Origin of the sequence: Georgenia satyanarayanai (assembly GCF_023715365.1) — a bacterium.
Taxonomy (GTDB): Bacteria; Actinomycetota; Actinomycetes; order Actinomycetales; family Actinomycetaceae; genus Oceanitalea; species Oceanitalea satyanarayanai_B.
Genome location: NZ_JAMBNZ010000002.1, coordinates 281,982 through 397,324 on the forward strand (window position 1 = coordinate 281,982; position 115,343 = coordinate 397,324).

95 protein-coding genes and 4 tRNA genes (1 of these 99 only partly in view) are annotated in these 115,343 nt (G+C 73.4%); 34 read left to right on the forward strand and 65 right to left on the reverse strand.

The genetic code is table 11. The features are described 5' to 3' along the window. Positions 1–104: 104 nt before the first annotated feature. Complete coding sequence (locus M3148_RS03560) at positions 105–1,565, reverse strand: threonine/serine ThrE exporter family protein (RefSeq protein WP_251303259.1); 1,461 nt, start codon at positions 1,563–1,565, stop codon at positions 105–107. An 83-nt stretch (positions 1,566–1,648) separates the two neighbouring features. Here M3148_RS03560 and M3148_RS03565 point away from each other — a divergent pair, with 83 nt between their 5' ends. Then, complete coding sequence (locus M3148_RS03565) at positions 1,649–3,910, forward strand: MMPL family transporter (protein WP_251303260.1); 2,262 nt, start codon at positions 1,649–1,651, stop codon at positions 3,908–3,910. A gap of 151 nt (positions 3,911–4,061) precedes the next feature. Here M3148_RS03565 and M3148_RS18265 read toward each other — a convergent pair whose 3' ends face one another. Then, positions 4,062–4,781 carry a GNAT family N-acetyltransferase gene (locus M3148_RS18265; RefSeq protein WP_251303261.1) on the reverse strand — a complete coding sequence of 240 codons (720 nt, stop codon included), beginning with the start codon at positions 4,779–4,781 and terminating at the stop codon, positions 4,062–4,064. 1 nt (position 4,782) lies between these two features. Continuing rightward, entirely contained in the window at positions 4,783–6,570 is a 1,788-nt protein-coding gene (gene aspS, locus M3148_RS03575) for an aspartate--tRNA ligase (protein WP_251303262.1), read from the reverse strand. A gap of 114 nt (positions 6,571–6,684) precedes the next feature. On the opposite strand from aspS, the gene M3148_RS03580 reads away from it, so the two are divergent. After that, a complete protein-coding gene (locus M3148_RS03580) occupies positions 6,685–8,043 on the forward strand; it encodes an MFS transporter (protein ID WP_251303263.1) in 1,359 nt (452 codons plus the stop codon). A 221-nt stretch (positions 8,044–8,264) separates the two neighbouring features. Beyond that, positions 8,265–10,037: a DEAD/DEAH box helicase gene (locus M3148_RS03585; protein ID WP_440136894.1), complete on the forward strand. Its 1,773-nt coding sequence runs from the start codon at positions 8,265–8,267 to the stop codon at positions 10,035–10,037. Positions 10,038–10,094: 57 nt separating this feature from the next. On the opposite strand, the gene M3148_RS03590 is transcribed toward M3148_RS03585, so the two are convergent. The 4 genes from M3148_RS03590 to M3148_RS03605 are packed head-to-tail and all read right to left on the reverse strand — an operon-like array spanning position 10,095 to position 15,484. Then, positions 10,095–11,666, reverse strand: coding sequence for a GTPase (locus tag M3148_RS03590; RefSeq protein WP_251303265.1), 1,572 nt, complete (start codon positions 11,664–11,666; stop codon positions 10,095–10,097). Beyond that, on the reverse strand, positions 11,663–13,408 hold the full coding sequence (locus M3148_RS03595) for a dynamin family protein (RefSeq protein WP_251303266.1): 1,746 nt from the start codon (positions 13,406–13,408) through the stop codon (positions 11,663–11,665). The genes M3148_RS03590 and M3148_RS03595 overlap by 4 nt, the downstream gene beginning before the upstream one ends. Before the next feature lies 1 nt (position 13,409). Further along, on the reverse strand, positions 13,410–14,735 hold the full coding sequence (hisS, locus tag M3148_RS03600) for a histidine--tRNA ligase (protein ID WP_251303267.1): 1,326 nt from the start codon (positions 14,733–14,735) through the stop codon (positions 13,410–13,412). Between the two features lie 38 nt (positions 14,736–14,773). Further along, positions 14,774–15,484: an MBL fold metallo-hydrolase gene (locus M3148_RS03605; protein WP_251303268.1), complete on the reverse strand. Its 711-nt coding sequence runs from the start codon at positions 15,482–15,484 to the stop codon at positions 14,774–14,776. A 151-nt stretch (positions 15,485–15,635) separates the two neighbouring features. Here M3148_RS03605 and M3148_RS03610 point away from each other — a divergent pair, with 151 nt between their 5' ends. After that, positions 15,636–16,421 (forward strand): peptidylprolyl isomerase, encoded by a 786-nt coding sequence (locus M3148_RS03610; protein WP_251303269.1) that lies wholly within the window; start codon positions 15,636–15,638, stop codon positions 16,419–16,421. After that, on the forward strand, positions 16,414–18,468 hold the full coding sequence (locus tag M3148_RS03615; protein ID WP_251303270.1) for a DUF349 domain-containing protein: 2,055 nt from the start codon (positions 16,414–16,416) through the stop codon (positions 18,466–18,468). The genes M3148_RS03610 and M3148_RS03615 overlap by 8 nt, the downstream gene beginning before the upstream one ends. A gap of 20 nt (positions 18,469–18,488) precedes the next feature. Here M3148_RS03615 and M3148_RS03620 read toward each other — a convergent pair whose 3' ends face one another. The 25 genes from M3148_RS03620 to M3148_RS03740 form a co-directional block, all read right to left on the reverse strand. Beyond that, positions 18,489–19,058, reverse strand: coding sequence for a hypothetical protein (locus tag M3148_RS03620; RefSeq protein WP_251303271.1), 570 nt, complete (start codon positions 19,056–19,058; stop codon positions 18,489–18,491). Positions 19,059–19,153: 95 nt separating this feature from the next. Then, positions 19,154–21,454, reverse strand: coding sequence for a RelA/SpoT family protein (locus M3148_RS03625; protein ID WP_251303272.1), 2,301 nt, complete (start codon positions 21,452–21,454; stop codon positions 19,154–19,156). 47 nt (positions 21,455–21,501) lie between these two features. Continuing rightward, complete coding sequence (locus tag M3148_RS03630; protein WP_251303273.1) at positions 21,502–22,038, reverse strand: adenine phosphoribosyltransferase; 537 nt, start codon at positions 22,036–22,038, stop codon at positions 21,502–21,504. Next, the gene (gene secF, locus M3148_RS03635) at positions 22,035–23,120 is read right to left on the reverse strand and encodes a protein translocase subunit SecF (protein WP_251303274.1); all 1,086 of its coding nucleotides are present in this window, start codon (positions 23,118–23,120) and stop codon (positions 22,035–22,037) included. Before secF ends, M3148_RS03630 begins: the two co-directional genes overlap by 4 nt. After that, positions 23,117–25,063, reverse strand: coding sequence for a protein translocase subunit SecD (gene secD / locus M3148_RS03640; protein WP_251303275.1), 1,947 nt, complete (start codon positions 25,061–25,063; stop codon positions 23,117–23,119). The genes secF and secD overlap by 4 nt, the downstream gene beginning before the upstream one ends. A 29-nt stretch (positions 25,064–25,092) precedes the next feature. Further along, entirely contained in the window at positions 25,093–25,488 is a 396-nt protein-coding gene (yajC, locus tag M3148_RS03645; RefSeq protein WP_251303276.1) for a preprotein translocase subunit YajC, read from the reverse strand. A 104-nt stretch (positions 25,489–25,592) separates the two neighbouring features. Next, positions 25,593–26,615, reverse strand: coding sequence for a Holliday junction branch migration DNA helicase RuvB (gene ruvB / locus M3148_RS03650; protein ID WP_251303277.1), 1,023 nt, complete (start codon positions 26,613–26,615; stop codon positions 25,593–25,595). After that, positions 26,608–27,207, reverse strand: a complete 600-nt coding sequence (ruvA, locus tag M3148_RS03655) for a Holliday junction branch migration protein RuvA (protein ID WP_251303278.1) — start codon at positions 27,205–27,207, stop codon at positions 26,608–26,610. The genes ruvB and ruvA overlap by 8 nt, the downstream gene beginning before the upstream one ends. A gap of 54 nt (positions 27,208–27,261) precedes the next feature. Then, positions 27,262–27,840, reverse strand: a complete 579-nt coding sequence (gene ruvC / locus M3148_RS03660; protein ID WP_251303279.1) for a crossover junction endodeoxyribonuclease RuvC — start codon at positions 27,838–27,840, stop codon at positions 27,262–27,264. A 53-nt stretch (positions 27,841–27,893) separates the two neighbouring features. Continuing rightward, entirely contained in the window at positions 27,894–28,652 is a 759-nt protein-coding gene (locus M3148_RS03665) for a YebC/PmpR family DNA-binding transcriptional regulator (RefSeq protein WP_251303280.1), read from the reverse strand. 54 nt (positions 28,653–28,706) lie between these two features. Further along, a complete protein-coding gene (gene pdxT, locus M3148_RS03670; protein ID WP_251303281.1) occupies positions 28,707–29,312 on the reverse strand; it encodes a pyridoxal 5'-phosphate synthase glutaminase subunit PdxT in 606 nt (201 codons plus the stop codon). Between the two features lie 30 nt (positions 29,313–29,342). Further along, positions 29,343–29,876 (reverse strand): NUDIX hydrolase, encoded by a 534-nt coding sequence (locus tag M3148_RS03675; RefSeq protein WP_251303282.1) that lies wholly within the window; start codon positions 29,874–29,876, stop codon positions 29,343–29,345. Beyond that, complete coding sequence (gene pdxS, locus M3148_RS03680; protein ID WP_251303283.1) at positions 29,873–30,784, reverse strand: pyridoxal 5'-phosphate synthase lyase subunit PdxS; 912 nt, start codon at positions 30,782–30,784, stop codon at positions 29,873–29,875. The genes M3148_RS03675 and pdxS overlap by 4 nt, the downstream gene beginning before the upstream one ends. 80 nt (positions 30,785–30,864) lie before the next feature. Then, the gene (locus M3148_RS03685) at positions 30,865–32,193 is read right to left on the reverse strand and encodes an FAD-binding oxidoreductase (protein ID WP_251303284.1); all 1,329 of its coding nucleotides are present in this window, start codon (positions 32,191–32,193) and stop codon (positions 30,865–30,867) included. Positions 32,194–32,255: 62 nt separating this feature from the next. Next, on the reverse strand, positions 32,256–33,482 hold the full coding sequence (locus tag M3148_RS03690; protein ID WP_251303285.1) for a PrsW family intramembrane metalloprotease: 1,227 nt from the start codon (positions 33,480–33,482) through the stop codon (positions 32,256–32,258). Between the two features lie 56 nt (positions 33,483–33,538). Further along, complete coding sequence (locus tag M3148_RS03695) at positions 33,539–34,129, reverse strand: hypothetical protein (RefSeq protein WP_251303286.1); 591 nt, start codon at positions 34,127–34,129, stop codon at positions 33,539–33,541. Further along, complete coding sequence (locus M3148_RS03700; protein ID WP_251303287.1) at positions 34,126–35,319, reverse strand: glycosyltransferase family 4 protein; 1,194 nt, start codon at positions 35,317–35,319, stop codon at positions 34,126–34,128. The genes M3148_RS03695 and M3148_RS03700 overlap by 4 nt, the downstream gene beginning before the upstream one ends. Continuing rightward, entirely contained in the window at positions 35,319–36,269 is a 951-nt protein-coding gene (locus M3148_RS03705; protein ID WP_251303288.1) for a phosphatidylinositol mannoside acyltransferase, read from the reverse strand. The genes M3148_RS03700 and M3148_RS03705 overlap by 1 nt, the downstream gene beginning before the upstream one ends. Further along, positions 36,266–36,883, reverse strand: coding sequence for a phosphatidylinositol phosphate synthase (pgsA, locus tag M3148_RS03710; RefSeq protein ID WP_251303387.1), 618 nt, complete (start codon positions 36,881–36,883; stop codon positions 36,266–36,268). Before pgsA ends, M3148_RS03705 begins: the two co-directional genes overlap by 4 nt. After that, complete coding sequence (locus M3148_RS03715; protein WP_251303389.1) at positions 36,880–37,437, reverse strand: HIT family protein; 558 nt, start codon at positions 37,435–37,437, stop codon at positions 36,880–36,882. The genes pgsA and M3148_RS03715 overlap by 4 nt, the downstream gene beginning before the upstream one ends. Positions 37,438–37,442: 5 nt before the next feature. Beyond that, the gene (gene thrS / locus M3148_RS03720; RefSeq protein ID WP_251303289.1) at positions 37,443–39,500 is read right to left on the reverse strand and encodes a threonine--tRNA ligase; all 2,058 of its coding nucleotides are present in this window, start codon (positions 39,498–39,500) and stop codon (positions 37,443–37,445) included. Positions 39,501–39,611: 111 nt separating this feature from the next. Then, positions 39,612–40,085, reverse strand: coding sequence for a GNAT family N-acetyltransferase (locus tag M3148_RS03725; RefSeq protein WP_251303290.1), 474 nt, complete (start codon positions 40,083–40,085; stop codon positions 39,612–39,614). A 272-nt stretch (positions 40,086–40,357) separates the two neighbouring features. Further along, a tRNA-Val gene (locus tag M3148_RS03730) sits at positions 40,358–40,429 on the reverse strand. A gap of 17 nt (positions 40,430–40,446) precedes the next feature. Beyond that, positions 40,447–40,517: transfer RNA gene (locus M3148_RS03735), tRNA-Cys, on the reverse strand. Between the two features lie 38 nt (positions 40,518–40,555). Then, a tRNA-Gly gene (locus M3148_RS03740) sits at positions 40,556–40,628 on the reverse strand. 85 nt (positions 40,629–40,713) lie between these two features. On the opposite strand from M3148_RS03740, the gene M3148_RS03745 reads away from it, so the two are divergent. From M3148_RS03745 to M3148_RS03755, 3 genes are all read left to right on the forward strand, one after another. Next, entirely contained in the window at positions 40,714–41,832 is a 1,119-nt protein-coding gene (locus tag M3148_RS03745; protein ID WP_440136895.1) for a chorismate-binding protein, read from the forward strand. Positions 41,833–42,004: 172 nt separating this feature from the next. After that, complete coding sequence (locus M3148_RS03750) at positions 42,005–42,862, forward strand: aminotransferase class IV (RefSeq protein ID WP_251303291.1); 858 nt, start codon at positions 42,005–42,007, stop codon at positions 42,860–42,862. Positions 42,863–42,907: 45 nt separating this feature from the next. Further along, positions 42,908–42,982 (forward strand) — tRNA-Val (locus M3148_RS03755). 53 nt (positions 42,983–43,035) lie between these two features. Here M3148_RS03755 and M3148_RS03760 read toward each other — a convergent pair. Together M3148_RS03760 and M3148_RS03765 are read right to left on the reverse strand one after the other, a co-directional pair. Further along, positions 43,036–43,632 carry a hypothetical protein gene (locus M3148_RS03760; protein ID WP_251303292.1) on the reverse strand — a complete coding sequence of 199 codons (597 nt, stop codon included), beginning with the start codon at positions 43,630–43,632 and terminating at the stop codon, positions 43,036–43,038. Positions 43,633–43,696: 64 nt separating this feature from the next. Continuing rightward, complete coding sequence (locus M3148_RS03765) at positions 43,697–44,098, reverse strand: hypothetical protein (RefSeq protein ID WP_251303293.1); 402 nt, start codon at positions 44,096–44,098, stop codon at positions 43,697–43,699. Positions 44,099–44,167: 69 nt separating this feature from the next. Between M3148_RS03765 and glgX the strand changes: the two genes are divergently transcribed. From glgX to M3148_RS03785, 4 genes are all read left to right on the forward strand, one after another. Further along, complete coding sequence (gene glgX / locus M3148_RS03770; protein ID WP_251303294.1) at positions 44,168–46,288, forward strand: glycogen debranching protein GlgX; 2,121 nt, start codon at positions 44,168–44,170, stop codon at positions 46,286–46,288. Then, positions 46,285–48,813 carry a malto-oligosyltrehalose synthase gene (gene treY, locus M3148_RS03775; protein WP_251303295.1) on the forward strand — a complete coding sequence of 843 codons (2,529 nt, stop codon included), beginning with the start codon at positions 46,285–46,287 and terminating at the stop codon, positions 48,811–48,813. The genes glgX and treY overlap by 4 nt, the downstream gene beginning before the upstream one ends. Further along, complete coding sequence (treZ, locus tag M3148_RS03780) at positions 48,806–50,575, forward strand: malto-oligosyltrehalose trehalohydrolase (protein WP_251303296.1); 1,770 nt, start codon at positions 48,806–48,808, stop codon at positions 50,573–50,575. The genes treY and treZ overlap by 8 nt, the downstream gene beginning before the upstream one ends. Positions 50,576–50,728: 153 nt before the next feature. Further along, positions 50,729–51,214 carry a hypothetical protein gene (locus tag M3148_RS03785; protein WP_251303297.1) on the forward strand — a complete coding sequence of 162 codons (486 nt, stop codon included), beginning with the start codon at positions 50,729–50,731 and terminating at the stop codon, positions 51,212–51,214. Between the two features lie 102 nt (positions 51,215–51,316). Here the strand turns inward: M3148_RS03785 and M3148_RS03790 are convergent, their stop codons facing one another. The 4 genes from M3148_RS03790 to M3148_RS03805 all read right to left on the reverse strand — a co-directional run bounded on the left by M3148_RS03790 (position 51,317) and on the right by M3148_RS03805 (position 55,261). Then, positions 51,317–52,345 (reverse strand): lipid II:glycine glycyltransferase FemX, encoded by a 1,029-nt coding sequence (locus M3148_RS03790; protein ID WP_251303298.1) that lies wholly within the window; start codon positions 52,343–52,345, stop codon positions 51,317–51,319. Beyond that, positions 52,342–53,403: a lipid II:glycine glycyltransferase FemX gene (locus M3148_RS03795; RefSeq protein ID WP_251303299.1), complete on the reverse strand. Its 1,062-nt coding sequence runs from the start codon at positions 53,401–53,403 to the stop codon at positions 52,342–52,344. The genes M3148_RS03790 and M3148_RS03795 overlap by 4 nt, the downstream gene beginning before the upstream one ends. A 72-nt stretch (positions 53,404–53,475) precedes the next feature. Then, the gene (locus M3148_RS03800) at positions 53,476–54,456 is read right to left on the reverse strand and encodes an LLM class flavin-dependent oxidoreductase (RefSeq protein WP_251303300.1); all 981 of its coding nucleotides are present in this window, start codon (positions 54,454–54,456) and stop codon (positions 53,476–53,478) included. A 55-nt stretch (positions 54,457–54,511) separates the two neighbouring features. Beyond that, entirely contained in the window at positions 54,512–55,261 is a 750-nt protein-coding gene (locus M3148_RS03805) for a YaaA family protein (RefSeq protein ID WP_251303301.1), read from the reverse strand. 38 nt (positions 55,262–55,299) lie between these two features. Between M3148_RS03805 and M3148_RS03810 the strand changes: the two genes are divergently transcribed. After that, positions 55,300–56,172, forward strand: a complete 873-nt coding sequence (locus M3148_RS03810) for a putative RNA methyltransferase (protein WP_251303302.1) — start codon at positions 55,300–55,302, stop codon at positions 56,170–56,172. A gap of 67 nt (positions 56,173–56,239) precedes the next feature. On the opposite strand, the gene M3148_RS03815 is transcribed toward M3148_RS03810, so the two are convergent. Beyond that, entirely contained in the window at positions 56,240–57,493 is a 1,254-nt protein-coding gene (locus tag M3148_RS03815) for a carboxylate--amine ligase (RefSeq protein ID WP_251303303.1), read from the reverse strand. A gap of 91 nt (positions 57,494–57,584) precedes the next feature. Between M3148_RS03815 and M3148_RS03820 the strand changes: the two genes are divergently transcribed. The 3 genes from M3148_RS03820 (at position 57,585) to M3148_RS03830 (ending at position 61,613) form a co-directional block, all read left to right on the forward strand. Then, positions 57,585–58,160 carry a DUF3000 domain-containing protein gene (locus tag M3148_RS03820; protein WP_251303304.1) on the forward strand — a complete coding sequence of 192 codons (576 nt, stop codon included), beginning with the start codon at positions 57,585–57,587 and terminating at the stop codon, positions 58,158–58,160. Positions 58,161–58,242: 82 nt separating this feature from the next. Continuing rightward, complete coding sequence (locus tag M3148_RS03825; protein ID WP_251303305.1) at positions 58,243–59,472, forward strand: HRDC domain-containing protein; 1,230 nt, start codon at positions 58,243–58,245, stop codon at positions 59,470–59,472. Between the two features lie 71 nt (positions 59,473–59,543). Then, positions 59,544–61,613, forward strand: coding sequence for a 3-hydroxyacyl-CoA dehydrogenase NAD-binding domain-containing protein (locus M3148_RS03830; protein WP_251303306.1), 2,070 nt, complete (start codon positions 59,544–59,546; stop codon positions 61,611–61,613). Positions 61,614–61,694: 81 nt separating this feature from the next. Here the strand turns inward: M3148_RS03830 and pflA are convergent, their stop codons facing one another. The 3 genes from pflA to dxs form a co-directional block, all read right to left on the reverse strand. Then, positions 61,695–62,597, reverse strand: coding sequence for a pyruvate formate-lyase-activating protein (gene pflA / locus M3148_RS03835; protein ID WP_440136896.1), 903 nt, complete (start codon positions 62,595–62,597; stop codon positions 61,695–61,697). Between the two features lie 72 nt (positions 62,598–62,669). Beyond that, positions 62,670–64,931 (reverse strand): formate C-acetyltransferase, encoded by a 2,262-nt coding sequence (gene pflB / locus M3148_RS03840; RefSeq protein ID WP_251303307.1) that lies wholly within the window; start codon positions 64,929–64,931, stop codon positions 62,670–62,672. 138 nt (positions 64,932–65,069) lie between these two features. Continuing rightward, a complete protein-coding gene (dxs, locus tag M3148_RS03845) occupies positions 65,070–67,001 on the reverse strand; it encodes a 1-deoxy-D-xylulose-5-phosphate synthase (protein WP_251303308.1) in 1,932 nt (643 codons plus the stop codon). A gap of 381 nt (positions 67,002–67,382) precedes the next feature. Between dxs and M3148_RS03850 the strand changes: the two genes are divergently transcribed. Then, complete coding sequence (locus M3148_RS03850) at positions 67,383–67,982, forward strand: DinB family protein (RefSeq protein WP_251303309.1); 600 nt, start codon at positions 67,383–67,385, stop codon at positions 67,980–67,982. A 95-nt stretch (positions 67,983–68,077) separates the two neighbouring features. Here M3148_RS03850 and M3148_RS03855 read toward each other — a convergent pair whose 3' ends face one another. The 3 genes from M3148_RS03855 to M3148_RS03865 all read right to left on the reverse strand — a co-directional run bounded on the left by M3148_RS03855 (position 68,078) and on the right by M3148_RS03865 (position 74,065). Next, the gene (locus tag M3148_RS03855; RefSeq protein ID WP_251303310.1) at positions 68,078–70,912 is read right to left on the reverse strand and encodes an aconitate hydratase; all 2,835 of its coding nucleotides are present in this window, start codon (positions 70,910–70,912) and stop codon (positions 68,078–68,080) included. 159 nt (positions 70,913–71,071) lie between these two features. Continuing rightward, positions 71,072–72,373, reverse strand: coding sequence for a class I SAM-dependent RNA methyltransferase (locus tag M3148_RS03860; RefSeq protein WP_251303311.1), 1,302 nt, complete (start codon positions 72,371–72,373; stop codon positions 71,072–71,074). Between the two features lie 6 nt (positions 72,374–72,379). After that, entirely contained in the window at positions 72,380–74,065 is a 1,686-nt protein-coding gene (locus M3148_RS03865) for a hypothetical protein (protein ID WP_251303312.1), read from the reverse strand. A 54-nt stretch (positions 74,066–74,119) separates the two neighbouring features. Here M3148_RS03865 and M3148_RS03870 point away from each other — a divergent pair, with 54 nt between their 5' ends. Together M3148_RS03870 and M3148_RS03875 are read left to right on the forward strand one after the other, a co-directional pair. Beyond that, on the forward strand, positions 74,120–74,773 hold the full coding sequence (locus M3148_RS03870) for a potassium channel family protein (protein WP_285883141.1): 654 nt from the start codon (positions 74,120–74,122) through the stop codon (positions 74,771–74,773). After that, positions 74,773–75,447, forward strand: a complete 675-nt coding sequence (locus M3148_RS03875; protein ID WP_251303314.1) for a potassium channel family protein — start codon at positions 74,773–74,775, stop codon at positions 75,445–75,447. The genes M3148_RS03870 and M3148_RS03875 overlap by 1 nt, the downstream gene beginning before the upstream one ends. On the opposite strand, the gene M3148_RS03880 is transcribed toward M3148_RS03875, so the two are convergent. The 4 genes from M3148_RS03880 to dut are packed head-to-tail and all read right to left on the reverse strand — an operon-like array spanning position 75,383 to position 77,575. Then, entirely contained in the window at positions 75,383–76,108 is a 726-nt protein-coding gene (locus M3148_RS03880; RefSeq protein ID WP_251303315.1) for a DUF3159 domain-containing protein, read from the reverse strand. The genes M3148_RS03875 and M3148_RS03880 overlap by 65 nt on opposite strands. Then, the gene (locus M3148_RS03885; protein ID WP_251303316.1) at positions 76,105–76,380 is read right to left on the reverse strand and encodes a DNA-binding protein; all 276 of its coding nucleotides are present in this window, start codon (positions 76,378–76,380) and stop codon (positions 76,105–76,107) included. Before M3148_RS03885 ends, M3148_RS03880 begins: the two co-directional genes overlap by 4 nt. Before the next feature lie 5 nt (positions 76,381–76,385). Then, a complete protein-coding gene (locus M3148_RS03890) occupies positions 76,386–77,102 on the reverse strand; it encodes a DUF3710 domain-containing protein (RefSeq protein WP_251303317.1) in 717 nt (238 codons plus the stop codon). Beyond that, complete coding sequence (dut, locus tag M3148_RS03895) at positions 77,102–77,575, reverse strand: dUTP diphosphatase (RefSeq protein WP_251303318.1); 474 nt, start codon at positions 77,573–77,575, stop codon at positions 77,102–77,104. The genes M3148_RS03890 and dut overlap by 1 nt, the downstream gene beginning before the upstream one ends. Positions 77,576–77,694: 119 nt before the next feature. Between dut and M3148_RS03900 the strand changes: the two genes are divergently transcribed. After that, positions 77,695–78,204 (forward strand): DUF3093 domain-containing protein, encoded by a 510-nt coding sequence (locus M3148_RS03900; RefSeq protein WP_251303319.1) that lies wholly within the window; start codon positions 77,695–77,697, stop codon positions 78,202–78,204. On the opposite strand, the gene M3148_RS03905 is transcribed toward M3148_RS03900, so the two are convergent. Further along, positions 78,159–78,458 carry a DUF4193 domain-containing protein gene (locus M3148_RS03905; RefSeq protein ID WP_110850981.1) on the reverse strand — a complete coding sequence of 100 codons (300 nt, stop codon included), beginning with the start codon at positions 78,456–78,458 and terminating at the stop codon, positions 78,159–78,161. The two genes, M3148_RS03900 and M3148_RS03905, sit on opposite strands and share 46 nt — an antisense overlap. Before the next feature lie 230 nt (positions 78,459–78,688). Beyond that, positions 78,689–79,501, reverse strand: coding sequence for an inositol monophosphatase family protein (locus M3148_RS03910; RefSeq protein WP_251303320.1), 813 nt, complete (start codon positions 79,499–79,501; stop codon positions 78,689–78,691). A gap of 169 nt (positions 79,502–79,670) precedes the next feature. Here M3148_RS03910 and sepH point away from each other — a divergent pair, with 169 nt between their 5' ends. Beyond that, complete coding sequence (sepH, locus tag M3148_RS03915) at positions 79,671–80,798, forward strand: septation protein SepH (RefSeq protein ID WP_251303321.1); 1,128 nt, start codon at positions 79,671–79,673, stop codon at positions 80,796–80,798. A gap of 193 nt (positions 80,799–80,991) precedes the next feature. Here sepH and M3148_RS03920 read toward each other — a convergent pair whose 3' ends face one another. Genes M3148_RS03920 through M3148_RS03935 form a run of 4 tightly spaced genes read right to left on the reverse strand, consistent with a single transcriptional unit; the run spans position 80,992 to position 86,090 of the window. After that, complete coding sequence (locus M3148_RS03920; RefSeq protein ID WP_251303322.1) at positions 80,992–81,645, reverse strand: thymidine kinase; 654 nt, start codon at positions 81,643–81,645, stop codon at positions 80,992–80,994. A gap of 1 nt (position 81,646) precedes the next feature. Then, the gene (locus M3148_RS03925) at positions 81,647–82,819 is read right to left on the reverse strand and encodes an alkaline phosphatase family protein (protein WP_251303323.1); all 1,173 of its coding nucleotides are present in this window, start codon (positions 82,817–82,819) and stop codon (positions 81,647–81,649) included. Beyond that, positions 82,816–83,400 (reverse strand): DUF5998 family protein, encoded by a 585-nt coding sequence (locus tag M3148_RS03930; protein WP_251303324.1) that lies wholly within the window; start codon positions 83,398–83,400, stop codon positions 82,816–82,818. Before M3148_RS03930 ends, M3148_RS03925 begins: the two co-directional genes overlap by 4 nt. Next, entirely contained in the window at positions 83,382–86,090 is a 2,709-nt protein-coding gene (locus M3148_RS03935) for a GNAT family N-acetyltransferase (RefSeq protein ID WP_251303325.1), read from the reverse strand. Before M3148_RS03935 ends, M3148_RS03930 begins: the two co-directional genes overlap by 19 nt. Before the next feature lie 91 nt (positions 86,091–86,181). Between M3148_RS03935 and M3148_RS03940 the strand changes: the two genes are divergently transcribed. Beyond that, a complete protein-coding gene (locus M3148_RS03940) occupies positions 86,182–88,638 on the forward strand; it encodes a DNA gyrase/topoisomerase IV subunit A (RefSeq protein WP_251303326.1) in 2,457 nt (818 codons plus the stop codon). Between the two features lie 288 nt (positions 88,639–88,926). Here M3148_RS03940 and M3148_RS03945 read toward each other — a convergent pair whose 3' ends face one another. The 3 genes from M3148_RS03945 to M3148_RS03955 all read right to left on the reverse strand — a co-directional run bounded on the left by M3148_RS03945 (position 88,927) and on the right by M3148_RS03955 (position 93,231). Then, the gene (locus M3148_RS03945) at positions 88,927–89,967 is read right to left on the reverse strand and encodes a GNAT family N-acetyltransferase (RefSeq protein ID WP_251303327.1); all 1,041 of its coding nucleotides are present in this window, start codon (positions 89,965–89,967) and stop codon (positions 88,927–88,929) included. 61 nt (positions 89,968–90,028) lie between these two features. Then, positions 90,029–91,048: a GNAT family N-acetyltransferase gene (locus M3148_RS03950; RefSeq protein ID WP_251303328.1), complete on the reverse strand. Its 1,020-nt coding sequence runs from the start codon at positions 91,046–91,048 to the stop codon at positions 90,029–90,031. A 47-nt stretch (positions 91,049–91,095) separates the two neighbouring features. Continuing rightward, positions 91,096–93,231: a DNA gyrase/topoisomerase IV subunit B gene (locus tag M3148_RS03955; protein WP_251303329.1), complete on the reverse strand. Its 2,136-nt coding sequence runs from the start codon at positions 93,229–93,231 to the stop codon at positions 91,096–91,098. A gap of 219 nt (positions 93,232–93,450) precedes the next feature. On the opposite strand from M3148_RS03955, the gene M3148_RS03960 reads away from it, so the two are divergent. Together M3148_RS03960 and M3148_RS03965 are read left to right on the forward strand one after the other, a co-directional pair. Next, positions 93,451–93,642 carry a DUF7455 domain-containing protein gene (locus tag M3148_RS03960; RefSeq protein WP_251303393.1) on the forward strand — a complete coding sequence of 64 codons (192 nt, stop codon included), beginning with the start codon at positions 93,451–93,453 and terminating at the stop codon, positions 93,640–93,642. A gap of 103 nt (positions 93,643–93,745) precedes the next feature. Further along, a complete protein-coding gene (locus tag M3148_RS03965) occupies positions 93,746–94,732 on the forward strand; it encodes a GNAT family N-acetyltransferase (protein WP_251303330.1) in 987 nt (328 codons plus the stop codon). A gap of 3 nt (positions 94,733–94,735) precedes the next feature. On the opposite strand, the gene M3148_RS03970 is transcribed toward M3148_RS03965, so the two are convergent. Then, a complete protein-coding gene (locus tag M3148_RS03970) occupies positions 94,736–95,587 on the reverse strand; it encodes a hypothetical protein (RefSeq protein WP_251303331.1) in 852 nt (283 codons plus the stop codon). A gap of 133 nt (positions 95,588–95,720) precedes the next feature. Here M3148_RS03970 and M3148_RS03975 point away from each other — a divergent pair, with 133 nt between their 5' ends. Next, positions 95,721–96,515, forward strand: coding sequence for a MerR family transcriptional regulator (locus tag M3148_RS03975; protein ID WP_251303332.1), 795 nt, complete (start codon positions 95,721–95,723; stop codon positions 96,513–96,515). A gap of 50 nt (positions 96,516–96,565) precedes the next feature. On the opposite strand, the gene M3148_RS03980 is transcribed toward M3148_RS03975, so the two are convergent. The 3 genes from M3148_RS03980 to M3148_RS03990 form a co-directional block, all read right to left on the reverse strand. Then, on the reverse strand, positions 96,566–97,957 hold the full coding sequence (locus tag M3148_RS03980; RefSeq protein WP_440136897.1) for an RNA polymerase sigma factor: 1,392 nt from the start codon (positions 97,955–97,957) through the stop codon (positions 96,566–96,568). Between the two features lie 61 nt (positions 97,958–98,018). Next, positions 98,019–98,426 (reverse strand): universal stress protein, encoded by a 408-nt coding sequence (locus tag M3148_RS03985; RefSeq protein ID WP_251303334.1) that lies wholly within the window; start codon positions 98,424–98,426, stop codon positions 98,019–98,021. 61 nt (positions 98,427–98,487) lie between these two features. Then, complete coding sequence (locus tag M3148_RS03990; RefSeq protein WP_251303335.1) at positions 98,488–99,669, reverse strand: DUF4192 domain-containing protein; 1,182 nt, start codon at positions 99,667–99,669, stop codon at positions 98,488–98,490. A 115-nt stretch (positions 99,670–99,784) separates the two neighbouring features. Between M3148_RS03990 and M3148_RS03995 the strand changes: the two genes are divergently transcribed. After that, the gene (locus tag M3148_RS03995; protein WP_251303336.1) at positions 99,785–100,864 is read left to right on the forward strand and encodes a polyprenyl synthetase family protein; all 1,080 of its coding nucleotides are present in this window, start codon (positions 99,785–99,787) and stop codon (positions 100,862–100,864) included. 21 nt (positions 100,865–100,885) lie between these two features. Here M3148_RS03995 and M3148_RS04000 read toward each other — a convergent pair whose 3' ends face one another. After that, entirely contained in the window at positions 100,886–101,251 is a 366-nt protein-coding gene (locus tag M3148_RS04000; protein ID WP_251303337.1) for an Rv2175c family DNA-binding protein, read from the reverse strand. A 157-nt stretch (positions 101,252–101,408) separates the two neighbouring features. On the opposite strand from M3148_RS04000, the gene M3148_RS04005 reads away from it, so the two are divergent. The 8 genes from M3148_RS04005 (at position 101,409) to M3148_RS04040 (ending at position 113,334) form a co-directional block, all read left to right on the forward strand. Further along, positions 101,409–102,884 (forward strand): lytic transglycosylase domain-containing protein, encoded by a 1,476-nt coding sequence (locus M3148_RS04005; RefSeq protein ID WP_251303338.1) that lies wholly within the window; start codon positions 101,409–101,411, stop codon positions 102,882–102,884. 76 nt (positions 102,885–102,960) lie between these two features. Then, positions 102,961–104,877, forward strand: coding sequence for a Stk1 family PASTA domain-containing Ser/Thr kinase (gene pknB, locus M3148_RS04010; RefSeq protein WP_251303339.1), 1,917 nt, complete (start codon positions 102,961–102,963; stop codon positions 104,875–104,877). 167 nt (positions 104,878–105,044) lie between these two features. Further along, positions 105,045–106,877 (forward strand): ribonucleoside triphosphate reductase, encoded by a 1,833-nt coding sequence (locus tag M3148_RS04015; protein ID WP_251303340.1) that lies wholly within the window; start codon positions 105,045–105,047, stop codon positions 106,875–106,877. Then, a complete protein-coding gene (locus tag M3148_RS04020) occupies positions 106,874–107,632 on the forward strand; it encodes an anaerobic ribonucleoside-triphosphate reductase activating protein (protein ID WP_251303341.1) in 759 nt (252 codons plus the stop codon). The genes M3148_RS04015 and M3148_RS04020 overlap by 4 nt, the downstream gene beginning before the upstream one ends. 164 nt (positions 107,633–107,796) lie before the next feature. Further along, positions 107,797–110,064, forward strand: coding sequence for an HAD-IB family hydrolase (locus M3148_RS04025; RefSeq protein ID WP_251303342.1), 2,268 nt, complete (start codon positions 107,797–107,799; stop codon positions 110,062–110,064). Next, complete coding sequence (locus tag M3148_RS04030; RefSeq protein ID WP_251303343.1) at positions 110,061–110,882, forward strand: SDR family NAD(P)-dependent oxidoreductase; 822 nt, start codon at positions 110,061–110,063, stop codon at positions 110,880–110,882. The genes M3148_RS04025 and M3148_RS04030 overlap by 4 nt, the downstream gene beginning before the upstream one ends. Continuing rightward, on the forward strand, positions 110,879–111,649 hold the full coding sequence (locus M3148_RS04035; RefSeq protein WP_251303344.1) for a lysophospholipid acyltransferase family protein: 771 nt from the start codon (positions 110,879–110,881) through the stop codon (positions 111,647–111,649). The genes M3148_RS04030 and M3148_RS04035 overlap by 4 nt, the downstream gene beginning before the upstream one ends. Further along, positions 111,646–113,334 carry an FAD-binding oxidoreductase gene (locus M3148_RS04040; RefSeq protein ID WP_251303345.1) on the forward strand — a complete coding sequence of 563 codons (1,689 nt, stop codon included), beginning with the start codon at positions 111,646–111,648 and terminating at the stop codon, positions 113,332–113,334. The genes M3148_RS04035 and M3148_RS04040 overlap by 4 nt, the downstream gene beginning before the upstream one ends. A gap of 98 nt (positions 113,335–113,432) precedes the next feature. Here M3148_RS04040 and M3148_RS04045 read toward each other — a convergent pair whose 3' ends face one another. Next, positions 113,433–114,035, reverse strand: a complete 603-nt coding sequence (locus tag M3148_RS04045; protein WP_251303346.1) for a molybdopterin-dependent oxidoreductase — start codon at positions 114,033–114,035, stop codon at positions 113,433–113,435. 22 nt (positions 114,036–114,057) lie between these two features. Next, positions 114,058–115,343, reverse strand: partial view of a class II 3-deoxy-7-phosphoheptulonate synthase gene (locus tag M3148_RS04050; protein WP_251303347.1) — the 3' portion only. 67 nt of this gene lie beyond the right edge of the window; 1,286 of the gene's 1,353 nt are visible here — the last part of the coding sequence; its start codon lies beyond the right edge, outside the window; the stop codon is at positions 114,058–114,060.

The window sequence follows — 115,343 nt, forward strand, 5'->3', positions numbered from 1 at the left end:
CGGAAGGCGGCCCGGGCGGGATCCGGCTGCCGGCGAGCGAGGGACGGCGGAGGTCAGGCCGAGCGGCCGGGAACCGGCTGTCGGCGAGGGAGGGAGGTCTCGGGTCAGATGCGGGCGCCGCGGGCGCGGCTTCGGACGCGGCGCTCCCACCGGTCCATCTCCGAACGCAGCGGGGAGGCGAGGAACTCCCCCAGCGTGACGCCGGCAGCCAGCGCAAGGCCGACCGACAGCGCCCGGATCGCCAGCTGCCCGCCACCGATGACGTCGCCGCCCTCGATGAAGTCGAACATCGCGGCGTAGATCGCCAGGCCCGGCAACATCGGCGTCACCCCGCACACGGAGACGACGAGGCTGGGCAGTCGCCCGCGGTCCCCGATGACCCCGGCGAGCAGGCCGACGAGCAGGGCCGCGAAGAAGGCAGCTCCGGCCGGCCCGAGCCACAGGGCGTCGACGGCGTAGTAGACCCCCGCCGCGACGGCGCCGACGAGCGAGATGAGCCAGATGTTCGAGGCGCGCGTGTACGACGCGACCGCCCAGGACCCCGCGATGACGCCGCCGCAGAGGATCTGGACCAGGCCCGGCGGCGCGTTGCCGAAGACGTCACCGATGTACAGCGGCACCCCCAGCCGCCGTCCGAGGTCGAGGACGAAGCCGATCCCGACGACGAGCCCCACCGTGTAGAGCGCCACCTCGAAGGACTTCGCGGCCGCGGTCAGCGGGTACCCGGAGATCGCGTCCTCGGCGGCGCCGACGAGCTGCATCCCGGCGAGGAGGACGACCATCCCCGAGGCGACGACGAGCGACGGCGGCAGCACCGCCCGGTCCCAGCCGAAGGTGTCCTGCCCCCAGAGCAGCGCGATCGCCACGAGCGTCGCGATCCCGGCGCCCATGGCCTGCTGGAAGAGGTAGGGCAAGCCCCAGCGGCGCAGGGCGCGCAGCACGCGGTCGATGAGGGCCGTGGTGCAAGCCGCGACGATGGCCACCTGCCACCCGCCACCGAGCAGCCCGGCGACTCCCGCCGCCATGACACCCAGCGCGAGGGTGACGACCCAGCGGCGGTAGGGGTGCGGGGAGTCGAGGACCTCCTCCAGGCGCGCGTGGGCGCGCTCGAGCGGCAGCCGGCCGGCGGCCGCGCCCTCGACCATGGCGAAGAGGTCGGCGAGGCGGCTGTAGTCAGAGGTGCGGACGTTGATGACCCGCATCTTGGTGATGGGGTCGTCGTCGCGGTCGATGGACGCCGAGATCGAGATGAAGGTGATGTCGACGTGGCAGTTCGTGACTCCGTAGGCGGCCGCGAGCCGCAGCAGCGCCGCGGTGACGTCGGCGACGGGCGCGCCCGTCGCGATCATCGCCTCCCCCACCCGCAGGACGAGGTCGAGGACCGAGCGCTCGGTCTCCGCGGCGAGGTCGGACTGCCGGCGGCGCGTGGACAGGGCGAGCGTGGGCGGGCCGCTGCCGGCCACCACCCGGCGCGCCCGTTCACGCAGGATCGACTCGCGACGGACGTGGCCCGCCGCGCGCGGCGGGCCGTGGGAAGCGGTGTCGGGTTCGGGAGTCGTCGCCACGACTCCGACGCTACGGCACCGGACCGTCACGGGACGAGCGCCCCGGCCGCTGTGACGGCGTCCACGGTGAGAGACTGACCGCCGTGTTCGATGCACTTGCCCGCGGCGTCATCCGTCGCCCCCGGACGACGCTCGCCGTGTGGGGGTTCCTCGTCGTGTCCTGCCTCGCCCTCGCCCTCGGGGCGGTCGGCGACGGCCTCTTCCCGAGCCTCCACTCCGGGGAGCCCCGCGTACCCGGGGCCGAGAGCCAGGAGGGCCGCGACATCCTCGCGTCCTCGTCCGAGGGCGGGGAGGAGGTGTCCCTGCTCGTCCAGGGCACCGACCTCGAGGACCCGGACGTCGCCGCCGACCTCGCCGCCGCGCTCATCGCGGTCCGTCAGGAGGTCGAGGCGCTCGACGGCGTCACCGGGGTCATCGACCCCTTCCTCGCGCCCGAGGGGCCGCAGGACCCGCTCGTCGCCTCCCTCGTCTCCACGTCGGGCGACGGGTTCCTCCTCATCGCCGAGCTCGACCCTGGGCTCGACGACGGCGGCGACGCCCGCAGGGCAGTGGAGGATCGCCTCGAGGAGGTGCCCGCCGAGCTCTCCGCCGCCGCGCCGGACGCCAGCGGGATCGTCTCGAGCACCGAGCGTGTCGTCTCGGCCGTCACCGACCGGGTGGAGGCCGACCTCGCCCGCGGCGAGGCCATCGCGCTGCCGCTGTCCCTCCTCGTCATGGTCCTCGTCTTCGGCGGCTTCCTGGCCGCGAGCATGCCGCTCGTCGGCGCGCTCGCCTCCATCGCCGGGGGGCTCGGCGCGCTCCTCGGCTTCGCCCAGGTCATCGAGCTCGACGCCGTCGTCGTCAACGTCGTCACGGTGCTCGGGCTGGGACTGTCGATCGACTACGGGCTGCTCATCGTCTCCCGCTACCGGGAGGAGATCGCCGACGTCGTCGCATCGACCGCGAGCACCGGCCTGCCGCTGCGCCGCCGCCGGCGCCGCGCCCACGGTCGGGCCGCCGTCGAGGAGGCCGTGCGCCGGACCGTGCGGACCGCCGGGCGCACCGTGACCTTCTCGGCGGTGACGATCGCGGTCGCGATCAGCGCCCTCATGCTTCTGTCCCCCGACATCCTGCGCTCGCTCGGCGCGGCCGGGGTGTCCGTCGTCGTCATCGCCCTCGCCACGGCGCTCACGCTCGTGCCCGCCCTGCTCGTCCTGCTCGGCGGACGGCTCCAGCGTCCCTCCGTGCTCTCCCGCGTGCCGGCGGTTTACCGGGTGCTCGAGCGCCTCGGTGACGTCGCCCCGGAGGACGGGGTGTTCTCACGGCTCGCGCGCGGCGTCCACCGGCGCCCGTGGCTCGTCATCGCCGGCGTCGTCGCCGTGCTCGGGCTGCTGGCCTCCCCGGTGCTCGGGCTGCAGCTGCGCAACTCGACGACCGACCTCATCCCGGCGAGCTCGGACCAGCGGAAGTTCATCACCGTGCTCGGCGAGGACTACCCGGCCGCGACCACCCCGCCCGTCCTCGTCGTCGCCGACACCGACGCCGCGACCGCGCAGACCTGGGCCCAGGAGGTCGCGGCACTCCCCGACGTCACCGGCGTGGGCGAGGCGACTCCCACGGAGTCCGGTGAGCACGTCGTCCTCGGCGTCGACATCGCGTCCGGTGACGCGGGCGGGGAGGTGGCGACCGACGTCGTCCACGCGATCCGCGACCTCGACCCCGGTTTCCCCACGTGGGTCGTGGGCCAGGCCGCCAACCAGGTCGACTTCATGGCAGCGGTCGCCGACGGCCTGCCACTCGCCGGCGGGCTCGTCCTGCTCGCCGTCGTCGTCCTTCTCTTCCTCATGACCGGCTCGGTCCTCATCCCGGTCAAGGCCGTCCTCGTCAACGCGCTCGGCCTGGCCGCGGCGCTGGGCGTGACGACGTGGGTCTTCCAGGAGGGCCACCTGTCGGGCCTGCTCGGCTTCACGCCGATCGGCGGGCTGGAGACCTACGTCGTCGTGGTCGTCGTCGCCTTCGGCTTCGGGCTGGCGATGGACTACGAGGTGTTCCTTCTCGCGCGCATCAAGGAGTACTGGGACGCCGGCCACGACAACGACACCGCCGTCGAGCACGGCCTGCAGCGCTCTGGACGGATCATCACCTCCGCCGCGCTCATCATCACGCTCGTCTTCCTCGGCTTCGTCGCCGGGGAGCTCATGGTCATCAAGCAGGTGGGCTTCGCGCTGGCGGTCACCGTGCTCGTCGACGCGACGCTCGTGCGGATGCTGCTCGTCCCCGCGACGATGACGGTCCTCGGGACGTGGAACTGGTGGGCCCCGGCGCCGCTGCGTCGCCTCCACGACAGGATCGGCATCACCCACTGACCGGCCGGGGGCGACGAGATCCCGCCACAACGACACTCACGGGAGCGCGACACACCGGGCGACACGCCGCACCGCCGCCCCTGCGAGCCACGGTTGTGGCGGGATCCGAACGCTCGTGATGAACCCAGGCTTGATCCGGCCGGATCTAGGCTCAGGCCTTGCCCACGATGTTCTCCACCTCCTGGCCGACGGCGTAGCCCAGGCGCGTGTAGATGCGGCGGGCGGCGTCGTTGTCGGTCCAGATGCCGTAGTGGACGAGTGGGTGGTCCTCCAGCGCCCACCGGGTGACGGCGGCCATCATCGCGCTGCCGACGCCGCGGCGGCGCCAGCTCGTGTCCGTGCCGAGCCCGGAGAGGTGGACGGGACCACCCTCGGGCGCGTTGACGGCGACGACGCCGCGCAGCACGCCGTCGTCGTCGCGGTAGCCCCACCACCGCAGGTCGGGGTCGGCGGGGTCGGCGCTCGTGTCCGGGTTGGCGCGGGACAGGCAGGCGCGCACCTCCTCGGCCGCGGCGGGACCCGTCACCGGGCCGACCCGCTCCTCCCCCGGCTGGCGCGGCGGCACGGCGGCGGACCACATCCAGTCCCACACCGGCCCGGCCTGCAGGCCGAGCCGCTCGCGTGCGTCCGCCGGGACAAGGTCCCACGCGCCACGGGTGAGCAGGCCGAAGGGCACGGGAGGGACGCCGTCGGCGGCGGCGCGGGAGAGCGCGGACGCGAGTGCGTCCGGCTCGCCCGCGCCCACGAGCTGCTGCCGCTCACCGGCGGCGCGGCGCACCCGCACGAGCAGGAGGGTCGCGCCGTCGGCGTCCCAGGCCTGCTCCTCCTGCCAGCGGCTGGCGTTGGCGCGGAGGAAAAGGTGACGCCTCACCTCAGGCGGAGGGAGCGGCCGGCTCGGCCTTCTTCGGCTTGGCGTCCACCCCGGCCTCGCGGCGCTGCTCGGGGGTGATCGGCGCCGGCGCCTGGGTGAGCGGGTCGTAGCCGCCACCGGACTTCGGGAAGGCGATGACCTCGCGGATCGACTCCGAGCGAGTGAGCAGGGCGACGATCCGGTCCCAGCCGAAGGCGATGCCGCCGTGCGGCGGGGCGCCGTAGGCGAAGGCGTCGAGGAGGAAGCCGAACTTCTCCCGCGCCTCCTCCTCCCCGATCCCCATCATCGCGAAGACGCGCTCCTGCACGTCGCGGCGGTGGATACGGATGGACCCACCGCCGATCTCGTTGCCGTTGCACACGATGTCGTAGGCGTAGGCCAGCGCGTTGCCCGGATCCTCCTCGAAGCGGTCGACCCACTCCGGGGTCGGGGAGGTGAAGGCGTGGTGGACGGCGGTCCAGGAGCCGGAGCCGACCGCGACGTCGTCGTCCTCGCCCGTGGGCTTGAACAGCGGCGCGTCGACGACCCAGACGAAGGACCAGGCGTCCTCGTCGATGAGCCCGGTGCGGCGGCCGATCTCCAGGCGCGCGGCGCCGAGGAGGGCGCGGGCTTCGCTCTGCTTGCCGGCGGCGAAGAAGATCGCGTCACCCGGCTGCGCGCCCGTGGCGGCGGCCAGGCCGGCGCGCTCCTCGTCGGTGATGTTCTTGGCGACCGGCCCGCCGAGGGTCCCGTCCTCCGCCACCGTGACGTAGGCCAGGCCCTTGGCGCCGCGCTGCTTGGCCCACTCCTGCCAGGCGTCGAACTGCCGGCGGGGCTGGCTCGCGCCGCCGGGCATGGCGACGGCGCCGACGTAGGGCGCCTGGAATACCCGGAAGGGCGTGCCGGCGAAGTACTCGGTGAGCTCGGTGAGCTCCAGGCCGAAGCGCAGGTCGGGCTTGTCGGTGCCGTAGCGGGCCATCGCGTCGGCGAATGTCATCCGCTGGATGGGGGCGTCGATCTCGTGGCCGATGAGCGCCCACAGCTCGCGCAGCACCTGCTCGGCGACGCCGATGACGTCCTCCTGGTCGACGAAGCTCATCTCGACGTCGAGCTGGGTGAACTCCGGCTGGCGGTCCGCGCGGAAGTCCTCGTCGCGGTAGCAGCGGGCGATCTGGTAGTAGCGCTCCATGCCGGCCACCATGAGCAGCTGCTTGAACAGCTGCGGCGACTGCGGCAGGGCGTACCAGGCACCGGGCGACAGGCGCGCGGGCACGAGGAAGTCGCGGGCACCCTCGGGGGTGGAGCGGGTGAGCGTGGGGGTCTCGATCTCGACGAAGCCCTGGTCGTCCAGCACCCGGCGGGCGGCCTGGTTGACCTTGGCGCGCAACCGCAGGGCGTGCGCCGGCTCCTTGCGGCGCAGGTCGAGGTAGCGGTACTTCAGGCGCGCCTCCTCACCGACCTGGCCGGCGTCCTCGGCGTGCTCGGAGACCTGGAAGGGCAGCGGGGCGGCCGCGTTGAGGACGACGACGTCGCTCGCGATCACCTCGATGTCACCGGTCGCGAGGTTGGGGTTGGCGTTGCCCTCCGGGCGCTGGGACACCTCACCGGTGACCTGGATGACGAACTCCGACCGCAGCTCGTGGGCGACGTCCTCGTCCCTGATGACGACCTGGGCGATGCCCGAGGCGTCCCGCAGGTCGATGAAGGCGACGCCACCGTGGTCACGGCGGCGGTCCACCCACCCGGCGAGGGTGACGGTGGTGGCGATGTCGGCGGAGCGCAGCGAACCTGCGTCGCGAGTGCGGAGCACGAGGATCCTTCCCTTGGTCGGGCGCACCGCTAGACGGGCGGGCGCTCGGGCAATCCTAGTTCGCCCGCCGGACCCGGCTACCACCCCGGGTCCCAGAGGCGCGATGATCCGGGGATGACCCGTCCGCCTGCCCCGGTGACGGCCCCGCCTGACCTCGTGCGGCTCCTGCTCGTCGCGTCCGTCGCGCTCATCACGATCGTCGCCTTCGAGAACCTCGCCGCCAGCGCCGCGCTGCCCGCCGTGAGCGCGGAGCTCGACGGCCTGCGGCTCTACCCGGTCGCTGCCGGCGCGCCGCTCGCCGCCCAGCTCGTCGCGACGGCCGTGGCGGGGCGCTGGGCCGACGTGCGGGGCCCGCGTCCCGTGCTCCTGCTCGGGCTCGTCCTCTTCCCGCTCGGCCTCGTGCTCGCGGGGACGGCGCCGTCGATGGCGGTGCTCGCCGTGGGACGCGCTGTCCAGGGCCTGGGCGGCGGGCTGCTCATCGTGCCGCTCTACGTGCTGGTCGGGGCGATCGTCCCCGCCGCCCGGCAGCCCGGCTTCTTCGCGTGGTTCTCCGCCGCCTGGGTGGTACCCGCCCTGGGCGGTCCGGCGCTTACCGGGCTCGTCGTGGACCACGCCTCCTGGCGCTGGGTCTTCCTCGGGGCGGCGGCGCTCATGGCCGTGGTGACGCTCGCCTTTGCGCCGCTCCTGCGTCACATGCCCGGCCGCGACGCGCAGCGGGCGGAGCAGCCCGCCGCCCGTGGGCTCGTCCTCGCGGCGACCGCCGCGGGTGCCGCCGTCGCCGTCCTCCAGGTGGCCGGGAGCGCGCAGGGGGCGTGGTCGCTGCCCGCGGTGGGGGCCGCCGTCGTCGTCCTCGGGGTGTCGCTGCCGCGGCTGCTACCGCCCGGGACGGTGCGGCTGCGCAGCGGTGTGCCCGCCGCCGTCGCCTGCCGGGCGCTGCTCAACGCGACGTTCATGACGAGCCAGACCTTCCTGCCGCTCCTCCTCGTACGCGAGTACGGGTGGACGGTGACGGCGGCCGGATTCGTCGTCGCGGTCGCCTCCCTCACCTGGGCGGTCGGCGCCTTCGTCCAGGGGCGCGTGAGCACGGCTGCCGGCCGGGGCCGCCTCGCCTGGGCGGGGCCGCTGGTCCTGGCGGCCGGCACGCTGGTGACGGCGGGAGCCGCGCTGCCCGGTGTCAGCCCGTGGGTCGCGGTGCCGGGCGCGGCGGTGGCGGGTCTGGGGATCGGGATGGTCTACCCGGCGCTCACGGTGCTCGCCCTGCGGCTGACGCCGCCTGTCCAGCACGGGGCCGTCAGCGCCTCCCTGCAGGTCGCCGACTCGCTCGGTGCGGCCACCGGCCTGGCGGTCTCCGGTGCGCTCGTCCTCGCGCTGATCAACTCCGGCGGTACCGTCGCCTACCTCGCCGGTCTGCTCCTCGCGGCCGCCGTCGCACTCCTCGCCACGGTTGCCGGCGCGCGGACGCGCGGCACCTGAAGCGCGGGGCGGGATCCCGGCTCCCGGCGGGCAGGAGGGCGGCGTGTGCGGAGCGTCACCGCGCCCTGTCCCGCGCCGGACGTCGTGCAGCCGGTAGTCTGATGGCTCCTGGAGTGTGTATGTGCCGCCTCAGGTCCCGTGCGGAAGTGTCGCTGGTCGGGGCCCATCGCGGAGGGTGCGCCGCCTGCCTGGCGAACGCGAGAGCCCCACTCCGCTATCTGATGGGTTGTCTTTTCTTGACTGCTGTCCTCACTGACCTTGCCCCCGCACGCCCGGAGACCGGTTTCGCCGACCTCGGGCTCCCCGACGACCTGCTCTCGGCGGTCGTCGACCTCGGCTTCACCACCCCCACCGGCATCCAGACCGAGGCGATCCCGCTGCTGCTCGCCGGCCGCGACGTCGTCGGCGTCGCCCAGACCGGCACCGGCAAGACGGCCGCCTTCGGCCTGCCGCTCCTCGCCGCCATCGACCCGCAGCTGCGCGCCGTCCAGGCCCTCGTCCTGGCCCCCACCCGCGAGCTCGCGCTCCAGGTCAGCGACGCCATCGCGACCTTCGCCTCGCACCAGCGCGGGCTCACCGTGCTGCCGATCTACGGCGGCTCGAGCTTCACCCCGCAGCTGCGTGGGCTGCGTGACGGCGCCCAGGTGGTCGTCGGCACGCCCGGCCGTGTCATGGACCTCATGGAGAAGGGCAGCCTCGACCTCTCCCAGGTGCGCTTCCTCGTCCTCGACGAGGCCGACGAGATGCTCCGCATGGGCTTCGCCGAGGACGTCGAGCAGATCGCCGCCCGCGTCCCCGCCGGCCGCCGCACCGCCCTCTTCTCCGCGACCATGCCGGCCGCGATCAAGCGCGTGGCCGCCACCCACCTCACCGACCCGGTCCGCGTCAGCGTCACCCCGGCGTCCTCGACGGTGAACAACATCGAGCAGACCTACGCCGTCGTGCCCTTCCGCCACAAGACCGGTGCCCTGGCCCGCGTCCTCGCGGTGAGCGACGTCGACGCCGCCATCGTCTTCGTCCGGACCAAGTCCGCCGCCGACGAGGTCGCGATCGAGCTCGCGGGCCGCGGCATCCAGGCCGCCGCGATCTCCGGGGACGTCGCGCAGAAGGACCGCGAGAAGCTCATCGACCGGCTCCGCTCAGGCACGCTCGACGTCCTCGTCGCGACTGACGTCGCCGCCCGCGGCCTCGACGTCGAGCGCATCGGCCTCGTCGTCAACTTCGACGTGCCGCGTGAGACCGAGACCTACGTCCACCGCATCGGCCGTACCGGCCGCGCCGGCCGCAGCGGTCGGGCCCTCACCTTCCTCACCCCCCGCGAGCGGGGCCAGCTGAGCCAAATCGAGCGCGCCACGGGCAGCCGCCTCAAGGAGGCCGACATCCCCACCCCGGCGGACGTCTCCGCCCACCGGGCCAGCTCCATGCTCGCCAAGGTCGGGGACCGGCTCACCGCCGGCCGTCTGGACCTCTACCGCGAGATCCTCGACGGCTCCGAGCACGACCTGCGCGAGATGGCGGCCGCCCTGCTCGCGATCGCCGTCGGCGACGACGGACCCGCACCCCGCGAGGAGCGCAGCTTCGAGGACTCCGGTCCCCGCCAGCGTCGCGAGGAGCGCTACGACTCCTCCGGCGAGTTCGTCGGCGCCACCTTCGAGGAGGGGCGCGACAACGCCCACCGGCACGCCGGCCCGCGCACCGGCCGCGCCGGCACCCGCCCGCGTCACCGCGACGGCAACGGCGCCCGTTACCGCGTCGAGGTCGGCCACCGCGACGGCGTCCAGGCGGGCGCCATCGTCGGCGCGATCACCGGCGAGGGTGGCCTGCGCGGCCAGGACCTCGGCAAGATCGACATCTTCCCGAGCTTCTCGCTCGTGGAGATCAGCCAGGAGCTGAGCCCGGAGACGAGCCGGCGCATCGCCGCCGCGCGCGTCGCCGGCCGCCCGCTGAAGATCCGTCCCGACACGGGCCCGGGCCCGCGCAAGCCCCGCCGCTGACACGTCAGCGTCTCTGAGAGCCGGTCGTCCGCAGCAGCGGGCGGCCGGCTCTCGGCGTCAACGGGCGGCGAGCTCCACCGCGGCGGAGAACTTCCGGTAGCGGTCGAGGTCCGCCCGGAGCGGCTCGACCATCGCCCGCGTGGCCGCGCCCTCGACGGCGGCGGACAGGCGCCCGCGAGCACGCCGGGCCGCGCGTCGCGCCCCGACCCGTGCGAGCAGGCGCCCCGCGAGGGCGAGCAGCAGCCCGGCGACGAGACCACCGAGGAGCAGCGCCGTCGGCCAGGGCAGCGGCCCGGCCATCGGGGTCTCGGGCTCGGGCAGGCGCAGGTAGCCCAGCACCGCCAGGGCGCCCAGCCACGCCGCCCCGGCCAGCGCCGTCGTGAACAGGAGCAGCCCGAGCACCGACCACAGCCGCCACCACGACGGACGGTGCTCGGCGCCCAGGTCGGTGCCCGCGACGGCGGTGTCGAGCGCGTCGACGAGCACCGGCACCCGGTCCTCGACCCGTTGGGTGACCGCGCCCCGCCAGGGCTCGGCCATGCCCTCGGTGGCGCCCCACGCGAGGTCGTGGACGCCGGTGCGGACACCCGCCTCCTGCGCCGGGGTCGGCGCGGGCAGCGACGACGCGCCGGCCGCGGGGCTCTCGAGGTGCAGGCGCCGCAGGGGGTCCGGGCGCAGCCGTCCCAGCCAGCGCAGCGGCGGCCAGCCCACGTGCCGGCCGGCGCGACGGCGGTAGGAGCGCTCGACGGCGGTAACGACCTCCCGCACCCCGGCCGCCGAGGCGCACGCGTCGACGAGGTCACCGGCGTCCGGCGCCGAGGAACCGCCGCCGGCGGTGTCGCGCAGGCTGCCGGCGACGGTCCGCACGTCCGCCTCCAGCCGCTCCCGGGCCGCGCGCCCCTCCCCCGCGAGCCGCGCGAGCCGGCTGCGAAGCTCGGGCACGCCGGCACCGGTGCGGGCGGAGGTGGTGAGGAGCTCGACGTCGCCCATCCCGTCCTCGGCCAGCACCTGACGCAGGTGGACCAGGACGCCGGGCAGCTCGTCGGCGGGCAGCCGGTCGGCCTGGTTGAGGACGACGACGCTCACGGCCGCGTGCTCGCGCAGCGGGCGCAGGTACTCCTCGTGGACGACGGCGTCGGCGTACTTCTGCGGGTCGAGCACCCACACGAGGGCGTCGACCCGCTCGGCGAGGCGCGCGGCGACGGCACGGTTCTCCACGCGGGTGGAGTCGATGTCCGGGAGGTCCAGCAGGACGAGGCCGGACAGCGCCGGGTCGGTGGGCCGCAGCCTCCGGTCGGGGACCTCGAGCCAGTCGAGGAGGCCGGTGGCACCGGGCGCGTCCCACACGGCGGCCAACGGCTGGGTGGTCGTGGGGCGGCGCGCGTGGACGGCGGACAGCGGCTCGCCGACGAGCGCGTTGAACAGGCTCGACTTGCCCGAGCCCGTCGCACCGAGCAGGGCCGCGACGGTGACGCCGGGCGCGAGGGCGCTGCGGGCGCCGGTGCGCTCGAGCACCTCGCGGGCGGGCCGGAGGCGGGCGGGCGGCACGATGCCCTCGCCCAACTCCACGGCCGTCGCCAGGGCGCTCACGCGCTCCTCGAGGAGCGGCGCCCGGGTGCGGCGCCTCATCGGCCCCCCTCGACGGACCGCACCGCGTCGGCGGCCGCACGCAGCCGGTCCCCGGCGCCGGCGTCCACGCCCAGGGCCGTGACGCGCTCGAGCCAGGGGCGCCGGTGCTCCTCGAGGAGCCGGTCCACGCGCTCGCCGAGGTCACGCTGCGCGTGGCGCGCGAGCTCGCGCACCGCCTGGTCGCCGAAGACCATCTCGAGAACCTTCTGACCGACGACGGCCGTGCCGCCGGCCACGCCCACCTCGATGCCGGTGAGGCCACCGGAGAAGGCGAAGACGACGAGCATGAGCGTGACGCCGGAGGCGTTGACCCCGAGGGAGAGCATCCGGGCGCGCACGCGCCGGTCCTCGCCCTCGGCGCGCACCCGCTCGAGCAGGGCGCGCTGCCAGTCGCGCACCTCGGCGGAGACCTCCTCGGCGAGGTGGGGCCGGTCGTCGGCGGCGGGCCGGGGCGGCAGGCCCTCGAGGGCGGTGGTCCCGCCCGGCAGGCTCTGCCAGGCGCGGCGGGTCTCGCGCTCGGCGCGCTCCACCTCGGAGACGACGAGCGTGACAAGCCCGCTCTCGATGGCCTCCTCGGCGCGCGCCTGGGTGGGTGGCCGCCCGCGCAGGAAGCCGGCGACGCGGTCACGCAGGCGGCCGACGGCGGCCTCCACGCCGCGTAGCCACTCCCCCGTGCCGACGAACTCCTGCCACCGGGCGAGGACCTCCCCGCGCAGGAGCGTGCCGTCCTCGGTGGCCGCCATGACCTCCCGGGACGCGGCCGCGTGGTGCTCGACGGCGGCCTCCGTGAGGCCGTCCACGGCCCGGGCCTGGGCGTCCGCGGCGCCGGCGATGTCGGCGGTGCCGCGCAGCACGCCGGCGACCGCACCGGCCAGGGTCTGGCGGGCGACGCTCGCACGGGTGCCGGCGTCGGCGACGAGCCCGGTGAGCCAGGTGCGCACGGGCTCGATGTCGGCGTCGGGCAGGCGGCGCGCAGCCCCTGCGGGCTGCTCGGAGACGACGAAGAGCGGCGCGTGCGCGAGCCCCTCGGCGTCGAGGCGATCGGCGAGGTCGGCACGGATCTCCCCCGCCGTGCCGGGTGGCACGCGGTCCAGGACGACGGCGACGACGACGCGCCGGGCCGCCGCCTCGCGCAGCAGCTCCCAGGGCACGGCGTCGGCGTAGCGGGCCGCCGTCGTGACGAAGATCCACAGGTCGGCGGCCGCGAGGAGCTGCGTGGCGAGGCGACGGTTGGCCGAGACGACGGAGTCGATGTCCGGGGCGTCGAGGAGGGCGAGCCCGCGCGGGACGGACTCGGCCCCGACGAGACCGAGCTCGGTGATCGGCTCCTCCTCCTGCGCCTGCGGCGCGGCCGGTGCCGACCCCTGCACGCGGGCCAGCCCCGGGAGGACGCGGTCACCGGTGAACCAGGCGGCGTCGTCGGGGTGGTGGACGAGGACCGGGCGCCGGGTCGTCGGCCGGATCGCCGACGCCCGCGAGACCTCCTGGCCCACGAGGGAGTTGACAAGAGTCGACTTGCCCGCCCCGGTGGAGCCGCCGACGACGGCGAGCAGGGGCGCGTCGAGGCGCTCGGCGCGCGGCAGGACGTAGTCCTCGAGCTGGTCGACGAGGCCGCGCTGCAGCCGGCGGGCCTCCTCCACCCCGGGGAGGGCGAGCGGCAGCGCCGTGTGCGTGAGCCGCTCGTCGAGCGTGCGCAGGCGCGTGACGACGTCGTCGCGCGGTTCCCCGGAGGCGTGGGTCATCTCAGGTCCGCTGCACCGTGGGCAGGAGGTCCTGTGCGGGTGGCGTCCAGCTCGCGGGGTCGGCGGGCTCCTGGTCGCCGGAGCGGATGTCCTTGACCTCGTGCCCCTCCCCGCCCGGGAACCAGACGAAGGGGATGCCCAGCCGGTCGGCGTGGCGGATCTGCTTACCGAACTTCGCGGCGGTGGGGGCGACGTCGGTGGGGATGCCGCGGGCGCGGAGGGCGGCGGCGACGTCCTCGCTGCGGCGGCGCTCCTCCTCCGAGCCGACGGCGACGAGGACGGCGGTGGGGACCGAGCGGCTCGCGGCGGCCAGGCCGGCGCCGAGGATCCGCGCGACGAGGCGGGACACGCCGATGGACAGGCCGACGCCGGGGTAGGTGCGCGAGCCGTCGGAGGCGAGGGAGTCGTAGCGGCCGCCGGAGCAGATCGAGCCGAGGTCCTCGTGGCCGACGAGCGTCGTCTCGTAGACCGAGCCGGTGTAGTAGTCCAGGCCGCGGGCGATCGAGAGGTCGGCGACGACGGTGCCCGGGACACGCTCCTCGGCCGCCTCGACGAGTGCGACGAGCTCGGACAGGCCCTCCTCGAGGAGCGGGGTGCTCACGCCCAGGGCGCGCACGCGCTCCGCGACGCCCGCGTCGCTGCCGCTGATCGCGGCGAGCTCGAGGGCCTGGCGCGCCTGCTCCGGCGTGGCGCCGGCGTCCTTCTCGAGGAGCTCGGCGACGGCGTCGGGTCCCGTCTTGGCGAGCTTGTCGATGGCGCGCAGCGCCCCCTCGACGTCGGTGAGCCCGATGCCGGTGTAGAAGCCCTCGGCGATCTTGCGGTTGTTGACGGCGATGCGCACCGGCGGGACGGGCAGCGCGGACAGTGCCTCGGCCATGACGAGCGGCAGCTCGACCTCGTAGTGGAAGGGCAGCGTCTCGGAGCCGACGACGTCGACGTCGGCCTGCGTGAACTCCCGGAAGCGGCCCTCCTGCGGGCGCTCCCCGCGCCAGACCTTCTGGATCTGGTAGCGCTTGAAGGGGAAGACGAGCTTGCCGGCGTGCTCGAGGACGTACCGGGCGAGCGGCACGGTGAGGTCGAAGTGCAGGCCCAGGCGCTTCTCGGAGGAGGCGCCGTCCTCGTCGTGGAGACGGCTGACCGCGTAGACCTCCTTGGACGTCTCCCCCTTGCGCAGGAGCTCCTCGACGGGCTCGACGGCGCGGGTCTCGATGCCCGCGAAGCCGTGCAGCTCGAAGGTGCGGCGCAGGACGTCGAGGACGTAGGTCTCGACGGCGCGCTCAGCGGGCAGCCACTCGGGGAATCCGGACAAGGGGGTGGGACGGGCCATGGGTGCGATCCTAGTGAGGTTCGGTGGCTGGGCCTGGCTCAGGCCAGCGCGCGGGCGATGAACGGGTTGGTCGCGAGCTCGCGCGCCGCCGTCGTCGCCGGTCCGTGGCCCGGCACGAGGAGGGCGTCGGCGGGCAGTGAGGAGGCGAGCTCCCGCAGCGTGCGGCGCATCGTCGCCTCGTCCCCGCCCGGGAGGTCGGTGCGTCCGACGGAGCCGGCGAAGACGACGTCGCCGGTGAGGACGACGGGGCCGTCGTGGGCGGTGACCCCCGCCTCGGCGAAGGCGGGGCCGGTGAGGGCGGTGACGCCGTCGAGCCGCCACAGGGTGCTGCCGGGCGTGTGGCCGGGCGCCGCGACGGCGTGGAGCACGACGCCGGGCACCGGCTCGTGGGCGCCGGGACCGACCGGGCGGACCTCGCTCACCGGCTGCCACGCCGTGCCCGCGAGCGCGGCGAAGGCGCCGCCGACGGCACCGAGGTGGCCGGCCGGGTCGGTGAAGCGGTCGGCGTCGTCCGCCCCGACGAGCACGGGTGCCTCCCCCGCCACGGCGGCACAGTCCCACAGGTGGTCGGCGTGCCCGTGGGTGAGGACGACGGCGCCCACGTGGAGGCCGTGACGGCGCAGCGCCTCGTGGACGAGCGGGGCGGAGCCGGCGCCGGGGTCGACGACGACGGCGGGCCCGTCGGCAGCCGCCGCGAGGACCAGGGTGTTGGTGCCGAAGACCGGCGAACGCAGGCCGTGGAGGAGCATCCGCCCACCCTAGCCAGGGGCCCGCGGGACGCCCGCCGACGAGCCGAGCAGTGCTCGGGCGTGAGGACGGTCACGGCGGGGCCAGGTTCCGCCTAGACTTGTCGGCGTTCGTTCGTCGCGGTGCCGCCGGGCACCACCACCAGGAGAATTCGTGACCCGCAGCAGCAAGCAGGAGCGCGCCTACCAGAAGCGCCGCCAGGAGAGCTGGGACAAGCGCAGCCGCGAGAAGGCCGCGCGCCGGCGCCGCACGACGATGGTCGTCGCCACGATCGTCGGCCTCGCCGTGGTGGCCGCGGTCATCGCGCTGCTCCTGACCAACCGGCCGGACGCAGAGGAGCCGGAGACCCAGCCGACGGACACGGTGACCACCGCGCCGGCCGAGGCGCCCGCTGCCCTGCCGACGACCGACCCCGAGCTCTACGACGCCGCACCGGACGCGGCCGAGGCCGAGGGCCGTACGTGGGACGTGACCGTCCAGACGAGCGCCGGCGACATTGCGATGGAGATCGACGGGCAGAACGCACCCCAGGCGGCGGCGAACTTCCTGCGCCTGGCGCGTGACGGCTTCTACGACGGCACCGCCTGCCACCGGCTGCTGCCGGGCTCCCTGCTCCAGTGCGGCGACCCGACGGCCACGGGCACGGGCGGACCGGGGTACAGCTTCGGGCCGGTCGAGAACGCGCCCGAGGACGACGTCTACCCGGCGGGCACGCTCGCCATGGCGCGTCAGAGCAACAATGCAGAGTCGATGGGCAGCCAGTTCTTCATGGTGTTCGCCGACGTCCCACTTCCGTCGGACAACGCCGGCGGTTACAGCGTCTTCGGTCGTGTGACCGAAGGGCTGGACATCCTCCAGCAGGTCGGCTCGGCGGGCACCGTCGAGGGCACTGAGCAGCCGGCCCTTCCCGTCACCATCGAAGGAGTGACCATTGACTGAGCAGCAGACCCCGCGCCCCGCGGACGAGCCGACAGCGGACGCGATCGAGAGCGTCGCGCTGACGGAGCAGGGGGGATTGCCGCCTGCGCCTGCTGCCACGCAGGACGCTCCCGTCGAGGAGACGAAGGCCGAACAGGCCGAGTCCCCCAGCCAGCAGGCCGAGGCCCCCGCCGAGGCAGCCGAGGAGGCTGATGCCGCCACGGCGGCTGCTGACGCCCCGACCGAGCAGCCGGAAGCACCGGCCGAGGCACCCGAGGGAGCCGCGGCTCCTACGGGGCTGCCTGAGGGCGACCCCGCGGCTGCCGACACCCCCACCGAGCAGCAGGAGGCACCGGCGGAGGCATCAGACCAGGACGAGGCTCCTGCAGAGCCCACCGAGGCTCCGGCCGAGCAGGCCGAGGCTCCCGCAGACCACGCTGAGGCTCCGACCGAGCAGGCCGAGGCTCCCGCAGACCACGCTGAGGCTCCGACCGAGCAGGCCGAGGCTCCCGCAGACCACGCTGAGGCTCCGACCGAGCAGGCCGAGGCTCCCGCAGACCAGGCTGCGGCTCCGACCGGCGCGCCTGCCGAGCAGACCGGCGGGCCCGCCGAGCAGGCCGAGGCTCCTGCCGAGCCGGCCACGGCCGAGCCCGGCGGCACGATCGAGGCGGAAGCCGCCCAGGCGCCCGCTCCCGCGCCGCGGCCGGCGGCAGTCCCCCGGCCGCTGCCCAAGCCCTCGGCGCTGCGCAAGCCCGCGGCCCGTGCGCCGCAGGGTGCCGCGCCCGCACCGGCCGTGGTCACTCCTGTCCTCGACGACGCCAAGGAGGCCGCCGCGGCGGCCGCCTGGGGCCGGGTGGACCCCGACGGGACCGTCTGGGTGCGTGAGGCCGCCGGGGAGCGCACGGTGGGCCAGTACACCGGCGCGGACATGGACGAGGCCCTGGCCTTCTACGTGCGCCGCTTCCTGGACCTCCAGGCCCAGGTGGTTCTGTTCGAGACCCGCCTCCCCCAGCTGCAGACCAAGGAGATCGACCAGACCCTGGCGACCCTCACTGAGGCGCTCGCCGAGCCGGCGGCCGTCGGCGACCTCGACGGTCTGCGTGCCCGCGTCGAGGTCCTGCGCGAACGCGCCGCGACCCGTCGCAAGGAGATCAGCGCGGAGCGCGAGGCCGCCAAGGCCAAGGCGCTCGAGGAGCGCACCGCCGTGGTCGAGCGCGCGGAGGCCATCGCCGCCGCGGACCCGGCCAGCACCCACTGGCGCTCCAGCGGAGACGAGCTGCGCACGCTCCTGGAGCAGTGGAAGCAGGCCCAGCGCTCGGGGCCGCGCCTGGACCGTCCCACCGAGGACGCGCTGTGGAAGCGCTTCTCCCGAGCGCGGACGACCTTCGACCGCAACCGGGGCCACTTCTTCTCCCAGCTGGACGCCACCCAGTCGGAGGTCAAGCGGGCCAAGGAGCAGCTCATCGCCGAGGCGGAGGCGCTGTCCACGTCGACCGACTGGGGGCGCACGTCCGCGGCCTACCGGGAGCTCATGGACCGCTGGAAGGCGGCCGGCCGCGCCAGCCGCAAGGAGGACGACGCCCTGTGGGCGCGCTTCCGCGCCGCCCGGCAGGCCTTCTACGAGGCCCGCGAGAGCGAGAACGCCCAGATCGACGCGGAATACGCGGCCAACCTCGAGGTGAAGCTCACGCTGCTCGAGCAGGCCGAGGCACTCCTGCCGGTCACCGACCCGGAGGCCGCCAAGGCGGCACTGCGCCCGATCCAGGACAAGTGGGACGAGGCGGGCAAGGTCCCGCGGAACGACGTCCAGCGGGTCGAGGGCCGGATGCGGGCGGTCGAGCAGGCCGTCCGTGAGGCGGACCAGGAGCGCTGGAGCCGCAGCGACCCGGAGAAGAGGGCTCGAGCCGAGGGCGCGGCTGCCCAGCTCTACGAGGCGATCGACGCCCTCGAGCAGCAGCTTGCCCAGGCGCGCGCCGCCGGCGACGCCCGCGCCGAGAAGGAGGCGGCCACTGCTCTCGAGGCGCGCAAGACCTGGCTCGACCAGATCCTGCGCTCCGCGGGAGCCTGAGCCCGAGCGAGGCGGCGGCGTCATGGACGCCGCCGCCTCGCTGCGTCCTCGGCCGCCGTGAGGAGGGCCGTGGCGCGCCGGACCGGCGCCCGGCGACCGGGACGGCTCAGCGCCTCACGCACCTGCGACGGCGCGAGCCCGCCGAGGACGAGGGCGCACGTGCCCGCGACGGCGAGTCCGCCCTCCGCGAAGCAAAGGAGGTCGACGGCGGTACGCAGCGGCGTCGTCGTCGGGACCCCGCCGAGTAGCTCGACGTCGACCTCCTCCAACCGCTGCCGGTGGACGACAGCGCCGGCGTGCAGCCGCCGTCCCGGCTCGACGACGACCTCCGCCCGCTCCGGGCACAGGCGCCCGGTGTGGACCCACACCGCCGTGCCGCGGGCCAGCGACGCTCCGCGCGGCAAGACGCCCCGCAGGGACCATGCCCGGCCTGCCGGGCGGGAGAGCAGGTCCACGGGCGCGACGCCGCCACCCGGCGTCGCGACGAGTAGCCCGTCGTACCGTTCACCGCGCAGGCCGGGCAGCGCTGGAAGCACCGCCGCCGCCGGGGTGGGCGACGGCGCCTCGAGCCAGGCCAGCGCGCGCGTCATGGGCTGAGCCTGCCCCCGCCGTCGGGCGGTGCGCTGGGCGAGGGCCGTCCGCTGTGGACGGCCCGAGCGTGAGGCGGGTGCTGTGGAGGACCCGGCTACTTCATCCGGGCCTCGGACCGGGCACCGGTGATGCGGTAGACGTCGAAGACGCCGTCGATGCGCCGGACCGCGGACAGGACGTGCCCGAGGTGGGAGGGCTCGGCCATCTCGAAGACGAACTTCGACAGCGCCACGCGGTCGCGGCTCGTCTGGACCGAGGCCGAGAGGATGTTGACGTGGTTGTCCGACAGCACCCGCGTGACGTCGGAGAGGAGGCCGGCGCGGTCGAGCGCCTCGACCTGGATCTGGACGAGGAAGGAGCTCTGGCCGTGCAGCGACCACTCGACGTCCACCATGCGCTCGGGCTCGTTGCGCAAGCTGTCGAGGTTGCCGCAGTCGGTGCGGTGCACCGAGACGCCCGAGCCGCGCGTGACGAAGCCGACGACGGGGTCGCCGGGCACCGGGGTGCAGCATCGGGCCAGCTTGACCCACAGGTCCCCGGAGTCCATGCCCTTGACGGCGATCCCTGGGTCCCCCGCACGCAGCCGCGGCCGGCTCTCCCCCGGCATCGTCGCCTCGGCGAGGTCCTCCTCGGCGCCGGACTCGCCGCCCATCGACTGGACGAGCTTCTGGACGACGTTGGTCGCCGACACCTGGCTCTCGCCCACCGCGGCGTACAGGGCCGACACGTCGGCGTAGTTCATCTCGTGCGCGAGCGCGGTGACGGTGTCGTGCGACATGAGGCGCTGGATCGGCAGGTTCTGCTTGCGCATCGCCCGGGCGATGAGGCCCTTGCCGGCCTCGATCGCCTCCTCGCGGCGTTCCTTGGTGAACCAGGCCCGGATCTTGTTGCGGGCGCGGGGGGTGGTGACGAAGTTCAGCCAGTCTCGGCTCGGGCCGGCCGACTCGGACTTGGAGGTGAAGACCTCGACGGTGTCACCGTTCTCGAGCCGCGACTCCAGGGACACGAGACGTCCGTTGACGCGGGCGCCCACCGTCCGGTGACCCACCTCGGTGTGGACGGCGTAGGCGAAGTCCACGGGCGTCGCTCCCGGCGCCAGGGCCATGACGTCACCCTTGGGGGTGAAGACGTAGACCTGGGACCCGGAGATCTCGAAGCGCAGGGAGTCGAGGAACTCACCGGGGTCGGCGGTCTCGCGCTGCCAGTCGACGAGCTGGCGCAGCCAGCCCATCTCCTCCGCGCCCTTGGGGACGTCGACTGTCTGGCCGCGCGCGGCCTCCTTGTACTTCCAGTGGGCCGCGACGCCGTACTCCGCCCGGCGGTGCATGTCGTGGGTGCGGATCTGGATCTCCACCGGCTTCCCACCCGGACCGATGACGGTCGTGTGGAGCGACTGGTAGAGGTTGAACTTCGGCATCGCGATGTAGTCCTTGAACCGCCCGGGCAGGGGGTTCCAGCGCGCGTGCATCGTGCCGAGGACGGCGTAGCAGTCCTTGACCGAGTCGACGAGGATGCGGACGCCGACGAGGTCGAAGATGTCGTCGAAGTCGCGGCCGCGCACGATCATCTTCTGGTAGATCGAGTAGTAGTGCTTGGGCCGGCCGGTGACGGTCGCGCGGATCTTGTTGGAGCGCAGGTCCGACTCGATCTGACCGCGCACGGTGGACAGGTACTCGTCGCGCGCCGGGGCCCGCTCGGCCACGAGGTGCACGATCTCGTCGTAGACCTTGGGGTAGAGCGTGGCGAAGGACAGGTCCTCCAGCTCCCACTTGATCGTGTTCATGCCCAGCCGGTGTGCGAGCGGGGCGTAGATCTCGAGGGTCTCGCGCGCCTTGCGTCCTGCGGAGGACGCCGAGACGTACTTCCAGGTGCGGGCGTTGTGGAGCCGGTCGGCGAGCTTGATGACGAGGACCCGGATGTCCCGCGCCATCGCGACGACCATCTTGCGGACCGTCTCGGCCTCGGCGGCCTCGCCGTAGGTGACCTTGTCAAGCTTGGTGACGCCGTCGACGAGGAGCGCGATCTCCTCGCCGAACTCGCTGCGCAGCTGCTGGAGGGAGTAGTCGGTGTCCTCGACGGTGTCGTGGAGCAGCGCCGCCGCCAGCGTGGGCACCGTCATCCCGAGCTCCGCGAGGATCGTCGTCACCGCGACGGGATGGGTGATGTACGGGTCACCGCTCTTGCGCATCTGCCCGCGGTGGGCGCGCTCGGCGACGGTGAAGGCCCGCTCGATCAGCGCGGTGTCGGCCCGCGGGTGGTTGGACCTCAGCGCGTGGAGGACCGGCTCGATCGCCGGGGAGGCACTGTGGCCGCGCGAGCCGAGCAGCGCGAAGCGCGACCGCACCCGGGGTCCGCGTGCGTCCGGGCCTGCGCCGGTGACCGTCTCCTCCGCCATCGCCCCATTCTAGGCAGCGTGGCGACGGATCCGAGCACCAGGGACAGTCAGTACCGCAGGATGCTGTCCAGCGGGTAGCCCGTCAGCTGCTCACGGCCCCGCAGCTCGTCGAGCTCGAGGAGCATCGTCAGGCCCGCCACCTGCGCCCCGGCGCCCTCGACGAGCTCGATGGCGGCGCGGGCGGTGCCCCCGGTGGCGAGGACGTCGTCGATGATGAGGACCCGCTGGTCCGCCGTCACCGTCTCGGGGCGCAGCTCCAGCCGCGCCGTCCCGTACTCCAGGGTGTAGTCCACGCCGGTCACGGGCCCGGGCAGACGCCCGGCCTTGCGGATGGTGATCATCCCGACGCCGAGCGCGTGGGCGAGCGGCGCCGCGAGGATGAAGCCGCGCGACTCGAGCCCGGCGACGGCGTCGACCTTGCCCCGGTAGCGCTCGGCCAGCGCGTCGACGAGCGCCGCGAACGCAGGACCGTCGGCGAGCAACGGCGTGATGTCCCGGAACAGGACCCCGGGCTCGGGGAAGTCGGGCACCTCACGGACGTGCGAGTCGAGCAGCTGGATGAGCTCCTCGGGGAAGTCGGTCATCGTCGCCCCTTCCGGCGCTTGGGCTGGGCCGCCTGGCCACGGTGGGTCCCCGCGACGGTGCTCTCCTCGGCGGCCACCGCCGCGACCGCCACCGCGTCGCTGCCGGTGCGACGGCGACGGCGCTCGAGGACGTCGCTCGTGTGCTGGCGGATCCCCTCGCTGCGCTCCTGCAGGACGACCTGCAGCGGCGTGGCGACGAAGACCGAGGACACGGTCGAGACGAACATGCCGACGAACAGCGCGAGGGCGATGTCGCGGAGCGTGCCCGCGCCGAGGAGGAGCGCACCCACGAAGAGGATCGACCCGACGGGCAGGAGCGAGGTGAGCGAGGTGTTGATCGACCGGACGAGCGTCTGGTTGACCGCGAGGTTGGACAGCTCGGCGTAGGTCCGCTCGTGCTGCTCGTCGAGGTGCTGGGTGTTCTCCCGGACCTTGTCGAAGACGACGACGGTGTCGTACAGCGAGTACCCGAGGATCGTCAGGAGCCCGATGACCGTGGCCGGGGTGACCTCCCACCCGATGAGGGCGTACACGCCGACCGTGAGCACCAGGTCGTTGATGAGGGAGACGAGTGCCGCGCCGGCCATCTGCCAGCTGCGGAAGTAGATCGAGAGCACGATCGTCACGAGCACGATGAAGACGATCAGGCCCACGAGCGCCTGACGCGTGATGTCCTGCCCCCAGGAGGGGCCGATGAACGTGGAGGCGACGTCCGCCTCCGGGACCTCGTAGGCCTCGGCCAGGCCTTGACGCACGGCGTCCGTCTGCTCGGGGCTCAGCTCCTCGGTCTGCACGCGCACGGAGGTCGAGCCGACCGTCGACACGCGCGCCACCTGCCCGGTACCGACCTCGGCGACGACGTCGTGGGCGGGCTGCTCCTCCAGGTTCTGCGTGCCCGTGACCGTGAACTGCGAGCCACCGGTGAACTCGATGCCCGCATTGATGCCCTTGAAGGCGACGAGGAGCACGGAGAGCAGGACGAGCACGGCCGCGGCGGTGAGCCAGGTGCGACGGCGTTGGACGAATGGGAAGGAGCGTTCGCCGGTGTGAAGCTCGTTGCCCAGGTTCGACAGGCGGGTCATCGGCCCTCCTCCTCGGTGGTCGTCGCCTGCTCGGCGGCGCGGCGCTCGGCCGCTCGCCGCTCCGCGATGGTCATCCGGGCGGCGCCCACGGACTGCTTCTCGCGGGCGGGCTCCTTCCGGGGGGTGGGACGCGGCCGCGGCTCACTCACGCGGCCGCGACCGCGGTAGCGCGCAGGGTCGACGCCGATGCTCTCGGGGTTGAGGCCCGACAGGCGGTGCCCCTCACCGAAGAAGCGGGTGCGGATGAGCAGCTGCATCGTCGGGTGGGTGAAGAGGAAGACGACGACGAGGTCGATGAGCGTCGTGAGGCCGAGGGTGAAGGCAAAGCCCCGCACCCCGCCGACGGCGAGGAAGTACAGGATGACCGCGGCGAGCAGGGTGACGAGGTCGGAGACGACGATGGTCCGCTTCGCACGGTTCCAGCCGTGCTCCACGCCGCCCTCGAGGGTACGGCCGTCCCGGATCTCGTCGCGGATGCGCTCGAAGTACAGGATGAAGGAGTCGGCCGTGATGCCGACGGCGACGATGAGTCCGGCGACGCCTGCGAGAGACAGCCGGTAGCCCTGGAGCCACGACAGCACGAGGATCGTCCCGTACGTCGTGACGGCGGCGATGAGCAGGCTGCTCACCGCCACGACCGCGAGTCCGCGGTACTGCCACAGCAGGTACAGCGCGACGAGCACCAGGCCACCAAGGCCGGCGATGAGGCCGCTACGCAGGTGCTCGGACCCGAGGGTCGCGGAGATCTGCTCCTCGCTCTGCACCTCGAAGTTGAGCGGCAGCGACCCGAAGTTCAGCTGGTTGGCCAGGGTGTTGGCGCTCTCGCGGGTGAAGCTGCCCGAGATCTGGGCGCGACCGTCGAGGATCGGCTCGTTGATCCGCGGGGCGGAGATGACCAGGCCGTCGAGCACCACGGCGAACTGGTTCTGCGGCGGCGTGAGGGCAAAGAGCCGCTGGGAGACCTCCCCGAAGCGGTCACCACCGTCTCCGGTGAACTCGAGGTTGACGAGCCACTGGCTGGACGTCGGCTCCATCCCGGAGCTGGCCGCGTCGATCTGCGTGCCCTCGACGTCGACCGGCCCGAGGACGAACTTGCTCGACCCGTCCTGCGAGCAGGTGACGAGGGGCTCGTCCGCGGCATCCTCGAGCCCGCCGACGAGGTTCGCCGGGTCGGTGCAGTCGAGGGTGTACATGTCGTAGGCGACCTGCTCGGTGACCCAGGCCCCGGCGTCGCTGTTGCTCGTCGGCTCGGTCGCCGGAGTGGTCGAGAGCTCGCCGTCACCGTTCGTGTCGGCGGCTGCGAAGGCCGCCTCCTCGATGGCCGCGCGGTCGGCGTCGCCCGCGGGCTCCCCGGACGGTTCCGCTGCGGGCGCCTCGGTGGCGCCGTCAGCGGGCTGCTCCGCGGCGGGGTCGGTCGCGCCGTCCGTGGGCACTGCCGTCCCGGAGTCCTCCGGGGCGTCCGCCTCGGCGTCCGCCTCGGGGGCGGGCGGCTGCTCGGTCTGGCTCGGGTCGATCGGCGCGGGGTCCGCCATCGTGAGGACCGGGCGGAAGCGCAGCTGCGCGGACTGCCGCACGAGGTCGAGGGTGGCCTCGTCGGGGCGGCCGGGGAGGCCGACGACGATGTTGGCGGAGCCCTGCCGGGTGATCTCGGCCTCGGCGACGCCGGAGGCGTCCACGCGCTGGCGGATGATCTCGATGGCCTGGTCGATGTCGTCGTCGGTGATCTCGCCGTCGCCGCCCTCGGCCTCCGGGTCGAGCCGGGGCGTGAGGATGAGCTGGACGCCGCCCTCGAGGTCGAGGGCGAGGCCGGGCGCGAAGGACGCGCCCCCCTCGGCGTCGTCGTCACCCAGCTGCTGGGCGATCGCAACGGAACCGAACATCGCTGCGACGATGACGAGCAGGACGATGATCCTGCGCAGCGGGCGTGGGGCGGTTGTCGCCAACGCGATCTTCTCTCTGTGTGGAGGGGCGCTCAGGCGCGCCGCTCGTCGCTCTCGTCGCCGGGGCGCTCGTCGGTGGAGACGGCCTCGTCCGCGCGGGTGAGCGAGGAGGCGTCGTCGGGAACCTCGACCGTGGTCACGTCCTCGTCCTCGGCGGTCTCCTCGTCCACGACCGCGAAGGGCGGCTCGGTGACGGAGTGGATCGACTCGCGCTTCCACATGGTCTCGACGCCGGGGGTGGACTCGAGGGTGATGACGTCGCCGTCGACGTCGACGATCGTGCCGTAGAAGCCGGAGGCGGTCATGACCTGCTGGCCGACCTCGAGGCTGTTGCGCAGCGCGGCGGCGGCCTGACGCTGCTTCTTCGCCCCTCGGGACATCATCCACATCATGAGTCCGAACACGGCGATGAGGATGAGGAACTCCACGGCACTACTCCCTTGGTGGCGGTGGGATCGCGACAGGGCGCGTCTCACCGGCGGCAAAATACTGATTGAGTCTAGGTGACGCTGCTGACAGGACGAAACCGCCCTCAGCCCCAGAGCGCGCCGTCGTCGGGTCGAGCGAGACCGAGGTGCTCGTACGCCGCGGCGGTGGCGACGCGTCCGCGGGGCGTACGCGAGACGAGGCCCTCGCGCACGAGGAAAGGCTCGGCGACGGTCTCGACGGTCTCCGGCTCCTCCCCCACGGCGACGGCGAGCGTGGACAGGCCCACCGGCCCGCCGCCGAAGCGCTCGCAGAGCGCACGGAGCACCGAGCGGTCCAGGCGGTCCAGGCCGCGCTCGTCGACCTCGAAGAGATCGAGGGCGGCGTGCGTGGCGGCGAGGTCGAGGGAGCCGGTCCCCCGCACCTGCGCCCAGTCCTGCACGCGCCGCAACAGCCGGTTGGCGATCCGGGGCGTGCCTCGGGAGCGGCCCGCGAGCTCGGCGCCCGCGGCCGGCTCGAGCTCGGCGCCGAGGAGCCGGGCGCTGCGGCTGAGCACCTGCTCGAGCTCAGCCGGCGAGTAGAACTCCAGGTGGCCGGTGAAGCCGAACCGGTCGCGCAGCGGTGCCGGCAGCAGCCCGGCGCGCGTGGTGGCCCCGACGACGGTGAAGCGCGGCAGGGTGAGCGGGATCGCGGTGGCGCCGGGCCCCTTGCCGACGACGACGTCGACCCTGAAATCCTCCATCGCGAGGTAGAGCATCTCCTCCACCGGCCGGGCCAGGCGGTGGATCTCGTCGATGAACAGGACGTCGTCCTCCTGGAGGGAGGAAAGGATCGCGGCGAGGTCCCCGGGGTGCTGGACGGCCGGCCCGGACGTGAGGCGCAGCGCGCCGTGGAGCTCGGCGGCGATGATCATCGCGAGCGTCGTCTTGCCGAGCCCGGGCGGCCCGGAGAGCAGGACGTGGTCGGGCGCGGAGCCGCGCGCCTTGGCGGCGTCCAGGACGAGGGCGAGCTGGTCGCGAACCACTGCCTGGCCGACGAAGTCCGCCAGCCGGCGCGGGCGCAGTGCGGCTTCGGCCGCGCGCTCGAGCTCGTCGGCCTCGGCGTCGAGGAAGGCGGCGTCGTCAGCCACGTCCGTGGCCTCCCAGGTGCTGGAGCGCGCTGCGCAGCACGGCGGCGACGTCGCGGTCGGCGGCGGGCTCGGCGAGCACCGTGCTCACGGCGTCCTCGGCGGCCTTGGCGGACCAGCCGAGCTGGACGAGCGCCTCGACGACCTCGGGCTGGGAGTCGGTGGCGACCGGAGCGGAACGCACCTCACCGCGCGCGGGGCCGAGCTTGTCCCCGATCTCGAGGAGGATGCGCTGGGCGCCCTTCTTCCCGATGCCGGGTACTCGGGTGAGGGCGACGACGTCCTCCGCGGCGACGGCGGTACGCAGCTCGTCTGGCTGGTGGACGGCGAGGACGGCCAGGGCGAGACGCGGTCCCACGCCGCTGACGGTCTGGAGGATCTCGAAGACCTCGCGCTCGTCGTCGTCGGCGAAGCCGAACAGGGTGAGTGAGTCCTCGCGCACGACGAGCGCGGTGGCCAGCCGGGCGTCGGTGCCGGGCCGCAGGCTCGCGAGGGTGCCGGGGGTGGCCTGCACGCGCAGTCCGATCCCGCCGACCTCGACGACGGCGCAGTCGAGCCGCACGGACTCGACGGTCCCCCGGACGCTGGCGATCACGACTGCTCCAATCCCGGCCCGGAGCTCGACCGGGCGAACGTGTGTGCGAACAGGTTACCGGCTGTGGGTGACAGCCCGGGACCGCCGCGCCGCGAGCTCTGCCCTCGCCCACGCCTCCTGCGCGGGCGTCGCGTGCCGGGCCGTGGGACCGACGCCGGGAGTGCCGCCGCGCCACAGGTGGCAGACGGCCAGCGCGAGGGCGTCGGCGGCATCGGCCGGCTCGGGACGCCCGGCCAGCCGGAGGATGCGGCGCACCATCTCCTGCACCTGCGGCTTGTCGGCGCGCCCGGAGCCGGTGACCGCGGCCTTGACCTCGCTGGGCGTGTGCATGCCCAGGGGCAGACCGGCGCGCGCGGCGGCGACCATGGCGAGCCCGGCGACCTGCGCCGTGCCCATCACCGAGGCGACGTTGTGCTGTGCGAAGACACGCTCGACGGCGACGGCGTCGACGTCGTGCCGGACGATCCACTCCTCAATGCCCGCCGAGATGGTGAGCAGGCGCTGCTGGATCGGCATGTCCGGCGGGGTGCGCAGCACGCCCACCTCGACCAGCGACAGGGTCCGGCGCGGGTCGGAGTCGACGATGCCCAGGCCGCATCGGGTGAGGCCGGGATCGACTCCGAGGACGCGCATGACCCCAGTGTCGCAGCCGGGTGGGACGTGCCGCGGGAGCGACACCGCCGGTGTCAGTCCTCGTCGAGCGCGGCGAGGACCTCGTCGGGGGCGTCGAAGTTGGCGAAGACGTTCTGGACGTCGTCACAGTCCTCGAGGGCGTCGATGAGGCGCAGCACCTTGCGGGCGCCCTCGACGTCGACCTCGACCTCCATCGAGGGGACGAACTGCGCCTCGGCCGAGTCGTACTCCAGACCGGCCTCCTGCAGCGCGGTGCGCACCGCGACGACGTCGCTCGCCTCGCTGAGGACCTCGAAGGCCTCACCGTGGTCGTTGACCTCCTCGGCGCCCGCGTCGAGGACGGCGGTGAGGACGTCGTCCTCGGTGAGGCCGTCGGTCTTCGGCACGATGACGACGCCGCGCCGGTGGAACAGGTAGGAGACCGATCCCGGGTCGGCGAGCGTGCCGCCGTTGCGGGTGAAGGCGACGCGCACGTCGGAGGCGGCGCGGTTGCGGTTGTCGGTGAGGCACTCGACGAGCACGGCGACACCACCGGAGGCGTAGCCCTCGTACATGATCGTCTCGTAGTCCGCGCCCCCGGCCTCGGCGCCGGAGCCGCGCTTGACGGCACGGTCGATGTTGTCGGCCGGGACGGAGTTGCGCTTCGCCTTCTGGATCGCGTCGTACAGGGTCGGGTTGCCGGCGGGATCGGCGCCGCCCGTCCTGGCAGCGACCTCGACGTTCTTCACCAGGCGAGCGAACAGCTTGCCGCGCTTGGCGTCGATCGCCGCCTTCTTGTGCTTGGTGGTTGCCCACTTCGAGTGGCCGGCCATGACTGCTCCTTGCTGACGACGGCGTCCCCGCGGGGACGGTGGGGACAGGTAGCGCTAGGCGTGTGCACGCACCAGGTGGACGAACGCACGGTGCACCCGTGCGTCGTCACTGATCTCCGGGTGGAAGGCGGTGACGAGCAGCGCGCCCTGTCGAGCTGCCACGATCCTACCGGCGGCGCGTCCGGACCTCACGCGTGCGAGGACCTCGACGCCGTCACCGACCTCCTCCACCCACGGTGCCCGGATGTACACCGCGCGGAGAGGGGCGTCGACGATGCCGAGCCCGGGCGCCAGGAGGTCCTCCTCGAAGGAGTCGACCTGCCGTCCGAAGGCGTTGCGTCGGACCGTGACGTCCATGCCGCCCACGAGCGGTCCGTGTGCGTCGGCCACCCGGTCGGCGAGCAGCACCATCCCGGCGCATGAGCCGTAGACGGGCAGCCCCGCACCGATCTGCTCGCGCAGCTGCGCGAGCAGGTCGAGAACGACGAGCAGCTTGCCGATCGCCGTCGACTCCCCGCCCGGCAGGATGAGACCGTCGACGGCGGCGAGCTCGCCCGCGCGCCGTACCGGCACGGCGTGGGCGCCGGCGGCCTCGAGTGCCCCGAGGTGCTCGCGCACGTCGCCCTGGAGAGCCAGGACGCCGACGCGAGGGGAGGTCACGACCCACCAGCCTACGACGCCGCGGGCGTGCTACTCGACTACGTGCTCGCTCGTGCCGTCCCAGCCGCCCGCGAGCCGCCGCGCGAGACCGGGCAGCAGCCGGGGGTAGACGACCGCGCCGGCCGCCACGGCGGCGTCCAGCTCGTCCAGCTCCCACCAGCGCAGCTCGTCGAGGACCTCGCGCTCGAGCTCGGTCCAGCCGGCGTCGTCCAGGCGCGTGTCGGTGCCGCGAGCGAGGAAGAACTCCTCGTCCTGGCGGCAGGTGACGGCGGCGAAGTCGAAGACCGCGCTGCGAGTGAGGACAGGTCCCGCCAGCTGGTCCGCGGACAGGCGCAGCCCGGTCTCCTCACGCAGCTCCCGCAGCGCGCCCGCGCGAGCGTCCTCCCCCGGCTCGAGGCCGCCGCCGACCGTGAACCACCACGAGCGGCTTCTCTCCCCCGAGTCGTGGCCGCGCACGAGGAGGAGCCGGTCGGCGTCGTCGAGCAGGATGACTCGAGCGGCGCGTCGGAAGGGCACGCCGTCGGGACCGGGTACCCAGTCGGGGCCCAGCCCGTAGGTCGTCACCAACCGCGCTCGGCGAGCCGGTGCGGCACGGGGACCTCGTCGACGTTGAGGCCGACCATCGCCTCACCCAGACCGCGTGAGACGTCGGCGACGACGGCGGGGTCGTCGAAGAAGGTCGTCGCACGGACGATGGCGGCCGCGCGCTGCGCCGGGTTGCCGGACTTGAAGATGCCCGAGCCGACGAAGACGCCCTGGGCGCCAAGCTGCATCATCATCGCGGCGTCGGCCGGGGTGGCGATGCCACCGGCGGTGAAGAGCACGACGGGCAGCTGCCCGGTGCGCGCCACCTCGACGACGAGGTCGTAGGGCGCCTGCAGCTCCTTGGCGGCGACGAAGAGCTCGTCCTCGGGCAGCGAGGACAGGCGGCGGATGTCCTGGCGGATGCGCCGCATGTGGGTCGTAGCGTTGGAGACGTCACCGGTGCCGGCCTCGCCCTTGGAGCGGATCATGGCCGCGCCCTCGGAGATGCGGCGCAGCGCCTCGCCGAGGTTCGTCGCTCCGCACACGAAGGGCAGGGTGAACTGCCACTTGTCGATGTGGTGCTCGTAGTCGGCCGGGCTGAGGACCTCGGACTCGTCGACGTAGTCGACGCCGAGGCTCTGGAGGACCTGCGCCTCGACGAAGTGCCCGATACGGGCCTTGGCCATGACGGGGATCGAGACGGCGGCGATGATCCCGTCGATCATGTCCGGGTCGCTCATCCGCGACACCCCGCCCTGGGAGCGGATGTCCGCGGGCACGCGCTCGAGGGCCATGACGGCCACGGCGCCGGCGTCCTCGGCGATGCGTGCCTGCTCGGGGGTGACGACGTCCATGATGACGCCGCCCTTGAGCATCTCGGCCATGCCGCGCTTGACGCGGGCGGTGCCGACCTGGGGGCCGCTGGGCGTGGAAGTCTCCTGGGACATGTCTGCACCTCGGTGGTGGAGGGGGAAGGGCGCCCCCAGTCTACGGGCGAGGACGCACCACTCGGCGGGGTGTCCGCGGGTCAGGAGACGTCGAGGACACTGGCGTTGCCGCGGAGCACCCGGTGGGGGTCCCGCTCGTCCTTGACGCGGCGCAGCCGCTCGAGCGACGCCGGCGGGAGGGCGTCACTCAGCGGTTCCCCGGGGCCGAGGAGCGTCACCGGCTTGCGGCCGCTGACGGGCAGGGCGGCGGCGACCTCGCGCTGGCGCGCGCGGACCCGGGCGGTGGTCGCGGGGTCCGTCGGCACGCCGAAGAGGTAGAGGAGGTGCTGCTCGGCCAGCGGGCCGTGCGGCGAGTCGCTCGGTCCGCTCAGCGCCCCGCCCAGGTGGCGGACCTGGAGGAGGTTGAGCGGTGCGACCGGTGCGGCCAGCACGTCGCGAGTCGCGTCGTCGTCGAGAGTGGCGAGGAGCTCGGCGCGCGCCAGGCCGGGTGACGGGTCGGTCGGCTCCGCGGTGATGGTGCCGAGCTCTGCCACGGACATCGGCGCCCTGCTGTCCGACAGCGGCCGCGGCAGGCGCTCGACGGCGGCCATCATCTCGCGCGCCTCGGCCTCCTCGCCGAGGTACGTCATGTCGAGGGCAACCATCGGCTCGGCCCACGGGAAGCCCATGAGCTCGAGCCACAGCGTGAGCTCCCAGGGCGCACCGGCCGTGATCGAGCGGTACTCGTCGACGACGGCAGCCGCGTGGCGCCCCTCCCACAACATGCGGCCGCCGACGACGGACGGCGCCGGGTGCAGCCGCAGCCGCAGCGCCGTGACAACGGCGTAGTCGCCACCACCGCCGCGCAGCGCCCAGAACAGGTCAGGGTCCGTCGTCGCGTCGACGGCACGGTGTGCACCAGCGGCGTCGACGACCTCGAAGCCGATGACAGAGTCCGCGACCCAGCCGTGGGCACGTCCGAACCAGCTGAGCCCACCACCCAGCGCGACCCCGGCGACGCTGACCGCGGGCGTGCTGCCCGGCAGCGCGGTGAGGGCGTGCGTGGCGGTGGCGCGCTGCAGCGCCCCGGAGGTCACGCCCGCCCCGATCGTCGCCGTCCGGCCGCTCGGGTCGACGTCGACGGCGTCGAGGGCCCCGGTCCGCAGGAGAATGGTCCCGGTGGCCGAGCCGGTCGCGCCGTGGCCGCTCGGCTGCGGCGAGACCGCCGTCCCGGTGCGGGCGGCGGCGCCGACCACGGTCGTGACGTCGTCGGCGTCAGCAACCGACACGACGGCGAGGACGTCCTGCTGGACGGCGAGGTTCCACGGCCGGGAGAGCTCGGTGAACCCCGTGTCCCCCGGGGCGTGGACGGTGCCGCGCACGCGGCTGCGCAGGTCGTCGACGATCGCGCCGTCTCGAGTGGGTGACATGGCTCCTCCTCGGGCCGAGACGCCCATCGTGGCGCGGCACGGGCCGGAGGGGAAGCCCCTGGTCAGCGGACCTGGGTGAGCGCCTGGAGGAAGGCGCTGCGCGAGGTCGTGACCCGGTCGAGGAGCACCCGCTCGTCGTGGTGGTAGCTGGGCTCGGCGCGGCCGGTGGCGAAGCGCTGGCGGCCCAGGGCGAGTGCGGTCGCCGAGTGCTGGAAGGTCCTCATCGCGGCCTTGGCGGAGGGTCCACCGCGCGCGGCCCACGACATGGCGGCCCGCCGGCCCGGGAAGGAGCCGAGCATGGTGACCTCGTGCGGGGCCAGCCAGCCGGCGCGCGCGTACTCGACGAGCCGCCCGGTGATGATGCGCCGCTCCCGGCGGCGCAGCCAGACGACGAGGAGGATCGCCGCGACGAACAGCGGCACCTGGACCAGGACGTAGAGACCGAAGAAGGAGCCGGTGAAGGTGCTGCCGTTCCACAGGGCGTGGAGCAGCACCGCCACGAGCCACCCGAGGGGCAGCGCCCCCAGCCACGCGACGGAGGACCGGCTGCGGGCCGCGAGGCCGAGCGCAATGCCGATCGCCACCGTGAACATCACGTGCGCGAACGGGGACAGGATCCCGCGCATGACGAAGATCTGCGGGAGCATGTCGATGGAGCGGCCGAAGTAGAGGATGTTCTCGACGAAGGCGAATCCGGCTGCCACCGTCGCGGCGTAGACGATGCCGTCGACCGGCCCGTCGAAGTACCGGCGGCGGGCGAGGAAGAGGATGAGCACGCCCATCCCCTTGGCGGTCTCCTCGATGAGCGGCGCGCCGAGCGCGGCGCCGAGGACCTCGGCCGTCTCGACGTTCCCGGTGCTGTAGTAGACGGCGGTGGAGAAGGCCGTGTTGAGCCAGATCGACACCAGGGTGGAGACTCCGGCTCCCCAGAGGAACGCGAAGAGCAGCGCGTACCGGGGCTCGGGCTCCCACCGGTCGATCCAGCGGATGCCGAGGAGGACGGCCGTGAGCGGGACGAGCGCGACGATGCCGCCGGTGAGCGCCGCACCGGCGCTCGTGAGGCTGGCGATCTGCGCGACGGTCGCGATGAGCGCGAGGATCCCGACCCCGGTGCCCACGAGGACGAGGACCGTCCCGCCCCGCCGCGGCCGGGCCGGCTGCCAGGGCGCCTGGGAGGGCGCCGGCGGGCCGCCGGTCCCCCAGGGCGCGGTCTGCGGCTGGCCGGCCGGGTAGGCGGTGCGCTGCGCCGGGCGCCCGGACGGCGGGTAGGGCTGCGGGGGAAGGGCCATGGCGATCAGCGTAGGGCCAGCCGGCGACGTCGCCCGCGGAGGGCGGACGGCCTCGCTCAGCGCGCGGCCCGGGCGTCGTCCATGTCGAAGGCGTGCGGCATCGGTGCCCGGCCGGCGAGGTGGAGCACCCGCACGACGGGGTTGGCGCGCATGCGCCGCACCTCGGCGACGTGGGCGTTGTGGAACCGGCGGGCGAGCTCGAGCCGGTACCAGGCGGCGTCGAGCCGGTGGAGCGGGTCGACGGCGAGCGGGTTGTCCCCGAGCGGCTCGGTGTCGACGTGCGACTCGAGCAGGGCGCGCAGGGTGCGGGACAGCTCGGACTCGACGAGGGAGCGGTCGACGTCGCCGACGGGCTCCTCGACGTCGGGCTCGCCCTCGAGGCCGTCGGGGACCACGCGGCCGGGCGCGCCGGCACTGGCACGCTGGGCGACGTCGGCCAGGAGCACGGCCTCGACGGGGTCCAGGGCCCCGCTCATCGCGAGCTCGTGGGCGGCAGCCGCGCGCTGGGCGAGCTGGAGCTCGAGGGTGGCGCGGGAGCGCAGCACCTTGCGGTGCAGGCGGTCCACGCGCGAGGCGAGCAGCCACAGCACCCAGCCGAGGACGAGGACGAGGAGCACGACGACGAGCGTCCAGCCCTCCCAGGTCATTGCTCCCCCTCCGTCCGACCGTCCAGCGCGGCGCGCAGGCGGCCCACCACGGTGCGGGAGCGCGGGTCTTCCCGCACGTGACCGCCGCTCGCCGTCACCATCTCGTAGACGGCGACGACCTGCCTGGTGACGACGGACCAGTCGAAGCGCCGAACGCCCTCGCGCGCCGCGTCCCGCACGGCCCGGGAGGCGTCTCGGTCGCGCAGGGCGGGCACGAGCGCGGCCGCGAGGGCCGCGGCGTCACCGGTCGGGAAGAGGGTGCCGTACCGGCCGCCGTCGAGCACGGCACGGAAGGCGGGGATGTCGCTGGCGACGACGTGCGCGCCCGCGCTCATCGCCTCGACGAGGACGATCCCGAAGCTCTCCCCGCCGGTGTGCGGGGCGACGTAGACGTCGGCGGACGCGAGCAGGGACTCCTTCTCCGCGTCGCTCACCGGCCCGAGGAAGGTGACGGCATCACCGAGGTGGCCGAGCGAGGCGCGGTACTCGGTGACGTCACCGCGGCCGGCGACGAGGAAGCGTGCGCCGGGGACCTGGGCGAGGACCTGGGGGATCGCCTCGGCGAGCACCGGCAGACCCTTGCGGGCCTCGTCGAGCCGGCCGAGGAAGGCGACGGTGGGGCGCTCGTCGGTGCCGCACCAGGCCTGCGCGCGCGGGGCGTCGGCGAAGCGGTCGACGAACACGCCGTTGGGCACGACGACGGCGTCCCCGCCCAGGTGCTCGACGACGGTGCGCCGGGCCTCCTCCGACACGGCGATCCGGCCGCCGATCTTCTCCAGCAGCGGCCGGACGAGCGGGGAGGCCACCTGCAGGGCACGGGAGCGGTCCATGGCGGTGTGGAAGGTGCCGACGATCGGGCCGTCGGCGATCCACAGCGCGAGCATGGACAGGCTGGGGGTGATGGGCTCGTGGAGGTGGAGGACGTCGAAGTTGCCCTCCTCGAGCCAGCGGCGCGTGCGCGCCGCGGCGACGGGCCCGAAGTTGAGGCGCGCGACCGAGCCGTTGTACGGCAGGGCCACGGTCCGTCCGGCGGGGACGATGTAGTCGGGCACGGGCGTGGCGTCCTCGGCCGGGGCGAGGACGCTCACCTCGTGGCCGGTGGCGATGAGGTGCTCGGCGAGGTCGCGGACGTGGAACTGCACGCCGCCCGGCACGTCGAAGGAGTAGCCGCAGACGATCCCGATGCGCATCAGGCCACGCTCCCAGCAGGCTTGAGACGCGCGGGATCGAGATCGCTCACGAAGAGCGGCTGGAGCATGTGCCAGTCCTCCGGGTGGGCCTGGACGGCCGCACCGAGCTCGTCGACCCACGCCTGGGTGAGGGCCGTGATCGTCTCCTCACGGGGAGCGCCGGCCGGCGGGCTGATGGGGTTACCGAAGGTGATGACGATGCCCCAGCGGCTGCCGGCCGCCTGGCGGCGTGGCCCGCGGAGGCGCTCGTAGTGGATCCCGACGAAGGCGAGGGCACTGTCGGTGGCGACGGCGAGGGTCGCAGGGCCCGGTGCGACGCGGGCCCGCTCTCCCAGCAGCGCGACGTCGACGTTCGTGCGGGAGAGGTCGCGGTCGGCGAGCAGCGGCACGAGGGGGACGCCGGCGCGGGCCTCGCGCAGCAGCTCCCGGAAGGTGGAGCCGTCCTTCTCGAGTGGGATGATCGTCATGCCGAGCCCGCGCCGGAAGTCGAGGAAGCTCTGGAAGAGCTCCTCCGGCTCCAGGTGCTCGGCGACCGTGACGACGGGGGCGAGGAATCGGGTGGCCCATGCGCCGGCGAGGTCCCAGTTGCCGAGGTGCCCGAGGGCGACGACGACGGGCCGTCCGGCGGCACGCTCCGCCCGGATCCACCCGTCGTTGACGGCGCGCACGCGCTGGCCGAGCTGGGCCTCGCTCACGGTCGGCAGCCGCAGCGACTCCTCGTAGTACCGCATGTACGAGCGCATGCCGCGGCGGGTGAGCCGCCGCAGCTGGCGGGGGGACGCACCGGGGACGGCGCGGGCGATGTTGGCCCGCAGCTGTCCCACCCCGGCGATGCCGGTGAGGGCGGCCAGCTCGGCGGCACCGGCGAAGAGCGCGGCGGAGAGCCAGCCGGGCAGCGGAGGCACGACGCGCGCGGCGGTGAGCAGCAGCGCTGCCGGGTCCGGACTCATCCCGTCTCCCCCAGGTCACCACGCGTCTGACGGCGCACGGCCGCCATGCGCTGGCCCACCGTGTAGAGGCTCGCGAGGGCGAGGAGCCCGAGCGCGACGACGAGGACCGCCACGGGGGCGCCCAGTCCCACGGCGAGGACTGCGGCGAGGGCGACGAAGAGACGGTCGGCGCGCTCGGCGATGCCGCCTGAGGCCGTCATGCCCAGACCCTCGGCGCGCGCCTTGGCGTAGGGCACGACGCTGCCGAGGACGAGGCAGGCCAGCGCGGTGCCGAGCACCCACGTCTCCTCCGCCCCGATGCTCCACAGGAGGATCCCGGAGAAGATCGCGGCGTCGGCGAGACGGTCGAGGGTGGAGTCGAGGAAGGCGCCCCAGCGGGTGGAGCGGCCGAGCATCCGGGCCATGAGCCCGTCGACGCTGTCGATGAGGACGACGACGGTGATGGCGAGCGGCCCGGCGACGAAGTGCCCGGACGGCAGCAGCCACAGCGCGACGGCGACGGTGAGGACGGTCCCGGTGACGGTGACGGTGTCCGGGCTGACCCCGGCCCGGACGAGCGCGCGGGCGACGGGGCCGAAGATCGCGTTGGTGACGACGCGCCCCTTGGAGCTCAGCACGTCGCCCCCGGCCACGCCGCGGCGAGCAGCTCGCGGGTCTCGCCGAGCACCTGGGGCAGGGCCTTGGTGCCGGCGATGATCGGGAAGAAGTTCGCGTCCCCGCCCCAGCGGGGCACGACGTGCTGGTGGAGGTGGGCGGCGATCCCGGCGCCGGCGGCCTCGCCCTGGTTCATCCCGAGGTTGAAGCCGTGCGGCGCGCTCACCGCCCGCAGCACGGTCATCGCGGTAGCGCTGAGTGCGCCCACCTCGTCCCGCTCCGCCGTCGTCAGCTCGGTGAGGTCGGCGACGTGACGGTAGGGGCACACGAGGAGGTGGCCGGGGTTGTAGGGGTAGAGGTTGAGGACGACGTAGGCGTGCTCACCGCGGTGGACGATGAGCGCCTCGGCGTCCTCCCGCTGCGGTGCCCGGCAGAAGGGGCACTGACCGGTGGTGGCGTCGTCGGGCTTGTCGTGGCCGTCGACGTAGGCCATCCGGTGCGGGGTCCACAGCCGCTGGAACGCGTCGGGGACGCCGACGAGCCCCTCCGCCGGCTCGCCGCTCGGCGGCGACACGTCAATCACGCCGTCAGCACCTGCCGACGCTCGGCGATGGCCGAGGTGATGAGCTCGACCGCCTCGGCCACGGGGACCCCGTTGCGCTGGGAGCCGTCGCGGAAGCGGAAGGAGACCGCTCCGGCGTCGGCGTCCTCGCCACCCGCGATGAGGATGAAGGGGACCTTCTCCTTCGTCGCGTTGCGGATCTTCTTGTTGAAGCGGTCGTCGCTCTGGTCGAGCTCGGCACGGACGCCGCGCGCACGGAGCTGGGCGACGACGTCGGCGAGGTAGTCGTCGAAGACGTCGGCGACCGGCACGGCGACGACCTGGACGGGCGCGAGCCACGCGGGGAAGGCACCGGCGTAGTGCTCGAGGAGCACGCCGAAGAAGCGTTCGATGGAGCCGAAGAGGGCGCGGTGGATCATCACCGGGCGCTGGCGGGTGCCGTCGGCGGCCTGGTACTCGAGGTCGAAGAGCTCGGGGAGGTTGAAGTCGAGCTGGATGGTCGACATCTGCCAGGTGCGTCCGATGGCGTCCCTGGCCTGGACGGAGATCTTCGGCCCGTAGAACGCGGCGCCCCCCGGGTCGGGGACGAGGTCGAGGCCGGAGGCGGTGGCGACCTCCTCGAGCACGCGGGTGGCCTCCTCCCACGTCGCCTCGTCACCGACGGACTTCTCCGGGTCACGGGTGGAGAGCTCGAGGTAGAAGTCGTCGAGCCCGTAGTCCTTGAGGAGGTCCAGGACGAAGGTGAGCAGGGAGTTCAGCTCGTCCTTCATCTGCTCGCGGGTGCAGTAGATGTGGGCGTCGTCCTGGGTGAAGCCGCGGGCGCGGGTGAGGCCGTGGATGACGCCGGACTTCTCGTACCGGTAGACGGTGCCGAACTCGAAGAGCCGCAGCGGCAGCTCGCGGTAGGAGCGGCCGCGGGAGCCGAAGACGAGGTTGTGCATCGGGCAGTTCATCGGCTTGAGGTAGTAGTCCTGCCCCTGCCGCTTGATGTTGCCCTCGGCGTCGCGCTCCTCGTCCAGGTGCATCGGGGGGTACATGCCCTCGCGGTACCAGTCGAGGTGCCCGGAGGTCTCGAAGAGGTGGCCCTTGGTGATGTGGGGCGTGTTGACGAAGGAGTAGCCGGCCTGGACGTGACGGCGGCGGGAGTACTCCTCCATCTCCATGCGGATCGTCGCGCCCTTGGGGTGGAAGACGGGCAGGCCGGAGCCGATCTCGTCGGGGAAGGAGAAGAGGTCCATCTCCGAGCCGAGGCGGCGGTGGTCGCGACGCTCGGCCTCCGCCAGACGCTCCTGGTAGGCCTTGAGCTCGTCCTTCGTGGGCCACGCCGTGCCGTAGACGCGCTGCAGCTGGGGGTTCTTCTCGCTGCCCCGCCAGTAGGCGGCGGCCGAGCGCATGAGCGCGAAGCCGTTGCCGATGAGCTTGGTGCTGGGCAGGTGGGGGCCGCGGCACAGGTCCTTCCAGGCCACCTCTCCCCCGCGGCGGACGTTGTCGTAGATCGTCAGCTCGCCGGCGCCGACCTCCACCGAGGCACCCTCGGCGGCGTCCTCCGCGCTGGACCCCTTGAGGCCGATGAGCTCGAGCTTGTAGGGCTCGTCGGCGAGCTCGGCGCGGGCCTCGTCGTCGGTGACGACGCGGCGCACGAAGGTCTGACCCTCGCGGATGATCCGGTTCATCTGCTTCTCGAGGTCCTTGAGGTCCTCGGGCGTGAACGGGGTCTCGACGTCGAAGTCGTAGTAGAAGCCGTCCTTGATGGGCGGGCCGATGCCGAGGCGCGCGTCCGAGCGCACCTGCTGCACGGCCTGGGCCAGCACGTGGGCGGCGGAGTGGCGCAGGATGGACAGGCCGTCGTCGCTGGCGATGTCGACCTTCTCGACGACGGCGCCGGCCGGGAGGCGCGACACGTCGGTGGCGAGGTCCTTGAGCTCACCGTCCACCCGGAGGGCGACGACGGCGCGGTCCTCACCGAACAGGTCCGTCCCGGTGGTCCCCTCGGTGACCGTGCGCTCGGCGCCGTCGACGTGGATGACCTGCTCGGAGACGGATGACACAGTGAGCTCCCGCTGTGGTTCGGACATGACTGACCGATCGTACTCAGGTTGTCCGCACCGCCCCGGCCCCGTCCCGCCCGCGTGCCGAATCGTCACCGTTCCGTTGCCGGAGTAGCGCGGGTCACCGCGCGTGTGCGCTCACAGCGCGAGCTTCAGGCCCTCGTGGCTCGCCTGGTAGCCGATGCGCCGGTAGAAGCGCTGAGCGTCGGCCCGGCGTTTGTCGGTGGTCAGCTGCGCCACCGTCGCGCCCCGACGGCGCCCGTACTCGTGCGCCCAGGCGAACAGCGCCGTGCCCACGCCAGATCCTCGGACGGCCGCGGCGAGGCGGACCGCCTCGACCTGCAACCGCGTCGCGCCAGCGCGGGCGAGACCTGGCAGCAGGGTGAGCTGCATGGTCCCGACCACCCGGTCCGCGGCGTCCCGCACCACGACGAGGAACTGCCGCGGGTCCGCGTCGATCTCCTGGAACGCCTTGAGGTAGGGATCGAGGGTGTCCGTCTCGCGGCACGCCCCGATGTCGTCGTCGGTGAGCAGCGCCACGATCGCCGGGACGTCCTCCTCCGTCGCGCGCGCGACCACGTAGGACCGTCCGCCGGCCGTCAGGGTGTCCATGCAGACGAGCCTGCCAGCACGTCACGTGCGTCGCGCGTCCTTGACGGCGCCTCTCAAGGGCGCGGGGCGCGAGCGCGCGCACGCCCCGAGCCGGGGCCCGGCTCCAGCCGCCCGGGCCCACGAGGCGGACGAGATCGGTGTCGGCGCGAACGGTGCCGAGGTGGAGCATGGCCGGCCCACAGCGGTCCTCCGCCTGCCGAGGAGGACCCCATGGACCGGCACAGGGGAACGACGAAGCCCCCCGGCCTGACGGCCGGGGGGCTTCGTTCTCGTGGGCGATACTGGGATCGAACCAGTGACCTCTTCCGTGTCAGGGAAGCGCGCTACCGCTGCGCCAATCGCCCTTGTCTTGCTTCAACCGAGGTGGCGACGGGATTCGAACCCGTGTGTACGGCTTTGCAGGCCGCTGCCTCGCCTCTCGGCCACGCCACCCTGAGGCTTGTACTGCCCCACCGGGGGGTGGTACCTCGAGCGGATGACGGGACTCGAACCCGCGACCCTCACCTTGGCAAGGTGATGCTCTACCAACTGAGCCACATCCGCGTTGCTGCCGGGCTTCCCCGGCGGCGTTGCCAACATTAGCCGAGGGGAGGGCCGCTCGTCCAACTCGCCCACTAGCGTGGCGCGAGTGACCTCAGCAGCCCCCTCCGGACGCCTCCACGAGGCCCGCGCGGACTTCCCCGGAGTGCGCGCTCGCGGCCTCATCCAGTGCGCTGACCTGCGCCGACATCCCGAGGTGCTGAGCTCGGGGTGGTGGGCGGTGGTGGCCGACTTCGAGGGGCGGGTGACCGGCTGGCGCTTCGCCGAAACGTCCCCTGCCGTCCACGATGTGACAAGGACCACGGGCCGATCTGGACCGGACGGCGGCGGGACCTGGTCCGGCCCCTCCCCCGCCTCCTGGCGCAGCTCCCTGGACGAGGAGGGCTACGTCGCGGCCGTGCGCAGGATCCGGGAGTCGGTCCGCGAGGGGGACGTCTACCAGGCGAACATCTGCCGGGTGCTGTCCGCTCCGCTCGGCTCGGCGACGGCGGAGCCGGACGCCGCCGCGCTCGCCGCCATCCTCGCGGCCGGCAACCCCGCTCCCCACGCGGGGACGGTCCACGTCCCGCTCGGGGCGGCCGAGCGGCCGGTCTGGGTGGTCAGCGCCTCTCCCGAGCTCTTCCTCTCCGCCGGGGACGGGCGGGTGGTGTCCGGGCCCATCAAGGGCACGGCCACGCGGGCGCAGGACCTCGGCGCCAAGGACCGCGCGGAGAACGTCATGATCACCGACCTCGTCCGCAACGACCTCCAGCGCGTGTGCCTCCCGGGCACGGTCGAGGTGCTCGACCTGTGCGCCGTCGAGCAGCACCCGGGGCTCGTCCACCTCGTCTCCCGGGTCGGGGGCACACTGCGCGACCCGCTGGACGCCGCCGGCTGGGCAACGCTGCTCGGCGCCACGCTGCCACCCGCCTCGGTGAGCGGCGCCCCGAAGTCGAGCGCCCTGCGGCTCATCACCGAGCTGGAGCCGGGGCCACGCGGCCCGTACTGCGGGGCGGTCGGCTGGATCGACGCGGACAACGGCCGGGCCGAGCTCGCCGTCGGGATCCGCACCTTCTGGTGGACCCCGCCCACCGGGCGCGGCGCGGGCGCGCTCCACTTCGGCACCGGCGCCGGCATCACGTGGGGCAGCGACCCGCAGGCCGAGTGGCACGAGACCGAGCTCAAGGCGTCCCGCCTCGTCGCCCTCGCCTCCACCCCCGCCCGCTGACCTCCCCGCCCCTCCTCGTCGCCGACAGCTGGCTTTCGCCCCGCGCCCCCGTCCGGCCCTGCCTTCGCTCCGCTCAGCTCCCCGCTTTTCCTCCGGCCTCCCCGCTTCCCTCCTCTCTGGACGAGGTGAACAGGGGAGGTCACAGAGCCGCCCGTGGTGGCACGCTTCACCCATGAGCACTCTCGTGTGGTTCGACGGTGAGGTCCGGCCCGCCGAGGAGCCCGTCGTCACGGCCCTGGACCGGGGCCTCACGGTGGGCGACGGCGTCTTCGACACCTGCGTCGTCGTCTCCGGACGGCCCTTCGCGCTGCGCCGGCACGTGGCCCGGCTCGTCCGCTCGGCCACCACCGCGGGACTGCCACTCCCGCCCGTCGACGTCGTCACCTCCGCCGCCCTCGACCTCGCCGCCCGGCTCGAGGGCGGGAGCGGGCGCCTGCGGATGACGTGGACCGCCGGTCCCCTGCCTGCCGGGACATCCCGAGCCGACGCGACGCCCACCCTCCTTCTCACCGCCTCCGCCGAGCGGGTGCCCCACCCGGGAGCCGACGGACCGCGCCCGCGTACCGCCGTCGTCGTCGTGCCGTGGGTGCGCAACGAACGCTCCCCGCTCGTGGGCGTGAAGTCCACCTCCTACGGGGAGAACGTCCTCGCCCTCGAGCACGCCCGCCGCCAGGGCGGGACCGAGGCGGTGCTCGCCAACACCAGGGACGAGCTGTGCGAAGGGTCGGCGTCCAACGTCTTCCTCGAGACCGGCGGAGAGCTGCTCACCCCTCCCGTCGCCTCCGGCTGCCTCGCGGGCGTCACCCGGGAGCTCGTCCTCGAGTGGGCGACCGAGGCCGGCCTGCCCGTGCGCGAGGCGGTCGTGCCGATGGCCGAGTTCCTGGCGGCCGAGTACGCGGCCGTGACGTCCGCCACGCGCGGCATCGTCCCCGTCGACAGCATCGACGGCCGCGACATCACGCCGGGGCCGGTGACGCTGCGAGTCCAGGAGCTCTACGCGGCCCGAGCCGCGGAGGACCTCGACCCGTGAGCGGTTTGGGGGCACGGCCGACGGTGGGCTAACATCGTCCAGCGCGGGCGATTGGCTCAGTGGTAGAGCGCCTCGTTCACACCGAGGAGGTCACTGGTTCGAACCCAGTATCGCCCACCAGCGCAGCAGGGCCCCTGACCAGTGGTCAGGGGCCCTGCTCGTTCTTGCGCCGCTCACTCGTCACGACCGGCGTCGGTCTTCGGATAGCCAGCGCCAGGAGACGGCGATCTCATCGCCTCGAGAAGTGGGATGGTCCAGTCGGGCTCGACGAACCCGCCGCTCGTACCCCGGGGTCGAACGAGGTCGAATCGCGTGAGATCGGATCCTCTGGCCGCCCACTGGACGTAGGTCTTACAAACGTCGGGCATCGCCTGAGAACTGAAGGACGTGTCTGTGAAGAGGTCGTACGCCGCTGACTGCTGGGACACGAAACGCTGGCCGCTGCGCGTCGCCGGAGCGCGCACGTGACCGTCATCGCTGTGCCACACGCGGAGGACATCGACGGGGGTGGGATGGAGGAGGAGCCCACTCATGGGCAGCCCCAGGTTGTCCTCCTCATCCAGTCGCGGATCCAGGTCCCGCAGGTGCGCCATCGCTTCACGCCGGGCGATGTGATGGAACAGGTGCAGATCCGCTGCGGGGCGCCAGCGATGTTCCCTGTGGACCTCCACAGCGATGGTGAGTCCGCGACAGAGCCCCTCGGACAGAGTCTGCAACGTCGGCCAGAGACGCTCGAGCGCGGCGTCCGGCCCATGCTCCGATCTGCGCATGCCCGCATAGAACCATCGGCTACCGACATCCGGGACAGATCCACAGGACGGTCGCCCTCGCTGCTCACCTCGTGAGGTGCCAGCGCGCCAGACACAGGGCCTCAGGACGCGAGGTCGAGGACGGAGCGGTCCCCGCGTCTCTCCACGCCGTGCTCGTCGTACGGCTCGACGGGGTCGGGAGCCGAGGCCGCCGCCCGGTGAGCGGGTTGCGGACCGGCACCTCGGTCACGATGGACGTCGCAGTGCCGTCCCGGCCACGAAGCAGCCGTGTGAGGTTGACCACCTGGACGACGTGGCCGGCGACGACGTGGCCACCTCCGGGGACCCCGTCGTCGAGCTCCTGGACGAGGCAGCCGACGAGGGTCTCCACGGGCAGGCGCAGGATCCGCGCTGCATCGACGCTGCCCGGACCGACGCACCTCACAACCACCAGACCCACCTGCCGACCGGGCGACAGATCGAGCATCGCGTCCTCCCTCGGACCACGCCCGAACACGGCGGGCCGAATCGCTGCAGCGATGAGAACCTAGCGGTCATGCAGCCTTGGCCTGGACGTCCCTATCCCCTCGGTGCCACGTTCGACGGCACCGGCACGAACTTCGCCCTCTACTCCTCCGTCGCCGAGCGGGTGGAACTGTGCCTCATCGACGACGACGGCACGGAGGAGCGCATCGAGCTCACCGAGGTCGACGGTCACGTGTGGCACTGCTTCCTCCGGGCGGCACAGCCCGGGCAGCGTTACGGCTACCGCGTCCACGGGCCCTACGACCCGGAGCAGGGCCACAGGTGCGACCCCTCCAAGCTGCTGCTGGACCCGTACGCCAAGGCGATCGACGGTCAGATCACCAGCGACCCGTCCCTGTACTCCTACCAGTTCGGTGACCCGATGAAGCGGAACACCGACGACTCGGCCCCGCACACGATGTACTCGGTCGTCATCAACCCGTTCTTCGACTGGGAGTTCGACCGCCCGCCGGGCCACGAGTACCACGACTCGGTCATCTACGAGGCCCACGTCAAGGGCCTGACCCAGCTGCACCCCGACGTCCCCGAGGACATCCGCGGCACCTACGCCGCGCTGGCCCACCCGGCGATCATCGAGCACCTCACGGCCCTGGGCGTGACGGCGCTCGAGCTCATGCCGGTGCACCAGTTCGTCAACGACCCGCACCTCCAGGAGAAGGGGCTGAGCAACTACTGGGGCTACAACACCATCGGCTTCTTCGCCCCCCACAACGCCTACAGCTCGCTGGGCGGCGCCGGCCAGCAGGTGCAGGAGTTCAAGACGATGGTCAAGGCGCTGCACGAGGCGAACATCGAGGTCATCCTCGACGTCGTCTACAACCACACCGCCGAGGGGAACCACCTGGGGCCCACGCTGTCCTTCAAGGGCATCGACAACGCCTCGTACTACCGGCTCGTCGAGGGCGACGAGGCGCACTACTTCGACACCACCGGCACGGGCAACTCCCTGCTCATGCGCTCCCCGCACACGCTGCAGATGATCATGGACTCGCTGCGGTACTGGATCACCGACATGCACGTCGACGGCTTCCGCTTCGACCTCGCCTCGACCCTGGCCCGCGAGCTGCACGCCGTCGACCGGCTGTCGTCCTTCTTCGACATCATCCAGCAGGACCCGGTCATCTCCCAGGTCAAGCTCATCGCCGAGCCGTGGGACCTCGGCGAGGGCGGCTACCAGGTCGGTGGCTTCCCCCCGCTGTGGACGGAGTGGAACGGGCACTACCGCGACACCGTGCGTGACTACTGGCGCGGTGAGCCGGCGACGCTGGCCGAGCTCGCCAGTCGCATCACCGGTTCCGCGGACCTGTACGAGCACTCGGGCCGCCGGCCGGTCGCCTCGATCAACTTCGTCACCGCCCACGACGGCTTCACCATGCGTGACCTCGTCTCCTACAACGAGAAGCACAACGAGGCCAACGGCGAGGGCAACCAGGACGGCGAGAACCACAACCGGTCGTGGAACAGCGGCGCGGAGGGTGAGACGGACGACCCGGAGATCACCGCGCTGCGGGAGCGTCGCCACCGCAACTTCCTCGCCACCCTGCTCTTCTCCCAGGGTGTGCCGATGATCGCCCACGGCGACGAGCTCGGCCGCACCCAGCAGGGCAACAACAACGTCTACTGCCAGGACAACGAGCTGGCCTGGGTGGACTGGGACCTCACCGAGAAGCAGGAGCACCTGCTCGACTTCACCCAGCGGATGATCCACTTCCGCGCCGCGCACCCGGTCCTGCGTCGGCGCCGGTTCTTCGCCGGCGACCCCGGCCACGGCGGGCAGTCCGACATCGGCGAGATCGCCTGGCTCAAGCCCTCGGCCGAGCCGATGCAGGAGGAGGACTGGCACGAGTCGCACGCCCGCTCGATCATGATCTTCTACAACGGGATGGCCATCACCGAACCGGACGCCCGCGGTGAGCAGGTGACCGACGACAACCTCCTCGTCCTGCTCAACGCGGCGGCCGAGCCGGTCACCTTCACGCTCCCGGACGAGTCCTTCGGTTCGGTGTGGCGCACCGCCATCAACACCAACCCGAAGGCCGCGGCGAACGGGGAGTACGCCCCCGGAGACACCGTCGAGCTCGTCTCGCACAAGACCCTCATCCTCGTGTGCCCCAAGGAGGACGACGCATGACCGCGGCCACGACACCCGCGACCGCCGCTTCCGCCCACCTGCCCGCGCCGGGTCGCCGGCTACCGGTCAGCACCTACCGCCTCCAGCTCGGCCCGAACCTCACCTTCGCCCAGGCCGAGGCGCTGATCCCGTACCTGGGCGAGCTCGGGATCACCGACCTCTACCTCTCCCCCGTCCTCGAGGCCGCACCGTGCTCGACGCACGGCTACGACGTCGTCGACCACTCGCGCATCTCCTCCGTCATGGGCGGCCGGGAGGCGCTGGAGAGGCTGTGCACGACGGCGCACGCGGCCGGGCTGGGCGTCGTCGTCGACGTCGTCCCCAACCACATGGCCGTCCCCACGCCCGCCTGGCACAACCGGGCGCTGTGGTCGGTGCTCAAGCACGGCACCGACTCGCCCTACGCGGCGTGGTTCGACGTCGACCTCCAGTCCGAGCGGCCCGGGATCCTCATGCCGGTGCTCGGGCAGCGCGTCGGCGGGGCGCTCGCGGCGGGCGAGCTGCGCGTCGAGCAGATGGTCGTGCCGAGCGAGCCCGAGCTCGGTGAGCAGCCCGTGCTGCGCTACTACGAGCACACCTTCCCCATCCGGCCGAGCACGGAGCACCTGCCCCTCGCCGAGCTCCTCGAGCGCCAGTTCTACCGGCTGTCGTACTGGCGGGTGGCCGACGAGGAACTCAACTACCGACGCTTCTTCGACGTCGACACCCTCGCCGCGCTGCGCGTCGAGGACCCCGAGGTCTTCGACGCGAGCCACGCGCTCCTCCTCGAGCTCATCGAGTCCGGGCACATCGACGCGCTGCGGATCGACCACCCGGACGGCCTCGCCGACCCGCGCGGCTACTTCCAGCGGCTGCACGCGGCCACCGGCGGGGCCTGGGTCGTCGCCGAGAAGATCCTCGAGGACGACGAGCTGCTGTCCCCCGACTGGCCCGTCGCCGGCACGACCGGGTACGACGCCGCCTGGCGGATCAACTCCGTCCTCACCGACCCGGCCGGCTCCGGCGCGCTCGGCACCGCGATGACCGAGATCGCCGGCGACTCCCGCGGCGAGCTGGCCGAGATGATCACCGACGCCAAGCGCCAGATCATCAGCACCTCCCTGTACGCCGAGGTGCACCGCCTCGCCACCATCCTGCGCGAGCTCTGCGAGGAGGACGTGCGCCTGCGCGACCACACCTACCGCTCGCTCGAGGACTGCGTCGTCGAGCTCCTCGTGGCCTTCGACCGCTACCGCGCCTACGTCGTCCCCGGCGAGCCGGCACCGCAGATGAGCGAGCGGGTCGTGCGCGAGGCCGCCGACGAGGCCCGCACCCGGCTGGACGAGGACCGCCACGAGACGCTGGACGTCGTCGTCGACCTCGTCCTGGGCCACGAGGTCGGCAGCGCCGGCCGCACCCAGGACGCCCGCCGCGCCGAGCTCATCGTCCGCTTCCAGCAGACCTGCGGCGCCGTCATGGCCAAGGGCGTGGAGGACACCGCCTACTACCGGTGGACCCACCTCGTGAGCCTGTGCGAGGTCGGCGGCTCGCCCCGCCGCTTCGGCATCAGCGTCGACGAGCTGCACGCCTGGGTCGCCCAGACCATCATGGCGCACCCGGCGACGATGACGGCGGGCAGCACCCACGACACCAAGCGCGGGGAGGACGTCCGCGCCCGCATCGGCGTCCTGTCGGAGTACTCCGAGGAGTGGCTGACGCTGGTGCGCCGCCTGCGCGAGGCCACGGCCGACATCCGGCCCGCGGACCTCGACGGCCGCGCGGAGAACCTCCTGTGGCAGGTCCTCGTCGGGACGTGGACCGACTCCGACCCGATGACCGCCGACCGCCTGCGCGCCTACCTCGTCAAGGCCGTGCGCGAGCAGAAGTCCTGGACCACGTGGACCGACCCGGACGCCGCCCGCGAGGAGGCCCTCCTCGACTACGCGGCCGCGCTGCTCGAGCACCCGGCCGTCGTCGAGGCCCTCACCGAGTGGGAGCGGACGACGGCGGACGCCGTGCGTGCCGCGGTGCTCGGCACCAAGCTGCTCCAGCTCACCGTGCTCGGCGTCGCCGACGTCTACCAGGGCACCGAGGTGACCCGCACGTCACTCGTCGACCCGGACAACCGCCGCCCGGTCGACTTCACCGAGCTGGCGCGACAGCTGGAGCGCCTCGACGACGGCGCCACGCCCAGCACGCTGGACGAGGTCAAGCTCGCGCTCACCGCCCGGGCCCTGCGCCTGCGCCGGCGGGAGGCCGCGGCCTTCGTCGGCGCGTCCTCGCAGTACCTGCCGCTGCCGACGTCCACCGGCCACGCGATCGCCTTCGCGCGCGGGGACGACTCCGGCCCGCGGGCCGTCACGGTCGTCACCCGGATCGCGCGCGGGCTCGGCGCCCTGGGCGGCTTCGGTGAGCACACCGTCGTCCTGCCCGAGGGCCGGTGGCGCGACGTCCTCACCGGGCGCGAGGTGCCCGGTGGCTCGTGCCGCCTCGCCGACCTCCTCGACCCTCACCCCGTCGCACTGCTGGAGAGAGCCGATGACTGAGCCGCTCACCGTCTGGGCGCCCGCCGCCCGCACCGTCGAGATCAGCCTCCCGACCGGACCGGACGACGACGCCGCCGAGCGCCGCCCGCTCGAGGCCCGCGAGGACGGCTGGTGGGCGACGCCGGAGCCGCTCGCCCCCGGCACGGACTACCTCCTCCACCTCGACGGCGGCCCCGGCCTGCCCGACCCGCGCAGCGCGTGGCAGCCGCACGGCGTCCACGGCCCCTCCCGGGTGTTCGACCCGGCTGCGCACGAGTGGCAGGACGAGCACTGGAAGGGCCGTTCGAGCCTGGGCGCAGTCGTCTACGAGCTCCACGTCGGCACCTTCACCCCCGAGGGAACCCTCGACGCCGCGATCGCGCGGCTGGACCACCTCGTCGCGCTCGGCGTCGACATGGTCGAGCTCATGCCCGTCGCCGCCTTCCCCGGGGAGCACGGCTGGGGCTACGACGGCGTCGCTCTGTACGCCGTCCACCACCCCTACGGCGGGCCGGAGGCGCTGCAGCGCTTCGTCGAGGCCGCCCACTCCCGCGGCCTGGCCGTGTGCCTGGACGTCGTCTACAACCACCTCGGCCCCTCCGGGAACTACCTCGGACCCTTCGGGCCGTACTTCACCGACCGGCACGAGACGCCGTGGGGATCTGCCGTCAATCTCGACGGTCCCGACTCCGGCCCGGTACGGCAGTTCATCGTCGAGAACGCGCTGCGCTGGCTACGCGACTTCCGCCTCGACGCGCTGCGGCTCGACGCCGTCCACGCGCTCATCGACGACTCCCCGCAGCACGTCCTCGCGGAGCTGTCCGACGCCGTCGCCGATCTCGAGCGCGAGGTGGGCCGCCCGCTGTCCCTCATCGCCGAGTCCGACCTCAACGACGCACGCATGGTCGCCCCCACCGCCGACGGCGGGCTGGGGATGACCGCGCAGTGGGACGACGACGTGCACCACGCGCTGCACGCCCGCCTCACCGGCGAGCAGCACGGCTACTACGTGAGCTTCGGCACCACCGAGACCCTGCGTACCGCGCTGGCCGAGACCTTCGTCCACGCCGGCACGTACTCGGAGTTCCGCGACACGGTCTGGGGTGCGCCCGTCCCGGCCGAGGTCGACACCCGCCGGTTCGTGGTCTTCAGCCAGAACCACGACCAGGTGGGCAACCGCGCCATCGGGGACCGCCCCAGCCGCGCGCTCAGCGACGGCCAGCTCGCGGTCTCGGCCGCGATCACGATCCTCGGGCCCTACACCCCCATGCTGTTCATGGGTGAGGAGTGGGGCGCGACCACCCCGTTCCAGTACTTCACCGACCACGCCGAGCCCGAGCTCGCCGAGGCCATCCGCAAGGGCCGCCGCGAGGAGTTCGCCTCCCACGGCTGGGAGGAGGTGTACGGCGGCGACGTCGAGGTTCCCGACCCCCAGTCTCCCGCCACCGTCGAGGCGAGCCGCCTCGACTGGTCCGAGCCCGGCCAGGAGCGCCACGCCCGGCTCCTCGCGTTCTACTGCGACCTCATCGCGCTGCGGCACGCGGAGCCGGACATCGCCAGCGGCGTTCGCGTGGACACCGGCGTCACGACCTGCGCCGACGGTTCCTGGATCGGCATGTACCGCGGCTCGATCGCCATCATCGCCAACCTCGAGGCCGAGCCGCGCGAGGTCCGCGTACGCGGCGACGTGCGGGAGGTCATCCTGTCGTGGACCGGCGAGGCCGCCGCAGACGGTGACGTGCTCACCCTCCCGGGCCACGACGTCGTCGTCCTCCGCGTCTGAGGCGCCATCCCCCCTGCCCCACACCCCTGCCCGGCTCCCCTGCCCCGCCCCCCTTCCGCCTGGGACGCACATATGGTCGTCTAGACGCACCTCCGGACGGCGCCAGTTGAACCGAAGGTGCGTACCAGACGAACGAGACCACCTGGAGGAACAGTGACGCAGACCGTCGTCGTGCTCACCGAGGACACCCTGCTCGACACCGACGTCGCCCAGATCGTCGAGACCTACGCCGGGCGGGACGTGCGCTTCGAGGTGCTCGTGCCGGCGGACACCGAGCACAACGTCCTCCAGGAGGTCGTCAACGACCTCGGCCTGCTCGACCTGCGGCGGCTGTGGCACGACATCACCACCCGGGACCCGGACGACCGCGGGGCGCGCACCGAGGCTGCCGAGGCACTGCGTCTCTCCCTCGCGCTGCTCGAGGTAGCGGGGATGACGGCGGACGGCGTCGTCGTCGCCGACGACCCGCTGCCGGCCCTCAGCCAGGCGGTGGCCAACCACCGGGCGGTGGAGGTCGTCGTCGTGACCACCCCCAAGCTCCTCGACGACACCCTCCGCCGCGACTGGGCGAGCCGCGCCCGCGAGGCACTAGGCGTCCCGGTGCTGCACCTCTACACAGGGTCCAGCATCGTCGGCTGACCCCTCCCCTCCCCACCGCATATGCGGGAATACTGCAGCCGAGTCCCCCGAACGACCGTACTTTTCCCGCATATGTGCGAGGGGGGTGGGGGTCGGGGTCCGTTAGGGGCGGAGGCGGTGCTTGAGGCTGCTGAGCGTTGCTGTCGCTTGGCGCTTGGTCTCCAGGGCCTTGATCAGGGCCGTGTAGGCGCGCGGGTGGAGCGGCATGTCCCAGGCCGGGGAGACCTCGCTGATCTCCTTCTCGAACTTCGTCTTGAACTGCGTGAGCCCGGACAGGCCCGGGAAGCGCTCGGAGCCGGCGCCGGCAAGGTCGTAGGAGCGCACGCCCTCGGCGAGCAGCGTGCGGATGACCTCCCAGTGGAGCAAGTCCGCGGCGTAGGCCCCGCGCGCCTCGGAGTTCGACGCGCCCACCGAGTAGAGCGCGGCGCCGTCGTTGACGAGGACCAGCGCCCAGGCCAGGGCCCGGCCGTCGCGGCGGGTGACGAACACGCGGGCGTGCTCGGGGCCGAGGGTGGAGAGCATGTCGAGGTAGCGCCGGGCGGGGTGCGGGCCGAAGCCCTCGCGCTCCCCCGTCTCGACGAAGACGTCGTAGAGCTCGGCGAAGGCGGCCTCGTCCAGGCCGGTCTCCTCGCCCACCGTGAGCGACTCGTCCTTGAGGGCCTTGCGGATGGCGCGGCGGCCCTGCTGCTTCATCGCGGCGAAGACCTCGTCCTCGCTGCGGTCGAGGTCGACGACGACCGTGCGGTCGTAGGTGATGCCCTGCATGACCGGGCGCAGGTCCGGTGCCTCGTGGCGCGCGTGAAGGCGGACGAACACGAGGCGCGGGTCGAGGCGACGCAGCTGCTCCCCCAGCTCCCGGCGCAGCGCCGCCTCCCGCTCCGGGGTCGGCTCCACGAGCCACACCGGCCCGTTCTTCGCCCACAGGTACCGGAAGCCTCCCGGGCCACGGACCTCGACCAGGGTGACGACGGCGGCCGTGGCGCCGTCGTCGTCGTAGGCGAGCCGGCCCCAGTGGGAGCGGCCGGGGACGACGGCGTCGAAGTCGGCCCAGACGGGCGCCTGCTCGACGGGCAGCGGGGTGCCCGCGGCCAGGGCGGTGTAGGTGGTGTCGTCGACGGGGCGCAGGGTCACGCAGTCTCCTCCTCGCGGCTGATGACTCGGCGTGCGGCGGGCACCGCGCGACGGGCGGTCGCGACGGCACCCCGCTTGGCGGCCAGGGCCGTGGTCAGCGCGGTGTAGGTCCAGGGGCGGACGGGGACGTCCCAGGCCGGGGCGACCTCCGTGGGCTCGGGGTTGAACTTCGTCTTCATCGTCGTCAGCGCCTCGAGCGAGGGGGCGAGCTCCGAGCCGATGCCCATGAAGTCGAAGCGGCGGGCCCCCTCGTCGCGCAGGGTGCGGATGATGTGCCAGTACAGCTGGGTGGGGGCGTCGTGGACGCGGCCGGCGGCGGTGCTCGCGGCGTAGTAGGCGGTGGCGAGGCCGTCGTGGACGGTGACGATGACCCAGGCCTGGACCTCGCCGTCGTGCCGGCCGACGAACAGGCGCGCGTGCTGCGGGCCGAGGGCGTCGAGCATTGTCGTGTAGACGCTCATCGGGTGGACGCCGAAGCCGTCGCGCTCGGCGGTCTCGCGGAGCACCTCGTAGAACGGTGTGAAGTCCGCGGCGCCGGTCTCCTCGGTGCACTCGACGGGCTGCTCGCGCATGCCCTTGCGCAGGTCGCGGCGGCCGCGCTTCTTCATGCCGGCGAGCAGCTCGTCGTCGCTGCGCCCGTCGAGCTCGACGACGACGGTGCGGTCGTAGGTGACCGACTGGAGCAGCGGGTGGAGGTCCTCGGCGGGGTGGGCGGCGTGGAGGCGCACGAAGACGAGCCGCGGGTCGACGGCGCGCACACCGGTGACGAGCCGCTCGCGCAGGGCGCGCTCGAGCTCCGGCGTCGGCTCGGTGAGCCAGACCGGCCCGTGCTTGGCCCACAGGTAGTGGAAGCCGCGGCCGAGGTACTCCGAGAGGGCGACGACGGCGGCCGGCTCCTCGTCGACGAGGAAGGCGAAGCGCTTCCACGGCCGCCGTCCGGGGACGGCGCGGTCGTAGGCGTCCCAGGCGAGGGACTGCTCCACCGGGAGGTCGACGTCCGCCGTCATCGCGGCGAACTCGCCGTCGTCCAGCGGCACGAGCCTGATGCTGTGCTCCACCTCATCCCCTTTCACGTCGCCCCCCACCCTAGGTGTGGTCGGGGACGACGCACGGCAGGCGGGCCGTCTGCTTCAGGTGAGGTAGGCCTCCGCGAGCAGCTCGGTCGAGCGCAGCCGCTCCTCCACGGTGGGGCCCTGGTGGGCGACGATGATCTCGTCGGCGCCGGTCTGCTCGCCGAACTCGGTCACCTTGTCCCGCACGACGTCGGGCGTGCCGACGGCGCTGTAGGTCATCATCTGCGTGAGGTGGCGGCCCTGCGGCGAGGCGAGGAGCGCGTCGGCCTGCTCGTCGGTGTACTGGGTGCCCGGGCGCAGGAGGAGGGCGACGCGGCCGCGCATGACCTCCTGCTGCTGGCGCTCGGCGTCGGCCTGCTGGTCCGCAGCGACGACGTTGTAGGCGGCGATGACGTGCGGCTTGTCGAGCTGCGCGGACGGCTCGAACTCCCGCCGGTACAGCGCGATGGCCTCGTGCAGCGCGGCGGGCGCGAAGTGGGAGGCGAAGGCGTAGGGCAGGCCGAGCGTGGCGGCGAGCCCGGCGCCGAAGAGCGAGGAGCCGAGGATGTAGAGCGGGACGTCGGTGCCCTTGCCGGGGTAGGCGTCCACGCCCGGGATGCGCGACTGCCCGCGCAGGTAGCCCTGGAGCTCGAGGACGTCCTCCGGGAAGGTGTCCGCCGAGCTGTTGTCCCGGCGCAGGGCGCGCATGGTGTTCTGGTCGGTGCCCGGCGCGCGGCCCAGGCCCAGGTCGATGCGGCCCGGGTGGAGCGTCTCGAGGGTGCCGTACTGCTCGGCGATCGTCAGCGGCGAGTGGTTGGGGAGCATGACGCCGCCCGAGCCGAGCCGGATCGTCCTCGTGTGCGCGGCGACGTGCGCGATGAGCACGGACGTGGCCGAGGACGCGATGGCCGCCATGTTGTGGTGCTCGGCGTACCAGACCCGCGTGTAGCCCGTCTCCTCGGCCTTCTGCGCCAGCGCGACCGTCCCGGCGAGGGACTCGGCGACGGTCTGGCTGCGGCCCACGGTGGCGAGGTCGAGGATGGAGAGCGGGAGAGGCATCGGGCACCTTTCGTCGAGGGGTGGTCTACCGGGGTCCAACCCGGCCAGCCCGCTTCTATTCCGCGGTGACGTCCAGCACCCAGGCCTTGCCCGGGCGCGCGGGCGTACTCAGGCCGACGACGGTGAAGTCCCCCGCCAGCGCCTCGGCCAGCTGCTCGGGGGTGCGCGGGGTGGCGCCGGTGCGGCACAGGTGGCCGGCGACGAGCCCGCGCGTGTGCTTGGCCATGTGGCTTGCGCCCGGCACGCGGACCTGGACCCACTTCTCGGCCGCGGCGCCGCGCGGTGACCCGGCGGCCGCGTAGGTGGAGGAGCGGCAGTCGACGACGACGCCGTCCCCGGCCGCCGTCGTCAGCGTCGTGTCGAGGTGCTCGCGCCAGAACCGGGCGAGCGCGCCGGTGCCGGGCAGGGTGACGTTCATCGCGAGGCGGTAGGGCGCGACGCGGTCACCCATCCGCAGGGCGCCGTGGAGCGCGGAGACGACGAGGAGCCACCGGCCGGCCCGGCGGCGCGCGGCGGTGTCCATGCCGGCGAGGTCGAGGGCGTCGTAGAGGACGCCGGTGTACAGCTCGCGCACCGGCAGCGCGGGGGCGGTGTCGAGGCGGAGGTTGCCGGCCACCTCCTCGGCCAGGCTCGCACCAACACCGAGCGCCTCGAGGGCGTCCGGGCGGGCGCTGACGGCGGCGAGCTCGGCCGCGACCGTGCGGCGCGGTCCGACGAGCTCGCGGAAGCTCAGCTCGGCCGGGTCGGCCGCCTTGCCCCTGCTGCGGGTGGACTTGGACTCCGAGGGCGGCAGGACGATGAGCACCGGACAACTCTAGGTGACCCCATAGGCTGGCGGCCGTCATGGAGAACCCGCGCATCGACCTCGTCCTGCCGCACCTGCGCTGCCCGGTGTGCGCGGGCCCGCTCACGCGGACGGACCGGACCGCGCGCTGCGCCGAGGGCCACGGCTTCGACCTCGCCCGGCAGGGCTACCTCACCCTCCTGCCGGGCGGGAGCCGCGCCGGCCAGGGCGACACCGCCGACATGGTCGCCGCCCGCGAGGCCTTCCTCGGCCGCGGGCACTACGCGCCGATCGCCGACTCCCTCGCCCGGGCGGTCGGCACCGTCCCGGCAGCTGACGACGACGGCGCCGCACCCCTCGTCGTCGACCTTGCGGGGGGCACCGGCTACTACCTCGCTGCGGTGCTCGACGCGCTCCCTCGCGCCGTCGGGGTCGACGTCGAGCTCTCCCCCTACGCCGCCCGCCGCGCCGCCCGCGCCCACCCGCGCCTCGCGACTGTGCGCGCCGACGTCTGGCAGCGCCTGCCGCTCGCCACCGGCTCGGCCGCCGCGGTGCTCAGCGTCTTCGGGCCCCGCAACGCCTCGGAAATCGCTCGGGTGCTCGCGCCGGAGGGGCGGCTCGTCGTCGTCGCCCCGGCGCAGGACCACCTGGCCGAGATCATCGGGCCGCTCGAGATGATCGGCGTCGCGCCGGACAAGGCGGACCGGCTCGCCCGGCAGCTCGCGGACTTCGCCGTCGTCGAGGAGCGTGCGGTGCGGTACCGCGCGGCGATGTCCCGCGAGGACGTCACCCTCGAGGCCCTCATGGGCCCCAGCGCCCACCACGTCGACCGCGACGCGCTCGCCGCCGCCGTCGCGGCCCTGCCCGACGCCGTCGACGTCACCGTGTCCGTGACGGTGACGACCTACCGCCCCCTCCCCGCCGAGAGCTGAGTTGTTCCTCCCCGACGAGTAACAACTCAGCTGTCGGCGAAGGAGGGAGGGACGCGGGCGGGCGGGCTCAGAGCCCGGTGGGCGTGGGTTCCGGGTAGTGCTCCGTGAAGTCCCGCACGAGGTTGACCGTGGAGGCGGCGCGGTAGAAGGCGCGGCGCGGGTCCCGGTCGAGCGGATAGGCGAGCGGGTGGGTGAAGCGCCGCGTGCGGTGGATGCGCCCCACGCGCCGGCGCAGCTCGGGCTCGGTGAGGTAGCGGCGCACGAGCCGCCACGGCAGGTAGGAGTAGACCCCCACCTCCTGCTCGGGCCGGTACAGCGGCCCGGACATGGGAGCCGCACCGAGCTCGGCCGCGAAGTCGGCGACGACGGCGCGGGCCGGGTTGCGTCCAGCGACGTTCAGGTAGTAATTCGGCCGCCCGATACGAGGGTTGAGGTCCAGGAAGTGCGCGCGGCCGTCACGCGGGTCGACCTTGACGTCGAAGTTCGCGAAGCCGGTGAACCCGAGCTCACCGAGGATAGCCGCGGCCTGCGCCTCGATGTCCGGCTGCGCCTCGGTGAGGATGGTCGCCGAGTTCCCGATCATCGTCGGCGCGTGCAGCTGGAGGAGCAGCTGCCCCGACGCCATGAGCGTCACCTCACCGGAGCGGGCGACGTAGCAGGTGACGGTGCGGCCCTGGGTGTCGTCGCCGGGGATGAGCTCCTGGACGAGGACGACGTCGCGCAGCCCGGCCGCGGCGAGGCGCCGCAGGACTGCGTCGGCCTCCGCCTGGGTGGCGGCGCTGTAGACCTTGCGCTTGCCCTCGTAGGTCAGGAGGAGGTGCTCGGCGCTGACGGCCGGCTTGAGCACGACGGGGAAGGTGAGGTCGAGCCGCGGCGGTGCCCACCCGCCGTCGTCGGCGGCGGCGAGGTCGACGGCGCGGGTGGCCGGTGTCGCGACGCCGAGCCGCTCGCAGGCCGCTGCCAGCACCTCCTTGTCCCCCGCGGCGGTGAGCACCTCGTTGGACGCGTAGGGGATGACGTAGTGCTCCTCGAGGGCCGCGCGGTGGCGCACGAGCATCTCGACCTCGTGCTCGGCGTTGACGAGCAGCAGGAGCGGGGTGCCGGCGTGCTGCCGGGCGACGTCGACGAGGGCCGCGACGGTCTGCTCCTCGCTCGCACCCGCCCCGACGAGGACGTTGTCGAGGATGCGCGAGTGGTCGACCGGCCCGCGGGTCTGGTTGGACACGACGATCGAGCGGACGCCGTACGCCTCGTGGAACGAGCGGGCGATCGAGTACACGCCAAGGTCGGTGCCGAGCAGGACGGGACGGAAGCCGGCCACGGGCGCTCCTCCGGGGTTGGGCGGCGGGGGCCCGGTGAGTCTACCGGCGCGCCACGGCCGTGTTCGGGGTGAGCCGCCCTAGCCTGGGGGCGTGAACAGCGACGGTGCGCAGGTTCCGCCCGCATTCGAGGAGGCGCTCCTCAGCCTGCGCGGGCTCCGCCAGCGGCCCGAGGTGCGCCTGGAGGAGGTGCCCGCCCCCACGCGGATCGCCCCCTTCGCCCTGGCGCTCACCGCCGAGGTCAACCCGACGGCGGAGCCCGAGTCGCTCCTCGGCAGCGGCCGCTTCGTCGTGCTCCACGATCCCGAGGGGCAGAGCGCCTGGAACGGGACCTTCCGGGTCATCGCCATGACCCGCGCGCGGCTGGAGGACGAGCTCGGTGCCGACCCGCTCCTCGGTGAGGTCGGCTGGGCCTGGCTCACCGACGCCCTCGCCTCCGCCGGCGCCGGTTACCACTCGCTGTCCGGCACGGTCACCCGCGTGCTGTCGGAGAGCTTCGGCGGGCTCGTCCTGCGCGACCAGGACGTCGAGATCGAGGTGCGCGCGTCGTGGTCACCCAACACGACCGACCTCGGCCCCCACCTCATGGCCTGGACCCAGCTCGCCTCCTCCGCCAGCGGCCTCGAGCCGCTGCCCGACGGCGTCACCGCACTGACGCCATGCCGCTGAGGCGAGCGGCGTTCGTCACGGTTCCGGGTCCAAGCGCGTGCCTGTGGGGCCGACGGGCCGCGCCGGGCTTAGCGTGACCCCCATGACCGAGCCCGTCGACGTCCAGACGCCCCAGCTGGTCCCCGTCACCGCGCCACGCGAGGGCACCCCGCCCGTCATCACCACGCGTGAGGGCCTCGCCCGCGCCGCCAAGGCCCTGGCCGCGGGCAGCGGCCCGGTCGCCGCCGACGCCGAGCGTGCCTCGGGCTACCGCTACGGCCAGCGCACCTACCTCGTCCAGCTCCGGCGCGAGGGTGCCGGCACGCTCCTCATCGACCCCATCGCGACCGGTGAGCTCAGCGACATCGGAGGGGCGCTCGACGGCATCGAGTGGGTCCTGCACGCCGCCAACCAGGACCTTCCCGGTTTCCACGACCTCCGGATGTACCCCACCTCCCTCTTCGACACCGAGCTCGCCGCGCGGCTGCTCGGGCGCAGCAAGGTGGGCCTCGGCGCGATCATCGCCGAGGAGCTCGGCTACTCCCTGGCCAAGGAGCACTCCGCGGCCGACTGGTCCACCCGCCCGCTGCCGGAGGACTGGCTGCGCTACGCCGCCCTGGACGTGGAGTTTCTCGTCGAGCTGCGCGACCGGCTGGCCGCGGCGCTCGAGGAGGCCGGCAAGCTCGAGTGGGCCCGCCAGGAGTTCGAGGCCGTGCGCGTGGCACCGGATCCGTCCCCGCGCGTGGACCCGTGGCGGCGCACCTCGGGCATGCACGCCGTCCGCGGCGGCCAGGGCATCGCCGTCGTCCGTGAGCTGTGGCACGCGCGTGACGAGCTGGCTCGCACGCGCGACCGCTCCCCCGGCCGCGTGCTCCCCGACCGCGCCATCGTCGCCGCTGCGCTCGCCCTGCCCCGCAGCGAGCGGGCGCTCGTCGCGCTCCCCGAGTTCTCCGGCAAGGGCACGCGGCGCTCCAGCGGCTACTGGTGGTCCGCCGTCGAACGGGCGCTCGCGCTGCCCGCCTCGGAGCACCCGCCGCGCCGGCTGGCGTCGGCAACAGGCACCCCACCCCCGCCCCGCGCGTGGGCGGAGAAGGACCCGGCAGCGGCCGGGCGTCTCGACGCCGTCAAGGCCGCCGTCCGCGCCCTCGCCGAGGAGCACGACGTCCCGCAGGAGAATCTTCTGTCCCCCGCCGTCCAGCGCCAGATCGCCTGGACGCCGCCGGACGTCGCCGACGAGGCCTCGGTGCGCGGCGTGCTCGAGGCGCAGGGCGCCCGTCCGTGGCAGGTCGAGCTCGCGGCGGCGCCGCTGACCGAGGCGCTGCGCACCGCCTGACCCGCGGAGGGAGACGTCGGGCGAGGTACCCGGTACTGTCGGTCGTCGGTACCCATCACGAGGGAGTGACGATGACACCCACCACGACGATCAGCGTCGAGAACGTCTCGCTGGCCACCGGCACGCTCGCCCTGGTCACCATGGCCGGGACCGACGGCCGGCCCGCCACGCTCGGCCCGCGGAGCATTGCGGCCCTCGAGGAGGCGCTCACCGCCTGCGCCACCCGCGTGCACGACGGCGAGATCACCGCCGTCGCCCTCACCGGCACGCCGGGCTGCTTCGCGGCGGGCGCGGACCTGCGCGCCGTCGGTTCGATGGAGCGCGTCGAGGACGCCCGTGCGGTGGCCGAGGCCGGACACCGCATCGTCACCCTCCTGCGCGACCTCCCGAGCGTCGCGCTCCTCAGCGGCCTCGCGCTGGGCGGCGGCCTCGAGCTCGCCCTCGCCTGCCGCTACCGCGTGGCGGCCGCCGACGCCGCGCCGCTCGCACTGCCCGAGACGTCCCTCGGGCTCGTGCCCGGGTGGGGCGGGTGCTACCTCCTGCCGCGTCTCGTCGGCCCCGAGGCGGCGCTCCAGGTCATCCTCGACAACCCGGCACGCCAGCGGACGCTCGACGCGCAGCAGGCCCTGGACCTCGGGCTCGTCGACAGCGTCCAGCGCGGCGGGGAGGACTTCCGCGACGGGGCGCTGGCGTGGGTCACCGAGGTGCTCTCCGGCGCCATCGACCCGGTCCGCACCGACCACACCTCCGACGCCGCGGCCTGGGAGCAGGCGGTCGACGCGCGCCAGGGGTTCGTGGCCCGCCGCACCGAGGGCGGGGCGCCCGCACCGCAGCGGGCGCTGGAGCTCGTGGCCGCCGCCCGCACCGCCTCGCGCGCGGAGGGTTTCGCCGCCGAGGACCTCGCGCTCACCGAGCTCATCATGTCCGACCAGCTGCGCGCCGGTCTCTACGCCTTCGACCTCACGCGCAGCCGCGCCCGCCGGCCCGCCGGCGCGCCGTCCGAGGAGCTCGCGCGGCCGGTACGCCGGGTGGGACTCCTCGGGGCCGGGCTCATGGCGAGCCAGCTCGCCATCCTCCTCGCGCGCACGTTGCGGGTGCCCGTCGTCATGCGCGACCTCGACGACGAGCGCGCCGCCGCCGGCCTGCGCCACGTCCACGAGCAGGTGGCCCGGCTCGAGCGCTCGGGCCGGTTGGACGAGACGCGGGCGGAGGAGCTGCGGGCCCGAGTGACGGCCACCGCGGACCTGGCTGAGCTCGCTGGCTGCGACCTCGTGATCGAGGCCGTCTTCGAGGAGCTTGCCGTCAAGCAGCGGGTCTTCGCCGAGGTGGAGCCCGTGGTCGGACCGGACTGCGTCCTCGCGACGAACACCTCGGCCCTGTCCGTCACCGCGATGGCGGCCGACCTTGAGCACCCCGAGCGCGTCGTGGGGCTGCACTTCTTCAACCCGGTGGCGCAGATGCCGCTCGTGGAGGTCGTCCGGACCCCGCACACCTCCGAGGCCGCCTACGCAACCGCTTTCGCCGTCGTCGCCGGGGTCCGCAAGAGCGCGATCGCCTGCCAGGACGCGCCGGGCTTCGTCGTCAACCGGGTGCTCGTGCGGCTGCTCGGCGAGGTCCTCGGCGCCCTGGAGGAGGGCACGGAGGTGTCCGTGGCCGACCGCGCCCTGCGCCCGATGGGCCTGCCGATGGGGCCCTTCCAGCTCCTCCAGCTCGTGGGGCCCGCGGTGGCGATGCACGTGCTCGACGAGCTGCGCCACACCCTCGGGGATCGCTACCCCCACTCGCCGGGGCTCGAGCGGATGGTCGCCGACGGTGAGCGCTTCACGGTGGACGAGCGGCCGAACGCCGCCTCGGCCGTGCGCGAGAACCTCGACCGGTTCTTCGGCTCCCGGCCGCTGCCCGAGCCGCTGGACGCCGACGGCGTCCTCGAGCGCGTGCGCCGCGCCCTCGCCCAGGAGGTGCGTCTCCTCCTCGACGACGGCGTCGTGGCCGACGCCCGCGACGTCGACCTCGCCATGGTGCTCGGTGCCGGCTGGCCGCTCCACAACGGCGGCATCACCCCCTACCTGGACCGCACAGGCACAGCGGAAGCGGTGACAGGTCGCCGCTTCCTAGAGCCCGGGGTCGCCACCCTCCCTTAACCCCCACTGTCCGCATATGCGGGAAAAACACGGCCCTGGCCGCCGGGCGGCTGCGCTTTCCCCGCATATGCGACAAAGGGGTCAGTAGGTCGTCAGGCCTCTGCTTCGGAACTGGGCCCGGACCCTGTCCACCAGCTCCGACGACGGCGGCTCGGTGTTGCTCAGCTGGTAGGTGGCGCCGAGCCGTTCCCACTTGTCACGGCCCATCTGGTGGAAGGGCAGCACCTCCACGCGCGTCACGGTGGACAGGCTCGCGACGTAGTCGGCGACGGCCTCGACGTTGTCGTAACCGTCGGTGAGGCCGGGCACCAGGACGAAGCGCACCCAGATCTCCTTGCCGTGGGCGACGAGCGTGCGGCCGAAGTCGAGCGTGGGCTGGAGCTCGCGTCCCGTCGTCGCCCGGTAGACGTCGGGCAGGCCGGACTTGACGTCGAGGAGGACGAGGTCGAGGGCGTCCAGCAGCCGGGTGCTCGCGTAGGAGCCGAGGAAGCCGGAGCTGTCGATCGTCGTGTGCACGCCCATCGCCCGGGCTCCCTCGAGGAGCCGGGTGAGGAAGGCCGGCTGCATGAGCGGCTCCCCGCCGGAGACGGTGAGACCGCCGCCGGTGGCCTTGAAGACGGGCACGTAGCGCTTGACCCGGCGCAGCAGCTCGTCGACCCGCACGGCCTCGCCATCACGCATGCGCAGCGTGTCGGGGTTGTGGCAGTAGAGGCAGCGCAGCGGGCAGCCGGCGAGGAAGACGGTGAGCCGGGTGCCGGGGCCGTCGACCGCCGTGACGAGCTCCCAGGAGTGGACCGAGCCGATGTCGCCGGCGCGGACGGCGGCGAGGTGCTCGCTGCGGTCCATCTCCTCCACCGACGCGAGGCCGGCGGTGCCGGCCGAGCGCCGCAGCCGGGGCACGGCGTCCTCGGGGACGGCCACGTACTCGCCGTTGATGCCGTCGGGGGCGACGACGCCGCTGACGCGCGTCTGCTCCTGGCTCATCGGTTCCCTCCCCTGACGACGACGGAGTGGTGGGCTCCCGGCCCGCTCGGGTGGCGGGCCGGGAGCCGGCGGTCAGACCTGTCCGTGGAAGGTCCGCGAGATGACGTCGAGCTGCTGCTCGCGGGTGAGCCGCACGAAGTTCACCGCGTAGCCGGAGACCCGGATGGTGAGCTGCGGGTACTTCTCCGGGTGCTCCATCGCCTCGTAGAGGGTGTCGCGATTGAGGACGTTGACGTTCATGTGGAAGCCCTGGGAGCCCATGTAGGCGTCGAGGAGGCCGACGAGGTTACCCACCTGCTCGTCCTTGGTACGCCCCAGGCCGGAGGGCACCACGGTGTTGGTCAGCGAGATGCCGTCCTGCGCCTCGGCGTAGGGCAGCTTGGCCACCGACAGCGCCGAGGCGAGCATGCCGTGGGTGTCGCGCCCGTTCATCGGGTTGGCGCCGGGGGCGAAGGACTCCCCCGCGCGACGGCCGTCGGGGGTGTTGCCGGTGTGCTTGCCGTAGACGACGTTCGAGGTGATCGTCAGCACCGACTGGGTGTGCACGGCGTCCCGGTAGGTGGGCTGGCGGCGGATCTTCTCCATGAAGCGCTCGACGAGCATGACGGCGATGTCGTCGACGCGGTCGTCGTCGTTGCCGAAGGTCGGGAAGTCGCCCTCGACCGCGAAGTCCACGACGAGGCCGTCCTCGCGGCGCACCGGGCGCACGGTCGCGTACCGGATCGCCGAGAGCGAGTCGGCGGCGACGGACAGGCCGGCGATGCCGCAGGCCATCGTCCGCAGGACGTCGCGGTCGTGCAGCGCCATCTCCAGGCGCTCGTAGGCGTACTTGTCGTGCATGTAGTGGATGCAGTTGAGCGCGTCGACGTAGGTGGCGGCCAGCCAGTCGAGCAGGACGTCGTAGCGACCCAGCACGTCGTCGTAGCCGAGGACGTCGCCGCTCACCGGCTCGGTGACGGGAGCGATCTGCTTGCCGCTGATCTCGTCACGGCCGCCGTTGATCGCGTAGAGCAGCGCCTTGGCGATGTTGACGCGCGCCCCGAAGAACTGCATCTGCTTGCCGATCCCCATCGCCGAGACGCAGCAGGCGATACCGGCGTCGTCACCGCACTGGGAGCGGATGAGCGAGTCGGACTCGTACTGGATCGCCGAGGTGTCGATGGAGACCTGCGCGCAGAAGCGCTTGAAGCCCTCCGGCAGGTCCTCGCTCCACAGCACGGTGAGGTTGGGCTCGGGCGCGGGGCCCAGGTTGTACAGGGTCTGGAGCATCCGGAAGGAGTTCTTCGTCACGAGGTGGCGCCCGTCGTCCCCGACGCCGCCGATCGACTCGGTCACCCACGTCGGGTCACCGGAGAAGAGCTCGTCGTACTCGGGGGTGCGCAGGAAGCGCACGATGCGCAGCTTGATGACGAAGTCGTCGATGATCTCCTGGGCCTCGGCCTCGGTGAGCACGCCGGCGGCGACGTCCCGCTCGAGGAAGATGTCGAGGAAGGTCGAGGTGCGGCCAAGCGACATGGCCGCGCCGTTCTGCTCCTTCACCGCGCCGAGGTAGGCGAAGTACAGCCACTGGACGGCCTCGCGGCCGGTGCGGGCTGGGCCGGAGATGTCGTAGCCGTACGAGGCGGCCATCTCCTTGAGCTCCTGGAGCGCGCGGATCTGCTCGCTGTTCTCCTCGCGGTCGCGGATGACGTCCTCGACCGAGCGCTGGGTGTCGAGGAGGGCGCGGTCGGCCTTCTTCGCCTCGATGAGGGCGTCGACGCCGTAGAGCGCCACGCGGCGGTAGTCGCCGATGATGCGGCCGCGGCCGTAGGCGTCGGGCAGGCCCGTGACGATGTGGGCGCTGCGGGCCCGGCGCACGTCGGGCGGGTAGACGTCGAAGACGCCCTGGTTGTGGGTCTTGCGGTAGGTCGTGAAGATCGTCTCGAGCGTCGGGTCGACCTCGTAGCCGTAGGTCTCCAGCGAGGTTGCCACCATGCGCCATCCGCCGTAGGGCATGATCGCGCGCTTGAGCGGGGCGTCGGTCTGCAGGCCGACGATGACCTCGCGGTCCTCGTCGATGTAGCCGGGCGCGTGGGCGGTGATCGTCGACGGCGTCGTCGCGTCGACGTCGTACACGCCCTTCTCGCGCTCCTCGGGGAACATCGCCGACAGGGTGTTCCACACGTGCGTCGTGCGCTCGGTGGGTCCGGCGAGGAACGAGCTGTCGCCGTCGTAGGCGGTGTAGTTGCGCTGGATGAAGTCGCGGACGTCGACGCTCTCCTGCCACGGGCCGGGTGTGAAGCCCTGCCAGGCGTCCCCGGTCTGCTGCGCCGTGTGGATCGTGGTCGTAGCCATTGCTGTCTCCCTCTCCTCCCCGGCGGGTGCCGGTAGGACCACCGTACGAACCGGACGGGCCGCGGCCGTGGGACCTAGGCCCGAGTACCCACGTAAGCCCCCTCACACGACGCTACCCGGGTGTGACGGGGCACACCCTCAGGGTCGGGTGTCGCGCTCCACGGGCCGGTCGAGCGACTGCTCGGCGGCGGAGGTGAGGGCCGCGACGGCGCCGGCCGCCTGCCGGGCGACGTCCTGCGCCTGGAGGTGGTACTGCTCGACGATTTGCGGCCGGGTGGCGTGGTCGAGGAACTCGTGCGGCAGGCCGTGAGTCTGCACGGGGACGGCGTGGCCGGACTGTGCCATGGCGTCGCGCACGGCGCTGCCCACCCCGCCGGTGCCCAGACCGTCCTCGACGACGACGACGAGGTCGTGCTTGGCGGCGAGGTCCACGAGGTCCTCGCTCACCGGGAGCACCCAGCGCGGGTCGACGACGGTGGAGCCGATGCCCTGCGCGCCCAGCGCTGCGGCGGCGGCAACGGCGGTGTGCGCCATGACCCCGACGCCGACGAGAAGCACCCGGGCGCCGCCGTCCCCGGCGGTCCGGACGAGGACGTCGACGTCGCCCTCGCGGCCGATCGCGGGCAGCGCCTCGGGCAGGGCGCCCTTGGGGTAGCGGACGACGGTCGGGGCGTCGTCGACGTCCACGGCCTCGCGCAGCTCGGCGCGCAGGGTCTCCTCGTCGCGAGGCGCGGCCAGGCGCAGGCGCGGGACGGTGCGCAGCAGCGCGAGGTCCCACATGCCGTTGTGGCTGGCGCCGTCGTCGCCGGTGATGCCGGCACGGTCCAGGACGATGGTGACGCCCGCGCGGTGGAGCGCGACGTCCATGAGGAGCTGGTCGTAGGCGCGGTTGAGGAAGGTCGCGTAGAGCGCGACCACGGGGTGCAGCCCGGCGAAGGCCATGCCGGCCGCGGAGGTGAGCGCGTGCTGCTCGGCGATGCCGACGTCGATGACGCGCTCGGGGAACTCCTCGGCAAACGGGGCGAGCCCCACGGGGGCGAGCATCGCGGCGGTGACGGCGACGACGTCGCTGCGCTTGCGGGCGATCTCGACGATCTCCTCGGCGAAGACGGAGGTCCAGCCGAAGCGCGAGGGGGCGACGGGCAGCCCGGTCTCGGGATGGATGACGCCGACGGCGTGGAAGCGGTCGGCGACGTCCTCCATGGCAGGGGTGTAGCCGCGGCCCTTCTCGGTGATCGCGTGGACGATGACGGGGCTGCCGAAGGCCTTGGCGCGGCGCAGCGCGAACTCCATGGCGGCGAGGTCGTGGCCGTCGACCGGGCCGATGTACTTCATGCCCAGGTCCTCGAACATGCCCTGCGGCGCGATGACGTCCTTGACGCCCTTCTTGAAACCGTGGAGGGCGTCGTAGGTCATCCGCCCGGGTGGGCCGCTGCGCTGCAGCGCGCGCTTGCCCCAGCCGAGGACCTTCTCGTACCCGCGCGCGGTGCGTAGCGCGTCGAGGTGGTGCGCGAAGCCGCCGATCGTGGGCGCGTAGGAGCGACCGTTGTCGTTGACGATGATGACGAGGCGCCGGTCCTGCGCCTCGGTGATGTTGTTCAGCGCCTCCCACGCCATGCCGCCGGTGAGGGCACCGTCACCGATGACGGCGACGACGTGCCGGTCCTTCTGGCCGGTGACCTCGTGGGCGCGGGCGATCCCGTCGGCCCACGAGAGCGCGGTGGAGGCGTGGGAGTTCTCGACGATGTCGTGCTCGGACTCGGTGCGGCTCGGGTACCCGGACAGGCCGTCACGCTTGCGCAGGTCGGCGAAGTCCTGCCGCCCGGTGAGGAGCTTGTGGACGTAGGACTGGTGGCCGGTGTCGAAGACCACGCGGTCGCGTGGGGACTCGAACACCCGGTGGATCGCCAGCGTGAGCTCGACGACGCCGAGGTTGGGCCCCAGGTGCCCGCCCGTCTTGGAGACCGAGTCGACGAGGAAGTCGCGGAGCTCCTTGGCCAGCACCTCGAGCTCGGGGCTGGTCAGGGAGCGCAGGTCCGCGGGCCGGCGGATGCGTCCGAGCAGACTCATCGCTCCCCTTCCAGATCGGTGACAGCACGCTGGATCACCCTACGTCGACGCACCCGGCCGCGCCCACTTCCCCGCCGACGCCTCCTGTGTCGTCCCCGACACCCCAATCGCCGACACCTCAGGTGTGCCGCCCCTTCTCGCCGACAGCTCACTTGCTACGGCCCACCCTCGCCGACAGCTCACTTGCTACGGCCCACCCTCGCCGACAGCTCACTTGCTACCGGCGCCGTTCGCCGACAGCGCGCGTGTTCCGCCTCGAGTGCAGCCGCCACCGCTGCGCGGTGCCTCCGTGTGGCGCCACGGCGCCGCCCTTCCCTCGCCGACACCCCGCGGTCGGGCACTACGGTGTGCTGAACGTCGCACACCCCAGGAGGCGCACCGATGCGAGGCGACTACGGCACACCCGAGTTCGACTGGTCGATCCTCGAGGTACCGACACCGAAGGCGATGGCGCTCGGCCAGCTCGGCTTCTCCTGGCTCGAGCTCGCCGGCCGGCTCACCACCGTGACGCAGGAGGAGTTCGCCTGGGAGCCGCGCCCCCGAGCGCTCAACGTCGTGCGCCGAGGGGAGGAACGCACACCGCGCACGCTCGGGACCGGCGAGTGGGTGGCCGAGTGGCCGGCAGGGCCGGACGAGCCCGGCGCGCGGACGATTGCCTGGCTCGTCGCCCACCTCACCGAGACGTACCTCGAGCGGTGGGAGTGGACCTTCGGTGAGCGGCAGCGGCGCCGGCAGGACGCCGTCGTCCACGGGGGCGTCGACGAGGCCCGCGAGGAGCTCGCCCGCCGGGTGGACGCCTGGCGCACGGGCGTCGAGTCGGTGCCGGACGCGGACTTCATGACGGTGGGGCTGAGCCAGGCGACGGAGATCGACGCAGCGGCGCCGTTCGGCCACCTCGTCCTGCATCTCAACCGTGAGCTCATCCACCACGGCTCGGAGATCTTCGTCCTCACCGACCTCTACCGCTCGACCGCCTCGTAGTCAGTAACAACTCAGCGCTCGCGCTGAGGGAGCGCTCGGCGGCGCAACGGGACGGGCCCCGGTCTGTCGACCGGGGCCCGTCCGTACGCGTGGGGTCAGGCAGCCTTCTTGACCAGGCTCCGCAGCACGTACTGGAGGATGCCGCCGTTGCGGAAGTAGTCCGCCTCGCCGGGGGTGTCGATGCGCAGGACGGCGTCGAACTCGACCGTCTCGCCGCCCTCCTTCTCGGCGGTCACCTTGACCGTGCGGGGCGTGCGGCCCTCGTTGAGCTCGGTGACACCGGAGACCGAGAAGGTCTCGGAGCCGTCCAGGCCCAGGGAGTCGGCGTTCTCGCCGTCCGGGAACTGCAGCGGCAGAACGCCCATGCCGATGAGGTTGGAGCGGTGGATGCGCTCGAAGCTCTCGGCGATGACCGCCTTGATGCCGAGGAGCGTGGTGCCCTTGGCGGCCCAGTCGCGCGAGGACCCGGAGCCGTACTCCTTGCCACCGAGGACGACGAGCGGGATGCCCGCCTCCTGGTAGGCCATCGACGCGTCGAAGATCGACTCCTGCTCCCCCGAGAGGAAGTTCTTCGTGAAGCCACCCTCGACCCCGTCGAGCAGCTGGTTGCGCAGCCGGATGTTGGCGAAGGTGCCGCGGATCATGACCTCGTGGTTGCCACGGCGCGAGCCGTAGGAGTTGAAGTCCTTGCGCGCCACGCCGTGCTCGGCGAGGTAGCGGCCAGCGGGGCTGTCCGGCTTGATCGCACCGGCCGGGGAGATGTGGTCGGTGGTCACCGAGTCGCCCAGCTTGGCCAGGACGCGCGCACCGGTGATGTCCGTGACGGGCTCCGGCTCCGCGGTCATGCCCTCGAAGTACGGGGGCTTCTGGACGTAGGTCGAGTGCTCGTCCCACGCGAAGGTGTCACCCTCCGGTGTCGGGAGCTCGCGCCAGCGCTCGTCCCCGGCGAAGACGTCGGCGTAGTCCTCCTCGAACATCTCCTGGCTGACGGAGCTGGCGATGACGGCGTCGATCTCGGCCGGGCTGGGCCAGATGTCGCGCAGGAAGACGCCGTTGCCGTCCTTGTCCTGCCCGAGCGGCTCGGTCTCGAAGTCGAAGTCCATCGTCCCGGCCAGGCCGTACGCGACGACCAGCGGCGGCGAGGCGAGGTAGTTCATCTTCGCGTCCGGGTTGATGCGGCCCTCGAAGTTCCGGTTACCGGAGAGCACCGAGGCGACGGCGAGGTCGTGCTCGTTGACCACCGCGGAGATCTCCTCCGGCAGCGGGCCGGAGTTACCGATGCAGGTCGTGCAGCCATAGCCGACGAGGTGGTAGCCGAGCGCCTCGAGGTAGGGCCAGACGCCCGCCTTGTCGTAGTAGTTCGTCACGACCTGTGAGCCGGGAGCCATCGAGGTCTTGACCCAGGGCTTGGTCTCCAGGCCCTTCTCCACGGCCTTCTTCGCCAGCAGGGCGGCGCCGAGCATGACGGAGGGGTTGGAGGTGTTCGTGCACGAGGTGATCGCCGCGATGACGACGGCGCCGTGGTCGAGCTCGACGTCGGTGCCGTCCTCGAGGGTCACGCGCACCGGGTTGCTCGGGCGCTCGTAGCCGTTCGGCGGAGCGGCCGAGTGGACCGGGCGGCCCTCCTCGGAGGAGTGGCGGGTCGGGTCGGGGCTCGTCGGGTCGGACGCCGGGAAGGTGTCCATGAGCTCGTTGTCGACCTCGCTCTTGGCGATCGAGTTGCCGTTGACGACGTAGTTCTTGATGTCCGCGCGCCACTGGTCCTTGGCGTTGGTCAGCGCGATGCGGTCCTGCGGGCGCTTGGGGCCGGCGATCGAGGGCACGACCGAGGAGAGGTCGAGCTCGACGTACTCGGAGTACTGGACCTCGCGGGACGGGTCGTGCCACAGGCCCTGGGTCTTGGCGTAGGCCTCGACGAGCTGGACCTGCGCCTCCTCCCGGCCGGTGAGGCGCAGGTACTCGAGGGTGACGTCGTCGACCGGGAAGATCGACACGGTGGAGCCGAACTCCGGGCTCATGTTGCCGATGGTCGCGCGGTTGGCCAGCGGCACCGCGGCGACGCCCTCGCCATAGAACTCGACGAACTTGCCGACGACGCCGTGGTCGCGCAGCTTCTCGGTGATCGTGAGGACGACGTCGGTGGCGGTGGCGCCGTCGGGGATCTCGCCGGACAGCTTGAAGCCGACCACCTTGGGGATGAGCATGCTGATCGGCTGGCCGAGCATGGCGGCCTCGGCCTCGATGCCGCCGACGCCCCAGCCCAGCACGCCCAGGCCGTTGACCATCGGGGTGTGGGAGTCGGTGCCGACGCAGCTGTCTGGGTAGGCAGTGAGCACGGAGCCGTCCGCAGTGTCTCGGCTGCGGGTCATCACCGTGCGCGCCAGGTACTCGACGTTGACCTGGTGGACGATGCCGGTGCCCGGGGGGACGACCTTGAAGTCGTCGAAGGCGGTCTGGCCCCAGCGCAGGAACTGGTAGCGCTCCCCGTTGCGCTCGTACTCGAGCTCGACGTTCCGGGCGAAGGACTGCGCGTTGCCGAAGGAGTCGACGACGACGGAGTGGTCGATGACGAGCTCGGCCGGGGCGAGCGGGTTGATCTTCGTCGGGTCGCCGCCGAGGTCGACCATCGCCTCGCGCATCGTGGCGAGGTCGACGATGCACGGCACGCCGGTGAAGTCCTGCATGACGACGCGGGCCGGGGTGAACTGGATCTCGGTGTCCGGGTCCGCCTCGGGGTTCCACGTCGCGAGGGCGCGCACGTGCTCGGCGGTGACGTTGGCGCCGTCCTCGGTGCGCAGGAGGTTCTCGGCGAGGATCTTGAGGCTGTAGGGCAGCCGCTCCAGGCCCTCGACCGCGTCCAGGCGGTAGATCTCGTAGTCCTGCTCGCCCACCGTGAGGGTGGAGCGGGCTCCAAAGCTGTCGACGCTCACATCTGCTCCTCTTGCCGCTTCGCTGCTGCGCTTCTGTCGGTCATCGTCCCACGCGGGTGGAGCCGTCGCAGCAGCCGCCACCCACAAGTTATCTCGACATCAAGATACTTTGTCGGCCGGGTGAAGTCACGCCGAAGCTCCCGGCGCGTCGTCTCCCGCTCAGCTCGCGCGGGGCTCGAGCACCGCGACGCACTCGACGTGGTGGGTGTGGGGGAAGAGGTCGTAGCCGGTGAGGGCGGTGACCTCGTACCCGTGGTCGACGGCGGTGCGCAGGTCGCGCGCCAGCGCCGCCGGGTCGCAGGCGACGTAGACGATCCGCCGGGGCCGCAGCTCGGTGAGCGCCGTGACGACCTCGGCCCCGGCGCGGGAGCGCGGCGGGTCCAGGACGACGGCGTCGACGCCGCTGCCCAGCCCCTCCACGACGGCGGCGGTGACGCCGGCGACGTGGAGCGTGGCCTGCGGGCTGTCGTGGAGGTTGCGACGGGCGTCCGTGACGGCGCGCGCATTGACCTCGACGGCGTCCACGCGCCCGCTCTCACCGACGGCGCGGGCGAGCGGGACGGTGAAGAGCCCGGCCCCGGAGTACAGGTCGACGACCCGCTGCCCCGGCTCGGCGCGGACGGCGGCGAGGACGGCGTCGACGAGGGCGGCGGGGGCGTCGCGGTGGACCTGCCAGAACCCGGTGGCGTCGACGCGGTAGGAGAGGTCCCCGACGGCGGTGGCGACGCGCTCGTGCACGGCCACCCGGGCCGGAGCGCCGGCGTCGCGGCGTCCTCGGCGCCGGCGGGGACCGCGCGTGGCAGCGAGCGAGCCGGCGGGGTCGGCGAGGTCGACGAGCCTGCCGTCGGCGAGGACGACGACGGGCCCGTCGCTCGGCGCGACGACGTCGAGCCGGGTGCCGGGCCGCACGCCGTCCCAGCGGCCGCGGGCGAAGAGCTCCGCGTCGGCGATGGCCGGCACGGCAAGCGGCATGTGCTCGAGCGGCACGACGTCGTGGGTGCGGTGGCGGTACATGCCCGGCCGGGAGGCGGCGTCGAGCACGAGGTCGATGCGCGTGCGGGTGCCCAGGCCCTCGCGCGCGTCGTCCTCGCCGAGGGGCTCGACGACGACCGGGCCGAGGTGGTCGAGCTCGAGGTGGCCGATGCGGCGCAGCGTGTCGCGCACGACCTCCGTCTTCCAGCGGCGCTGGCCCGCCAGGGCGAGGTGCGCCAGCTCTCCCCCACCGACCCCGCCGGGGCCGGCCTCCGGCCAGCGGCTCGGGACGCGGTCCGGGGAGGCCTCGTGGACGGCGACGGCGTCCCCCCGCCAGAACTTGCGACCCTCGCCGACGTCGGTGAGACGCACGTCGACGACCTCGCCGGGGGCGGAGTGGCGCACGAAGACGACGCGGCCCTCGACGCGGGCCACGCAGTGCCCGCCGTGGGCGGGCGGGCCGACGCTGACCCCGGTCAGGACGTCCATGGGTACTCAGCTCTCCTCGGTGGGCCAGGGGACGGTGGTGACGACGGTGCCGGGCAGGGCGAGCAGCCGCGTGCGCAGCCGCTGCGGTCCGCTGCCGAGCAGGAGCCGGCGCCACCAGCGCCTGGCGGTGGTCTCGGGCAGGTAGACGACGGCGAGCCCGTCCGGCTCCGCGCGGCGGGCGGCGGCGACGTGTGCGACCACCCCCGCGCCGGTGTCGCCGGAGGGTGCGGCGAGCTCGACGAGCGCGACGGGCAGGTCCAGCGCGGCCCACTGCCGGCGCAGGGACGCCGCGGCGTCCTCGTCGACCGGCACCGTGAGCGCCTCGACGGAGGTGGCCCGCATCGCCCGCGCGCAGGTGATTGCCCGCACGGCGGGCCGGTCGAGCTCGGTGACGACGACGAAGGCGCGCACGACCGTCGGCAGCGGCCGGTCCTGGGAAACGTGGTCCAGGGCCAGGCGCGCGCGCAGCTCGCGGTCGTGTCGGCTCACACCCCACATCATCGCCGACCCGGCTGCGACGGCGACGAGCGCGGGCCAGCCACGGGGCATGGCGAGGAGGAGCAGGGCGGCGGACATGCCCGTCCCGATCCCCGTCAGCGCCCGGGCGCGGCGCGCGGTGCGGCGGCCGGCGGGCCGGTAGAGGATCTCGAGCCGGCGCCGCCACTCGCGCCGTCCGGCGTGCAGGGCGAGGAGGGCCAGGAGCAGGACGGCGACGGCGTAGCACGCGACGAGCCGCCACGGCTGCCCGCCTCCGAGGAGGACGACGGCGACCGCCGCCCCGGCCACTGCGGTGCTGAGCCGGCGTCCGGCCGCACCGGCGGGCCAGCCGCGGCTCGCGGGCCACGTCGCGGGCGGGCGCGGCAGGCCGGACAGGGCACTCGTGCCCGCGGCGAGCAACCCGCCGGCGAGGACGACGGCGACCCACGGCTCCGCCCAGCCGCCCAGGCCCGCGTCCGTGACGGCGAGCAGCAGGACCTCGTCGCCGAGCGCGAGGCCGCCGCCGACGAGCGCGAGGACAAGCACGACGGCCGCTCCGGCGGTCGCGGCGCGCGGCAGCCCGCGCCGGCGGGTGACGAGGAGTGCGGGCTGGAGCACCGCGCCGGTGAGGGCCACGGCGCCGCCCACCGCGAGCAGCTGCGTGAGCGCCGAGCGGCCGAGCCCGCTGCGGACCGGGGGCCCCGGCGGGCCGCCGCCCGCGGCCGCCCCGGCACCCGCGGCGACGACCACGGCGAGGACGACGGCGGCGAGGACGCCGAGCCCGGCCGTCACCCGCCGTCGGTCCGGTGGTGCGACGGCGAGCCGCGCCACGAGGGCGAGCGCGACGAGGACGGCCGCCAGGAGTGGGCGCGGCAGGGCCAGGCCGGTGGTGACGAGGAGCTCGGCCGCGGCGGCCGCCGACGCGGCGAGGAGGAGGACACGCTCGACGAGCAGCGCGGGCATGCGCACCCCGTCCGCTCCGCGCGGGGCGTCCTCGGGCAGCTGCGCGAGGGCGAGGAGGATCACGCCGAGCGCCCCGACCGTCCCGAGCACCGCCCACCGGGCGAGCTCGTCCGCGAGCATGCCCAGGCCGGTGACACTCGCCGCGGCGGGCGCCGCGAGGGCCACGAGCGCCGCGGCCGGCGCCGGGTGGCGCTGCCTGCCGCGGGGCCGGGCGAGGAGTGCCCGGTGGAAAGCCGCGGGGTCGAGGGTCACGGAAGGTCATGCTAGGCCCGTACGCGGTAGCGTGCCGACGTGCACTTCGTCATCATGGGCTGCGGCCGCGTGGGGTCCTCCCTCGCCGTCCAGCTCGAGGAGCAGGGCCACTCGGTGGCCGTCCTCGACCAGAACCCCGACGCCTTCCGTCGGCTGCCCGACGACTTCTCCGGGCAGCGCGTCACCGGCCTCGGCTTCGACCGCGACGCCCTGTCGCAGACCGGGATCGAGGAGGCCTACGGCTTCGCCGCCGTCTCCAGCGGCGACAACTCCAACATCCTCGCGGCCCGCGTGGCCCGTGAGACGTTCGGGGTGGGCAGCGTCGTCGCCCGGATCTACGACCCCCGGCGCGCCGAGGTCTACGAGCGCCTCGGCATTCCCACCGTGGCCACCGTGCGCTGGACCGCCGACCAGGTCCTGCGGCGCCTGCTCCCCGCCGGTGCCACGGCCGACTACCGCGACGCCTCCGGTCGCGTGTCCCTCCTCCAGCTCGATGTCCACAGCGGCTGGGTGGGACGCCCGCTCGTCGACCTCGAGGTGGCGTCCGGGGCACGGGCGGCCTTCCTCACCCGCCGCGGCTCGGGTCTGCTGCCCGACGCCGGCACGGTCCTCCAGGATGGTGACCTCCTCCACGTGCTCGCGGTGACCGAGGGCGTCGAGCAGGTCCAGCGGGTGCTGTCCGCGCCCCCGCGCGAGGAGGAGGTCTGATGCGCGTCGTCATCGCCGGGGCCGGCAGCGTGGGCCGGTCCATCGCCCGTGAGCTCCTCTCCCACGGCCACTCCGTCACCCTCGTCGACCGTCAGCCCGCCGCCATGCGCATCGCCTCGGTGGCCGACGCCGAGTGGCAGCTCGCCGACGCGTGCGAGATCTCCAGCCTCGCGGAGGCCGGGGTGGACGCCTGCGACGTCGTCGTCGCCGCGACCGGCGACGACAAGGCGAACCTCGTCATCTCCCTGCTCGCCAAGACCGAGTTCGGGGTGCCGCGCGTCGTCGCACGGGTCAACAACCCGAAGAACGAGTGGATGTTCGACTCCGCGTGGGGCGTGGACGTCCAGGTCTCCACGCCGCGGATCATGACGGCCCTCGTCGAGGAGGCCGTCACCGTCGGCGACCTCGTGCGGATCTTCTCCTTCCACGGCTCGGACACGAGCCTGCACGAGGTGACGCTCGCGCCCGGCTCGGCCGTCGCCGGCCGCACGGTCCGGGAGCTCGACTGGGGCCCGGGGTGCTTCCTCTCGGCCATCATCCGGGCGGGTGAACCCGTGCCGCCGGACCCGGACGAGCGGGTGCTCGCCGGGGACCGGCTCGTCCTCGTGCTCAGTGAGCGGGCTGACCCGGCTGCGCTGCAGCGCCTGGTCGCTCCCGCACCAGCAACCACGTGACCCACAGGGCCAGGGCCCACAGCGGGACACCCATGACGAGGCGGGCGGTGCCCAGCCACGCCGTCGACGCGTCGAGGTAGAGCGGCAGCTGGACCGCCAGGCGCGCGACGAAGAGGCCGATCCACAACCAGGTCGCGGCGGTGTAGCGGCGCAGGCGCGGGCGCTGCTCGGGGTCGGTGCGCCAGGCGAAGCCCTCCTGACGCAGGAGGGCGACGACGACGCCGACGAGCGGCCACCGCACGACGGTGCTGACGAGCAGGCCGGCCCCGTAGACGGCGTTGGTCCACAGGCCCAGGGCAAAGTAGTCCTGCGCCTCGCCCGAGCGCCACGCCCACAGGACGCCGATGACGACGCCGACCACCCCGCCGAGCGCCTGGGTGACCGGCGTGCCGCCGACGAGCCGGGCGACGACGAGGACGACCGCGACGGCGAGCGACGCGACGAGCGGGGGCACGAGCTCCTGGCCCGCGACGAGATAGACGACGACGAAGACGAGCCCGGGGGCCACCGACTCGACGAGGCCGCGGACACCACCGACGGCGTCCGCCACGGAGAAGTCCTCCCCGGCGAGCTGGCTCATCCGTGAGCGGGTCACCGCCTCGGCGACGACCTCTGGTGCGCTGTCGGGCGCGCCGCCCGGGTCGGTGGGGCCGGTGGTCATGAGTCCTCCCGCAGCAGCTGGTAGGCCGGGTTGAAGATGGTGGGCCGCAGCTCACCGGAGTGGACGACACCCTCGGCGACGAGCCGCCGGCCGGGGGTGATGCCGGGGATCTCGCGGCGGCCCAGCCACACGAGGTCGACCTCGGTGCTGCCGTCGGCGAGCCGCCCGACGAGCCCCACGGGGGACCCCGCGGGACGGTAGGTGACGGCCACGAGGACACCGTCGACGCGGGTGCGCCGGCGGCTGAGGGCCTCGGGCACGGACAGGCTCACGTCCCTCAGCGGATCTCGGTGATCTCGGGACCGCGGGCGAGCGGGTCGAAGGAGGTCGTCGGGGTCTCCTCCGCCGTCGTCCCCGCGCTCGCCTTGCCGGGCACGCGGAGCATGAGGACGTCGCGCGGCGGGCGGGCCTCCTGCCCGCGGACGACGACGACGTCGGCGAAGAGCTCCTCGAGCTCGGTGGCGGCGTCGGGGTCGACGGCGGCGCGTCCGCTGAGGACGCCGCGGAGGAACCAGCGGGGCCCGTCGGCGCCGATGAAGCGCGCGGGGCGGTGGCCCGTGCGGCCGTCCTGGGCGGTGACGGGCAGCCGCGCGAGGATCTCGCGGCCGAAGGGGCCGTCGACCTCGTCGGCGGTGCCACCCTGCTTCTCGACCGAGGCGATGATCTCGGGGCGCAGGTCGGCCCACAGCCCGCCGGAGCGGGGGGCGGCGAAGGCCTGGAGCTGGAGCGCGGAGCCGGACACGGACAGGCTGGTGGCCACGACCTGCCGAGTGCGCTTGTCCATCTCCATCCGCAGCTTGAGGCCGGGGCGGGCGGGGACGCGCAGCGCGCCGAGGTCGAGGCGCTGACCGAGCTCGGGGACGTCGGCGACGTCCCAGGGGCCGCGGCCCGTGGGGGCGGTCGCGGCGTCGTCTGCCGTGGCGTCGTCGGGCGGTGCGTCGGTCTTGGCCGGCGCGGTCTCGTCGCCCTTGCGGCGTCGTGAGAAGAGCCCCATCAGTTCTCGCCTCCTGCTCCGGTGGCCGTCCAGCCACCCGTTGACCCCAGCCCGCCCGTGCCGCGTAGCGACTCCGGCAGGTCCTGCACCTCGGTGAACCGGGCCTGCGCGACGCGCTGCACGACGAGCTGCGCCACGCGGTCGCCGCGTGCGATCCGCACCGTCTCCCGGAGGTCGGTGTTGAGGAGGATCACCTTGACCTCACCCCGGAACCCAGCATCTACGGTACCCGGCGCGTTGACGACCGTGACACCGTGCCGCGCGGCCAGCCCGGAGCGGGGGTGGACGAAGGCCGCCCAGCCCTCGGGGAGCGCGATCGCCACGCCCGTGGGGACCACCGCCCGCTCCCCCGGCGCCAGCTCGACGCCGTGGCGGGCGTGGAGGTCGGCCCCGGCGTCCCCGGGGTGGGCGTATGACGGTGCCGGCAGGTCCGGGTCGAGCCGGACGAGCGGGACGTCGACGTAGTCACTCACGCCCGCGACTGTACTGACCCGGCCGCGCGGCCCCAACCACCGTCCACCTCGCCGGCCACGGCATGCAGGCCGGCCGACCGACGAGAACGACGGCACGGGCGGGGTGGGAGAGTGGTGCCGTGGACTCCGTCATCTTCTCCGAGCGCCTGCACCCCCGTCCGGTCAACCTCGCGCTCGGCGCGCTCGCCGGTGCGGCGGTCGGCGTGCTCGTGTGGCCCTTCAGCGCCACGGCCGGCTACGTCATCGGGGTGCTGGCGGCGGTCGCCGTCGTCGGCGCGCTGCTCGTCAGCTCGCCGCGGGTCGTCGTCGACCTCGGGGACGAGGAGCTCGGCACGGGTCCGGTGCTGCACGCCGCGAACGCACGAATCGGCGTCGTGCACCTCGGGAGGACCGAGGTGCTCGACGCCGATGCGATGGTTGCGGCCATGGGCCCGCAGGCCGATGCTCGCGCCTTTGTCTGCCAGCGCGCGTGGGTGCGGCAGGGCCTGCGTGTGGAGGTCGTCGACCCGCAAGACCCGACGCCCTACTGGCTCGTGGCCAGCCGGCGTCCTGCCGAGCTGGCCGCGGCCCTGGGACGGGCAGGTCAGGCGGCGCACTCCGAGCAGACGAGCTGGCCGCCGTCCTCGTAGGCGAGCTGGCTGCGGTGGTGCACGAGGAAGCACCGCGAGCAGGTGAACTCGTCGGCCTGGCGCGGCAGCACCCGGACGGAGAGCTCCTCGTTGCTGAGGTCGGCACCCGGGAGCTCGAAGCCCTCGGCGGCCTCCGCCTCGTCCTCGTCGACCGAGGGAGAGCTCTTCTCGGCCCGCCGGGCCTTGAGCTCCTCGATCGAGTCCTCGGAGAGGTCCTCCTCGTTCTTGCGAGGCGCGTCGTAGTCGGTCGCCATGTAGACGTCACGCTCCGGTTCGTCTAGTTGTGTCAGGGGCACGGCTCGTGCCGTACCTCAGGAACGTCGAGAGCCCCGTGTTGTTCCCGCGGCACCCGGATTGTGCACCATGAGTCGGTCCGCCGTCGCGGTCGGGCCCGCACCAAGGCCTGAGTTTCCGCCGCGATCCGCGCGTTGTCGAGTGCAGAGCTCCCCGCGGTGTGACCGGAATCTCTCGGCCGGCGGGCCGTTCAGCGCAGGACGGGACGCACGACGGCGAGGAGCGCCTGCACGAGCGCGGCCGGGCCCGCGACCGTCACGCCCTCGACGCCCTCCCCCACCCGCTCGACGACGCCGCCGGCCTCGGTGACGACGAGCGCGCCCGCTGCCATGTCCCAGGGGTTGAGGTAGCGCTCGAAGAAGACGTCCATGGCGCCGGCGGCGACGAGGCACAGGTCCATCGCGGCCGACCCGAGGCGGCGGATGTCCCGGACCTCGGGCAGGACCGCGGCGAGCACCTGCGCCTGCCCGGCGCGGCGGTCGGCGGTGTAGGCGAAACCTGTCCCGACGAGCGCCGTGGCGAGCTGCGGCGGCGAGCCGATGGCGATCGGCTCGCCGTCGGCGTACGCACCACCGCCGCGCGCCGCGGTCCACGTCTGCCCGGTGGCGGGGGCGTGGACGGCGCCGGCGAGCAGCCCCCAGGCAAAGGGGTCCTCCCCCTCCGCGCGAGCGACGGCAATGCTCACCGAGTAGGCGGGCAGGCCGTAGACGAAGTTCGTCGTCCCGTCGATGGGGTCGACCACCCAGACGAGGCCGGAGGAGCCGTCCTGCCAGCCCTCCTCCTCCCCGAGCACACCGTCGTCCGGGCGCAGCTCGGCGAGGCGGCGGCGGATGAGCGCCTCGGCCGCCTGGTCCACCTCGGTGACGAGGTCGACGCCGCTGCTCTTGGTCGCGGCCACGGCGACCGACCCACCGAGGGCCTCACGGACGAGGTCGCCGGCCTCGCGGGCAACGGTCTCGGCGATTCCCATGAGCTCCTGGCTGACGGCGGTGGTATCGGTCATGGTGTCCTCCCTGGGCGGCTCGGGTGGGCCGTGCCACGCCGGGGAACCTCCCCGGTCCGGCGGCCGCACTGGTCCATGCTGACAGGACCCTGGCGAACACACCGGCGGGAATCCGGCATCCGGGCCGCGAGCGGTGGCACCCTCGACCCATACCTCGAAGGGGGACGACATGCTAGAGCTCGAACTCGTCGGGCTGCACAGCGACGGCGAGCACCTCACGCTCGCCGGTCCGGACGGCCAGCGCTACCGCCTGCTGGTCGACGACGCGCTGCGTGCTGCCGTCCGGCGCGACCGGCCCCAGCTCGAACAGATCCGCGCCGGCGCAGGGTTGCGGCCCAAGGAGATCCAGGCGCGCATCCGCGCCGGCGCCACGGCCGTGGAGGTCGCGGAGGCCGCCGGTCTGCCCGTGGAGCACGTCCAACGCTACGAGGGCCCCGTCCTCGCCGAGCGCAGCTGGGTGGTCGACCAGGCGCGCCGCTTCACCGTCGGCCGCGCCGAGGACTCCCCCTCGCTGGGCGACCTCGTCCTGGACCGGCTGGCCACTCGCGGGGTGCGCGCACCGGAGATCGAGTGGGACGCCGTCCGCGGCCAGGACCGCTCATGGGAGCTCATCGCCCGCTTCACCGCCGGCGACAAGCACCGCGAGGCCCGCTGGGAGGTCGACATGGCCGCCCGCACCACGCACGCGCTGGACGACGAGGGCCGCTGGCTCTCCGAGACCGAGGTGACCCCCGCCAGCGCCTCGCGCCGTCACCTCATGCCGGTGCGGCTCTACGACATCGAGGCCGACGGCGACCTCGGCCCGGCCCTCGCGGCGGTCGACGCCGACCTCACCGACGCCGAGCCGGAGGATGACCTCGGCTACGGCGACCTGCCGGCCGCGAGCACCGACGACCTCCTCGCGGAGCTGCGCGCCACGCGTGGCACCCGCCCCGAGCTGGAGCCGGTCGAGGACGACGACGACTGGGGGCTGCCCCCGGCCGCCCATCCGCCGGCCTCACGGGCGCACGAAGCGGTCGACGCCCAGGTGCTGCCCATGCCGCGTGACGCCCGTCCCGCCGTCGTGGAGGAGCAGGAGCCTGCGCCGTCCACGCCGCCTGCTGCCCCGCCCGCCCCGCCGAGGTCCGAGGAGCCGGCCCAGCCCCGGACGGGTGAGGGTCAGGGCCGCCGGGCCGCACAGGCACCGGCGCAGCGTGGTGAGGGCGAGGCCAAGGACGCGAAGCGACGCTCGAGCCGCGGACGCCGCGCAAGCGTGCCGAGCTGGGACGAGATCGTCTTCGGCGCCAAGCCCGAGTAGCCGGCCGTCGGCGGCCCCAGGCGCCCGCACCCGGGCCCGCCGCTGATCTGCGCACAAGTCGGCGACACGCGCCCGACACGCCGGGACAGGTGCCGCCCAGCCCGCCTCCCGGCAGACGTGTGCGCAGTTCACGCGCAGCCGCCGGCGCAGCCGCCGGCGACCTCACGCGGCCAGCAGGCCGGCGCACCGGCGCTCAGCCCAGGGGCAGGGTCTCCGGGCTGAGCTCGGCCGCACCGGCGACGGCGGCGGTCTCCCGGCGCACGTGGTGGCGGCGGCACAGCACCTCGTAGCCCACGCCGCCGGCCGGCTCAGGCTCCGCCGCGGTGTCCCCGACGACGACCTGCTCGCCCACGGTCACCATGCGCCCGTCCACGGTGCGCGCGTTGTGCGTCGCGCGGCGCCCGCACCAGCACAGCGACTGGACCTGGAGCTGCTCGACGCGGTCGGCGAGCTCGAGCAACCGGGCAGAGCCGGGGAAGAGCCGGGTACGGAAGTCGGTGGTGATGCCGAAGGCGAAGACGTCCACGCCCATGTCGTCGACGAGCCGGGCCAGCTGCTCGACCTGCGCGACGCTGTAGAACTGCGCCTCGTCGCACACGAGGTAGTCCACGCGCTCGCCGTGGGTGCGCCGGCTGACGACCTCCTGCCAGAAGTCCGTCGCGTCGTCGGCCTCGACGGCGGCGACGGCCAGGCCGAGGCGGGAGGAGAGCACGCCGCTGCCAGCACGGTCGTTCCGGCTGAAGATGAGGCCGCTCAGCCCGCGGCGGCGGTAGTTGTGGTCGATCTGCAGGGCGAGGGTGGACTTGCCGGAGTCCATCGTGCCGGCGAAGAAGGCGAGCTCGGCCACCTCACACCACCACCCGCACGAGCGGGATCTCCAGCTCGCCGGGGGTGAGCGAGCCGTGGACGCCCACGAGCGCGATCGACGACGGCGTCTGCGTGCGGGAGTCGACGACGGCGCGCGTCCCCCGGGTCGCGACGACGACGTCACCGACGGTCGTGCGGTGCCGTTCGCTCAGCGGACCGAACAGGCCGACCTCCTCCGCCTCCTCGCGCAGCAGCACCCAGGCGGTGTCCCCGAGCACGTCCCGCCAGCGCCCCGCGACGTCCGCGGCGGCCCCGGGCTCGGTGTGGACGTGGACGGCGCGCGGCTCCCCCGCGATGAGCGCGACGTCGCGGTCGAGCTCCGGGGTCGTCGCGACGTCGATGCGCGAGTCGAGGCCGAGGTCCACCATGCCGTGGTCGGCGGTGACGAGCAGGAGAGTGCCCTTGGGCAGCTGCCGGGCGAGCCGAGAGATCTCGGCGTCGACGAGCTCGACGGCCTCGCCCCACTGCCAGGAGCCCCAGCCGTGCTGATGGCCCATCTTGTCGACGTCGCCCCAGTAGAGGTAGACGAGGTCGGTGCCGCGGGTGCGGAGCAGCGAGCAGGTCGCGTCCACGCGGTCGGCCATCGAGTCGGCGGCGACGAAGCGCGGGCCGCGCAGCGCGGCCTCGGTGAGCCCGGAGCCGACGAAGCGGGCCGGGCCGACGCTCGCCACGCGCCGTCCCCACGACTCGGTGCCGAGCTGTTCGACGAGGGTGGGCTCGGGCTGCCACTGCCGCGGCGAGACCGTCGCGTCCTCCCAGCTGATGAGGTTGAGCAGCGAGCCGTCGGCGTCGTTGCGGACCGTGTAGCCGAGCATGCCGGTCTGGCCGGGCGGGCAGCCGGTACCGAACATCGTGAGGCTGGCTGCAGTCGTCGACGGGTAGCCGCTCGTGAGGGTGAGGCCGTCGGCCAGCTGGCGGCGCAGGAACGGGGCGTGCCCGCCGCGCTCGGCGAGCATGCGGGCGCCGAGGCCGTCGACGAGGACGACGCACACCTTGCGGGCCCGCGGCAGGCCCAGGGCCTCGCGGTCGTCGGCGGAGCTGCGGCCCGCGCTCGTCGTCGCGGCTCCGACGGCGTCGAGGGCGGCGGGGAGCACGGCGCGCAGCCCCGCGCCGTCGTAGTCGGGCAGGCGCAGGTCGGGGGGCAGCTCGGTCACGGCGACGACACCGTCGCGGCGGACAGCGCCCGCGCGAAGGCCAGCGCCTGCTCCAGCGCCGCGGCACCCTCCGCCTGTGCGCTCACGCGCACGACGACGTCCTCGGGGGTGAGCAGGCCGGTGTAGCCGTGGTCGGCCTCGCAGTCGGGGTCGCTGCAGCCGGCGGGCGCGAGGTCGACCTGCTGGGCCCCGCCCCAGGTGACCGCGATGGTGAGGTCGTCCGAGCGCAGGCCGCCGTGGGTGCCGGCCGGGTCGCTCACGCCGTGGGTGAGGGCGACGGAGGAGATGCGGTCGATCGGCACCGCCTCGGTGGTCGCGGCGGCCGAGGGCACCTCGTCGCCCGGGACGTCGTCGACGTGCGCCATGACGAGCCGGGTCGGCGTCAGGGCGAGGGCGGTGAGGTGGCGGCGCACCTCCCGGGAGTCGAAGGTCGTCTCGGGGTGCACAAGGTAGGCCCGGACCTCCTCGCCGGCGAGCGCGATGTCGAGAACACCCTGCACGAGCCGCGGGTAGTAGCCGGCGCGGTCCAGGTCTGCTCGGAGGCGGGACTGCAGGTCGTTCGTCACGTTGCGGCGATCCACGGCTCCATCTTGACACCACTTGCGCCCACCCCGGGCAGGACGCGTCGTCCGCTGTCGGCCCGCCCGGGCGGCGCGACCTCGACGACGGCGCTGAGGAGGGCCGCGCCCCGACGCCCGACGAGCACCGGGTTGAGAAGGATCTGACGCACCTCGGGCAGGTCGTCGACGAGCACGGAGACACGTGCGATGACGTTCTCCAGGGCCTTGACGTCCATGACCGGCAGGCCGCGGTGGCCGAAGAGCCGGGGCGAGGCCTTGGCCGCGCGGACCATCTGCGCGACGTCGACGTCGGTGAGCGGGGGGATCCGGTAGGAGACGTCGTCGAGGAGCTCGACGGCGTCGCCGCCCAGGCCGAAGGACACGACCGGCCCGTAGAGGTCGTCCTCGGTGCCGCGCACGACGCACGCCACCCCGGGCGGTGCCATGGCCTGGACCTCGACGCCGAGCCCGGGACGGCCGACGGCCTCGAGGTCGCGGGTCATGGCGGCCATCGCGGCGGTGAGCTCCTCGGCGGTGCGGAGGTCCAGGCGCACCCCGCCGAGGTCGGCGCGGTGGCGCAGCACCTCGTCGCGGGTCTTGAGCGCCACTGGCCAGCCGAGGTGCTGCGCGGCGGCGACCGCCTCCTCGGGGGTGTGGGCGGTGCGGGAGGGCACGAGGCCGAGCCCGTAGCAGGCGAGGAGCTCGGCGACGGCGTCGGGCGCGAGCCGAGCGATCTCGCCGGCCGCGAGCCCCTGCAGGGCCGGGGCGAGCAGCTCCCGGGCGCGCGCCGGGGCGATGCCGGTGGGGTCGACGAGCTCCCCACGGTCGGCGTCGCGCCACCGCGCGTGGGCCACCGCCCCGGCGAGCCCGGCGACGGCGTCGGCGGGGGTGGCGTAGGCCGGCACGGTGCGTCCGTCGCTGGTGAGCTCGTCGGTGAGGCCGAGGAGTCCCCGGACGGCCGCGAGGACGGGACGCCCCTCTCCCGCCGCGGCCGCGGCGAGCGCGTGCCAGACCCCGGCGTCGCCGTCGCCCAGGGGCGGCACGTGGGCGACGACGAGCGCGTCCCACGAGTCGTCCTCCCGCAGGCGGGCGAGCGCACGGGCGTAGTCCTCCCCCGTGGCGAGGGCGGGCAGCGCGCCCGAGGGCACCGGCTGGAGGCCGTGGCCGCGCGCCGCGCCGGCGATCGCGGTCGTCAGGGCACCGGAGTTGCCGAGCACCGCCGTGCGCGGCCCTCGCGGCAGCGGCTGGGAGACGAGGAGCTGGGCGAGGTCGAGCATCTCCTGGGTGGTTCGCGTGCGCATCACCCCCGCCTGGTCGAGCATCTGCGCGAGCACCCGCTGCGGCTCTCGCGTGGTGCGGACCGCGTGTCCGGGGGGCACCTGCTGGCCGGTCTGCCCGCTGAGCACGGTGATGAGCGGCACGGTGGCGCCGAGGCGCCGGGCGATGCGCGAGAACTTGCGCGGGTTGCCGATCGACTCGAGGTTGACGACGGCGGCGGTGATGCCGGGGTCGTCGTGCCAGGCCTGCATCGTGTCGTTGCCGGACACGTCGGCGCGGTTGCCCGCGGAGACGAAGCTGCGCAGCCCGATGCCGCGCTGCTGGACCGCGGACAGGAGCGCACTGCCCGCGGCGGCGGACTGACAGAACAGGGCGAGGCCGCCCTGTCCGATCCCGCGGCGGACCGTCGCGTCCAGCCGCCCCGCGGGACCGGTGGCGACGACGCCGTAGGACGCGGGACCCAGGAGCCGCATCCCGCCGGCGCGGGTGCGGCGCACGAGCTCCTCCTGCCGCTTCCGACCCGCCTCGTCCCCCTCGGCGAAGCCGCCGGACAGGACGACGACGGCGTGCACGCCCAGCGCCGCGAGCTCGGGCACCGCGGCGACGACGGCGTCCGGCTCCCCCGCGACGACCGCGAGGTCCGGGGCGGGTGCCGCCGACGCCCGCAGGTGCTCGGCGAGCGCGGTGAGGGAGTCATGGCCCTCCGTCCCGCCGTCGGACAGGCCGACGAGGTGGACGGGGCCGGTGAAGCTGCCGTCGCGGACGGTGGCGGCGGCGCGCTCGGCGAAGATCTGCTCGAGGCCGCCCAGCCCGGCGACGACGACCGAACCGGCTGCCATGAGCGTGCGCATGCTCAGCGACTCCGCGTGCTGCTCCCGCTCGGCCATGACGCCCCAGGAGCGGCCGGTCTCCTCGATGTGGAACTCCACGCGCAGCACGCCGTCGTCCAGCTCCTGGTGGACGTCGTAGCCGGCGTCACGGAAGACGCGGATCATCCGGGCGTTGGCGGGCAGCACCTCGGCGGTGAAGCGCACGACACCGCGCTCGCGGCCCGCGGCGGCGAGGTGCTCGAGAAGCACCGATCCCAGACCGCGGCCGTGCTCGGAGTCGGCGACGTAGAAGGCGACCTCGGCGACCTCGTGGTCCACGCGGTCGTAGCGGCCCACGGCGAGGATGTCTGGCCCGCTCGTGAGGACGAGGGCGACGCGGTCGTCGTGGTCCACGTGGGTGAAGCGGTGCAGGTCGCGCTCGCTGAGCCGCTCCATCGGCGCGAAGAAGCGGTAGTACTGCGAGAGCGGTGACTGCCGCTGGTGCATGGCCTGGAGCGCGGGCGCGTCCTGCGGCCGGATCGGGCGGATGTGCATGGGGATTCCGTCGCGCAGCACGACGTCGGCCTCCCAGTGCGCGGGGTACGGGGGCGCCTCCTCGCTCATGGGCCCAACCTACCCGCCGGGTCCGACACGGGCCCGGACACGGCGGGGACAGTGCACGGACCGGTGCCCGTGTCGGGGGACAATGGGCGGCATGCCACGCCGCAGCACCCCTCCGCCTCCCATGCAGGAGCAGATCGTCGACATCGACGTCTCCAGCGAGATGCAGGGCTCGTTCCTCGAGTACGCGTACTCGGTCATCTACTCGCGTGCGCTGCCCGACGCGCGCGACGGGCTCAAGCCCGTGCAGCGGCGGATCCTCTACATGATGGACGACATGGGCCTGCGCCCGGACCGCGGGCACGTGAAGTCCGCACGCGTCGTCGGCGAGGTCATGGGCAAGCTCCACCCCCACGGCGACACCGCGATCTACGACGCGCTCGTGCGCCTGGCCCAGGACTTCTCCCTCCGGGTGCCGCTCGTGGACGGCCACGGCAACTTCGGCTCGCTCGACGACGGCCCCGCAGCCCCCCGCTACACCGAGGCGCGCCTCACCCCGGCGGCGCTGCTCATGACGGCGGACCTCGGCGAGGACGTCGTCGACTTCGTCCCGAACTACGACAACCAGCTGACCCAGCCCTCGGTGCTGCCCGCCGCGATGCCGAACCTGCTCGTCAACGGCGCGTCGGGCATCGCCGTCGGCATGGCGACGAACATGGCGCCGCACAACCTCGTCGAGGTGATCGCCGCGGCGCGCCACCTCATCGCGCAGCCGGACGCGACGCTCGAGGAGCTCATGCGCTTCGTGCCCGGGCCCGACCTGCCCTCCGGCGGCAAGATCGTCGGGCTCGACGGCATCCGGGACGCCTACGCCACCGGCCGCGGGTCCTTCCGCACCCGTGCCACCACCCACCTGGAGAACGTCACCGCGCGCCGCAAGGCCATCGTCGTCACCGAGCTGCCCTACCAGGTGGGCGTGGAGCGGGTGCTCGAGAAGATCAAGGAGGCTGCGGACGCCAAGAAGCTCCAGGGCGTGGCCGACGCGTCGGACTACACCGACCGCGCGCACGGCCTGCGGCTGGTCATCGAGATCAAGAACGGGTTCAACCCCGAGGCCGTCCTCGAGCAGCTCTACCGCTTCACCCCGATGGAGGACTCCTTCGGGATCAACAACGTCGCGCTCGTCGACGGGCAGCCGCAGACCCTGGGCCTGCGCGAGCTGCTGTCGGTCTACGTCCAGCACCGCCTGCAGGTGGTCCGTCGCCGCACCGAGCACCGGTTGGCCAAGCGCATCGAGCGCGCGCACCTCGTGGCCGGCCTGCTCGTCGCGATCGCCGACATCGACGAGGTCATCGCCGTCATCCGCTCGTCGGACGACGCCGACGCCGCGCGCCAGCGGCTCATGCTGGTCTTCGACCTGTCCGAGCCGCAGGCCGACTACATCCTCGCGCTGCGCCTGCGCCGCCTCACGAGGTTCTCCCGCCTCGAGCTGGAGGCGGAGCGAGACGCACTGGCCCGCGAGATCGAGGAGCTGCAGCGGATTCTCGCCGACGAGGCGCTCCTGCGGCAGGTCGTGAGCGACGAGCTCGCCGAGGTCGCCGCCACCCACGGCACCCCCCGGCGCACCGTGCTCCTCGAGCACGCCGGCGGCCCGGCCACCGGCTCGGCGGCCTCCGCCCGCCGTACCGGCACGAGCGTGCCGCTCGAAATCCCTGACGAGCCGTGCTGGGTGGCGCTCTCCGGGACCGGGCTGCTCGCGCGCAGCGCGCAGGAGCCGCCGCGCCTGGGCCCGCGCGTCGCGCACGACGCCATCGCCGCCGCCGTCCCGGCCCGCACCCGCGGCGACGTGGGCGCCGTGCTGAGCAGCGGCCGCTGCGTGCGACTGTCGGTCCTCGACGCCCCCGCGCTGCCGCCCACCGACTCCGCACCCGGCCTGTCCGGCGGCGCGCCCGTCGGCGAGCTGCTCCAGCTCGAGCCGGGAGAGCGCGTCGTGGGCCTGACCCGCCTCGACGACGACGCCCCGCCCCTTGCCCTGGCCACCGCCGCCGGCACCGTCAAGCGGGTGAGCCCGGCCGACCGTCCCGGCAAGGGCGACGCGTGGGAGCTCATCTCCCTCAAGCCGGGTGACGCCGTCGTCGGGGCCGCGCACGCGCCCGAGGAGCACCGCCTCGTCCTCGTGACCACCGAGGCGCACCTCCTCCACTTCGCGGCGTCCGCGGTCCGGCCGCAGGGGCGCGGCGCGGGCGGCATGGCGGGGGTGAAGATGCCCGAGGACGCGCGCGTCGTCGCCTTCGGCGTCGTCCACCCCGACGACGTCTCCCGCAGCCTCGTCGTCACGGTCGCCGGATCGTCCACGGCCCTCCCCGGGACGACGCCGGGCAGCGCGAAGGTCACGCCCTTCGACCGCTTCCCCGGCAAGGGCCGCGCCACCGGCGGCGTCCGCGCGCAGCGCTTCCTGCGCGGCGAGGACACCCTGACGACGGCATGGGTGGGCCTCGAGCCCATCCGTGCGGTCGGCGCGGGTGGTCAGCCGGTCGACCTGCCCGAGGTCGACGAGCGCCGCGACGGCTCCGGCCGACCGCTCCCGGCCCCCGTCACCGCCGTCGGCTGACCCCACGCCCGAGCTCGCGCCCCCCAGCGCCGACAGCTGACTTATGACCCGCGCCCCGCCGCCGACAGCCCACGTGTTACTGGACCCCAACGCCCACGTTGGCGCCGACGCTGCAATGCCGTGGGGGCGAGCTGGCGCTGGCGCCACTGGCCGCCACCACCGTCTCTGGCCAGGCCATCCCGACTCCCACGGCGGCGACGTCCCGGAACAACTCAGCTGTCGGCGAGGGGGGCGCGAAGGGCGAGGGGGGCGCGAAGGGCGCGGGAGCGCGAAGGGCGCGGGGACGCGTCAGACGGAGCGGGTGAACATGAGCGAGTGGCGCGTGGGCTCGTAGCCGAGCTGACCGAAGAGGCCGAAGTCCCCGCCCGGCGCCGGTGAGTCGACGCCGAGGCCGGCGTACTCCATGCCGTCCGCGGCGTAGGCGCGCATCGCGGTGACGAGCAGCGCCGTGGCCACTCGCATCCCACGCCACTCCTCACGGACGCCGAGGATCTCGGTGTAGCCCTCGGTCCAGCCCTGCGCCTGCCAGTCGCCCTCGTAGCGTCCGGACATGAGGTAGCCCGCCACGCGCGCACGGTCGCTCGTGCGGTCCAGGGCGATGAAGCTCCACTGCGGCGCGAAGTAGGTGCGACCCTGCACCCACGTCTCGCGGGTGTGCTGCTCCCCGCCCCACTGGTCCTTGAAGGCGTCGTTGTGGGCCCGGCGGACGGCGTCGTCCAGGGCTGGGTCCCACGGCTCGATGGTGACCTTGCCCTTGGGCTGGACGTCGGGCAGCGGGAGGCGGAGGTCCCGGCGCATCTCGGTGTACCAGCGGGTGGGGACGAAGCCGGCCAGGCGCAGCATGGTCTGCGCGTGGGTCATGTTGTCCTCGACGTGGACGACGGCCAGGGCGCTGCCCTGTCCGGCGGCGTCGAGGATGACGCGGGCGGCGCGCAGCTGCCAGTCCAGGAGGGTCGCGCCGATCCCGCGGCTGCGCCACCCAGGGTCCACGCCGCCGTCGCACAGCACCCGGTAGGTGCCGGCCGTGGGCCGCACCCGCACGATCGCGTAGGCCCGGGGCACGCCGTCGAGGTCGATGCCGATGGCCTTGGCCGTCCCGGCGTCCGCGCCGACCGCGACGAAGGTCTCCGCGGACTCCTCAAGGGTGGTCCGGTAGGGCGGGTCGTCGTGCTCCTCGATCCGGCTCAGCAGCTCGACGAGCGCGGCGTTCCTCTCCAGGGTCAGCCACTGCCAACGGAGGTCGTGCCCCTGCGGCAGTCCGACGCCGGCGCGGTCCGCACCGGCGCCTGGCGCCGGGGCGCGGGTGACGCCGTCGTAGTCCTCGAGCATGGTCCGACGATACGTGGTCACCGCGTCGCGGCCTACCGGCGACACGATCGAGCGCGACGCGTCACACCTCGATCGTGTAGAGGATCCGGGCGCCCTGCGGCTCGTAGCCCATGCGCTCGTAGAAGCGGTGAGCGCCGGAGGGGTTCTCCATGTCGACGTCGAGGGCCGCGACCTCGATGCCGTCGCGGTACAGGGCACCGAGGACCGCGGAGAGCAGCGCGCGCGCCACCCCGGAGCCGCGGTGCGGGCGCAGCACCCCGAGGAGCTCGGTGTAGCCCTCGGTGTGGCCAAGCGCCGCCCACTGGTGCTCGTGGCGGGCGGTGAGTGCGTAGCCCGCGACGCTGCCGGTCCCGAGGTGGACGGCGACGACGCTCCACGCCGCCTCGAGCGAACGGTGGGAGGCCGCCCAGGTGGTCTCGGCGACGGGCTGGGAGCCCCAGTGGTCCCGGAACGCCTCGTTGTGCGCGTCGCGGACGGCGTCGTCGATCTCTGCGCTCCACTGCCGGATCTCGTAGCCCTCGGGGACGTCGACGGCGGCGGGCGGCTCGGTGAGCCGCAGCCGCATCTCACGGAAGGTGCGCTTGGGGCTGAAGCCGGCCGCGGCGTACAGGCGACGGCGGTCCTCGAGGTCCTCGTCGACGTAGGCGGCGATGCGCCCGGGCAGGTTCGGGTCGAGGGTGGCGAGGATCTGGCGGGCGCGGTCGTCCTGCCAGGTCAGCAGCGCACGGCCGATGCCGCGTCCACGCCACGGCGGGTCGACCGACGCGGAGATGAACACGCGGGCGTGGGTCTCGTCACCGAGCGGTGCGTGGACGAAGGCCGCGGCGCGCAGCTCCCCCGAGCTGTCGAAGCCGCCCAGGCTGTCGGCCTTCATCCCGGTCGCCGGGCGCCCGAGGACGTCCACCACCTGGGCCCGCGCAGTGCGTAGCACCGGCTGGTCCACGGCCTCGCAGCGCCCGACGAGCGCGTGGACGGGGTCGACGTCGTCGGTGCTGAGCGGCCGCCAGGTGAGGCCGAGGTGAGGGGCGGGGACGGCGGCGTGGGCGGGAGGAGCCGCGCGGTCGGGGAGGGTGTCGGGCATGTCGGAATCCTAAAGTGCGCGTGGGGCTGTGGCGGTCCGGGGGCGCGTCAGGCGTCGATGCGATCGCGGTCGATCTGGCCGGCGCCGGCGACGATGAAGTCCTTGCGGGGGGCGACGTCGTTGCCCATGAGGAGCTCGAAGACCCGCTCGGCCTCGGCCAGCGCCTGGGCGTCGGCCATGCTCACCCGCCGCAGGGTGCGGTGGGCGGGGTCCATCGTCGTCTCGGCGAGCTGGTCGGCGTCCATCTCCCCCAGGCCCTTGTAGCGCTGGATCGGCTCCTTGTAGCGCTTGCCCTGCCTCTCGAGCTTGCGGAGCAGCTGGTGGAGCTCGGCCTCGGAGTAGGTGTAGATCTTCTCGCCCTTCTTGCCACCCGAGCCCGCGATCTCCACACGGTGGAGCGGGGGCACCGCTGCGTACACGCGGCCTGCCTCGACGAGCGGGCGCATGTACCGGAAGAACAGCGTGAGGAGGAGGGTGCGGATGTGGGCGCCGTCGACGTCGGCGTCCGTCATGAGGATGACCTTGCCGTAGCGGGCGGCGTCGAGATCGAAGGTGCGCCCGGACCCGGCGCCGATGACCTGGATGATCGAGGCGACTTCCGCGTTGCGGAGGATGTCGGCGGGCGAGGCCTTCTGGACGTTGAGAATCTTCCCGCGGATGGGCAGGAGCGCCTGGAAGTCGCTGGACCGCGCGAGCTTCGCCGTGCCGAGGGCGCTGTCGCCCTCGACGATGAACAGCTCGGAACGCTCGATGTCGTCGGTGCGGCAGTCGGCGAGCTTGGCCGGCAGCCGGGAACTCTCCAGCGCGTTCTTGCGCCGCGAGATCTCCTTGGTGAGCCGCGCCTGCACGCGGGCGCGCATCTCCCCCACGACCTTCTCCAGCACCGCGGCGGCCTGCGCCTTCTCGTCGCGCTTGGGCGAGGTGAGGATCTCGGTGAGCTGCTTGTCGACGACGTTCGCGACGATGCCCCGCACCGGCGCAGTGCCGAGGATCTCCTTGGTCTGACCCTCGAACTGCGGCTCAGGCAGGCGGACGTTGACGACGGCCGTGAGGCCGGCGAGGACGTCGTCCTTCTCGATTTTCGGGTCCTTGGCGGTGACCTTGAGGCGCCGCGAGTTCGCGTCGATCTGCTTGCGCACCGTGCGCACGAGCCCCTGCTCGAAGCCGGTGAGGTGGCTGCCGCCCTTGGGCGTGGAGATGATGTTGACGAAGGAGCGGGCCGTCGTCTCGTAGCCCTGCCCCCACCGCAGCGCGATGTCGACCTCGCAGGTGCGCTCGACCTCCTGCGGCCTCAGGTGGCCGGAGGTGTCGAGCTGCTGGACCGTCTCGGTGAAGGTGCCGCTGCCGGTGAGGTGCCAGATGTCCGAGACGGGCGGGTCGGTGGCGAGGAACTCGGTGAAGTCGACGACGCCGCCGTCGTGCCGGAAGACCTCCTCGACCGGGCCGTCCTCCCCGGGCGTGCCGGGCAGGCGCCGCTCGTCGCGGACGGTGATCGTCAGGCCCGGGACGAGGAACGTCGTCTGGCGGGCGCGGGTGACGAGCTCGTCGTAGGAGAACTGGGAGGAGGAGGGGAAGATCTGCGGGTCGGCCCAGTAGCGCACCCGGGTGCCGCTGCGCCCGCGCGGCGTCTTGCCGACAACCGCGAGCTCGCTCGCGTCGGTGAAGGGCGCGAAGGACGCCTCGGGGCCGGCGCCGGCGCGGTCGTCGTAGGTGCCCGGCTCGCCGCGGTGGAAGGTCATCCGGTAGGTCTTGCCGCCGCGGTCGACCTCGACGTCCAGGCGCGCGGACAGTGCGTTGACGACGGAGGCGCCGACGCCGTGCAGGCCGCCCGAGGCGGCGTAGGAGCTGCCGCCGAACTTACCGCCGGCGTGGAGCTTGGTAAAGACGACCTCGACGCCGCTGAGGCCCACGGAGTCGACGGTGTCGACGGGGATCCCGCGCCCGTTGTCGCGGACCTCCACGGAGCCGTCGGGGTGGAGGACGACGGCGATGGAGTCGCCGTGGCCCTCGAGCGCCTCGTCGACCGCGTTGTCGATGACCTCCCACAGGCAGTGCATGAGGCCGCGCGAGTCGGTCGAGCCGATGTACATGCCCGGACGCTTGCGGACCGCCTCCAGCCCTTCGAGGACGGAGAGGTGGCGGGCGGTGTATTGCGAGGGCGAGGCGGTCGACTTGGGAGGCACCCGGCGATCATACGAACGACTTCCCCCACTTCCGCGGACTGACCCGCGGAACCGTGCACACCAACCCCGTGAGGAGGTGATGGGGAGCACTCGGGGAAGCAGTCGCTGTCGTGCTCCCCGTCACCGGATCGCGCCACCCGGTCCGCTGGAAGCGAACGGGGCGCCGTCCCGGGGAAGTTTCCGGCGCCGACGTGGTTGTATGCAGATGTGAACGCAACGATGACCGCCCCGCTGACCGCACAGGACCGCTGCGACCGCTGCGGCGCCCAGGCGTACGTGCGCGTGGGACTGCCCGTAGGGGAGCTGCTCTTCTGCGCGCACCACGCCCGCAAGCACGCCGAGGCGCTCGAAGGGGTCGCGACCGCTATCCAGGACGAGACGCACCGTCTCACCGAGGACAACGCCCGCTGAGAGGCGCCCTCCACGACCGGCCGCAGGCGCCGGCACCCCACGGGTGCCGGCGCCTGCGCTATTTCCCGTGACGGCCGGTAGCCCGGCCCGTAGCCTCCGCGGCATGAGCACCGCACCCGCCCCCGTCGCCGGCCTGCGCTGGCGGCCCATCACCGCGCAGGACGTCCGCGTCTGGCACGAGCTCGTCCGGGCGATCGAGGCCGCCGACGACCCCGCCGAGCGCTACACCCCCGAGGACCTCCACGACGAGCTGCTCGACGGCTCGTGGAAGGACCCGGCCCGCGACAGCACCATCGGCATCGACGACGACGGCGTCCCCCGCGCCTTCGGGCACGTCCAGGTGCTCCCGGGTGACGTCCGCACGGTCCGCGCCTTCTGCTGGGGCGGGGTGCACCCGCAGTGGCGCGGCCGCGGCATCGGCCGTGAGCTGCTGGCCTGGCAGGAGCGGCTGGGGCGGGCGAAGATCGCTGCCGCACGGTCCCCCGGCCCGGGGCGCGTGCTCGTCAACGTCGATGACGGGCTCACCGCCACCGAGCGTCTCCTGGACCGGGCCGGCTTCCGGCGGCTGCGCGTCTATCTGGAGCTCACCCGCCCGCTGGACGCCGAGGTCCCCGCCACCGCCCTGCGGACGGGCCTGCGGCTCGTGCCCTACGAGCCGGCCCTCAGCGAGCCGGTCCGGCTGGCCCACAACGAGGCCTTCGCCGACCACTGGGGCAGCGAGCCCCGCGACCCGGAGAACTGGGAGCGTCAGAGCGTCGGCGGGCGCTACTTCCGCCCCATGTGGAGCTTCGTGGTCCTCGACGGCGACGACGTCGCCGGGTACAGCCTCACCTCGGCCTACGAGCAGGACTGGGCGGCGCAGGGCTACTCGGCCGGGTGGACCGACCTCCTCGGTGTCCGGCGGCCGTGGCGGCGCGCGGGCGTGGCCAGGGCCCTCCTGGCGGCGACCATGCGCGCGCTGCGGGAGGACGGGATCGAGCGGGCCGACCTCGGCGTGGACGTCGAGAACCCCAACCGGGCCCTGGACCTCTACACGGGCCTCGGCTACCGGGAGTCGCGCCGGTCCCTCGCCTACGGCAAGGACGTGTGAGGCTCAGCCGCGCGCCTCGGTGACCAGGATGACGTCCTGCGCCCGCGGGAGCGTCACGTCGGCGAGCGGGTCGGGGTCGCCGCCGGCCGCGTCCCAGTCCTCGGCGAGAACCTCCCACGCGTCCTCGTCGAGGTCGACGACGACGGCAGCGAGCCGGCCGCCGCTGACGAGGACGCGCGCGGCACAGGGCACCGCGCGCGCGGAGGTGAAGCGCGCGCTCACCGGGAAGGTGAAGGAGTGTGGCACGGCGAGCGGGGCGTTCTCGGGCACGGACAGCTCGACAAGCCGCGGGGCGTCCTCCGGCTCGCCCCAGACCTCCTCGCGGGCCCCGGTGAGCTGGGCGCGCAGTCGCAGGGAGTCGTAGTCCTCGGTGTGCGAGAGGATCGCGCTGACGAGCTCGCGCACGGGCTCCGGGAGGGGACGCAGGACGGGGCCCTCGGGGGCGTCCTCCTCCTCACCCGCCTCGGCCCGCCGCTCGAGGAGGGAGATGGCCAGCGAGGCGCCGACGCCGGCGAGGGCCATCGTCAGCCGCGGGCGGCGCACACCCATGCGCACGAGCCGGCGCTGGAGCGCCCGGTCCACGGCCTCGCCGAGCTCGGCGGCCCCGTAGACGAACCCGACGGCGCCGGCCGTGAAGGCGAACCGGCCGGGCAGGTCCAGGGCGGGCTCCCCGTCCGTGCCCAGCCACACGCCGGCGCCGGTGGTCCCGGCGACGGCGGTCCGCAGCACGAAGCGGGTGGCCGGGGTGCGGCGGGCCGGGTCCGGCAGCGTGAGGAGCCCGGTGGCGGCCGCGGTCACGAGGTCTGAGGTGCGCAGGCCGAGCGGCGGGCGCGTGGTCGAGGTGTCGGTGCTCACCGGTCGATCGTAGAGGTCGGTCCCGGCAGCCCCCGCCGCCGCCACGCGCGCCCCACCGCGCCCGCTCTCGGAGCCGTGTCGTCCGGGAGAATGGACTTGACCCTCACGCGGCGTCAGGCGTCACGGTGGAGGCATGACCGACGGAACAGGAGTCCTCACGGTGCTGACGGTGGGCCAGGTGGCCGAGCGCTTCGGCGTCACGGTGCGCACGCTGCACCACTACGACGCGATCGGCCTGCTGAGCCCGAGCGCCCGCAGCCACGCGGGCTACCGGCTCTACACCGAGGAGGACGTCACCCGGCTGCAGCACGTCGTCGTCTACCGGCGGCTGGACTTCTCCCTGGAGGAGATCGCCCAGCTGCTCGACGACGGCACGCAGCCGGCCCTGCTGGAGCACCTGCGACGGCAGCGTTCCGCGGTCGTGTCCCGGCTGGAGGAGCTCGCTGAGCTCGTCACGGCCATCGACCGAGCACTGGAGAAAGAGATGACCGGGGTGAACCTCACCAAGGAGGAGCAGCGCGAGCTGTTCGGCGACGGATTCAGCGACGAGTACGCCGCTGAGGCGCAGGACCGCTGGGGCGACACCGAGGCGTGGCGCCAGTCCCAGCAGCGCACGTCCCGCTACACCAAGGCCGACTGGGAGGAGATCAAGGCGGAGGCCGAGGAGGTCAACGCCGCCTTCGTCACCGCCCTCGAGGCGGGTGAGCCCGCGACGAGCGAGGCCGCCATGGACGCCGCCGAGCGCGCCCGGCTCCACATCCACGAGCGCTTCTACTCGCTGTCGGCGGACTTCCACCGCAACCTCGGAGACCTGTACCTGAGCGACCCGCGCTTCACGAAGACCTACGAGGACATCCGTCCCGGCCTGGCGCAGTACGTCCGCGACGCGATCCACGCCAACGCCGACCGCCACGTGGCACGGGGCTAGGACGCCCGAAGGCCCGCACCGTACCGGTGCGGGCCTTCGTACGCGTGTGCTCAGTCCAGGTAGTCGCGCAGGACCTGCGAGCGGCTGGGGTGACGGAGCTTGGACATCGTCTTGCTCTCGATCTGACGGATGCGCTCACGCGTGACGCCGTAGACCTTGCCGATTTCGTCGAGCGTCTTCGGCTGGCCGTCGGTGAGGCCGAAGCGCATGGACACGACGCCGGCCTCCCGCTCGGAGAGCGTGTCGAGGACCTGGTGGAGCTGCTCCTGGAGGAGGGTGAAGCTCACGGCGTCGGCCGGCACCACGGCCTCGGAGTCCTCGATGAGGTCACCGAACTCGCTGTCACCGTCCTCACCGAGGGGGGTGTGCAGGGAAATCGGCTCGCGGCCGTACTTCTGGACCTCGACGACCTTCTCGGGCGTCATGTCCAGCTCCTTGGCCAGCTCCTCCGGGGTGGGCTCACGGCCCAGGTCCTGGAGCATCTGGCGCTGGACGCGGGCCAGCTTGTTGATGACCTCGACCATGTGCACCGGGATACGGATGGTGCGGGCCTGGTCGGCCATGGCGCGGGTGATCGCCTGACGGATCCACCAGGTGGCGTACGTGGAGAACTTGTAGCCCTTGGTGTAGTCGAACTTCTCCACGGCGCGGATGAGGCCGAGGTTGCCCTCCTGGATGAGGTCCAGGAAGAGCATCCCGCGCCCGGTGTAGCGCTTGGCAAGGGAGACGACGAGGCGCAGGTTGGCCTCGAGGAGGTGGTTCTTGGCGAGGCGGCCGTCGTTGGCGATCCACTCGAGCTCGCGCTTGAGCTTGCCGGAGACGTCCTCGCTGGCGAGCTTCTCCTCGGCGAACAGGCCGGCCTCGATGCGCTTGGCGAGCTCGACCTCCTGCTCGGCGTTGAGGAGGGCGACCTTGCCGATCTGCTTGAGGTAGTCCTTGACCGGGTCGGCAGTGGCACCGGCGGTGACGACCTGCTGGACCGGGGCGTCGTCGTCGTCGTTGTCGGAGACGACGAAGCCGCTCTCCTTGCCGGTGCTGGCCTCGGCCTCCGGTGCTGCGGCCGTCTCGGTCGCCTCGTCGGTGGTCGCCTCGGTCTGCTCGACGTCGGGGACCGCCTTGAGGGCCGCCTTCTTGGCGGCGGTGGTCTTGGTGGCCGGGCGCTTGGCAGCCGTGCTGGTCTCCTTCTTCGCCGCGGGCTTCTTGACCGTGGTCGACTTCGCGGGCGCCTTGGCCCGAGTCTTGGTCGACGTCTCCTCGACCGACGCGGTGGTGCCGCCGGCAGAGGTGCGCGCGGCGTGCGTGCGGCTGGAGGTGCTCTGGGCGTGCGACGACACAGAAAGCCTTTCGGAGGGGAATGGGGGTTCCGGCTTCGAGCCGGTGCGCTGCCTACAATTATAACTCGCGGTGCCAATCCGTGCGGTCTCACGCGGACGGCGGTCCATCGGCAGCCACCCGTGACAACACGGGAGGGAGTCCCGGCATTCCCCGGCCGGGGGCTGAAAGTCAGTAGGAGCGGCGCTCCGCGGAGGGCGGCTTGACGGCGAGCACCGGGCACGGCGCGTCGAGGAGGATGCGCTGGGCGTTGGAGCCGAGGATCAGCTTGCCCACCGGGGAGCGGCGGCGCAGCCCGATGACGATGAGCTCGGCGCCCGTCTCCTCGGCGGTCTCGACGAGGTCGGAGGCGACGTCGTTGCCGCGGCCGAGCTGGCGCACGTCGTAGGCGACCTCGGCGTCGTCCAGCCGGTCGCGCAGGGCGTCGAGCTCGGCATCGACGTCGGCGTGCTGCTCCTGCCGGGAGCGCCGGGAGATGACAACGACGACGCGCGCGTCCCGTCGTCGGGCCTCCGCGACGCCGGTCTCCAGCGCCGCCTCGCCCTCCGGGGTTGCGAGGTAGCCCACGACGACCGTCATTCAGCTCTCCATCCTCCGGCTCCCGCCGGGACGTCCTGGGCCTGCTCCGTGTGCGCTGACGCTACCGGATCGGCCGCCTCGGGGCCGCCGGGTCGCCCGAGGCGGCCCGGACCCACCCCGGCGGGAGGCGCGCCGCAAGGGCCTCGTCGACGAGCTCGGCGAGGCGGGTGCGCGGGCGCGCCCGCAACGCCTGCTGGGCGAGGACGTCGGCGCGGGCGCCGTCGGCGCACCACCACGCGATCCAGGCGAGCAGGCCGAGCGCCAGCGCTCCGGAGCGGCGCGGCACGCAGGCCACGAGCGCCCGCAGGACGCCCGCGGCGGGCTCCACCCGGACCTGGTCGGGTGGGGGTCCGCCGGGCAGCATCGCGAGGTCGAGGATCTCCTCGGTCCGGGCCCGGTCGAGCACCCGGCCGGCCAGCGGGTGAATCACCGAGCACAGCACGCTGTCGCGCACGGTGTTGTCCTCCAGGGCGGCCGCGAGCAGGCCCAGCTCGTTCGCGGGCAGGACGGCTCCGCGCACGGCGAGGGCCACGAGGCGCTCCCAGCGGCGCCGCTCCTCCTCCCGCCACTCGGCCATCTCGCGCTGGTCGACGGCCGGCGCCGCACCCGGGACACCGAAGGCCGCACCGGGCAGCGCCGCTCCCCCGCCGCTGCGGGCGCGCAGCTCGGTGAGCCGGCGGCGCCCCTCGCGCGCCGCGCGCGTGGCACTGCGGCGCCGCTCGGCGTCGGTGGTCCGGGCCACCGCGAGGTCCTCCCGCTCGGGCACGAGGGCGAGTCCGTGGAGGACGAGGGTGGCGACGACGGGCCGCTGGTCGAGCTCGGCGGCGTCGCGGGTGGCGGGGGCGCACTCCTCGCCGGCCCCCCAGCAGCCGTAGGTGCCGGCTCCCACCACCCAGGGACCGGGCGGGTCCGCCCACGAGGTGAGGGTGCGCAGGTGCTCCAGGGCGCCGCGCACGAGGGGGTCGGACGCGAGCCGGTCGCGGGGCAGGTCGGAGTAGAGGACGACGAAGACGTCGTGGGCCCCCTCCTCCGCCATGAGCCGGGAGACGTCCCGGACGAGGGCCGGACCCACCCGCGGGTGGCCGATGTCCGCGAGGTCGGCCCGGGTGACGAGGCCGAGGCGGTTGCGCTCCCCGCACATCGCGAGAAGGACCACCGAGTCCCGCGGGCGGAAGCCGAGCCGGTAGGGCAGGTAGGCGACGATGTCCTCGGGCTGGGAGATCGTGATGGTCGTCGTGTTCATGGGTCCATCGCACACCGCCGCGGGCGCCCGTCACCGGCGCGCAGGCGCCCGTTGTGGAGGACGTGCGGGGCTCGTCGTCTGGGGAGCAGCGACCGTCCGCCGTAGGCTGCCCCGCATGGCAGCACCCACCGCCGGCCTGGCCACGCTCGTGACCGACCGTGTCGCCACCGCCCTGCGCGAGCACACCCGCCCCTTCGCGTCCCTCGAGGGGGTGGAGGAGCTGCTGTCCGCGGGTGAGGCACTGCTCGGCGGCGGCAAGCGGCTGCGCGCCGCCTTCTGCGCCGCCGGCTGGACGGCGTTCACCGACAGGCCGGTGACGGCCGGCTCGGCGCCCGTCCTCGCGGGCAGCGCCCTCGAGCTCTTCCAGGGCGCCGCGCTCGCCCACGACGACCTCATGGACGGGTCACTGACCCGCCGCGGCCTGCCGGCCGTCCACCGGCGGATGGCGGGCGAGCACGCCGAGCGGGGCTGGTTGGGCGACCCTGACCGTCACGGGGCGGCCGGTGCCATCCTCCTCGGCGACCTGCTCCTGTCGGTGTCCTCGGTCGAGATGGACCTTGCGCGGCGGCTCGTCGAGGACGCCGCCTCGACCCGGGCGCGCGCCACGTGGGACCTCATGACGACCGAGGTGGCGGTGGGGCAGTACCTCGACGTGCGCTCCCAGGTGCTGCCGTGGAGCGAGCAGGACGACGTCGACCGCGCGCTCACGGTGGTGCAGCACAAGTCCGCGCGGTACAGCGTCGAGCACCCTCTCGTCCTCGGCGCCGCCCTCGCCGGCGCGCCGGACGAGGCGCTCCCCGCGCTGCGCCGGGTCGGCCTCCCCCTCGGCGTGGCCTTCCAGCTGTGGGACGACGTCCTCGGCGTCTTCGGCGAGCCCGACATGACCGGCAAGCCCGCCGGCGACGACCTGCGCGAGGGCAAACGCACCGTCCTCCTCGCCCTGGCGCTGCGGGGCGCGGACGCCGAGCAGCGCGCGACCCTGCAGCGGCACGTGGGCCGCCCGGACCTGTCCACCGAGGACGTCGCGCTGCTGCGCACCGTCCTGGAGACGACCGGCGCGGTCGAGCAGCACCAGCGGCTCGTCGACAGCCACCTCGCCGAGGGGCTGGCGGTGCTGGACGGGCTCGGTCTGCCCGCCGCGAGCCACGAGATGCTCACCGGCCTGGCACGCATGCTCACCGCGCGCGCAACCTGAGCCGCCCGGGGGGCCCGGCGCTCAGACCGCGAAGGTCTGGGCGAGCCGGCGCACCTCGTGGATCCGCTGCGCCCGGAGAGCGGCGATCGGCGTGGTACCGAGCTCCTCCTGCTCGGTGAGCAGCCACTCCACGGCCTCGTCGACCGTGAACCCGGTGTCCGTGAGCAGCGTGAGCGTCCCGCGCAGCGAGGGCACCGGCCCGGGCTGCGCGGCGCCGTCCTCCGCGGTGACGATGAAGTCGCGCGGGACGAGGAAGGGCCCCTCCTCCTGCGGGCGCGTCCCGGCCAGGTGGTGGTCGCGCAGGAGGTCCCGGACGTCGCGCAGCCGCACGTCGAGGAGCTCGGCGACCTCGGGCAGGGAGCACCAGCGGGGGTCTGAGTCGGTCATCCCGGCAGCCTACTGAGCCCCGGAGGTCACTGCCGTCCCCGCCTTTACGTCCCGCCTCGATAACGCTAGTGTCACAGCGTTCACACTCGCCCCACCAATAACACCAGCAACTGTGGCCCCGTCAGCGACACGCCGGGGCCTCTCGCGGAGGACATCGATGAAGGCTCGCACTCACACCCGGGCGCCCCGCCCCGCCGGCCGCACCGGCGTGGGCCTCGTGCTCGCGGCGACCACCGTCGCGGCGATGACCGTGCCGGCCGCCGCCGCCGCAGCGGCCCCGGCCGCGCCCACCGTGGGCGCCACGGCGCTCGCGCTCACCGTGCCCGCCGCCCAGCGCAGCCTGCCGACGGGCACCTACCAGGTGCGCGCCGGTGACACCGTCAGCACCATCGCCGCCCGCGCGGGCACCACCGTCTCCGCCATCGTCTCGGCGAACAACCTCAACTCCCACGCCCTCATCAAGGTGGGCCAGGTGCTGCGCCTGCCGGCCGCAGGCAAGGCGGCGACCGCCGCCCCCACCCGGGCCGCCAGCCCCACCACCCACACGGTCGCCGCGGGTGACACCGTCTCGGCGCTCGCCAAGCGGTACGGGTCCACGGTCGAGGAGATCGTCTCCGCCAACCGTCTCGGCTCGCGCGCGCTCATCATCATCGGCCAGCGCCTCACCATCCCCGGCGCGTCCGCGCCCGCCACCGGCGCGAGCTCCGCCCCCGCGGCGGACCGCCCGGCCGGCCAGAGCGCGAGCACCCACGTGGTCCGCGCCGGCGACACCGTCTCCGGCATCGCCCAGCGCTACGGCACCACGGTGGAGCGCATCGCCTCGGCCAACGGCCTGAGCGACCCCAGCCTCATCCGCATCGGCCAGCGCCTCACCGTCTCGGGCGGCGGCTCGGGCGCGGCGCCCGCCCCCAAGCCCGCCGCCAAGCCCTCGACCGTCCCGGTGAGCAGCACCACCTCACGAACCCACGTCGTCGGAGCCGGGGACACCGTCTCGGGCCTCGCCTCGCGCTACGGCTCGACGACGTCCGCGATCATCTCCGCCAACAACCTCCCCAGCTCCGCACTCATCTACGTCGGCCAGCGGCTCACCGTGCCCGGCCGTTCCGGTGGGGGCGCGAACGCGGGCGGCGGCAGCACGACCGGCGGCCAGCTCGTCGGCAGCACCTTCCTCGGGCGCACCTACGCGAGCAACGTCGTCGGCGCGGCCAACACGAACAAGGCGACGCTCCTGTCGATGAGCGTCCCCTCCCGCGACCAGATGCGCGCCATGGTCCGTAGCACCGCGGTGACCATGGGCGTGGACCCGGTGCTGGCCCTGGCCATCGCCCAGCAGGAGTCCGGCTTCGACGCCCGCGCCGTCTCCCCGGCCAACGCCGTCGGCGTCATGCAGGTCATCCCGAGCTCCGGCCAGTGGGCCTCGGACCTCGTCGGGCGCCCGCTCAACCTCCTCGACCCGCAGGACAACGTCGTCGCCGGTGTGGCGATCCTGCGCCAGCTCGTCCGCACCGCCGACAGCTTCGACCAGGCCGTCGCCGGGTACTACCAGGGCCTGGCCGGGGTCAAGCGCAACGGCATGTACGCCGACACCCGCAACTACGTCGCGGGCATCAAGAACCTCATGCGGCAGTTCTGACGGAGCACGACGACGCGGCCCGCCTCACCGGTCCCCCTACCGGTCGGGGCGGGCCCGCCGCTCTAGACTCGGCCCCGTGCAGCGCACCGTGAGCGACCCGATGCTCGGCCGTCTCGTCGACGGCCGGTACGAGGTGCTTGCCCGCATCGCACGGGGCGGTATGGCCACCGTCTACCGGGCGCTGGACCGGCGCCTGGACCGCACCGTGGCCCTCAAGGCCATGCACCCGCACCTGGCGGAGAGCGCCGACTTCGTCGCCCGCTTCCGCCGCGAGGCACGGTCGGCCGCCCGGCTCAACCACCCCGGGATCGTCGCGATCTACGACCAGGGCCTGGCCGACGACACGAGCTACCTCACGATGGAGCTCGTCGAGGGCCACAACCTGCGCACCGAGCTGCGCCGGCAGGGTGCCCTGCCGCTCGGCCGCGCGCTCGACGTGGTCGACGGCGTGCTCGACGCCCTGGCCTGCGCCCACCGCGCCGGTGTGGTCCACCGCGACGTCAAGCCGGAGAACGTCCTCCTCGAGCGTGACGGGCGCCCGAAGGTCACCGACTTCGGTCTGGCGCGCGCCGTCACCGAGGCCACGGCCGCCTCGACCGGCACCGTGCTCGGCACCGTCGCGTACCTCGCCCCTGAGATCGTCACCTCCGGGATCGCCGACGCGCGCGCCGACGTCTACGCCGCCGGGATCGTCCTCTTCGAGCTCATCACCGGCGCCCAGCCATTCGTCGCCGACCAGCCGATCCGGGTGGCCTTCCAGCACGTCAACGACGGCGTCCCGCGCCCCTCCACCCGGGTCGAGTGGCTCCCGGCGGAGGTGGACGAGCTCGTCGCCGCCCTCACCGCGCGGGACGCCGACGACCGGCCCGCCGACGCCGACGGGGCCCTCGCGCTCCTGCGCCGCACGCGTGCCGCCCTGGACGACGCGACCCTCGCCCGCCGCGCGGACGTGGCCCCCGCCGTCGAGGAGGACGGCGAGGCGACCGGCGGTCACCCGACCGACGTGACGCCGCTGCCCGCAGGCACGGTCGCCCTGCCCATCGGGGCGATCCACGCGGGCACGCCGGATCCCGGACCAGTCGGACCGGCCCGTCGCCGCCGTCGGCGCCGCGCCTTTGCGCTCACCATGGTGCTGACGCTGCTCGCCATCGCCGGCGGCGGCTCGTGGTGGTGGTTCACTCACGGGCCCGGCGCCTACGTCACCGTGCCCGAGGTCGTCGGGCTCCCCGAGGACGACGCCGTCGCCGTGCTCAGCGAGGCGGGCATCAACCTCGCCGTCGAGCGCGAGCACCACGACACGGCGCCCGAGCACGAGGTGATCTCCGCCGAGCCCGCCCCGGGTGACCGCGTCCGCACCGACGGCACGGTCGTCCTCCACGTCTCCCGCGGCATCCTCATGGTCGAGGTCCCCGAGCTCGTCGGCCTCACGCACGAGGAGGCGGCCACCGCGCTCGAGGAGGCTCAGCTCCGCGTCGGGCAGGTCGAGACGCCGTACGACGACGACGCCCCCGAGGGCGAGGTGATGTCCGCGAGCCAGCAGGCCGGGGAGGTCATCCCCTACGACCAGCCCGTCGACCTCGTCGTGTCCGCCGGCCGGGAGCCGGTCGAGCTCGTCTCGGTGGTCGGGGCCGACACCGACACCGCCGTGTCCGACCTCGAGAACGCCGGCCTGCGCGCCGTCGTCGAGGAGGGCTACCACCCCGAGGTTCCGGCCGGCCGGGTCGTGAGCCAGAGTCCCGAACCGGGCGAGGACGTCCAGCTCTACCGGGGCGACGAGGTGAGCGTCACCGTCTCCCTCGGCCCGCAGCCGGTCGAGCTGCCCGACCTCATCGGCCGGCAGGTGGGTGCCGCCACCGACGAGCTCGAGGCCGCGGGCTTCGTCGTCGAGGTCAAGCGGGTGCTCGGCGGGATCTTCGGGACCGTACGCAGCATGTCGCCCGCCGCGGGCGAGCTCGCGGTGCCGGGCACGACCGTCACCCTCACCGTCGTCTGACGCCTCCCCACGCTGGGACCAAGGTCTCGGACGGGTCGCCTTCGTCCCCTTTGACCACCACATCTTGTGGTTCTCGACGCGACTCACCCCAACACCTGGTGGTCCTCCCTCCCGCGCCGCCTCTAACGTCTGTCCTGCCACAGACCGCACGAGCCTCGGGAGTACCCATGGACCACCGCCCCACCCACGTCGACCCGGTCACGACCGTCGAGGAGTACCTCGACCGCAGCGACTGGCGGGTCAACGCCAACGCCAACCAGGGCTACTCGCTCGGCGGGATGATGCTCAACACCTCGGGCAAGGTCATCGCCAACTACTGGCTCGACCATGTGTACGCGCCCGAGGCCGGCCGTGCCCACCGCGAGGGCGATCTCCACATCCACGACCTCGACATGTTCGCCGGCTACTGCGCCGGCTGGTCCCTGCGCCGGCTCCTCGAGGAGGGCCTCAACGGCGTCCCCGGTGCCATCTCCGCCGCGCCCGCCCGCCACCTCTCCTCCGCCGTCGGGCAGGTTGTCAACTTCCTCGGCACCCTGCAGAACGAGTGGGCCGGGGCGCAGGCCTTCAGCTCCTTCGACACCTACATGGCGCCCTTCGTCCGGCTCGACGCCATGACCTATGACCAGGTCAAGCAGTGCGTGCAGGAGCTCGTGTACAACCTCAACGTCCCCTCGCGGTGGGGCACCCAGACCCCGTTCACCAACCTCACCTTCGACTGGACCTGCCCGGCCGACCTGCGCGAGCAGGTGCCGCTCATCGGCGGTGAGCCCTGCGACTTCACCTACGGCGAGCTCCAGCACGAGATGGACCTCGTCAACCGCGCCTACATGGAGGTGATGACCGAGGGCGACGCGAACGGGCAGGTCTTCACCTTCCCGATCCCCACCTACAACATCACCAAGGACTTCGACTGGGACGCGGAGAACACCGAACGGCTCTTCGCGATGACCGCGAAGTACGGGCTGCCCTACTTCCAGAACTTCATCAGCTCCGACCTCGACCCGGGCATGATCCGCTCGATGTGCTGCCGCCTGCAGCTGGACCTGCGCGAGCTCCTCAAGCGCGGCAACGGTCTCTTCGGCTCGGCGGAGCAGACCGGCTCGCTCGGCGTCGTCACGGTCAACATGGCCCGCCTGGGCTATCTCCACGCCCACGACGAGCCCGGGCTCGTGCGCCGTCTCGACGAGCTCATGGACGTTGCCCGCGACACCCTGGAGCTCAAGCGCGTGGTCATCCAGGAGCACATCGACGGCGGCCTGTTCCCCTGGACCCGCCGCTACCTCGGGACGCTGGACAACCACTTCTCGACCATCGGCGTCAACGGCATGAACGAGATGGTCCGCAACTTCACCCTCGGTGAGTACGACCTCACCGACCCGCGAGGCCACGCGCTGTGCGCCCGTCTCCTCGACCACGTCCGCAAGCGGATGGTCGAGTACCAGGAGGCCACCGGGCACCTGTACAACCTCGAGGCGACGCCGGCCGAGGGCACGACCTACCGCTTCGCCAAGGAGGACCGCAAGCGATTCCCCGGCATCCTCCAGGCCGGCACCGACGCCAACCCCTACTACACGAACTCCTCCCAGCTGCCGGTCGGCTTCACCGACGACCCCTTCGAGGCGCTCGAGCGGCAGGAGGAGCTGCAGGGGAAGTACACCGGCGGCACGGTCCTGCACCTGTACATGAGCGAACGGATCTCCTCCGCGCAGGCGTGCAAGGAGATCGTGCGCCGTGCGCTGGAGAGCTTCCGACTTCCCTACATCACCATCACCCCGACCTTCTCGGTGTGCCCGAACCACGGCTACCTCTCCGGTGAGCACCACAGCTGCCCGCGCTGCGCCGTCGAGCGCGAGGAGCCGGTGGCCTGCGAGGTGTGGACCCGCGTCATGGGCTACTTCCGGCCGGTCAGCTCCTTCAACATCGGCAAGAAGGGCGAGTACGCCGAGCGGGAGTTGTTCACCGAGCAGGCCGCCGCCTCCTCCCCCGTCGTGGCGCCGTGACCGCCGTCGCGGCGGGCCGGCCGCCCGCACCGCCCCGCGCCGGCGACCTCCAGGTCGCCGGCATGACGCCGCTGTCGACGGTCGACTGGCCCGGACGGCTCGCCGCGACGGTCTTCTGCCAGGGCTGCCCCTGGGACTGCTCCTACTGCCACAACCCGGCGCTCATCGCGCCGCGCACGCCCGGCACGCTTCCCTGGGCGGACGTGCTCGCCTTCCTCCGCCGACGACGGCGCCTCCTGGACGCCGTCGTCATGTCCGGTGGGGAGGCCACCCGGCAGGCCGCGCTCCTCCCCGCCGTCCGCGAGGTACGCGGGCTCGGGTTCGCCGTCGGCCTGCACACCGCGGGGCCCTACCCGCGGCGGCTGGCCGCGGTGCTCGGTGACGTCGACTGGGTGGGCCTGGACCTCAAGGCGCTGCCCGCGGACTACGACGACGTCGTGCGGCGGTCTGGCTCGGGCCACCTCGCGTGGGAGTGCCTCGACCTGCTCGTCGCGTCCGGCGTCGACCACGAGGTGCGCACGACCGTCGCGCCCGGCTCCCCCGCCGCCCGCCACGCCGTCGAGATCGCCCTGCGCGCCCGCGACGCCGGCGCCCGCGCCTTCGCCCTCCAGGTGGTCCGCACGGCCGGAACGCGCGCGGAGTTCGCCGCCGAGCACGCGTCGGCCGACCACCGCGCCTGGCAGGAGGAGGTGACGACCCTGAGCGACCGAATCGCCGCGCTAGGCCTGCCGCACTACGAACTCCGCCCCGCCTGACCCGCCCGCCCCGCACGCCCGCACAACCCGCATATGCGGGAAAGCTGCAGTCCTCCCCGGTGGACGGCCGCAGGAATCCCGCATATGGGAGGAAGGGGGGTGCGGGCGGCGCGCGCGGGCGTGCTGGTTCTGGTCAGCGGGCTCCCGGCTATAGAGTTCGGCAGATGCACTCACCGTTGGAGCACGCGCACGTCCTCGTCACGGGCGCCACCGGCTTCGTCGGCCAGGCCGTCGTCGAGAAGCTGCTCGCCGCCTACCCGACAACCCGTGTCAGCATCCTCGTCCGCCCCCGGGGCGACCTCAGCGCCCAGCGCCGCGCGGAGAAGCTCCTGCGCAAGCCGGTCTTTCGCAGCTGGCGCGACTCGGTCGGCGAGGAGAACGCGCTGGCCGCGTTCACCGAGCGGGTCACCGTCATCCCCGGCGACCTCGAGGACGTCCCCGAGCTGCCCGACGACCTCGACGTCGTCGTCCACTCCGCCTCGAGCGTGTCCTTCGACCTGCCCGTGGACGAGGCCTTCGCCGCTAACGTCGCCGGGCCGGTCAACCTCTACGAGCGGCTCCTCGCCACCGGGACCGACCCGCACGTCGTCCACGTCTCGACGAGCTACGTCGCCGGCCTGCGCAAGGGCGTGGCTGAGGAACGCAGCCTCGACCACGAGGTCGACTACCGCACCGAGCTCCGCTCCGCCCTCGCCGCCCGCCAGACCGCCGAGGAGGCCTCCCGACGTCCCGACGTGCTCGAGCCGCTGCTGCGCCAGGCCGACACCGACCACCGCCGCGCCGGTCCGCGCGCGGTCTCCCAGGCCGCCGAGGCCGCCCGCGCCGCGTGGGTCCGCGAGGAGCTCGTCCACCACGCCCGCACCCGTGCGGAGTCCCTCGGCTGGCCGGACGTCTACACCTTCACCAAGGCGATGGGCGAGCGGGTCGCGGAGAGCCTGTGGCAGGGCGGGGGCCACCGGCTGTCGGTCGTGCGCCCCACGATCATCGAGTCCTCCTTCCGCCACCCCTACCCGGGCTGGATCGACGGCTTCAAGGTCGCCGACCCCCTCATCGCCGCCTACGGGCGCGGCATGCTCCCGGAGTTCCCGGCGCTGGCGGACACGGTCCTCGACGTCATCCCCGTCGACTTCGTCGTCAACGCGATCCTCGCCGCGGCCGCCGCGCCGCCGCAGACGGGTGAGGCCAGCTACTACCAGGTCTCCTCGGGGATCTCGAACCCGCTGCGCTTCGGCAAGCTCTACGAGTACGTGCGCGAGTACTTCTCCGCCAACCCGCTCAAGGACTCCAGCGGCTCCCACGTCTCGGTACCCTCGTGGTCCTTCCCCCACCGCGGCGCCGTCGAGCGCGCCGTGCGCCGCCGGGAGAAGGCCGTGGAGATCGCCGATCGCGCCGTCGGGCGCCTGCCCGCCCGCGCCCGCACCCGCGAGTGGATGTCCACGCTCTACAAGGCGCGCCGCGACATCAACACGCTGCGCAAGTTCACCGCGCTCTACCAGCCGTACACGCAGATCGAGGTCATCTTCGACGACGCCCGCACCCGCGCGCTGCACGCCTCCCTGCCTCCGGAGCGGCAGGTCGAGCACGGCTTCGACGTCACCGAGATCGACTGGCGGCACTACCTCCAGGAGGTCCACATCCCCGGGGTGCCCGGGCTCATGCGCGGGGAGCGGCCCAAGGCCGGGACGCCGCGCGTCACCGAGCTGCCCGAGCGCAGCGACGTCGTCGCGGTCTTCGACCTCCAGCGCACCGTCATCGCCGCGACCCTCGTCGAGCAGTACCTGTGGGTCGAGCTCGCCACCCAGCCGCCCTCGGGCTGGCCCAAGGCGCTGGGCAACCTCGTCGCCCTCGGCCCGCGCTACCTCCAGGCCGAGATGCGCGACCGAGGCGACTTCATCCGCACCTTCATGCGCCGCTACGCCGGCACCCACGAGGCCGAGCTGCGGGCGGCGATCCTCGACCGCGTCCAGGACTCCCTGCGCCGGGACGTCCTCACCGAGGCCGTCGCCCAGATCCGCGCGCACCGCGCCGCCGGGCACCGCACCGTCCTCGTCACCGGCGAGATCGACGTCTTCGTCGAGCCGCTCGCGCCGCTCTTCGACGTCGTCGTCGCGGGACAGATGGAGAAGGACGACGACGGCCGCTGGACCGGCCACCTCCTCGCCTCCCCGCTCGTCGGGGAGTCACGGGCCACGTGGCTGACGCGCTACGCCCGCGACGAGGAGCTGGACCTGTCCGCGTCCTACGCCTACGGCGACAGCTACGCCGACCGCCCCTGGCTCGAGGTCGTCGGCAACCCCCGTGTGGTCAACCCCGACGCGCAGCTCTACCGTTACGCACGTGCCCAGCGCTGGCCGGTCCTCTCCTGGACGACGACGGTCGAGGGCCGGGTGGCACCCGTCCTGCGCAGCCTCAAGGAGGGCGTCCAGCGATGACGACCAGTCCCCGGCGCCCGCTGTCGGCGCCCGCCGAGTCCTCCGTCCTGGGCGGGCGGGCGCTCGTCACCGGCGGCACCTCCGGCCTCGGCCTCGAGTTCGCCCGCGCGCTGGCCGCCCGCGGCCTGTCGCTCGTCCTCGTCGCCCGGAACCGGGAGCGGTTGGAGAAGACGGCCGAGCAGCTGCGATGGCGCTACGGTGTCGAGGTGGAGACGCTCGTGGCCGACCTGGCAGCGCGCGACGACGTGGACGCCGTCGCGGCGCGGCTCCTCGACGCGGACTCCCCCGTCGACGTGCTCGTCAACAACGCCGGCCACGGCGTGCACGTGCCCCTGCTGGCGGAGGACCTCACCGAGGTCGAGCGGTCGCTGGACGTCATGGTCCGAGCCGTCCTCGTCCTCGGCAACGCCGCGGGCCGCGCGATGGTCGCTCGGGGGCGCGGCGTCATCGTCAACGTCGCCTCGGTGGCCGGGCTCGTCCCCATGGGCGCCTACTCGGCGATCAAGTCGTGGGTGGGGACCTACTCCGAGTCCCTGTCCCTCGAACTCGCCGGGACCGGCGTCCAGGCCACCGCCCTCGTGCCGGGCTGGGTGCGCACCGAGTTCCACGAGCGGGCGAAGATCCGCACGAGCGCAATCCCGGGCTTTCTCTGGCTCGAGGCCGACCGCGTCGTCGCCGACGCACTGGAGGACGTCGAGAACGGACGGGTCCGCTCGGTGCCCTCCCTTCGTTTCCGCGTCATCGCCTTCCTTGCCGCGCACGCTCCGCGGCCGCTCGTGCGGCGCGCCACCGCACTCATCCAGGGAGGTCGGTCGTGACCGAGGGGGACTCCGCACGCGGTGGCCGCGGGGGCGAGGGTGCCTCCAGCCTGAGCCGCTACCACGCCCGGTGGCACCGGGCCATGCGTTTCGTCGCGCAGCGTCTCGTGCTGCGCCCTGTGGTCTCGGCGGTGACGACGACGTCGGTCGAGGGCACCGACAACGTCGACTCGCTGCGTGGCCCGTTCGTCATCGTCGCCAACCACTGCAGCCACCTGGACACCGGTGTCCTCGTGTCCCAGCTGCCCTACCGCCTCACCAAGCGGCTGACCGTCGGCGCCGCCGCCGACTACTTCTACTCGCGCTGGTGGGTCAAGGCGCTCACCTCGCTGTTCTTCAACACCTACCCGATCGAGCGCACCGGCGGCCGCGGGCGCAACAAGGGCATGTCCCAGCGCCTGCTCGGCAGCGGCCTGCCCATCCTGCTCTTCCCGGAGGGCACGCGCAGCCGCGACGGCGTCATGCGCCCCTTCAAGCCCGGTGCGGCCGTGCTGTGCTCAGCCTCCGGGGTCCCGTGCGTGCCGGTCGCGCTCCTCGGCACCCACGAGGCGATGCCGGTGGGCCGCTTCTGGCCCGTGCCCGGACGCCCGCGCGTCCAGGTGCTCGTCGGCCGACCGATGCGCCCCCACCCCGGGGAGACGGCCCGCGAGTTCAGCGACCGCATCGCCCAGCACATCAGCACCATGATGACCATGCAGACGCCGTACGTCGTCGGCGACTCGAGGAGGGGCGGGCCGGAGGGCCGGTCCCAGGAGGAGGCTTCGTGACGGGAGTGACACACCAGAAGTGGTGGGGCTGGGGAGTGGAGGGCATCGCCTTCAACTACCGGGACAAGCCGAAGATGGCGCCCTTTGTCTTGGACAGGATCGGGATCGACCTCTCGGCCCCGGGCTCGCCCCCGCCGTCCTTTGACGACATCGACGTCCCCGCCTCCCGGCTCCCGGAGGACCTCGCCGCCGAGCTGCGCTCCGCGCTCGGTGAGGACCACGTCGTCAGCTCCGACCTCGACCGTGTGATCCACACCTACGGCAAGGGCCTGGTCGACCTCGTCCGGGTCCGCGCCGGCCACCTGCCGCGCGTGCCCGACGTCGTCGTCTACCCCGGCACCGAGGAGGAGGTGCGCGCCGTCGTCGACGCCGTCGTCGCGAGCGACGCCGTCCTCATCCCCTTTGGTGGCGGCTCGAACATCTCCGGCTCCCTCACGCCGCCCGCCGAGGAGACCCGCCCGGTCGTCTCCCTCGACCTCGGACGCCTCAACCGCGTCCTGGAGGTCGACGAGGACGCGGGCCTGGCCCGCGTGCAGGCCGGCGTCCTGGGCCCGGACCTCGAGGAGCAGCTGACCGCCCGCGGGTGGACGATGGGCCACCAGCCCGACAGCTTCAAGCACTCGACGCTCGGCGGGTGGATCGCCACCCGCTCCTCGGGCATGCAGTCCGACAAGTACGGCGACATCGCCGACATCACCCGAGGCATGCGGGTCGTGCTGCCCGGCAAGGTCATCGACCTGCGTCCGCTGCCGAGCACGTCCTCCGGCCCGAGCGTGCGCGAGATGATCCTCGGCTCCGAGGGGCGCCTGGGGGTCATCACCGAGGCATGGGTCCACGTCCACCGGCTCCCGGAGAACCGCGAGATCATCGCCTACCTCTTCCCCAACTGGGGCAGCGCGGTCCAGGCCATGCACGCGATCTCGGTGTCCGACGCCCGCCCGTCGGTCACCCGCGTCTCCGACGGCAACGAGACGGCGTTCTCGCTCTCCACGCAGAAGGCGTCCAAGGGCGCGAAGAAGGTCGTCCAGGACGGCCTGTTCGGCTTCCTCGAGAAGCGCGGCTGGGACCTGGACAAGGCCTGCCTCAGCTACGTCGGCTACGAGGGCGGCAGCGCCCGCGTCAAGGCGGACAAGGCGACGGTCGGGAAGATCGTCCGCGAGCACGGCGGCGTCAAGCTCGGCAAGGGCCCCGGCGCGCTGTACGACCAGAAGAAGTTCGACACCCCCTACCTGCGCGACTTCCTCCTCGACATCGGCGCCCTCGCCGACGTCTCGGAGACCGCGATGCCGTGGTCGCGGCTCATGGAGGTTTACCACCTCACGCTGCGGGCGGCCCGGGAGGCCTTTGACTCCCTGGGCGTGCGCGGCTACATCATGTGCCACCTCTCGCACAGCTACCACTCTGGCGCCTGCCTGTACTTCACCTTCGCCTTCGTGTCCGGGAGCCCGGACATGGAGGAGCAGCTGCGCCAGTACTGGGTGGTCAAGAGCGCGATCCAGCAGTCCTTCGTCGACAACGGCGGGACCATCTCCCACCACCACGGCGTGGGCACTGACCACGCACCCTGGCTGGAGGAGGACATCTCCGCCGCCGGCGTCGACGTCCAGGTGACGCTGCTCCAGGGCGTGGACCCGGGCCGCAACCTCAACCCCGGCACCCTCATCCCCGCCTCCCGCGAGTGGTGACCGAGCCCACGCCCTCCCCATAGCCGCCGAGAGCGGAGTTGTCACCGGATCCGGTAACAGCTCCGCTCTCGGCGGTTATCGGGCGGGGGGAGGCCAGGTCACTCCTGGTAGGAGTAGCGCTCCTCGCGCCAGGCGTCGCCGCGCAGGTGGTAGCCGCGCTGCTCCCAGAAGCCGCGCTCCGGCGCCGCGGTGTAGTTCCACCCGCGCACCCACTTGGGGCTCTTCCACGAGTACAGGTGCGGGATGACCAGCCGCAGCGGCGCGCCGCGCTCCTGGGTGAGGGGCACGCCGTCGTGGTGGGTCGCCAGGACGGCACGGGCAGACATGAGGTCCTCGACCCGGATGGTCGCGCTGTAGCCGTACTCGGCGAAGACGAGGACGTCCTCGATGCCGTCCGCCGGGGGCGCAGCCTCGACCAGCGCGCGGGCCGCCACGCCGGACCACCGTTCGTCGAGCGTGCTCCACCGCGCCGAGCAGTGGAGGTCACCGAGGACCTCGACCGGTGCCATCGCGAGGACCTCGTCGAGCGAGAAGCGGTGTTCCGCGCCGTCGCGGGTCAGCCCACCGACGGCGAAGTCCCACCGGTCCGGCCGCGGGCGAGGCACCGGACCGTAGTGCATGACCGGTGCCTCGGCGACGAGGTGCTGCCCGGGCGGGACGCTCCGCTCGGGCGGGACCTCGATCGCCCCCGCCGTGCTCACCTCTCCCCCCGATCCCCGGCCATCAGCTCCCGCGGAGCATCTCCGCGACGGCGAAGGCCATCTCCAGCGACTGCTGGTGGTTGAGCCGGGGGTCGACGAGTGTCTCGTAGCGGCGGCTGAGCGCGCCCTCGTCGATCTCCTCACCGCCGCCGAGCACCTCGGTGACGTCATCGCCGGTGAGCTCCACGTGCAGGCCACCCGGGACGGTGCCCGCCGCCTGGTGCGCCTCGAAGAAGCCGCGGACCTCGTCAAGGACCGTGTCGAAGCGGCGGGTCTTGTACCCGCTCGGCGAGGAGAAGGTGTTGCCGTGCATCGGGTCGCACACCCACGTGACGGGGCTGCCCTCCGCGGCGACGGCGGACAGCAGGCCCGGCAGGACGTCGCGGACCCGCTCGGCGCCCATGCGCGTGATGAAGGTGAGGCGCCCGGGGGTGCCCTCCGGGTTGAGCCGCTCCTGCAGGGCGAGGGCGGTCTCCGGCGTGGTCGTCGGACCGAGCTTGACGCCGATGGGGTTGTGCACGCGGGAGAGGAGGTCGACGTGCGCGCCATCGAGCTCACGGGTGCGCTCCCCGATCCACAGGAAGTGTCCGGAGGTGTTGTACGGGTGCCCGGTACGCGAGTCGATACGGGTCATCGCGCGCTCGTAGTCGAGGAGCAGCGCCTCGTGGCTGGAGTAGAAGTCCACGGTGCGCAGCGCGTCGAAGTCGGCGCCCGCGGCAGCCATGAAACGCACCGCGCGGTCGATCTCCGCGGCCAGCTGCTCGTAGCGCTTGTAGGCCGGGTTGGTGGTGAAGCCACGGTTCCACTCGTGCACGAGCCGCAGGTCGGCGAAGCCGCCGCCCGTGAAGGCGCGGATGAGGTTGAGCGTCGTGGCGGACCGGTGGTAGGCGGACAGCAGCCGGTTCGGGTCCGGGACCCGCGACTCGGAGGTGAAGGCGTGGCCGTTGACGGCGTCGCCACGGTAGGCGGGCAGCTCGACGCCGTCGCGCGTCTCCATCGTGTTGCTGCGCGGCTTGGCGTACTGCCCGGCCATGCGGCCCATCTTGATGATGGGCAGGCTCGCGCCGTAGGTGAGGACGACCGCCATCTGGAGGATGGTGCGGATCTTGTTGCGGATGTTGTCCGCCGTCGACTCCGCGAAGGTCTCGGCGCAGTCACCGCCCTGGAGGAGGAACGCCTCCCCTCGGGAGGCCTTGGCCAGGTGCTCGCGCAGCTGGTCGGCCTCGCCGGCGAAGACGAGCGGCGGGGAGGCGGCGAGCTCGTCGGTGACGGCTCGCAGCTCCTCGGTGCTGCGCCACTCCGGCTGCT

What these genes read in the sequence shown, in the direction of transcription:
- M3148_RS03580 (WP_251303263.1), top strand. Translation starts at nt 6,685, where the DNA reads ATGACCCGTCCGCCTGCCCCGGTGACGGCCCCGCCTGACCTCGTGCGG.
- M3148_RS03585 (WP_440136894.1), top strand. Translation starts at nt 8,265, where the DNA reads ATGGGTTGTCTTTTCTTGACTGCTGTCCTCACTGACCTTGCCCCCGCA.
- M3148_RS03590 (WP_251303265.1), bottom strand. Translation starts at nt 11,666, where the DNA reads ATGAGGCGCCGCACCCGGGCGCCGCTCCTCGAGGAGCGCGTGAGCGCC.
- M3148_RS03595 (WP_251303266.1), bottom strand. Translation starts at nt 13,408, where the DNA reads ATGACCCACGCCTCCGGGGAACCGCGCGACGACGTCGTCACGCGCCTG.
- hisS (WP_251303267.1), bottom strand. Translation starts at nt 14,735, where the DNA reads ATGGCCCGTCCCACCCCCTTGTCCGGATTCCCCGAGTGGCTGCCCGCT.
- M3148_RS03605 (WP_251303268.1), bottom strand. Translation starts at nt 15,484, where the DNA reads ATGCTCCTCCACGGCCTGCGTTCGCCGGTCTTCGGCACCAACACCCTG.
- M3148_RS03620 (WP_251303271.1), bottom strand. Translation starts at nt 19,058, where the DNA reads ATGACGCGCGCGCTGGCCTGGCTCGAGGCGCCGTCGCCCACCCCGGCG.
- M3148_RS03625 (WP_251303272.1), bottom strand. Translation starts at nt 21,454, where the DNA reads ATGGCGGAGGAGACGGTCACCGGCGCAGGCCCGGACGCACGCGGACCC.
- M3148_RS03630 (WP_251303273.1), bottom strand. Translation starts at nt 22,038, where the DNA reads ATGACCGACTTCCCCGAGGAGCTCATCCAGCTGCTCGACTCGCACGTC.
- secF (WP_251303274.1), bottom strand. Translation starts at nt 23,120, where the DNA reads ATGACCCGCCTGTCGAACCTGGGCAACGAGCTTCACACCGGCGAACGC.
- ruvC (WP_251303279.1), bottom strand. Translation starts at nt 27,840, where the DNA reads ATGCGCGTCCTCGGAGTCGATCCCGGCCTCACCCGATGCGGCCTGGGC.
- M3148_RS03665 (WP_251303280.1), bottom strand. Translation starts at nt 28,652, where the DNA reads ATGGCCGGCCACTCGAAGTGGGCAACCACCAAGCACAAGAAGGCGGCG.
- pdxS (WP_251303283.1), bottom strand. Translation starts at nt 30,784, where the DNA reads ATGTCCCAGGAGACTTCCACGCCCAGCGGCCCCCAGGTCGGCACCGCC.
- M3148_RS03685 (WP_251303284.1), bottom strand. Translation starts at nt 32,193, where the DNA reads ATGTCACCCACTCGAGACGGCGCGATCGTCGACGACCTGCGCAGCCGC.
- M3148_RS03690 (WP_251303285.1), bottom strand. Translation starts at nt 33,482, where the DNA reads ATGGCCCTTCCCCCGCAGCCCTACCCGCCGTCCGGGCGCCCGGCGCAG.
- M3148_RS03695 (WP_251303286.1), bottom strand. Translation starts at nt 34,129, where the DNA reads ATGACCTGGGAGGGCTGGACGCTCGTCGTCGTGCTCCTCGTCCTCGTC.
- M3148_RS03700 (WP_251303287.1), bottom strand. Translation starts at nt 35,319, where the DNA reads ATGCGCATCGGGATCGTCTGCGGCTACTCCTTCGACGTGCCGGGCGGC.
- M3148_RS03705 (WP_251303288.1), bottom strand. Translation starts at nt 36,269, where the DNA reads ATGAGTCCGGACCCGGCAGCGCTGCTGCTCACCGCCGCGCGCGTCGTG.
- thrS (WP_251303289.1), bottom strand. Translation starts at nt 39,500, where the DNA reads ATGTCCGAACCACAGCGGGAGCTCACTGTGTCATCCGTCTCCGAGCAG.
- M3148_RS03725 (WP_251303290.1), bottom strand. Translation starts at nt 40,085, where the DNA reads ATGGACACCCTGACGGCCGGCGGACGGTCCTACGTGGTCGCGCGCGCG.
- M3148_RS03750 (WP_251303291.1), top strand. Translation starts at nt 42,005, where the DNA reads ATGAGCACTCTCGTGTGGTTCGACGGTGAGGTCCGGCCCGCCGAGGAG.
- M3148_RS03760 (WP_251303292.1), bottom strand. Translation starts at nt 43,632, where the DNA reads ATGCGCAGATCGGAGCATGGGCCGGACGCCGCGCTCGAGCGTCTCTGG.
- M3148_RS03765 (WP_251303293.1), bottom strand. Translation starts at nt 44,098, where the DNA reads ATGCTCGATCTGTCGCCCGGTCGGCAGGTGGGTCTGGTGGTTGTGAGG.
- glgX (WP_251303294.1), top strand. Translation starts at nt 44,168, where the DNA reads ATGCAGCCTTGGCCTGGACGTCCCTATCCCCTCGGTGCCACGTTCGAC.
- treY (WP_251303295.1), top strand. Translation starts at nt 46,285, where the DNA reads ATGACCGCGGCCACGACACCCGCGACCGCCGCTTCCGCCCACCTGCCC.
- treZ (WP_251303296.1), top strand. Translation starts at nt 48,806, where the DNA reads ATGACTGAGCCGCTCACCGTCTGGGCGCCCGCCGCCCGCACCGTCGAG.
- M3148_RS03800 (WP_251303300.1), bottom strand. Translation starts at nt 54,456, where the DNA reads ATGCCTCTCCCGCTCTCCATCCTCGACCTCGCCACCGTGGGCCGCAGC.
- M3148_RS03810 (WP_251303302.1), top strand. Translation starts at nt 55,300, where the DNA reads ATGGAGAACCCGCGCATCGACCTCGTCCTGCCGCACCTGCGCTGCCCG.
- M3148_RS03825 (WP_251303305.1), top strand. Translation starts at nt 58,243, where the DNA reads ATGACCGAGCCCGTCGACGTCCAGACGCCCCAGCTGGTCCCCGTCACC.
- M3148_RS03830 (WP_251303306.1), top strand. Translation starts at nt 59,544, where the DNA reads ATGACACCCACCACGACGATCAGCGTCGAGAACGTCTCGCTGGCCACC.
- pflA (WP_440136896.1), bottom strand. Translation starts at nt 62,597, where the DNA reads ATGAGCCAGGAGCAGACGCGCGTCAGCGGCGTCGTCGCCCCCGACGGC.
- pflB (WP_251303307.1), bottom strand. Translation starts at nt 64,931, where the DNA reads ATGGCTACGACCACGATCCACACGGCGCAGCAGACCGGGGACGCCTGG.
- dxs (WP_251303308.1), bottom strand. Translation starts at nt 67,001, where the DNA reads ATGAGTCTGCTCGGACGCATCCGCCGGCCCGCGGACCTGCGCTCCCTG.
- M3148_RS03850 (WP_251303309.1), top strand. Translation starts at nt 67,383, where the DNA reads ATGCGAGGCGACTACGGCACACCCGAGTTCGACTGGTCGATCCTCGAG.
- M3148_RS03860 (WP_251303311.1), bottom strand. Translation starts at nt 72,373, where the DNA reads ATGGACGTCCTGACCGGGGTCAGCGTCGGCCCGCCCGCCCACGGCGGG.
- M3148_RS03870 (WP_285883141.1), top strand. Translation starts at nt 74,120, where the DNA reads ATGGGCTGCGGCCGCGTGGGGTCCTCCCTCGCCGTCCAGCTCGAGGAG.
- M3148_RS03875 (WP_251303314.1), top strand. Translation starts at nt 74,773, where the DNA reads ATGCGCGTCGTCATCGCCGGGGCCGGCAGCGTGGGCCGGTCCATCGCC.
- M3148_RS03880 (WP_251303315.1), bottom strand. Translation starts at nt 76,108, where the DNA reads ATGACCACCGGCCCCACCGACCCGGGCGGCGCGCCCGACAGCGCACCA.
- M3148_RS03890 (WP_251303317.1), bottom strand. Translation starts at nt 77,102, where the DNA reads ATGGGGCTCTTCTCACGACGCCGCAAGGGCGACGAGACCGCGCCGGCC.
- M3148_RS03905 (WP_110850981.1), bottom strand. Translation starts at nt 78,458, where the DNA reads ATGGCGACCGACTACGACGCGCCTCGCAAGAACGAGGAGGACCTCTCC.
- M3148_RS03910 (WP_251303320.1), bottom strand. Translation starts at nt 79,501, where the DNA reads ATGACCGATACCACCGCCGTCAGCCAGGAGCTCATGGGAATCGCCGAG.
- sepH (WP_251303321.1), top strand. Translation starts at nt 79,671, where the DNA reads ATGCTAGAGCTCGAACTCGTCGGGCTGCACAGCGACGGCGAGCACCTC.
- M3148_RS03935 (WP_251303325.1), bottom strand. Translation starts at nt 86,090, where the DNA reads ATGAGCGAGGAGGCGCCCCCGTACCCCGCGCACTGGGAGGCCGACGTC.
- M3148_RS03940 (WP_251303326.1), top strand. Translation starts at nt 86,182, where the DNA reads ATGCCACGCCGCAGCACCCCTCCGCCTCCCATGCAGGAGCAGATCGTC.
- M3148_RS03945 (WP_251303327.1), bottom strand. Translation starts at nt 89,967, where the DNA reads ATGCTCGAGGACTACGACGGCGTCACCCGCGCCCCGGCGCCAGGCGCC.
- M3148_RS03950 (WP_251303328.1), bottom strand. Translation starts at nt 91,048, where the DNA reads ATGCCCGACACCCTCCCCGACCGCGCGGCTCCTCCCGCCCACGCCGCC.
- M3148_RS03960 (WP_251303393.1), top strand. Translation starts at nt 93,451, where the DNA reads ATGACCGCCCCGCTGACCGCACAGGACCGCTGCGACCGCTGCGGCGCC.
- M3148_RS03965 (WP_251303330.1), top strand. Translation starts at nt 93,746, where the DNA reads ATGAGCACCGCACCCGCCCCCGTCGCCGGCCTGCGCTGGCGGCCCATC.
- M3148_RS03975 (WP_251303332.1), top strand. Translation starts at nt 95,721, where the DNA reads ATGACCGACGGAACAGGAGTCCTCACGGTGCTGACGGTGGGCCAGGTG.
- M3148_RS03980 (WP_440136897.1), bottom strand. Translation starts at nt 97,957, where the DNA reads ATGGACCGCCGTCCGCGTGAGACCGCACGGATTGGCACCGCGAGTTAT.
- M3148_RS03985 (WP_251303334.1), bottom strand. Translation starts at nt 98,426, where the DNA reads ATGACGGTCGTCGTGGGCTACCTCGCAACCCCGGAGGGCGAGGCGGCG.
- M3148_RS03990 (WP_251303335.1), bottom strand. Translation starts at nt 99,669, where the DNA reads ATGAACACGACGACCATCACGATCTCCCAGCCCGAGGACATCGTCGCC.
- M3148_RS03995 (WP_251303336.1), top strand. Translation starts at nt 99,785, where the DNA reads ATGGCAGCACCCACCGCCGGCCTGGCCACGCTCGTGACCGACCGTGTC.
- M3148_RS04000 (WP_251303337.1), bottom strand. Translation starts at nt 101,251, where the DNA reads ATGACCGACTCAGACCCCCGCTGGTGCTCCCTGCCCGAGGTCGCCGAG.
- M3148_RS04005 (WP_251303338.1), top strand. Translation starts at nt 101,409, where the DNA reads ATGAAGGCTCGCACTCACACCCGGGCGCCCCGCCCCGCCGGCCGCACC.
- M3148_RS04015 (WP_251303340.1), top strand. Translation starts at nt 105,045, where the DNA reads ATGGACCACCGCCCCACCCACGTCGACCCGGTCACGACCGTCGAGGAG.
- M3148_RS04025 (WP_251303342.1), top strand. Translation starts at nt 107,797, where the DNA reads ATGCACTCACCGTTGGAGCACGCGCACGTCCTCGTCACGGGCGCCACC.
- M3148_RS04030 (WP_251303343.1), top strand. Translation starts at nt 110,061, where the DNA reads ATGACGACCAGTCCCCGGCGCCCGCTGTCGGCGCCCGCCGAGTCCTCC.